The 115,343-nt window shown below is 71.5% G+C and carries 89 protein-coding genes, 3 pseudogenes and 1 riboswitch (2 of these 93 only partly in view); of the genes and pseudogenes, 31 read left to right on the top strand and 61 right to left on the bottom strand.

Annotated features, from left to right (window positions below; all coding sequences use genetic code 11):
• From AC5L36_RS14925 to AC5L36_RS14895, 7 genes are all read right to left on the bottom strand, one after another.
• Positions 1-726 carry the 5' portion of a cysteine peptidase family C39 domain-containing protein gene (locus tag AC5L36_RS14925; protein ID WP_441219084.1) on the bottom strand. It extends 255 nt beyond the left edge of the window, so 726 of the gene's 981 nt are visible here — the first part of the coding sequence; the start codon lies at positions 724-726; its stop codon lies beyond the left edge, outside the window.
• Positions 727-733: 7 nt separating this feature from the next.
• Positions 734-1,576 carry an enoyl-CoA hydratase-related protein gene (locus tag AC5L36_RS14920; protein ID WP_441219082.1) on the bottom strand — a complete coding sequence of 281 codons (843 nt, stop codon included), beginning with the start codon at positions 1,574-1,576 and terminating at the stop codon, positions 734-736.
• A 47-nt stretch (positions 1,577-1,623) separates the two neighbouring features.
• On the bottom strand, positions 1,624-3,411 hold the full coding sequence (locus tag AC5L36_RS14915; protein ID WP_441219080.1) for an AfsR/SARP family transcriptional regulator: 1,788 nt from the start codon (positions 3,409-3,411) through the stop codon (positions 1,624-1,626).
• 155 nt (positions 3,412-3,566) lie between these two features.
• On the bottom strand, positions 3,567-3,905 hold the full coding sequence (locus AC5L36_RS14910; RefSeq protein WP_441219078.1) for an avidin-fold protein: 339 nt from the start codon (positions 3,903-3,905) through the stop codon (positions 3,567-3,569).
• Positions 3,906-3,927: 22 nt separating this feature from the next.
• Positions 3,928-4,686, bottom strand: a complete 759-nt coding sequence (locus AC5L36_RS14905) for an ABC transporter permease (RefSeq protein WP_441219076.1) — start codon at positions 4,684-4,686, stop codon at positions 3,928-3,930.
• Positions 4,687-4,752: 66 nt separating this feature from the next.
• On the bottom strand, positions 4,753-6,297 hold the full coding sequence (amaB, locus tag AC5L36_RS14900) for an L-piperidine-6-carboxylate dehydrogenase (protein ID WP_441219074.1): 1,545 nt from the start codon (positions 6,295-6,297) through the stop codon (positions 4,753-4,755).
• Between the two features lie 206 nt (positions 6,298-6,503).
• Positions 6,504-8,003, bottom strand: a complete 1,500-nt coding sequence (locus tag AC5L36_RS14895) for a non-reducing end alpha-L-arabinofuranosidase family hydrolase (RefSeq protein WP_441219072.1) — start codon at positions 8,001-8,003, stop codon at positions 6,504-6,506.
• 379 nt (positions 8,004-8,382) lie between these two features.
• Between AC5L36_RS14895 and AC5L36_RS14890 the strand changes: the two genes are divergently transcribed.
• A complete protein-coding gene (locus AC5L36_RS14890) occupies positions 8,383-8,991 on the top strand; it encodes a hypothetical protein (RefSeq protein ID WP_441219070.1) in 609 nt (202 codons plus the stop codon).
• A gap of 64 nt (positions 8,992-9,055) precedes the next feature.
• A complete protein-coding gene (locus tag AC5L36_RS14885) occupies positions 9,056-9,694 on the top strand; it encodes a hypothetical protein (RefSeq protein WP_441219068.1) in 639 nt (212 codons plus the stop codon).
• On the opposite strand, the gene AC5L36_RS14880 is transcribed toward AC5L36_RS14885, so the two are convergent.
• Positions 9,687-10,943, bottom strand: a complete 1,257-nt coding sequence (locus AC5L36_RS14880; RefSeq protein WP_441219066.1) for an aminotransferase class V-fold PLP-dependent enzyme — start codon at positions 10,941-10,943, stop codon at positions 9,687-9,689. The two genes, AC5L36_RS14885 and AC5L36_RS14880, sit on opposite strands and share 8 nt — an antisense overlap.
• A gap of 15 nt (positions 10,944-10,958) precedes the next feature.
• Positions 10,959-11,077, bottom strand: a riboswitch (SAM riboswitch).
• 41 nt (positions 11,078-11,118) lie between these two features.
• On the opposite strand from AC5L36_RS14880, the gene AC5L36_RS14875 reads away from it, so the two are divergent.
• The gene (locus tag AC5L36_RS14875; RefSeq protein ID WP_441219065.1) at positions 11,119-12,051 is read left to right on the top strand and encodes a M15 family metallopeptidase; all 933 of its coding nucleotides are present in this window, start codon (positions 11,119-11,121) and stop codon (positions 12,049-12,051) included.
• Between the two features lie 4 nt (positions 12,052-12,055).
• Here the strand turns inward: AC5L36_RS14875 and AC5L36_RS14870 are convergent, their stop codons facing one another.
• Complete coding sequence (locus AC5L36_RS14870) at positions 12,056-12,652, bottom strand: GNAT family N-acetyltransferase (RefSeq protein ID WP_441219063.1); 597 nt, start codon at positions 12,650-12,652, stop codon at positions 12,056-12,058.
• Positions 12,653-12,766: 114 nt separating this feature from the next.
• Between AC5L36_RS14870 and AC5L36_RS14865 the strand changes: the two genes are divergently transcribed.
• On the top strand, positions 12,767-14,221 hold the full coding sequence (locus AC5L36_RS14865) for an alkaline phosphatase PhoX (protein WP_441219061.1): 1,455 nt from the start codon (positions 12,767-12,769) through the stop codon (positions 14,219-14,221).
• 656 nt (positions 14,222-14,877) lie between these two features.
• On the opposite strand, the gene AC5L36_RS14860 is transcribed toward AC5L36_RS14865, so the two are convergent.
• From AC5L36_RS14860 to AC5L36_RS14740, 25 genes and pseudogenes are all read right to left on the bottom strand, one after another.
• A complete protein-coding gene (locus AC5L36_RS14860; protein WP_441219059.1) occupies positions 14,878-15,072 on the bottom strand; it encodes a hypothetical protein in 195 nt (64 codons plus the stop codon).
• Positions 15,073-15,082: 10 nt separating this feature from the next.
• Positions 15,083-15,943 (bottom strand): SDR family NAD(P)-dependent oxidoreductase, encoded by an 861-nt coding sequence (locus AC5L36_RS14855; protein WP_441219057.1) that lies wholly within the window; start codon positions 15,941-15,943, stop codon positions 15,083-15,085.
• A gap of 78 nt (positions 15,944-16,021) precedes the next feature.
• On the bottom strand, positions 16,022-16,693 hold the full coding sequence (locus AC5L36_RS14850; RefSeq protein ID WP_441219055.1) for a hypothetical protein: 672 nt from the start codon (positions 16,691-16,693) through the stop codon (positions 16,022-16,024).
• Between the two features lie 15 nt (positions 16,694-16,708).
• A complete protein-coding gene (locus tag AC5L36_RS14845; RefSeq protein ID WP_441219053.1) occupies positions 16,709-17,299 on the bottom strand; it encodes a matrixin family metalloprotease in 591 nt (196 codons plus the stop codon).
• Between the two features lie 101 nt (positions 17,300-17,400).
• Positions 17,401-18,477 carry a cellulose binding domain-containing protein gene (locus AC5L36_RS14840; protein WP_441219051.1) on the bottom strand — a complete coding sequence of 359 codons (1,077 nt, stop codon included), beginning with the start codon at positions 18,475-18,477 and terminating at the stop codon, positions 17,401-17,403.
• Positions 18,478-18,624: 147 nt separating this feature from the next.
• Entirely contained in the window at positions 18,625-19,437 is an 813-nt protein-coding gene (locus tag AC5L36_RS14835; protein WP_441219049.1) for a hypothetical protein, read from the bottom strand.
• 5 nt (positions 19,438-19,442) lie between these two features.
• A complete protein-coding gene (locus tag AC5L36_RS14830; protein WP_441219047.1) occupies positions 19,443-23,642 on the bottom strand; it encodes a hypothetical protein in 4,200 nt (1,399 codons plus the stop codon).
• A gap of 289 nt (positions 23,643-23,931) precedes the next feature.
• A complete protein-coding gene (locus AC5L36_RS14825; RefSeq protein ID WP_441219045.1) occupies positions 23,932-24,564 on the bottom strand; it encodes a response regulator in 633 nt (210 codons plus the stop codon).
• Positions 24,561-25,757 carry a sensor histidine kinase gene (locus AC5L36_RS14820; RefSeq protein WP_441219043.1) on the bottom strand — a complete coding sequence of 399 codons (1,197 nt, stop codon included), beginning with the start codon at positions 25,755-25,757 and terminating at the stop codon, positions 24,561-24,563. The genes AC5L36_RS14825 and AC5L36_RS14820 overlap by 4 nt, the downstream gene beginning before the upstream one ends.
• Positions 25,758-25,759: 2 nt before the next feature.
• Positions 25,760-26,029, bottom strand: a complete 270-nt coding sequence (locus AC5L36_RS14815) for a TIGR04351 family putative TOMM peptide (RefSeq protein WP_441219041.1) — start codon at positions 26,027-26,029, stop codon at positions 25,760-25,762.
• A 76-nt stretch (positions 26,030-26,105) separates the two neighbouring features.
• Complete coding sequence (locus AC5L36_RS14810) at positions 26,106-26,441, bottom strand: thiocillin family RiPP (RefSeq protein ID WP_441219039.1); 336 nt, start codon at positions 26,439-26,441, stop codon at positions 26,106-26,108.
• Between the two features lie 219 nt (positions 26,442-26,660).
• Positions 26,661-27,272, bottom strand: coding sequence for a response regulator transcription factor (locus tag AC5L36_RS14805; RefSeq protein WP_441219037.1), 612 nt, complete (start codon positions 27,270-27,272; stop codon positions 26,661-26,663).
• A complete protein-coding gene (locus tag AC5L36_RS14800; RefSeq protein WP_441219035.1) occupies positions 27,269-28,429 on the bottom strand; it encodes a sensor histidine kinase in 1,161 nt (386 codons plus the stop codon). The genes AC5L36_RS14805 and AC5L36_RS14800 overlap by 4 nt, the downstream gene beginning before the upstream one ends.
• Before the next feature lie 40 nt (positions 28,430-28,469).
• Positions 28,470-30,005, bottom strand: a complete 1,536-nt coding sequence (locus AC5L36_RS14795; RefSeq protein ID WP_441219033.1) for a SagB family peptide dehydrogenase — start codon at positions 30,003-30,005, stop codon at positions 28,470-28,472.
• Positions 30,006-30,013: 8 nt separating this feature from the next.
• Positions 30,014-32,254, bottom strand: a complete 2,241-nt coding sequence (locus tag AC5L36_RS14790; RefSeq protein WP_441219031.1) for a TOMM precursor leader peptide-binding protein — start codon at positions 32,252-32,254, stop codon at positions 30,014-30,016.
• Between the two features lie 11 nt (positions 32,255-32,265).
• A complete protein-coding gene (locus AC5L36_RS14785; protein ID WP_441219029.1) occupies positions 32,266-35,427 on the bottom strand; it encodes a type 2 lanthipeptide synthetase LanM in 3,162 nt (1,053 codons plus the stop codon).
• A complete protein-coding gene (locus AC5L36_RS14780) occupies positions 35,427-37,496 on the bottom strand; it encodes an ATP-binding cassette domain-containing protein (protein ID WP_441219027.1) in 2,070 nt (689 codons plus the stop codon). Before AC5L36_RS14780 ends, AC5L36_RS14785 begins: the two co-directional genes overlap by 1 nt.
• A pseudogene (locus tag AC5L36_RS14775) lies at positions 37,493-38,143 on the bottom strand (ATP-binding cassette domain-containing protein); the annotation flags it as partial. The pseudogene AC5L36_RS14775 and the gene AC5L36_RS14780, both read right to left, overlap by 4 nt.
• A 234-nt stretch (positions 38,144-38,377) precedes the next feature.
• Positions 38,378-39,208, bottom strand: a pseudogene (locus AC5L36_RS14770) (ABC transporter transmembrane domain-containing protein); the annotation flags it as partial.
• 57 nt (positions 39,209-39,265) lie between these two features.
• Positions 39,266-39,628 (bottom strand): annotated as a pseudogene (locus AC5L36_RS14765) (cysteine peptidase family C39 domain-containing protein); the annotation flags it as partial.
• Positions 39,629-39,732: 104 nt separating this feature from the next.
• Positions 39,733-40,425: a biotin/lipoyl-containing protein gene (locus tag AC5L36_RS14760; RefSeq protein ID WP_441219025.1), complete on the bottom strand. Its 693-nt coding sequence runs from the start codon at positions 40,423-40,425 to the stop codon at positions 39,733-39,735.
• Positions 40,422-41,615 (bottom strand): cytochrome P450, encoded by a 1,194-nt coding sequence (locus tag AC5L36_RS14755; protein ID WP_441219023.1) that lies wholly within the window; start codon positions 41,613-41,615, stop codon positions 40,422-40,424. The genes AC5L36_RS14760 and AC5L36_RS14755 overlap by 4 nt, the downstream gene beginning before the upstream one ends.
• Positions 41,616-41,618: 3 nt before the next feature.
• The gene (locus tag AC5L36_RS14750) at positions 41,619-41,843 is read right to left on the bottom strand and encodes a hypothetical protein (RefSeq protein WP_441219021.1); all 225 of its coding nucleotides are present in this window, start codon (positions 41,841-41,843) and stop codon (positions 41,619-41,621) included.
• Positions 41,844-42,058: 215 nt separating this feature from the next.
• Entirely contained in the window at positions 42,059-42,964 is a 906-nt protein-coding gene (locus tag AC5L36_RS14745; protein WP_441219019.1) for a hypothetical protein, read from the bottom strand.
• Complete coding sequence (locus tag AC5L36_RS14740) at positions 42,954-43,454, bottom strand: SigE family RNA polymerase sigma factor (protein WP_441219017.1); 501 nt, start codon at positions 43,452-43,454, stop codon at positions 42,954-42,956. Before AC5L36_RS14740 ends, AC5L36_RS14745 begins: the two co-directional genes overlap by 11 nt.
• A 153-nt stretch (positions 43,455-43,607) precedes the next feature.
• On the opposite strand from AC5L36_RS14740, the gene AC5L36_RS14735 reads away from it, so the two are divergent.
• From AC5L36_RS14735 to AC5L36_RS14725, 3 genes are all read left to right on the top strand, one after another.
• Positions 43,608-44,057, top strand: coding sequence for a hypothetical protein (locus AC5L36_RS14735; protein ID WP_441219015.1), 450 nt, complete (start codon positions 43,608-43,610; stop codon positions 44,055-44,057).
• A 97-nt stretch (positions 44,058-44,154) separates the two neighbouring features.
• Complete coding sequence (locus tag AC5L36_RS14730) at positions 44,155-45,441, top strand: right-handed parallel beta-helix repeat-containing protein (protein ID WP_441219013.1); 1,287 nt, start codon at positions 44,155-44,157, stop codon at positions 45,439-45,441.
• 844 nt (positions 45,442-46,285) lie between these two features.
• Positions 46,286-46,483 (top strand): hypothetical protein, encoded by a 198-nt coding sequence (locus tag AC5L36_RS14725; RefSeq protein ID WP_441219011.1) that lies wholly within the window; start codon positions 46,286-46,288, stop codon positions 46,481-46,483.
• Between the two features lie 14 nt (positions 46,484-46,497).
• Here the strand turns inward: AC5L36_RS14725 and AC5L36_RS14720 are convergent, their stop codons facing one another.
• Together AC5L36_RS14720 and AC5L36_RS14715 are read right to left on the bottom strand one after the other, a co-directional pair.
• Positions 46,498-47,490: an NADPH:quinone oxidoreductase family protein gene (locus tag AC5L36_RS14720; protein WP_441219009.1), complete on the bottom strand. Its 993-nt coding sequence runs from the start codon at positions 47,488-47,490 to the stop codon at positions 46,498-46,500.
• A gap of 35 nt (positions 47,491-47,525) precedes the next feature.
• Positions 47,526-47,909 (bottom strand): MerR family transcriptional regulator, encoded by a 384-nt coding sequence (locus tag AC5L36_RS14715; RefSeq protein ID WP_441219007.1) that lies wholly within the window; start codon positions 47,907-47,909, stop codon positions 47,526-47,528.
• Between the two features lie 294 nt (positions 47,910-48,203).
• On the opposite strand from AC5L36_RS14715, the gene AC5L36_RS14710 reads away from it, so the two are divergent.
• A complete protein-coding gene (locus tag AC5L36_RS14710) occupies positions 48,204-49,097 on the top strand; it encodes a YihY/virulence factor BrkB family protein (protein ID WP_441219005.1) in 894 nt (297 codons plus the stop codon).
• A gap of 20 nt (positions 49,098-49,117) precedes the next feature.
• On the opposite strand, the gene AC5L36_RS14705 is transcribed toward AC5L36_RS14710, so the two are convergent.
• Positions 49,118-49,642 (bottom strand): response regulator, encoded by a 525-nt coding sequence (locus AC5L36_RS14705; protein WP_441219003.1) that lies wholly within the window; start codon positions 49,640-49,642, stop codon positions 49,118-49,120.
• Positions 49,643-49,828: 186 nt separating this feature from the next.
• Here AC5L36_RS14705 and AC5L36_RS14700 point away from each other — a divergent pair, with 186 nt between their 5' ends.
• Positions 49,829-50,290, top strand: a complete 462-nt coding sequence (locus tag AC5L36_RS14700) for a DUF6098 family protein (protein WP_441219002.1) — start codon at positions 49,829-49,831, stop codon at positions 50,288-50,290.
• A gap of 36 nt (positions 50,291-50,326) precedes the next feature.
• Here the strand turns inward: AC5L36_RS14700 and AC5L36_RS14695 are convergent, their stop codons facing one another.
• Positions 50,327-51,088: a PIG-L deacetylase family protein gene (locus AC5L36_RS14695; protein ID WP_441219000.1), complete on the bottom strand. Its 762-nt coding sequence runs from the start codon at positions 51,086-51,088 to the stop codon at positions 50,327-50,329.
• 66 nt (positions 51,089-51,154) lie between these two features.
• Positions 51,155-52,237, bottom strand: coding sequence for a LacI family DNA-binding transcriptional regulator (locus tag AC5L36_RS14690; RefSeq protein WP_441218998.1), 1,083 nt, complete (start codon positions 52,235-52,237; stop codon positions 51,155-51,157).
• Positions 52,238-52,434: 197 nt separating this feature from the next.
• On the opposite strand from AC5L36_RS14690, the gene AC5L36_RS14685 reads away from it, so the two are divergent.
• From AC5L36_RS14685 to AC5L36_RS14675, 3 genes are all read left to right on the top strand, one after another.
• A complete protein-coding gene (locus AC5L36_RS14685) occupies positions 52,435-53,505 on the top strand; it encodes a substrate-binding domain-containing protein (protein WP_441218996.1) in 1,071 nt (356 codons plus the stop codon).
• Between the two features lie 106 nt (positions 53,506-53,611).
• Positions 53,612-54,643: an ABC transporter permease gene (locus AC5L36_RS14680; protein WP_441218994.1), complete on the top strand. Its 1,032-nt coding sequence runs from the start codon at positions 53,612-53,614 to the stop codon at positions 54,641-54,643.
• Positions 54,640-55,422 carry an ATP-binding cassette domain-containing protein gene (locus AC5L36_RS14675; RefSeq protein WP_441218992.1) on the top strand — a complete coding sequence of 261 codons (783 nt, stop codon included), beginning with the start codon at positions 54,640-54,642 and terminating at the stop codon, positions 55,420-55,422. The genes AC5L36_RS14680 and AC5L36_RS14675 overlap by 4 nt, the downstream gene beginning before the upstream one ends.
• A 25-nt stretch (positions 55,423-55,447) precedes the next feature.
• Here the strand turns inward: AC5L36_RS14675 and AC5L36_RS14670 are convergent, their stop codons facing one another.
• Together AC5L36_RS14670 and AC5L36_RS14665 are read right to left on the bottom strand one after the other, a co-directional pair.
• Positions 55,448-57,745, bottom strand: coding sequence for a hypothetical protein (locus tag AC5L36_RS14670; RefSeq protein WP_441218990.1), 2,298 nt, complete (start codon positions 57,743-57,745; stop codon positions 55,448-55,450).
• A gap of 145 nt (positions 57,746-57,890) precedes the next feature.
• Positions 57,891-59,612 carry an SGNH/GDSL hydrolase family protein gene (locus AC5L36_RS14665; protein ID WP_441218989.1) on the bottom strand — a complete coding sequence of 574 codons (1,722 nt, stop codon included), beginning with the start codon at positions 59,610-59,612 and terminating at the stop codon, positions 57,891-57,893.
• Between the two features lie 133 nt (positions 59,613-59,745).
• On the opposite strand from AC5L36_RS14665, the gene AC5L36_RS14660 reads away from it, so the two are divergent.
• Complete coding sequence (locus AC5L36_RS14660; protein WP_441218987.1) at positions 59,746-61,734, top strand: helix-turn-helix transcriptional regulator; 1,989 nt, start codon at positions 59,746-59,748, stop codon at positions 61,732-61,734.
• A gap of 6 nt (positions 61,735-61,740) precedes the next feature.
• Here AC5L36_RS14660 and AC5L36_RS14655 read toward each other — a convergent pair whose 3' ends face one another.
• Complete coding sequence (locus tag AC5L36_RS14655) at positions 61,741-63,102, bottom strand: aminotransferase-like domain-containing protein (RefSeq protein WP_441218985.1); 1,362 nt, start codon at positions 63,100-63,102, stop codon at positions 61,741-61,743.
• A 73-nt stretch (positions 63,103-63,175) separates the two neighbouring features.
• Between AC5L36_RS14655 and AC5L36_RS14650 the strand changes: the two genes are divergently transcribed.
• Positions 63,176-66,241, top strand: coding sequence for an AfsR/SARP family transcriptional regulator (locus AC5L36_RS14650; protein WP_441218983.1), 3,066 nt, complete (start codon positions 63,176-63,178; stop codon positions 66,239-66,241).
• Here AC5L36_RS14650 and AC5L36_RS14645 read toward each other — a convergent pair.
• From AC5L36_RS14645 to AC5L36_RS14620, 6 genes are all read right to left on the bottom strand, one after another.
• Positions 66,207-66,683, bottom strand: a complete 477-nt coding sequence (locus AC5L36_RS14645; protein ID WP_441218981.1) for a Calx-beta domain-containing protein — start codon at positions 66,681-66,683, stop codon at positions 66,207-66,209. The two genes, AC5L36_RS14650 and AC5L36_RS14645, sit on opposite strands and share 35 nt — an antisense overlap.
• Before the next feature lie 24 nt (positions 66,684-66,707).
• A complete protein-coding gene (locus AC5L36_RS14640; protein ID WP_441218979.1) occupies positions 66,708-67,682 on the bottom strand; it encodes a sporulation-delaying protein SdpB family protein in 975 nt (324 codons plus the stop codon).
• Positions 67,622-68,185, bottom strand: coding sequence for an SdpA family antimicrobial peptide system protein (locus AC5L36_RS14635; protein ID WP_441218977.1), 564 nt, complete (start codon positions 68,183-68,185; stop codon positions 67,622-67,624). Before AC5L36_RS14635 ends, AC5L36_RS14640 begins: the two co-directional genes overlap by 61 nt.
• 19 nt (positions 68,186-68,204) lie before the next feature.
• A complete protein-coding gene (locus AC5L36_RS14630) occupies positions 68,205-68,837 on the bottom strand; it encodes a sporulation delaying protein family toxin (RefSeq protein ID WP_441218975.1) in 633 nt (210 codons plus the stop codon).
• 137 nt (positions 68,838-68,974) lie between these two features.
• Positions 68,975-75,142: an RHS repeat-associated core domain-containing protein gene (locus AC5L36_RS14625; RefSeq protein ID WP_441218974.1), complete on the bottom strand. Its 6,168-nt coding sequence runs from the start codon at positions 75,140-75,142 to the stop codon at positions 68,975-68,977.
• 14 nt (positions 75,143-75,156) lie between these two features.
• On the bottom strand, positions 75,157-79,608 hold the full coding sequence (locus AC5L36_RS14620) for a LamG domain-containing protein (protein ID WP_441218972.1): 4,452 nt from the start codon (positions 79,606-79,608) through the stop codon (positions 75,157-75,159).
• 288 nt (positions 79,609-79,896) lie between these two features.
• On the opposite strand from AC5L36_RS14620, the gene AC5L36_RS14615 reads away from it, so the two are divergent.
• On the top strand, positions 79,897-80,901 hold the full coding sequence (locus tag AC5L36_RS14615) for a helix-turn-helix transcriptional regulator (protein ID WP_441218970.1): 1,005 nt from the start codon (positions 79,897-79,899) through the stop codon (positions 80,899-80,901).
• A 9-nt stretch (positions 80,902-80,910) separates the two neighbouring features.
• A complete protein-coding gene (locus AC5L36_RS14610) occupies positions 80,911-81,459 on the top strand; it encodes a hypothetical protein (protein ID WP_441218968.1) in 549 nt (182 codons plus the stop codon).
• Positions 81,460-81,516: 57 nt separating this feature from the next.
• Here the strand turns inward: AC5L36_RS14610 and AC5L36_RS14605 are convergent, their stop codons facing one another.
• Positions 81,517-84,672 (bottom strand): FG-GAP repeat domain-containing protein, encoded by a 3,156-nt coding sequence (locus AC5L36_RS14605; protein ID WP_494908197.1) that lies wholly within the window; start codon positions 84,670-84,672, stop codon positions 81,517-81,519.
• 193 nt (positions 84,673-84,865) lie between these two features.
• Here AC5L36_RS14605 and AC5L36_RS14600 point away from each other — a divergent pair, with 193 nt between their 5' ends.
• The 3 genes from AC5L36_RS14600 (at position 84,866) to AC5L36_RS14590 (ending at position 88,135) form a co-directional block, all read left to right on the top strand.
• Positions 84,866-85,414, top strand: a complete 549-nt coding sequence (locus tag AC5L36_RS14600) for a SigE family RNA polymerase sigma factor (protein WP_441218964.1) — start codon at positions 84,866-84,868, stop codon at positions 85,412-85,414.
• Positions 85,411-86,853, top strand: coding sequence for a WD40 repeat domain-containing protein (locus tag AC5L36_RS14595; protein WP_441218962.1), 1,443 nt, complete (start codon positions 85,411-85,413; stop codon positions 86,851-86,853). The genes AC5L36_RS14600 and AC5L36_RS14595 overlap by 4 nt, the downstream gene beginning before the upstream one ends.
• Positions 86,854-87,043: 190 nt before the next feature.
• A complete protein-coding gene (locus AC5L36_RS14590) occupies positions 87,044-88,135 on the top strand; it encodes a ScyD/ScyE family protein (protein ID WP_441218960.1) in 1,092 nt (363 codons plus the stop codon).
• A gap of 56 nt (positions 88,136-88,191) precedes the next feature.
• Here the strand turns inward: AC5L36_RS14590 and AC5L36_RS14585 are convergent, their stop codons facing one another.
• Both AC5L36_RS14585 and AC5L36_RS14580 read right to left on the bottom strand, forming a co-directional pair.
• Positions 88,192-88,995, bottom strand: a complete 804-nt coding sequence (locus AC5L36_RS14585) for an alpha/beta hydrolase (RefSeq protein ID WP_441218958.1) — start codon at positions 88,993-88,995, stop codon at positions 88,192-88,194.
• Between the two features lie 91 nt (positions 88,996-89,086).
• A complete protein-coding gene (locus tag AC5L36_RS14580) occupies positions 89,087-89,503 on the bottom strand; it encodes a DUF1801 domain-containing protein (protein ID WP_441218956.1) in 417 nt (138 codons plus the stop codon).
• A gap of 242 nt (positions 89,504-89,745) precedes the next feature.
• Between AC5L36_RS14580 and AC5L36_RS14575 the strand changes: the two genes are divergently transcribed.
• Both AC5L36_RS14575 and AC5L36_RS14570 read left to right on the top strand, forming a co-directional pair.
• Positions 89,746-90,033 (top strand): hypothetical protein, encoded by a 288-nt coding sequence (locus AC5L36_RS14575; RefSeq protein WP_441218954.1) that lies wholly within the window; start codon positions 89,746-89,748, stop codon positions 90,031-90,033.
• A gap of 1 nt (position 90,034) precedes the next feature.
• Complete coding sequence (locus AC5L36_RS14570; protein ID WP_441218952.1) at positions 90,035-90,739, top strand: peptidoglycan-binding domain-containing protein; 705 nt, start codon at positions 90,035-90,037, stop codon at positions 90,737-90,739.
• A gap of 77 nt (positions 90,740-90,816) precedes the next feature.
• Here the strand turns inward: AC5L36_RS14570 and AC5L36_RS14565 are convergent, their stop codons facing one another.
• The gene (locus AC5L36_RS14565; protein ID WP_441218950.1) at positions 90,817-91,839 is read right to left on the bottom strand and encodes an ArsR/SmtB family transcription factor; all 1,023 of its coding nucleotides are present in this window, start codon (positions 91,837-91,839) and stop codon (positions 90,817-90,819) included.
• 258 nt (positions 91,840-92,097) lie between these two features.
• Here AC5L36_RS14565 and AC5L36_RS14560 point away from each other — a divergent pair, with 258 nt between their 5' ends.
• The 3 genes from AC5L36_RS14560 to AC5L36_RS14550 are packed head-to-tail and all read left to right on the top strand — an operon-like array spanning position 92,098 to position 93,958.
• Positions 92,098-92,496: an SH3 domain-containing protein gene (locus tag AC5L36_RS14560; protein ID WP_441218948.1), complete on the top strand. Its 399-nt coding sequence runs from the start codon at positions 92,098-92,100 to the stop codon at positions 92,494-92,496.
• Between the two features lie 9 nt (positions 92,497-92,505).
• Entirely contained in the window at positions 92,506-92,982 is a 477-nt protein-coding gene (locus tag AC5L36_RS14555; protein WP_441218946.1) for a hypothetical protein, read from the top strand.
• 46 nt (positions 92,983-93,028) lie between these two features.
• Positions 93,029-93,958, top strand: coding sequence for a hypothetical protein (locus tag AC5L36_RS14550; protein WP_441218944.1), 930 nt, complete (start codon positions 93,029-93,031; stop codon positions 93,956-93,958).
• 254 nt (positions 93,959-94,212) lie between these two features.
• Here AC5L36_RS14550 and AC5L36_RS14545 read toward each other — a convergent pair whose 3' ends face one another.
• Together AC5L36_RS14545 and AC5L36_RS14540 are read right to left on the bottom strand one after the other, a co-directional pair.
• The gene (locus AC5L36_RS14545; RefSeq protein WP_441219287.1) at positions 94,213-101,667 is read right to left on the bottom strand and encodes a non-ribosomal peptide synthetase; all 7,455 of its coding nucleotides are present in this window, start codon (positions 101,665-101,667) and stop codon (positions 94,213-94,215) included.
• Between the two features lie 2 nt (positions 101,668-101,669).
• Positions 101,670-102,917, bottom strand: coding sequence for an MFS transporter (locus AC5L36_RS14540; RefSeq protein WP_441218942.1), 1,248 nt, complete (start codon positions 102,915-102,917; stop codon positions 101,670-101,672).
• Positions 102,918-103,164: 247 nt separating this feature from the next.
• Here AC5L36_RS14540 and AC5L36_RS14535 point away from each other — a divergent pair, with 247 nt between their 5' ends.
• From AC5L36_RS14535 to AC5L36_RS14525, 3 genes are all read left to right on the top strand, one after another.
• On the top strand, positions 103,165-104,616 hold the full coding sequence (locus tag AC5L36_RS14535; RefSeq protein WP_441218940.1) for an RICIN domain-containing protein: 1,452 nt from the start codon (positions 103,165-103,167) through the stop codon (positions 104,614-104,616).
• 115 nt (positions 104,617-104,731) lie between these two features.
• Positions 104,732-105,043: a hypothetical protein gene (locus tag AC5L36_RS14530; RefSeq protein WP_441218938.1), complete on the top strand. Its 312-nt coding sequence runs from the start codon at positions 104,732-104,734 to the stop codon at positions 105,041-105,043.
• 18 nt (positions 105,044-105,061) lie between these two features.
• A complete protein-coding gene (locus tag AC5L36_RS14525; RefSeq protein ID WP_441218937.1) occupies positions 105,062-105,346 on the top strand; it encodes a hypothetical protein in 285 nt (94 codons plus the stop codon).
• Positions 105,347-105,404: 58 nt separating this feature from the next.
• Here AC5L36_RS14525 and AC5L36_RS14520 read toward each other — a convergent pair whose 3' ends face one another.
• The 4 genes from AC5L36_RS14520 to AC5L36_RS14505 all read right to left on the bottom strand — a co-directional run bounded on the left by AC5L36_RS14520 (position 105,405) and on the right by AC5L36_RS14505 (position 108,114).
• The gene (locus AC5L36_RS14520; protein WP_441218936.1) at positions 105,405-105,740 is read right to left on the bottom strand and encodes a hypothetical protein; all 336 of its coding nucleotides are present in this window, start codon (positions 105,738-105,740) and stop codon (positions 105,405-105,407) included.
• Positions 105,741-105,756: 16 nt separating this feature from the next.
• The gene (locus AC5L36_RS14515; protein WP_441218934.1) at positions 105,757-106,041 is read right to left on the bottom strand and encodes a hypothetical protein; all 285 of its coding nucleotides are present in this window, start codon (positions 106,039-106,041) and stop codon (positions 105,757-105,759) included.
• A gap of 45 nt (positions 106,042-106,086) precedes the next feature.
• Positions 106,087-106,896, bottom strand: a complete 810-nt coding sequence (locus AC5L36_RS14510) for a hypothetical protein (RefSeq protein WP_441218932.1) — start codon at positions 106,894-106,896, stop codon at positions 106,087-106,089.
• A gap of 165 nt (positions 106,897-107,061) precedes the next feature.
• Positions 107,062-108,114, bottom strand: coding sequence for a hypothetical protein (locus AC5L36_RS14505; RefSeq protein WP_441218930.1), 1,053 nt, complete (start codon positions 108,112-108,114; stop codon positions 107,062-107,064).
• Between the two features lie 78 nt (positions 108,115-108,192).
• On the opposite strand from AC5L36_RS14505, the gene AC5L36_RS14500 reads away from it, so the two are divergent.
• Complete coding sequence (locus tag AC5L36_RS14500) at positions 108,193-109,002, top strand: SAM-dependent methyltransferase (RefSeq protein WP_441218928.1); 810 nt, start codon at positions 108,193-108,195, stop codon at positions 109,000-109,002.
• A 46-nt stretch (positions 109,003-109,048) separates the two neighbouring features.
• On the opposite strand, the gene AC5L36_RS14495 is transcribed toward AC5L36_RS14500, so the two are convergent.
• Positions 109,049-110,293 (bottom strand): MFS transporter, encoded by a 1,245-nt coding sequence (locus AC5L36_RS14495; protein ID WP_441218926.1) that lies wholly within the window; start codon positions 110,291-110,293, stop codon positions 109,049-109,051.
• The gene (locus AC5L36_RS14490; RefSeq protein ID WP_441218924.1) at positions 110,290-111,651 is read right to left on the bottom strand and encodes an MBL fold metallo-hydrolase; all 1,362 of its coding nucleotides are present in this window, start codon (positions 111,649-111,651) and stop codon (positions 110,290-110,292) included. Before AC5L36_RS14490 ends, AC5L36_RS14495 begins: the two co-directional genes overlap by 4 nt.
• Before the next feature lie 37 nt (positions 111,652-111,688).
• Between AC5L36_RS14490 and AC5L36_RS14485 the strand changes: the two genes are divergently transcribed.
• The 3 genes from AC5L36_RS14485 to AC5L36_RS14475 are packed head-to-tail and all read left to right on the top strand — an operon-like array spanning position 111,689 to position 113,813.
• Positions 111,689-112,360 (top strand): ArsR/SmtB family transcription factor, encoded by a 672-nt coding sequence (locus tag AC5L36_RS14485; protein ID WP_441218922.1) that lies wholly within the window; start codon positions 111,689-111,691, stop codon positions 112,358-112,360.
• Positions 112,357-113,001: a class I SAM-dependent methyltransferase gene (locus AC5L36_RS14480; protein WP_441218920.1), complete on the top strand. Its 645-nt coding sequence runs from the start codon at positions 112,357-112,359 to the stop codon at positions 112,999-113,001. The genes AC5L36_RS14485 and AC5L36_RS14480 overlap by 4 nt, the downstream gene beginning before the upstream one ends.
• 8 nt (positions 113,002-113,009) lie before the next feature.
• Positions 113,010-113,813, top strand: a complete 804-nt coding sequence (locus AC5L36_RS14475) for a phosphotransferase family protein (protein ID WP_441218918.1) — start codon at positions 113,010-113,012, stop codon at positions 113,811-113,813.
• 186 nt (positions 113,814-113,999) lie between these two features.
• Here AC5L36_RS14475 and AC5L36_RS14470 read toward each other — a convergent pair whose 3' ends face one another.
• Positions 114,000-115,343, bottom strand: partial view of an AAA family ATPase gene (locus tag AC5L36_RS14470; RefSeq protein WP_441218916.1) — the end only. It continues 1,500 nt past the right edge of the window; the window shows 1,344 of its 2,844 coding nt (coding positions 1,501-2,844); its start codon lies off the right edge, out of view; the stop codon is at positions 114,000-114,002.

Below are 115,343 nucleotides of genomic sequence, written 5' to 3'. Positions count from 1 at the left end.
TTGCCCGTACCGGGTGCGGCTGCGCAGGCCGAGCCAGCACGTCAGGGCGATCTGTGCCGCGTGCGGCTCCCGCCGGCTCCGTTCGGCGTAGCGGCGCAGGGCGCCACCGTCGGCGATGCCGGCCGCGTTGGTCCGGATGACGGCCAGGTGGTCCGGCGGCGTGGGCACCGCGTCCGGCTCCACAGTGGCCAGTCGGGGCCGCTCGCCGAGAATGCCGGCGAGGGCGTCCGTGTCGATGGTGGCGGTGGTCGGCCGGGCCGGCCCCCACGCGGTGTCGTTGTGGTACGCGTCCGACACCCAGATCCGGCCGGGATGTCCGCCTTCGACGCCGGTGACGACGAACGAGTGTGCCATGTGGACATTGCCGGCGTACGGCAGCCAGTGCATCAGATAGGCGTCGCCGACGGCGAACACAGGTCTGCCGTGCGCGACAAGGTCGGCGCAGGTGTCGGCGGGGTGCCGGCCGGGCTCGGTCTCGTGCCAGGTCACCACGAGGCCGGTGTCGTCGCGCAGCCGCCGCTCGACCGGCTCGCGGGCGAACTCGGGTGGCTCGCCGTCCGCGGTGAGCCGGAACGCCCAGTCCCGGGCGAACGGCGTGAACGTGTCCGCCGCACCCGCGTGCCGCGCGAGCGCCTGCAGGTTGTCGTCGTAGCAGTCGAGCCGGTCCGCGTCGAGTCCGGCGAGGTCGACCGGGATCGGTGTGGCGGTACCTTGCGTTGTCTTCACGACTACCTCACTGAGGGTTGGCGTCGGGCTCTGGTCCGGCGAGCTGCCGCCGCAGCCGGTCCGGCAGCTCGGTGGTGGGCATGAACGCGGCGGTCCATACCGCGCTGAGGTCGAGACCCCGGCCGACCGGGATGTCGCGGCTGGCGTGTAGCACGTGCTTGATCCCGTGCAGGACGTGCCGCTCGTGCGCGGCGATGCCGGCGGCTACGGTGGCCGCCGCCCGGTACACGCCGTCCGCGTCATCGGCGACCGACCAGACGAGTCCAATGTGGAACGCCTCGGCGGCGCTGATGCTGGCTCCGGTCAGGGCGAGGTAGGCCGTGGCACCCTCGCCGACGATCCGCGGCAGCCGCTGTAGCAGACCGAGATCCGGCACGACGTCGATTTCGACCTCGCGCGCGGCGAACGTCGCGTCCGCGGACGCCAGCCGTACGTCGCAGGCCGAGACGAGCTCCAGGGCCGCCCCGACGCAAGGGCCGGCGACGGCGGCGACCACCGGTACAGGGCACGACTCGACGGCGCTCACCGCGTCCTGTATGGACCGGGTCTGCGCCATCAGGGCGCGCCGCGCGGCCGCGCCGTCGTCGCCGCGGCGCATGGTGCGCCGGTACAGCGGCAGGTACCAGCGCAGGTCGAGACCGACGCTGAACACGTCGGACGGGCCGCGCAGCACGATCGCCTTGACCGACTCCTCCTCGCCCAGCTCGGCCAGGACGGCGGGCAGGCGGGTGAACACCGCACCGCCGATCGCGTTGCCGGCGCGCGTTCCGCACAGCGTCACTGTCGCTACCGGGCCCAGGCGGTCCGTTCGCACCGCGGCGGTCGGGAGTGCTGTGGCCGTCTGCTCCATGCCACCAACATCCCCGGCGCTCGTTTAGCGGCGCGCAGAGACGCGGTTTACTCCGGGTTTAGTTGGAGGCGTTCGCGGGCGTAGGCGCGTGCCAGCTCGTCCATCGCGAACCACACGCGCCCGTCGTCGGACATGCCGGCCGGCTCGACGAGGTGTACGTCCACGAGATGGTCCAGGACCTTCTCCGCGACGTCGGTGTCGAGTTCGGACACCGTGGACGCGGCGTGTAGGTCGAAGCGGTCGCCGGGCACCAGGCTCAGGCGACGAAACAACTTTCTGGCCGCCACGCCCAGCCGCTCGTAGCTGGGTGCCAGCCGCGCGCGCAAGGTGAGGTCACCGTGGCTGAGCTCGTCGATCGGGTTTCGTTTGGCGAGCCGGTCGAGCAGGAAGTCGACCGGCCGGTGCTCGTGCAGCACGAGGATGGCCCCGGCGATGCGCAGTGCCAAGGGGAGCCGACCCAACCGGTCGACAAGGTCCCGTACCGCGGCGGCGTCGGCGCTGGCGCGCTCCTCGCCGATGATGCCGGCCAGCATCCGCACCGCGGCGGCCTGGCTCAACGGCGTGCACAACAGGTGCTTGGCGCCTTCGATGCCGGCCAGCGTGGACCGGCTGGTGACGATCACGGCACTCCGCGGACCCGACGGGATGAGGTCGCGCACCTGGTTCTCGGACGCCGCGTCGTCCAGCAGGACCAGCACCCGCCGGCCGTGGGTGGAGACCCGGTAGAGGTCGCGCACCTCGTCCCTGGTCAGGTCGGCGCCCACCGCCGGTAGGCCGAGCGCCTGGAGCGCCTGGCGCAGCGCCTGCTCGGTGGTGAGCTCGCTGAGCGGCAGGAACAGTTGGCCGTCGGGAAACCGGCCGCCGAGCAGATGCCCCACCCGCACGGCCAGGACGCTCTTGCCGATGCCCGCCTTCCCGGAGATGACCACGACCGGGGCGGCCGCCGTCGTCTCCGGCGCGACCGGCTGGGTGACGGCGGACTGGAGGAAGGCCACCTCCCGCTCCCGGGCCACCAGATCGGGAACGTCCACCGGCAGCGGCGCGAGACGCCGGCGCCGGGACGGCGTGACGGCGTGCACGGCGCGCGGCTCGACGGGTAGGTCGTCGGTGAGCACCTGCCGATGGACGCGCTGGAGCTCGGGACCCGGCTCGATGCCCGCGGTGTCGATGAGCGCCTCGCGCCCCTCCCGGTAGGCCGTGAGCGCGTCCGCGCGCCGCCCGGTGGCGTAGAGCGCCTGCATCTGGTGGGCACGCAGCCGCTCCCGCTCCGGGTAGAGCGTCACCAGCGCCGCCAGCTCGTCGACGACCTCCGTGTGCCGGCCGCGCCGCAGCTCGGCCTCGATCCGCAGCTCGGTCGCCGCCAGGCGGCGTTCTTCCAGCCGGCGCGCCTCGGCGGCGATGGACGGCGACCGCTCCAGGTCCGCCAGCGGGTCGCCGCGCCACTTCGCCAACGCGTCGGACAACGCCTCGGCTCCCCGCTCCGGACGACCGGCCGAAAGCTCCACCTGGCCGACCCGAAAGAGGCGGTCGAACTCGTCCCGGTCGAGATCGCCCTCCTCGAGTAGCAGGCGATAGCCGCCCGGCATGGTGCGGATCATTTCCGTCCCGGATGATCCCGGAAGTCGCCGGCGGATGGCGCCGACGTACTGGCGGATGAGATTGGCGGCCGATACCGGCGGCTCGCCGAGCCACAATTCGTCGGCGAGTCTCTCCACCGTGACGAAATGGTTGGCGTTGACGGTCAGGATGGCGAGCAGACGCCGATGTTTCGCGGTGCCAATCCGGTGCGGATGCTCTGGAAAGATCAGATACGGCCCGAGCACGCCGAACTTCACGCTCCACCCCCGACGGTTCCACGCTGGTCTGGCTTTACAAGGCGCGATGGGCGAGCGTTACCCGGATGACGAGATCACATATCTCGATGTCACCGACCGAATGCGCTACGCAGTGTGCCCATAGGACACAAACGGACAATGTACGCCTCGCAACGTCATTGCAGCTCGACGACGGCGCTGGTGCCACTGCCCGGCCGAGACTCCCACTGCCACGTCTCGTCCAGCCGCAGGCGGCCGTCGGCGATAGCGCTCACCGCGGAAACGCAGTGCCCGGTCGAAGTCTGTCCATCGGTGTTGAGCTGGACATAGCGAAAATCCAGCCGGTCACCGTCACGGGTGCCGACGAGGTGACCGCGACGGATCGCACCACCGGAATAGTCGGCCCAGATCTCGCCGTCGCGTTCGTGGTAGGTGAAGACGGTGCCGGTGCCGACCTCGCCACCGGCGACGTCAGCCACGGCCCGAAACTTACGTCCGTCCAGCGAAGGGATCATGGCTGCACCGTACCGGCTGGTCTCAGCGCGATGGCCAGCTGATGAGGCGGCGGGCGATCAGCTCGACGACGAGGACCACGGCGAGCGTCTCGGCGGCCAGCAGACCGATCAGCACCAGCAGCTGCGCCGCGCCGGCCTCGACCGGGGACGCACCACCGAGCAGGACGCCGACGAACGCGCCGGGCAGGGTCACCAGCCCCACCGTCCTGGTCTGGTCGAGGGCCGGCAGCAGCGCTTCGGCGGCGGCCTGGCGGCACAGCAGCAGGACCGCCTCACGGTCGGTGAAGCCGATCGCCATCGCGGCCTCGACCTCGCCGAAGCGGGTGCGGAGGATGTCGATCGTCCGGCGCCCGGCCAGCGAGGTCGCGGTCATGGCACCACCGATCAGGATGCCGGCGATGGGTACCACCGAGATCGGCTCGAGCGGCACCGCACCGGACAGCAGCAGCAGAGCCAGCACCGGGGTCGCCCCGGCGGTCACCGCGAGGCAGGCCAGCAGGGCGCGCCCACCGATCCGGCGGGCCGAGGTCGCGGAGGCGATGGCGAGCATCACGACGACGAACGCGGCGGTCAGCCCCCACGACCGCAGCACGACGACGATGACCGCCGACACGGCAGCCAGTTGGACCGTGGCCCGGACACTGGCGACGACCAGCTGGCGGCTTACCCGAAGCCTGGCCACGACAGCGACGGCCGAGGCGACCGCGACAAGAGCCAGCAGGACGACCACGTAACGCGGGCCGGGCGTGATCGTGCTCTGCGCACTGTAGGAGGCGGTCACCGCTGCCGCACCGTTTTCCTCCTTCTCGCGAACCCACCAGGACCACGTCGTACGCCGGCCGGCGGGTCAGGTGGTGAAGTCGACGTTTTGGGCGAGGCGTAGCTCGCTGGAGTAGTTGACGGTGTTGGTGGCACGGCGCATGTACGCGCGCCACGCGTCGGAGCCGGACTCGCGGCCGCCGCCGGTTTCCTTCTCGCCGCCGAACGCGCCGCCGATCTCGGCACCCGAGGTGCCGATGTTGACGTTGGCGATGCCGCAGTCGGACCCGTCCGAGGCCAGGAAACGCTCGGCCTCGGCGTGGTCGCGGGTGAAGATCGAGGAGGACAGGCCCTGCGGGACGGCGTTGTGCGTCCGGATGGCCTCGTCCAGCTCGCGATACGTGAGCACGTACAGGATCGGTGCGAACGTCTCACCGCGTACCAGATCGGTCTGTGCCGGCATGCGCACGATGGCGGGCTCGACGTAGTAGGCGTCCGCGGCCGCTTCGGCGAGCCTGCGGCCGCCACCGACGAGCACCTCGCCACCGTCTCGGCGCGCCTGGTCGAGGGCTTCACGCTGCCGTTCGTAGGAGGTGGCGCTGATCAGCGGGCCGACCAGCGTGTCCGCCGCGAACGGGTCGCCGATGGGTAGCGCGCGGTAGGCGGCGCACAGCTTGTCGAGCAGCGCGTCCGCGACGTCCGCGTGCACGATCAGGCGCCGCAGGGTCGTGCATCGCTGACCGGCCGTGCCGGCCGCGGCGAAGACGATCGACTGGGCGGCGAGATCGAGGTCGGCGGAACCGGTGACCACGGCCGCGTTGTTGCCACCGAGCTCCAGGATGCTCCGGCCGAACCGGGCCGCGACGCGCGGACCGACCGACCGGCCCATCCGGGTCGACCCGGTGGCGCTGACCAGCGCGACCGGGGGCGCGTCGACGATGTGCTCGCCCATACCGCGGTCGCCCAGCAGCAGCCGGTGTACGTCACGCGGCGCACCGCTGTCGGCCGCCGCCCGTTCCAGCAACGCGGTGCAGGCCAGAGCGGTGAGCGGGGTGAGCTCGGAGGGCTTCCACACCACGGTGTCGCCGCAGACCAGCGCGACCGCGGTGTTCCAGGCCCAGACCGCGACCGGGAAGTTGAACGCGGTGATCAGGCCGACGACACCGAGTGGATGCCAGGTCTCCATCATGCGGTGGCCGGGTCGCTCGGAGGGCATGGTGCGCCCGTACAGCTGGCGGGACAGACCGACCGCGAAGTCACAGACGTCGACCATCTCCTGCACCTCGCCGAGCGCCTCCGAGCGGATCTTCCCGGCCTCCAGCGTCACGAGGTCGGCCAGATCCTCACGGTGCTCGCGGAGAAGCTCGCCGAGGCGGCGGACCAGCGCGCCGCGCACGGGCGCCGGCACGCCGCGCCAGGTGCGGAACGCTTCGTGAGCGGCGGCGATCGCGGCGTCGGCGTCGGTCGGACTGGCGGTGGCGACATCGCACAGGTCGCCACCGGTGATCGGGGTCCGGGCGGTCGACGCGCCCGCGGGGCCGGCGCCCGGCGTCCACGTCGCGCCTGGCGGGACGCCGCACCGCAGGAGCACCTCGCGGGCACGCTCACGCAGATCGGCGGTGCTGGTGATCATCGTCTCTGTCCTCTGGTCGGTGCCGCGAGCGCGCCCTGGCCCAGCCAGACCCCGCGCCGAGCGTCGCGGCGGGTCAGGGTTGGACGAGAAGATACCCGCCGCCGACCGGGGTAGGAAGTCTTCGTCCCAGCTCCGGAGCTCCGGTGTCGCGATCAACTGACGCGACGGCGGGCCCGGTGGTGTGCCGGGCCCGCCGTCGTAGGTGTTCAGCGTTGCAGGGTCAGGAGGCCCGGTCGGTATGGGAGGAGGCCGTAGTCGCCGCCGGAGTTGGGGGCGCGGCCTTGGTAGAGCAGTTGGAGGTTGCAGGGGTCGACGGTCATGGTCTGGTCGGCGTTGCTGCGGATGAGTTCGCCGTGGCTGATGTCGTTGGTCCAGGTGGCGCCGCTGTTGGCCTTGCCGGCGAAGGGATTGCTCTCGCTGGTGGCCTGCGGCGTCCAGGTGCCACCCAGGCTGGTGGCCGTGAACGAGCGGAAGTAGCGGCCCTGCGCGCCGATGGCTTCGACGATCATGAGGTATTGGGTTCGGCCCTGGAGTTTGTAGACCTGGACCGCTTCGAACAGGTTGTTCGTGGTGTCGGTCATGATGACGGTGGCCTGGTTGCCGAAGCTGCCCGGGAAGTTCCCGATCGGCATGCTGGCCCGGTAGATGCGGCCGTTGTCGCCGGCGAAGAACAGGTACATGTTGCTGCTGTCACCGATCAGCGCCTGGTCGATCGGACCGGTGCTGGAGTTGGAGATGGTGGCGGTGGACAGCACCTGCTGAGACGACCAGCCATTCGGATTGGTCGGATCGCTGGAGGTGCGGTAGGAGAACGCGGTCCCACCCCACTGGTAGGCCAGCACCCAAATGTTTCTGGGAGCGAAGTAGAACAACGACGGCGCCACCGTGCCCGACGACATCGCATTCTGGCTGGCCGAGGCCATCTCGGACCAGTTGGAGAAGAGGCCGAAGTTCATCGAGCCCCAGGTGGTTCCGGTGTCGTGGGTGGTGGCGTAGACCAGATGCCGCCCGTTGTACGGGGCGTAGGTGAAGTCCTTGAGCGACACCCATCCCGACCGCGGGTTCGCCAGCGAGCCGGTCGAGGTCCAGCGGTACGTCGACGGCAGAGCACACCCGCTGGGCGGTGGCGTCGTCGGATTAGTCGGCGTCGTCCCGCCGATGCGGACGAGTTGCCACTGCTGGTTGCTGCCGCCCCAGTCCGTGTACTGCACCACGTTGCCGCCGTCGTTGGTCGCGGCACCCTGGATCTCGACCGCCTTGTTGCTGTTCCGGTTGATCAACCGGACGTGGCCGCCGTCCGAGTCGGCCAGCCGGAACTGCTGGTTCGCCCCGTTGTGGTCGGACCATTGCACGATCGCGCCACCGTCCGCTGTGGACCAGTTGTAGACGTCGAGCACCTTGCCCGAGTGGCGGGACTTGAGCCGGTAGTACCCGCCCCCGGAGTCGACGAACTGCCACTGCTGCTGGGCGCCGTCGTTACGCGTCCACTGCGTGATCCGCGCGCCGTCGTTGGTGGCGAGGTTGTACAGGTCCAAAGCCTTGCCACTGTTCCGGTTCACAAGTACATACCAGGCGGTGGTGTCCACAGTGGCCGCCGACGCCGACGTCGCGGCCACCGTGACGAGCGCGCCACCCACGACCACCGCGGCCGCCGCCGCGGCCACCCCACGACGCCACCTCACAGCACGCGCCGACCCGACCGACATAGCGTCACTCCTTTCCGACAACAGTATCGACACCGTCCGTTGTTAGCGTTAACATCTCCGGGCGGCATCCGGGCAGAAACATGTAGGGCTGTACGGCGATAGGTAGCCAACCCGGGCGGTGCGAGTGAGCGCACCGCCCTCATGGGACTGTGAACGAAGACAGTGACCCACGTCAAGATGTTTCGGAAATGTTTCGAAAGAAGTCTTGGCGCGCGGTGACCGTCACGCTAAACCGATTCGCAAGACTCACGACGCACTCACGTCGGTCGCGGTTGACGTCATGGCCGATGTCCGGAGACTGGGTGGTGTGAGGTTTGCGGGCGTCATCGGTGAGGATGAGCCAGACCCGCGCGTGCGATGGCGGGAGCAGGCGCGAGACATGCCGGTGCCGGTTGTCGGCATCACGTCCCAGCCTCATCTGGAGGATTGGGGCGCGATCGGGGTGAGCACCGGCGGCGCGCTGGATTGGTGCGAGGTGAGCATCAGCTACACGCTGTGGCGCAATCCGGACGAGCCCGACGATCCGGCCAACCTCGCCGAGTTGGATCCGGAGCAACGCCACGCGCTGGAGGCGGAGCCGCGCTGGCCCCGACCCCAATGGCTGGTGGAGCAGGTCCGGCGGATGCGCTACCCCATTCTGTGGGAGTGTGTGCGCACCCGGTGGAGCCGGCGGCCGGGCGCGTTCGACACGATCGAGAGCGTGCTGGCCGCACACGTAAACCACGTCCTCGTCAACCAGTTCCGCCAGACCCGCGTGGTGAGCAGCCATCCACCGTCCGAATTGGACAGCCCGGTGTACGAGCGCTGCGTCGACCACGGCATCCCGGTCTTGGTCGACGGCGCCGTCCTGGACGGCTCGCGCATCGACACCGACCCGGACGTGTACGGCGTCGGCGTTGAGCTAGGCGCCCACACGGTAGTCACGGCGGCGATCCCCCGCGACGCACTGCCGCACGTGGAGGTCGCCTTCGCGGTCCGACCGATCTGACCCGATAGCGAAGCCCTGCCCGTCGATGCCTCCCAGCACGCGTCGAGTGGCGTACCGTTGGCCGATGGCCTACGCGGGCTCCCGCACCGTAAACGTCGGCATGTGGCTGCTGCCGGACGACGAAGACGCGTTCGATCTGGCGTTGCGCATGGCGTTTCCGGCGACCGCGTGGCAATGCGGGCAGCCCGGGGCGCCGGGGCTGCACCCGATCCACCTGCACGAGTCGCTGGCGACCGCGATGAGGTGTGGCAGCCGCGGCGTTCAAGCTTTCCTGCACCTGCCAATCGGCGCGCGCCCGCCGGACGGCGTCACCCTCGCAGACGGGGTCACCGTGCCGGACGGTCCTCCGGTCGCCGCGGCCTTTGAATTGTGGCGTTCTTGTCGTCGACATGAGCTCGACAACACCTACTGCGACCACGATCCTGGCTATCGGCACGCCGCGGGCGGCGCGTACTTCGACGTCGGCTGGCTGGACGTCCGCTGGTTCGAGGACGAGGTCGGCGCCGATACGCACCAGCTCCTTCTCCAGCAGGCCCGAGCGATCCGGTCGGTCCTGGTCGCCGCGACCCGACCGGCACGTATCAAGAATCAATTCGGCAAGCCGCTGACCGGTTACCGGATCGGTCACGCGGCTCTGACGATGGTCAGCACTACGGGCATCCGGCTCGGGCGACCTGGCACGGAACGGTTCACGCTCACGTAAGCCCAGGCACGCCTTCCCTGTCGGCGGCTACCTCGGCGGCGAGGGCGGCGACGACGCGGTCGATGTCGTCGTCGGTGGTACCCAGGCCGAAGCTGATCCGCAGCAACGCCGCGGGATCGGCGGCGCAGTCGGCGCCGCCCGCCGCCGTGGTGCCGGTCAGGCGGCGGGCGAGCGGGTGCGCGCAGAACTGCCCGGCCCGCACGCCGATGCCGTGGTCGGCGCCGAGCCGCTCCGCGACCGCCGCGACGTCGTAGCCGGGCAGCGCGAGGGAGACGATGCCCACCCGCGGATGGGCATCGTCGAACAGGCTCACCGGCACCGCGCCCCGCACTGCCGCCAGGCCGGCCCGCAGCCGCCGCAGCAGCTCCTGCTCGCGCTCGTGGATCGCGTCCCGGTCGGTGCCGGTGAGGGCGTCGCACACGGCCGCGAGCGAGACCGCGCCGAGCAGGTTCGGGGTGCCGCCCTCGTGGCGCGCCGGCCCGGTCGTCCAGGTCACCTCGCCGGGGTGGTCGCCGACGGCCGCGCTCGCGCCGCCACCGCGCAGGTACGGCTCGCCGCCGTCCAGCCAGTCGGATCGGCCGACGAGCACGCCGGCGCCGAACGGTGCGTACAGCTTGTGTCCGGAGAACGCCAGGTAATCGGCGCCCAGTTCGGCCATGTCGACCGCCCGGTGCGGCGCGAGCTGAGCCGCGTCGACGACGGTCCGGGCGTGGTGTGCGCGCGCGACGTCGGCGAGGCGGCGTACCGGCCACACCTCGCCGGTGACGTTGCTGGCGCCGGTCACCGCGAAGATCGCCGGCCCCTCGATCCGGTCCAGCGCCCGGTCGAGCAGGTTGGCGGCCGCGTCCGGGTCGGGCGGTGCGGGCAGGCGCACCGGGTTGGGCCACGGCAGCAGGTTGGCGTGGTGCTCACCGTCGAACACGACCGTGGTGGTGCCGGCGGGCAGGGCGTGGGCCAACAGGTTGAGCGCGTCGGTCGTGTTTCGGGTGAAGACGACCGCGTCACCGGCACGCGCGCCGACGAAGTCGCCGACCGCCTGACGGGCCCGCTCGTACTCCAATGTGGACCTGCTGGACCGTACGCCGGCGCCGCGATGCACGCTGCCGTACCAGGGCAGCAGCCTTTCCACCGCCGCGGCGGCGGGGCGGGCGCACGGCGCCGATGCGGCGTAGTCGAGATGGGCGAAGCGGACGGTCGCCCCCGACCGCAGCCGCACGGGCAGATCGGCACCGACGATGTCCAGCGTCATGGGGCAGGCCTCCGAGGCTCACGCTTACCCGCGGCGCGGCTCGGCCACGGGTCTGGTCGTCACCCGGGGCACCCCACCGTGAACACGAGGGTTGCCGGCCAGCGAGCCGGGGCTTGACGCTGGCGCTCTTGACCTTCCCCGGACTATACAAGACCGCCACCGCGGTGGACGGTCGGTGACCTGGCTGCAAGACTCGCCACTGATGACAGTGCTCCGCGGCGCCGCCCGAGTGGCGGGCCTGCTGGTCGTGGTCGTCTGCCTCGGCTACGCCCTGGGCGGCTGCTCCGGCGACCCGGCCGGCCCGGCGGCGAGCAGGCCGGCAGCAACACCGCCGCCGGCTCCTACGGCCTCGCCGACGGCGCGCGGCACGTCCCCCAGCCCGACGCCCACCCGCGTCGGCGCCGCCACCGCCGCACCACAGTGGCTGGGAAAGCGGGTCCTCCCGGTGGGGCCGAACGGGTCCGCCGCGGCCCAGGACACCCCGCCAGAGCTGCGCAACCGGTCCATCATCACGGTCGACGACCTGCCACCGCCGCCCGACGGCCGCTTCCACGCGACCGTGCAGGCGGTGCCCGCCAGCGTGCTGGCCAGGTCCAGCTGGAGCAAGGGCTGCCCGGTGGCCGCGGCGGACCTGCGCTACGTCACGGTCGGCTTCCGCGGCTTCGACGGGCGCGCCCACACCGGCGAGCTGCTGGTCAACAGGCGGGCGGCCGACGACCTCGTCACCGTGTTCCGCCGGCTGTTCGCCGCCGACTTCCCGATCGAGCGGATGCGGATCTCCAGCGCCGCCGACATGAAGGCACCGCCGACCGGTGACGGCAACACGACCGAGGCGTTCGCCTGCCGGCCGGTGCGAGGTCAGACCGCGTGGTCCCAGCACGCCTACGGGCTGGCCGTAGACCTCAACCCGTTCCAAAACCCTTATCACAAAGGCAAAGTGGTGCTGCCGGAGCTGGCCACAGCGTACCTCGACCGGGCCAAGACACGGCCCGGGATGGTGCGGCCCGGCGGGCCGGCCGTGCAGGCCTTCGCCGCGATCGGCTGGCCGTGGGGCGGCGACTACCGATCGCTGAAGGACTACATGCACTTCTCCGCCAGCGGCGGCTGACCCGTCAGACAGGCGAGTCGTCACCCCGGACGCGGGCGTGCAGGTGCATGTCGTGCCGGCCGTCGGAATGGACGGCGGCACTGCGCTGGGTGCCCTCGAGAACGAAACCGGACTTGACCGCCACCCGGCAGGAGGCATTGTTGCGCGTCGAATGATCCAGGTACAGCCGGTGGAAGCCGGCCTCGCCCAGCGCCCATTCGCTCAGGGCGGTCAGCGCGCGGGTGGCGACACCCGCGCCACGAGCGGCCGGTAGCACCCAGTAGGCGCACGCCGCGACACCGTCATCAAGGTCCATCTGGCTCAGGGCGACACGTCCCCACACCTCACCGCCGCCGCGGGTCACCGCCCAGGACGCGGCCGTCTCCCCCGCCCAAGCCTGGCGATAGCCGTCGAACCATTCGAGCACCTGCTCCACGGACAAGGGCTGGCGGGTGTGCCAATGCTGGATGGCGGGATCCCGGTAGGCGCCGAAGAACGCCGGCGCGTCGGGAGCCTCCCAAGGGCGCAACAGCAGACCGCCGGAAGCGGGAAGCACGGGTTGCGGACCGGGGCCGAGGGCGCCGGCCGGGATGGCGGGCGGCGTCGAACGGGTAATCCTCACGCCTCAACCTTTACTTCGATGTTGCCGTTCCGTCACGCGAAAGGCGCCTCGGAGTTCCGTCCGCAGGGGTTGGCTGCTCGTGGTAGCACCCCACTTGAACAGGAGCTCAACCTCGTGCCTGCCTCTCGTCGTAACTTCCTCGCCGGCGGCGCGGCCGCCGGAGTAGGCATTGCCGTCGCCGGGGGCTTTCCGTCCCTGGCACAGGCCCACCCCAGCCGGCCTCGGCCGCCGGCGGGGCGGGGTCACAAGCCGTTTCCGCCGCTCGTCGACGACCCTGATGGGATTTTGGCCCTTCCTGAGGGCTTCAGCTACGCGATCGTCACCCGGACCGGTGTCACGAAGCTCGACAAGGGTCAGGGGCTGACCCCGTCCGACCACGACGGCATGGCCGTCTACGACGCCGGTCACGGCCGGTACACCCTGATCCAGAACCACGAGGTCGACCCCGGCGCCGAGTTCGGCGTGCCGCACGTCAAGGGCACGGTCTACGACCCCGGTGCGGTCGGCGCCGGCGGATGCACCGTGATCAAGACGGACCGCGCGGGCCGCAACCTGGGCGAGTTCGTCGCCATCTCCGGCACGGTCAGCAACTGCGCGGGCGGGCCCACCCCCTGGGGCACGTGGCTCACCTGCGAGGAGACCGAGGACCGCGCCGGCGACGACTGGGAGGAGGGCGACCAGTCCGGCGTCTTCCAGAAGGACCACGGCTACGTCTTCGAGGTCTGGGCCGACGGCAGCGCCGACCCGCGGCCGATCAAGTGCCTGGGCCGCTACGCCCACGAGGCCCTCGCGGTCGACAAGGACCGCACGAAGATCTACCTCTCCGAGGACGCCGACGAGCCCAACGGCCTCTTCTTCCGGTGGACCGCGCCCCGTGGCGTCAAGCTCGGCCCACGCGTGCTCACCCGGCTCGCCCCGGACGCCGGCACCCTCGCCGCGATGGCCATCATCATGGACGACGGCTCGGTGCTGCCCGACGTCGCCTACCTGACCTCCGCACAGCTGGGCCGCCCGTTCCCCGTGCGGTGGGTGGAGGTGCCCGAGCGCGACGCGCAGACCAAGCCGGTGCGCGAGCAGTTCGCCGACGGCCAGGTCACCCGCGGCCGCAAGTTCGAGGGCGTGTGGGGCACCGACGAGGGCGTGTACGTCGTCAACTCCTACGCCTGGGACGAGGGCGAGCTCCCCGTGGACGCCGCGCCGCACGACGGCATGGTCTGGTTCTACGACTACCGGGCGCAGACCATCCAGCTGGTCACCTACTTCCCGCACCAGACCACGGCGGAGGAGGGTGAGCCGGCCAAGTACACCGACCTCACCTTCGACGGCCCGGACAACGTGACCGTCACCCCGTGGGGCAGCCTGGTGCTCGCCGAGGACGGCGCCGGCGCCTCCCACGTGCTCAGCGCGATCCCGGGCGGCCCGACCTACGCCATCGCCCGAAACCAGCTCAACGACTCGGAGTTCTGCGGCCCCACCTTCACCGACGACGGCAAGGTGCTCTTCGTCAACATGCAGGACCCGGGCCTCACCCTGGCCATCACCGGCCCGTGGGAGAAGTACCTCGGCTGAAAGCAGGCATCTCCGGTGGGGCCAAGCGCATCGCTTGGCCCCCTTGTCTTCACGGCGCGGCCCCTGTCGCACGGCGCGGTCCACGCCGTGAGCAACCGCCGCGACCGTGCGAACGGCGCACGATTCGGCCCACGGTCTCGAGACCTTTCGCGGTCGGGGTCGCCGCTCGTCGTGCGTTACTTCGAGGCAGATTTGCCCGCGTCCGCGTCAGCTGCGGACCGTATGCTCCCGCGGGCACCGCTCCCGGCCGGCGGCTCGCAGCGCTCGCCGAGATCCCCGGCCGTCCACTGCCAGGTCCGCGAGACAAGCCCCGAAGGCGGTCTTCGCGGCCCCTACCTCCGCCATCCTGACGCAGCGTCACCAGCCCAGAGGTCGGGACTTGCATTCCCGGATCGCCGATCCGGGACCAGACATTGTGGACAAACGTCGACCGCCGGCGCGACCAGCGGCGGACGGGTGAGGCCGCGGGAGCAGCGGTCTGGACCACGACGGACGTCGCGGTAGCTCAAATCTCTGTCTGAATAGGTGGTTTCAGGGCTCGAAGCCACCCCGACTCCGGCCGGGGATTTCGGCTCGCCCCACCGAGCCGCCGGCCGGAGCGATGCCCGTGGGGGCATACGGTCCACCGCTGAAGCGGCCCACATACTTCAAGCCTCTCAGCCGGTGGAGGTGTCGAGGGCCGCGACGTCCGGGGCGGTGGAGCCGCCGTAGGTGGCGATCTTGTACTCGGTCGCGGCGATCGAGTCGGGCACGTCGGCGAGGTCGGTGAGGCGGTGGATCGCCTCCACGGACAGCGGATCGTCTTCGCCGAGCGCGTCGAGCGCCCTGGTCATCAGATCCTCGGTAGCCATGCCGACCAGCCTAGATCGGCCGGCTCGAGGCCGGGGCGTTCGGGAAGTCGGCGGCGGCGGCCGTCTCGGACCACCGTTCGACCTCGGCCAGGCCGCGCCGGTACACGCCCGAGATGCGCTCGGTCGCCTCCCGGCCGAGCGGGAGCCGCAGGGGCACCTCGTCGCCGTGCACCAACGACACGATGATCTCGGCGGCTCGGGCCGGGTCGCCTTCCTGCCTCCCGTCGGCGCCGGCCATGTCGGCGCGGACGGCGGCGAGCAGGTCGCGGTAGGTCTCCGAGGCTTCGGTGAACTCCAGCACGTCGCCGGCGTTGAAGTCGGTACGGAACCGGCTCGGCTCGACGATCATCACCCGGATCCCGAACGGGGCGACCTCTCCCGCGAGCGCCTCCGACCAGCCTTCCAGGGCGAACTTCGACGCCGAGTAGGTCGACACGCCGGGGAAGGACATCCGCCCGCCCTGGCTGCTCATCTGCACGATCGTCCCGGCGCCCCGCGCGCGCATCGCCGGCAGCGCCGCCCGTACGAGCGCGGCCGGGCCGAACAGGTGCAGGTCCATCAGCTCCCGTAGCTGCGCGTCGCTGACCTCCTCGACGGCGCCGACCACCGCGCGCCCGGCGTTGTTGACGAGCACGTCGAGCTGACCGAACCGGTCGAGGGTGGCTCGCACCAGGCCCGCGGCGGCGGTGACGTCTCGGGCGTCGAACCTCGCGACAAGGCACGTCTCGGGGTATTTCGCCGCCAGGTCGGCCACGCTGTCCGGGCGGCGTACCGCCGTCACGACGCGGTCGCCCGCCGCGAGGGCCGACTCGGCCAGGGCGCGGCCGAAGCCGCGGGAAGCGCCGGTGATGATCCAGGTCTGTGCCGTCATGGCGGCGACGCTATGGGTTTGAGCGCGCTCCAACGCAAGTACGCGGCTCCCCGGGGACCCGGGGAGCCGCGCCTCGGATCAGCTGGCCGCTTCTTCGATCTTGCCGGAGTACCCTTCGACGTCGCTCACGCCGCCCCACGCGGGGGCCAGCTCGTCGTGCTCGGCGTCGATGGCGTACATCTGGTTGTCCTGCGTGCCCTGAAGCCACATCCCGTCGGTGTAGGCGTAGTACAGCGGCACCCCCGCCGGGATGTTGGCCGGCCGGACGACGGTCGCCTCGGGGACCGGCCGCCATGTGCTGATGTCGTCCAGTACGGCGACGATGGTGGCCTGCGGGTTGAGAGCGGTGAGCCGTTCCGTGGTGGCCCCGCCGCCCACCGGCACGGCGATGTAGACCTTGCCGTCGACGACCCGGCCGGCGTCGCCGTCGAGCACCTTCTCGACCGCGACCACGAACGTGGCGTAGTCGTCGGCCTCCCGCTCGGTCAGCGCCGCGTTGGCCGGGTACGTGACCTGGATCCCGTCGCCCACCTCGACGAGGGTGCCCTCGACGATCAGGTCGCCCTGCCCGACGGCGTCCCGCGGCGAGGTGAGTGGGGTGTAGTTGTTGTGCGCGCCGTGGCCGGCCACCGCCACCAGCTCGTGCACCGAGCCGGTGGGCTTGCTCGCGGAGGCGTTCGCGCGGGCGCAGCCGGTGGCCAGACCCGCCAGCGCGACGGCCGCCGCGGCCACCAGGATGGTCTTGTTCATCTCGGTCGTCTCCGCTCAGTACGCCGCGTTGATGTGGCTGACGTCGTGGCTGTGGTACGAGCGCCACTTGATGTCGGTGCTCGGCACGTCGGTGACGTAGTTGAACATCGCGCAGTCGTGGGCGTAGTCGCCGCCGACCGAGTGGTGGCCCAGGCCGATCGTGTGCCCGATCTCGTGTACGACCACCGCCTGCTGGTCGTACACGTCGTTGGCGCCGACGTTGATTTCGGCGAAGTCGAGCCAGACCACATTGGAGTCGCACCTGTTGCCGCTGAGCCACTGCTGGCACGAGGCCCGCCCGCGGGTGCCGGCGGGCAGGTCGACCCGGGAGAACCAGATGTCGGTGCCGCCCGCGCAGCCCTCGAAGATGGCGGTCATCTGCGTCTGTGCGTCCAGGCGGTCCATCCCCCAGTGCACCCTGGACCGGTGCTCGGGATAGTTGTCGAAATTGGACAGCAGGCAGTACGCGTGGCCGGCGCTGTCCGCCAGATAGGTTTCGGGAAACGGCGTCGCGTGCGCCGCCGACGGTGCGACCAGCACGCCGCCGAGCGTGATGACCGCGACCGCGAAGACGTGTCGCAGAAACCGGAAGGGCCGTTTGGCCATGGTCGTTTGCTCCGTACTCGCCTCGTTGGGTAGGAGTGGCTCCGGAGGCCGTGACGAGAGTAGGAGGACCCGCTCCGAAAACGCTCCGATTCCGCTACGCCCTACCGGACGCTGAGGCTGAGTGGGTTGGAGATGCCGACGCCGCCGTTGGAGTCGTAGACGCGCACGGTGAAGGTGTAGGAGGTGGCGGCGGCCAGGCTTACCGGAAACAGGTAGTGCAGGCCGCTGTTGGTCGCCGTCGTGGCGATCCGGGTCGTGCCGAGGTAGAGCTCGGCGCGGTTGATGACGTCGCCGGCGTCGGCGTCGGTGGCGTCGGCCGCCAGGGTGACCGTCGCCGGTTCGAGGAAGAACGTCTGTCCGGTCGGGTTGCGCAGCGCGACCGCGGGCGGGTGGTTGGCGCTCCCGGGTGCCGGCGTGGCTACCGTGATCAGGACGGGCGGCGCGCCACCGGGCAGCGACTGGCTGGTGCCGGCCGAGACCGACACCACGAAGGTGCGGCTGGTCCCCGGCGCGACGGCCGGGGGTGTCCACTGTGCCTCGTAGCGGTCGCCGGTCGTCCGGACGCCCTGGGCCACCGTGACGCCGTCCACGCGGAAGGTCACCGAGGTGATGGAGTGGCCGCCGCCGACGGTCGCCGTGGCCGCGAGCGGGATGCTGTCGGGCGTGGTGTACACGGCTCCGGCGGCCGGGCTCAGCAACGTGACGATCGGCGGCCAGTCGGCGACCGGCGTCGACGTCGTGCGGCTCGGCGTGACGCTCGGCAGGATGCCGCCGGTGCACGGCACACCGTTGAGCGTGAACGACGTGGGCGCCGGGTTGCTGCCCGACCAACGGCCGATGAAACCGACGCGCACGGACCGGTCGGTGTCCAGGGTGGTGTTCCAGTCGAGGCTGGCCGCGCTGACCTGCTGGCCCGACTGGGTCCAGCGGGCGTTCCAGGTCTGCGCGAGCTGCTGGTCGAGGGCGGGGAACGCGAACCGCAGCGTCCACCCGTCGACGGTGTCGCCAAGGTTGGTGATCGTGATGTCGGCGCTGAAGCCGCCGGCCCACTGGCTGTTGACGACGTAGCTCACCCGACAGCCGGCGGCCGCGCTCGCGGTGCCGGCATGCGCGATCCCGACGACCGCCGCACCCGCGGCGACAACAGCGGCCACCACGGCCTTGAGCGACTTTCTCATCACGCACCCACTCAAAACGACATTGACCATTGCCGATGACTAGGACAACGGTCCCCGTGGTGCGGGCTTCCTGTCAAGGCACCGGGTCACCGCGCGATGCCGCGAAGCACCTCGATGCGGAAGGGCCCGTGGACGCGCGGGCGTGGATCAGCGGTGTGCCGAAAGCTCCGCCGCCACCGGCGGGCAGGCGAGGTAGTTCGTGACCAGGTGGAAGTCGAACGCGTGGATCGCCGACGTGTGATCGGCCGAGACGCCGGTGAACCTTCGCGGGATGCCGCCGGGCGGGATCGCGACAAGGTCGCCCACGTCGGCGATATTCACCCAGCGTCTCACGTTGGGTGGGCAGGATCCGAGGCCGTCGACCGGGGCGGGGTCCAGTCGTGGAAACACCGCGTGGAGGAGGGCCAGCGGCGAGCCGAGCGTGACGAAGAGGTCGAGTTTCAGGTCTTCGTTGTGCCACAGGGCCTCGTACGCCACGACGCTGCCCAGGGAGTGGGCCAGCACCACCGACGGCTGGTGGGTGCGGATCATCGCGGCCACCGTGTCGCGGCTGGCGGTCCGGACTTCGCCGGCGCACATGTAGCGGGCGACTTCGCGGAAGAAGGTCGCTACGAACAGCTCCACGAGGCGTGGCGCCAGCCGGCGGCGCTCGGCGATCCACGCGAGGGCCTGGCGGACCGGTTGGGTGACCCGGCCCTGGGCCAGGGCGGGCGGCAGGTCGAGCTGCCTCAGCCACGCCACGAGCATCTCGTGCGCTTCCGGCGGCAGGCTGTCCGCCGTGCCCTGGCGGCCGCGCGGGCCGAGCTGGTCGGCGTAGTAGGCGACGGTCAGGTCGACCGGTGCCGGAAAGCCGCGGGCCAGCGCGCGCCGCCAGATCGCCGACAGCTGCTCGACCGCCTCCGCCGAGGTCGCGGAGGGGCGGTGGTTGCCGACACCGTGCACGCCGACGACTCGCAGCATCCGCGTCACTCCGCCCGGTCCAGTACGACGATCTCGCGTTCGTAGCACACCACGATCCCGCCGTCGGGCGCAATCACCACCGCTTCGACCTTGTCGGGCAGCGCGTGTGTTTCCAGGCACTCACCCGTGGCCAGGTCCCACAGCCGCACGACGTCGTCGGAGCAGGCGGCCGCGGCCACCGCCCGGCCCCGGCTCACTCCGCACGACAGGTCGCGTGCGACCCAGTTCGCCGCCGAGGCGGCGAGACGCAGGCATTCGCCGGTCCGCGCGTCGAAGACACCGACACCCACACCGGCCGCGACGACGACCGGGCGACCGGCCAGCGTCGCGCAGGCCACCCGCCGCACGTCGAACTCGGGCTCGATCCGGCACCGCTCCACGCCCGCCGCGAGGTCCCACACCGAGAACCCGTTGTCGTTCTCCCAGCATGTCGCGGCGTACGGGGTGCCGCCGTCGTCACCGATCGCCACGCTGTCGATGGCGTCGCTCGGGTCGTCCTCCGCCAGGGTGACGCAGCGTCGGTCGCTCAGGTCCCACACCCGCGGTACGCCTTCGGTCCCGCCGGAGATCACCAGCGGTCGCCCGCCGACGGTGGCCGCCGCGACGTCGTGCACGTGATCCTTGTGCCCCTCCAGCGGGGCGCCGAACGGCTCTCCGGTCGCGATGTCTCGCACGTCCAGCGAGTTGGTCTCCCCGGTCGCCAGCACCGCCACCGCCGTGTCGCCGACCGTCACCGTCGCCACCGCCGACACCCAGCCGGTCCCGCCGCCGAGCCGCCCGCCCACCGGTTTGCCGTCCGCGAGATCCCACACGCCGGCGCCGACCTGCCAGCCGCCCCACTCTCCGCCCCCCGCGACGACCACCGTGCGGCCGCCCACGACCGCGCAGGCCGCCGCGTTGATCGGCTCGGCATGGCCCGGCCGCCCAGCCAACCCGCCGGCGACGACCGCGTCCAGGTTCCACACGCGCACGTTTCCGTCCATCGAGGTGCTCACCGCGACGGCCCGCCCGTCGATGTCGGTGCACTCGATGTCGGTGACGTTGTCGGGATGGGGCAGCGGGTCGCCGACTCGCTCGCGGGTGCGCAGGTCCCACACGAGGATGTCGTCGCCGTGCCCGACCAGCGCGATCGGCCGGTCGTCGACGACGGCGCACGCGACCGCTCGGAGAATCCCCTCGGTGCGGGCGAGGACCTTGCCGCGTGGTCGTTCTGACTTCTTCAGCTTCCACAGCCGTACCGTCTGGTCGTCGGCGGTGCTCACGACGTACAGCTCACGGCCGTGCGCCACACCGCCGACACCGTGCACGGTGCCCTCGTGCCCGACGAGGCTTGCGGCGACCGAGTGGCCGGACAGGGATCGCACCTCGATATCGCCGTCCCGGTCGCCGGTGACGACGACCGTGCCTCCGTTCGCCGTGAACGAGTTCACGAAGCGGATCCGCTCGCCGTGGTAGCAGATCGTGCTCGGCTCGGTGTCCTCGTCGGACGGCACCGGCCACGCGTGCACCGCGCCCTCGAAGCCGCCTGCGACGACGACCGCGCGGCCGTGGTCGTCACCGCCCGTGACCGAGAAGTACGACAGGTCTTCTGGTGCGAAGATCTCCTCGCCGATCGGCTCGCCGGTGATCAGGTCGATCAGCGAGATCCCGTCTTCGACGTCCAGCGCGGCCGCCACCGGCCGGCCGGCCGCGACGAACGCGGCGACCTCCGCACGCCGCTGGTCGAGGACGATCCGCGCCGGCTGCCAGGGGCGGCCGCGGCGCAGGTCCCACAGGCGGACCGTGCGGCCGTCCGAGGTGACCGCGACGGGTTCGTCTCCGATGCGCAGGCAGTCGACCGACCGCGCGCCCGCGACGTGCCCGGTCAGGACGTCCCGCAGCGCGGGGTGGACGAGGGCACCGGTCGCCCAGCGCGGCACCAGGCCGGCGCCGGCGAACACCCGCGAGAGCGCACTGCTGCCGCCGCGCCACGCGTCGATCGCCAGGATCTGGCGGCGTTCGTCGGGCGTGGCCGAGCGGTGCCGACTCGCCGAGGTCCGGTAGATCATCGCCGCCTCGCGCGCCGCGGCCGACCGGGCCAGCCCCAGGTGCTCGACCAGCGTGCTCGGGTCGGCCGCGACCAGGAAGTCCGGATCGACGAGCAGGTCGTCGACCCGATCCGTGTCGGCGGCGTGCTCGATCGCGTGCCGCGACAGGTAGGGCGGTGCGGCACGCCAGCTGCGCACGCCCGCGACGAGCCGTTTGTAGAGGCGGCCGGCGTCGTGCTGCGAGCGGAGGTATTCGCCGAGGCTCTCGTGAAACAGCCGGTGCAGCGTCGTCCCGTCGGCGTCGACGCTCGTGCGCAGGTACGGCTCCCCCTGCCGCAGCGCGGCGGTCACGTCGGTGCCGACCAGCTTCGCGACCACCTCCGCGGGCATGCCGTCGCCCTTGCCGAACGCGATCGCGGCCAGTGCCCAGCGCAGCGTCCGGTCGCGGCCGAGCGCGTCCAGATGCAGCTCGAAGACCTCGGGCAACCCGGTGGGCACCGACGCGCCGAGCCGCTCGGCGGCCGCGGTGTCGGGCGGTACCGGGACCGCGGCGAGGTACCGCAGGAAGATCTCGGCGAGCAGGAAGGCGCCCCAGCTCCGGGACGCGCTGGCCAGCCGGTCCGCGACCGCCCGCGCTAGCGCTTCGCGCACCAGCCGTGCCGCCCCCTCGCGGTAGCCCGGCGCGTCGGCGAGCCGGCCGGTGAGGTGGTGCTCCAGGTCGGTACGCAGCTCGTCGGCCTCGACGCCGTCGAGGTCGACCACGTCCGCCTCGGCCAACATCCCGTCGAACCTCGCCTCCGGGCGCATGGCCACCAGCAGCCGGCAGGCCTCGGTACGGGCCAGCGGCAGAAGCAGTTCGTTGAGCAAGCCGATGGGGTCCAGTGCCTCGTCGAGCGCGTCGACGACGATCACCGGCGCCTCGGGCAGCTCGGCGACGACGTCGACGAGTGTGGCGGCGCTCCAGCCCGCCCTGCCCGGCTGCTGCGCGGCGGCGAGGATGTCCTCGACCGTCCACGCCCCGTCGCGTGTTTCATCGAGCAGGTCGGACAGCTCGGGCATGCCACCGCGCCAGGGCGCGGGCAGGTCGAGCTGGTCGGCGATGGAGTGGACGAGTTGGAGCGTGTCGCGTCCCCGGGCGTGTACCGCCGCGAGCTTGTCGTTGCGCGAGGGACGCGACCGGGTGTCCAGACGCGCCCGGACACCGGGTGCCTCCTCGACGAGGCGGGGGTGTGCCGCGCACACGAGCACCCCCAGCAGCGCGGACTTGCCGGCACCGGGGCTTCCCGTGACGACGGTGGGCCTTTCGCCGGCCGCGCCGTCCAGCCACAGCGACAGCCGGCGCAGCTCGCGGTGCCGACCGGTGAAGTGCGTGCCCGCGCGGTCGAGGAAGTGGGCGTGATCGAGGAACTCGCGCAGCGGCGGGTCGAGCGAACGGCCGGCGACCTGGTCGGGCGCGTAGCGCGGATTGGGGAAGAACGGCGGCTCGTCGGCCGGCTGCGCCGGGTCGACCGGCGTGGCGAACACCCGCTGCGGCAGGCCGGGGTAGCTGGCGACCCGCTCCGCGATCCGCCGGGCGACCACCTCCAACGGCACAAAAGGCACGCTGGGGTCGGTGCCCAGACCGTCGACGGCGAGCCGGTCCAGCACGTCGGCGACCGCCCGGCTGAACCGTCCGTCGAAGGCGTCCTCGTCGGGGCCCGCCGCCGCGATCACCCACGTCCGGATGTCCGGCCCGGTGCGCTCGAGCAGCCATGGCAGCCGAGTGATCCGGCCCGACCGGCACAGGTCGAGTAACAGCAGCACGGGCCGCTCGCGCCGCTGCGCGGCGGACACCCACTCGCCCACGTTGGTGCCCAGTCCGGTACGCCCGCACGCGGGTACGACATCGAGCCGGGTGCCGTCGCCGCCGACCTCGCCATGCGACAGCACATGCAAGATCAGGCCTTCCCGGTCATCGTCCAGCGCCGCCCGCACGGAGTTGACCATCTGGCCGCGATCGGGGTCGAGGCGCACGTCGATGTGCAGGCCCAGCCTTTTCAGCGCGGCGTGCACCCGCGCCACTACCTCGTCGACGAACGGGAGAGGTTCTCGGTTTTGGTGCTCCAGCGGCGATTCCGACTCGGCGGACACCCGATCCGCGAACCGGCGCACACCCAGCAGCAACGCCCTCCCACCCACGCCGCGCGACTCTACCAATGGTCCCGGGTCCGCGTCACTTGTAGACCGTCGCTCCCGCCGGAGACTGCGCAGGCCGGCGGCTCGCGGAGCGAGCCGAGATCCCCGGCCTCCGCTGCCATGTCCGCGGTCCAAGACCCGACCGCGTGACCAGCAGCGGACGGGCAGGCCGCGGGAAATGCACCCCAAGAAAACGCTCCGCTGCGCTCCACGTTTCCCCGGGGGCCCCGCGCGGCGGTCTGTACCACGACGGGCGTCGCGGTAGCTCCAATCTCCATTGTGGATCTCTGGGTCAGAGCCAGCCGTTGTCGTAGGCGACGCGGGCGGCGTCGGCGGACGAGCGGCTGCCTGTCTTGCTCTGTGCGGCCGCCAGGTGCGCCTGAAGGGTGGCGCTCGACAGGCCGAACACCGACCGCAGCGACGGCAGCGAGGCGCCTTCCCGAAGCGCGGCGAGGATGCCGCGCTCGCGTGACGACAGCGGCCCGGCGGAGACTCCGGCGACGGCGGCGACCGGGGCCGGACCGCCCGCGGCGTCGGCCAGTTCGACGTCGATGACGCGGCGGCCGGCGTGCACGTCGCGGATCGCGCGGGAGAGGCGGTCGCTGGGTGCGTCCTTGACGAGGAAGCCGGCGACGCCGGCCTGCATGGCGCGGTCGAAGTTTCCGGGCGTGCCGACGCTCGTGAGCACGAGGATCCGCACCGGGGAGCCGGCGTCCTTCAGCCGCTGCGCGGCCACGATGCCGTCCATGCCGGGCAGGTCGATGTCGACCACGGCGACGTTCGGGCGGCTGCGCTCGATCTCGGCCAGGATGGTGTCGCCGCGGGCGGTCTCCGCGACGACCGTGATGTCTGGCTCGAGCGACAGCAGGGCCACCAGGGCGCCACGGATGAGATTCTGGTCCTCGGCGACGAGTACGCGGATCACGGATTCCTCCCCTGGATGATGGGAATGTCCACAGTGAACATGAATTCGCCGTTGGGTTGGGCTGCGGCGGCGAGCCGGCCGCCCAACGGGTTCAGGCGCTCGGCGAGCCCGGCCAGGCCGCTGCCGCCGTGCGTGTCCGGCTCGGCCTGGCCGGCGCCGTCGTTGACGACGGTCAGCCGCGCCGCGGTGTCGGTGGCCTCGACCGTGATGTCGCAGCGGCTGGCGCGGCTGTGCCGCAGCAGGTTGGTGGCCGCCTCGCGGACCGCCCACGCCAGTGCCTCCTCGACCGGGGCGGGCAGGCTGGCGACCAGCGGCGAGATCTCGCACCGCACGCCGGCCGACACCAGCACCGACTGGACGCCGGTCAGCTCGCGTTCCAGCGAGTCTCGCCGGTAGCCCTTGACGACGGTGCGTACGTCGCGCAGCGACTCGCGGGCGATGTCGTGCACGTCGAGCAGTTCGGTGCGGGTGCGTACCGGGTCGGCGTCGAGCAGTCGCAGCGCGAGCTCGGACTTGAGCGCGATCGCCGACAGGTTGTGGCCGAGCGTGTCGTGCAGGTCGCGGGCGAACCGGCTGCGTTCTGCGGTAACGGCCAGCCGGGCGATCTCGGCGCGCGCCGCGAACAGCTCCTCGACGAACGCGACGAGCACGATGATGCCGGCGAGCGTCATCCCGGTGAGCAGATCCTGCAAGGTGAGGAAGGCGGCGCCGCTGACGCCGAGCAGTCCACGTTCGACGGTGAGTACCGCCAGCACCGCGAGCGCCGCCAGCAGGCCGTAGCGTGGCCGCAGCGACACCGTCACCGCGGCCACCGGCAGAAACCCGATGACCTGCCAGTCGGGGTCGACAAGGACCGGCAGCGCGATCACGATGCCGACCACGACGGCTGTCTGGCGGAAGGTGCGGTTGCGCCACGGGTGCTTCATCGCGACCGTCACGACGCGGACGAAGGCGAGGGCGGCGATCGCGAACATCACCGAACCCACGACGAGCGTCCACAGCGGACGGTCCCGCACCACGGCGTTGACGATCGGGAGCAGGCCGAAACCGAGCATCCCGACGGCGAAGACGTATGCGATCGTGCGTGTCACGACGACGGCCCGGGCCCGGCGCACCTGCCCCTCGGCGGGGGCGCCGGCGGCGACCGGCGCGGCGACCACCGTGGGCAGCGCGGCCGCTCCGTCGCCGGCCATGGTCAGCTCAGCCCGATGCAGGAGCCGGGGCAGCTGACCGTGCCGATCGTGGCCATCGCCGCGCCGGCCGACACGCCGAGGTCCTCCACGGCGACGTCGCCGGGAGCCGGCGGCAGCTCGGGTGCGTCGCTGTCGCCGTCGAGAACGATGCCGTACTCGGCCAGCACAGCCGCCGGCTCCCGTTCGTAGCGGGCCGCGACCTCGGGGTCGGACCACGCGTCTGCGATGAGCCGGGCGAACCGGGGCCGGTGCTCGGCCGGGATGGAAGCCATCTGACCCTCCTCGGAGTGCTGGGGTGGGTGTCCGGAACGGGGCGCTGGCGCGGCCGGCGCCCCGATCCGGAGTGCGTCAGGCCTGGGCGGCCGAGCCGTAGCTGCCGAAGCAGGCGGCGGTGCCGGCGGGGCAGCTGACCGAGCTCGCGCTGCCCAGGGTGCCCGCGGTGCCCTCGGCCTCGGAGCCGGCGGCGATCGCCTCGAGGCTCTCCAGGCTCAGGTCGCCGGACGGCTTCTCGGGCACCAGCGGCGGGGGGAAGCCCTCCGGGTACTCGATGTCGTGCTCGGCCAGTACGGCGAACGGCTCGTTCTGCCAACGCTCGGCGAACGTCTCGTCCGACCAGATCTTCGACACGATGCCCGCGAACTTGCGGCGCTCGTCCTCTGACAGAACGTAGTAACCCTCGGCCATGGCCAACCTCCTCCTACAGTGCCGGCAGGGAGCCGACTCGTGACGGTGCGGGGAGCGGGCATCTGGACTGTCCGCTACACCGGTGTTCGACGTCTCGCCGAACACGTTCATCGTGCCGAGTCCCCTACCGCCGCCGACAGTCACGCGCGCAACGACCCGCACATGACGAGTGTCATGCTCAGGTACGAGAACTGTCCGCTGTGGACCGTCGGGAGAGGGTCAGGCGCCGAGCCAGCCGCGGTCGCGGGCGATCCGCACGGCGTCGACGCGGTTGCGGGCGCCCATCTTGGACATGATCGAGGAGAGGTAGTTGCGCACCGTGCCCTTGGCCAGGTAGAGGCGCGCGGCCACGTCGCTGACGTCGGACCCTTCGGCCACGCAGGAGAGCACGTCGCGCTCGCGGTCGGTCAACGGGTTGGCGCCCTGCTGGAACGCCGCGACGACGGCCTCGCTGTCGAGCACCCGCTCGCCCCGATGTACGCGCCGGACGGCGTCGGCGAGCCGGGCCGGCGGCGCGTCCTTGGGCAGGAACGCCGACACCTGGGCCAGCATCGCGCGGGCGAGGTTTCCCGCCTCGGCGTGGCTGGTCAGGATGATGGTGCGGCACGACGGCATCCGTTGGCGCAGCTGGAGGGCGGCGCTCACCCCGTCGGCACCGGGCATGTTGATGTCGAGGACCGCCACGTCGGGCTTTTCCCGCAGGGCGGCCGGCAGCACGGCGGTGCCGGTGGCGACGTCGGCGACGACCTCGAACTCGTCTTCGAGCGACAGCAGGGCCACCAGTGCCCCGCGCACCATGTGCATGTCCTCGGCCACGAGGATGCGGATCATTGAGCCTCCACCAGGTGCGAGCCACTTCGCAACGGCATGTGGATGGCGAGCTCGAACCGGCCGCTGGGCAACGGTCCGGCCCGCAACCGGCCCTGGCCGCCGGCCACCCGCTCGCGCAACCCGTGGAGCCCGCTGCCCGGCGGCCCCTCCGCCTCGGACGGCACGCCGTCGTTGACGACCGTCAGGTCGACCCCGCCGTCGGCGGCGCGCAGCGTGATGTCACACCGGCTGGCACGGCTGTGTCGCAGCACGTTTGTCGCGCTCTCCCGCAGCGCGTACGCCAGCGGCGCGGACACCTCGACCGGCAACGCGTCGAGCGGTGCGGCGTCGACCACGCAGTCGATGCCGGCGGCGGTGAGCACGGTGGTGACCCCGGTGAGCTCCGCGCTCAGGGTGGCGGTGCGGTAGCCGCTGACCACCTCCCGCACCTCGCGATGAGCTGCCCGGGCCAGGCCCACGATCTCGGCCAGCTCCCGCTCGGCGTCGTCGGTGCGGGTGGGCATCATGGCGCCCGCCAACTCTCCCTTGAGGACGATCGCCGCGAGCGTGTGACCGAGAACGTCGTGCAGGTCGCGGGCGAAGCGCAGCCGCTCGGTGTCGACGGCACGCTGAGCCAGCGACGCGCGCAGCCGGTGCACCTCGAGCACGAGCGCGGCCATGCGGATGAACCCGTACACGACGAGCCCGGTGACGGTCGTGGTGAGGAACGCGTACGCGATGTCGCCGACGCCCCGGTAGAACAGCGCGGCGAACGGCACCTCGGCGACCACCACGGCGGCGAACACGAGGTAACCACGAGGCGGCCGCAGCACCACGAGCGCGGAGGCGGCCAGAAACGAGGGGACGCCGAGCCACGCGTCACCGGCCAGGTACGCCGGCAGGTACGACAGCAGCGCCTGCCACAGCAGCGTGTGCGACCACGCGACCTTCGGCTCGGCCCGCAACCCGTGCCATGTGTGCCGGAACTGCAACGCGGCCAGCAACGCCAGCGCCGCCAACGCACCGGCCGCACGCAGCGGTGGCTCGTGGCTGAGCACCCGCGCGGCCGGAAAGCTGAAGTACGCCACCGTGAGCAGCAGGACCGCCCACTGCGCGATGCGGACCGCCAGGTCCGGGGTGACCGGCGCCCGGTCGGGCGACTCGTCGACAGTGACCATATGCGACGACCCCCTTACCGCGGCCCATCCTTACATGCGCCTATTCACCTGAATAACCGTCCGAACGGCCAACCTGTCCAGCCTCCCGTTCGAGCGCGGCGGAAGCCCTGGCCGCCCAGTCCGGGTTGTTGTGCGCGCGCCAGTGCGGCCGCCCGACACCGGCCGCCTCCGCACCACCGGGCGACGGCGGCGGCATGCTGCCGAGCTGGAACTCGCCCACCGACGACTCGCGCGCCCAGTCGAGCCCGAGCACCCGGGCCGACAGCTGAGCGTCGCCACTGCCCAGGCCGCACGGCGCCAGCCGCATCGCGGTCGCCACGAGATAACACGTCTGGTACAGCACACCGGCGTGCTTGAGCGTCGCGGCATAGGCCATACCGTCGTACTTCCACGTCATCCGGCCGAACCGCGACGTGAAGGTCAGCAGCACGTCCGGAGTGGGCGTCCCACCCGTCGAGACGGCGGCGCCGCGCAGCAACGCGTCCAGCAGCACGGTGTCGGCGCACACCCGCACCAGCCGGTGCGCCACGGCGTCGTAGTGGTAGGCCGCCCGGTCGAGTCCGGCCACGCGGTGCGCCGTCACGTATATCTCGATGTCACCCGACGCGCCGCCGGTCGGGTAGGGCCGGTCGAGCGCTTCGTACGGCATCCCCACGGCCGGGCCGTACACCGCCCGCACCCGGCCCACCCGGTACAGGAACTCCCCCAGCTGGTCGAGCGTGAGCGGGTCGGGTCCATAGTGGCGCACCGAGCGGCGCGCCTCCTGCACCATCACCAGCGGCGGATCGCGCCTCGCCACCTCGTCGAGGGCCACCCGGGGCAGAGCCACCGCCGGGCCCTCGCGCGCGGGGTACTCGGCCGGCAGCGGGTCGCGCTCGCCGAGAAACGGGAACGTGGCCCCGAACGGTTCGTCGTGCCGGCCGAGCCGGCTCCGCGCGTGAAACAGCAGCTCGTGGAAGTTCCACTGATCGGTGCCGGCGTCGCCGGCGTCGGTCATGTCCGCGGCGGTGAAGGCCGCGACCAGGTGAGCGACGAGGTGCACGTCGAGTTTGAGCGCCACCGCGAGCGAGGAGACGTCGGTGACACGCGTCAACGCCGCGGCGACGGCCACCGCCTCGGGAGCGCACAGCTCCACCCGGTAGGCCGCCCGTCCGGACTCCAGCACCGCGTCGGCGCCGCGCCGGCGCAGGAACGCCAGCCGCGACAGCGCGACCGGGCCGGGCGGTGGCGGCGCGGGCCGGTACCCGCCGTCGCCGGTCAGCGGTACCACCCGGGCCACCTCGCGTCCGTCGACGGCCACCGAGTGGACGAGGGCGCCGCGCAGCTTGGCCAGCAACCAGTCCAGCCGTGCCAGCACCGGCACGGCGTCGCCGCCGGACGCCAGCGCCGCCTCCTCCAGATCGGCGCGCGTCACCGACCCCGCCTCGAGGGCGACCAGCACGGCACCGAGCGCCATGTCGCGCGCCCCGAACGCGACCCGCCCGTGGCGGAACACGACCACGCACTTGTCGTCGGTCCGTGCGACGGACACGTCGTCGGCGAGGCCGACCTGGTCGGCTACGACGGAAGTGAGCACGCCAACTCCTACAGGAACATCGGGATCGGGTTGAGGTCGGCCTCGTCGATCGGGGTGTCCCGCCAGCCGAGCGCGACCGGCGCGTCGTAGAGGCGGCCGGGGCCGAAACGGGCCCAGAAGTGGCGCATGCCGGGCACGATCACCTTGACCACGGGCAGCCCGATGTCCGGCCGGGTCTGGTCGAGCACCAGAAACTCCATGCCACGCGACTCCACGAGCCGGCGCGCGGTCAGCACGTCGTCGCGAAGGTCCGACGAGGACAGGTTCGGGTGGTCGCCGGCGCGGGTCGCCGGCAGCCGCGCCGGTGACAGGTACGGGTGGTCGGCGATCCGGGCGCGGCGCCACCACTCCTGCTGCACCGCGTCCGGGAAGGCGTAGCCGGTGCCGTCGGCCTTGACGTCGATGACGGCCGGCAGAAACTGGTTCTGCTCGGCCAGCGCCCGCTGCACGGCGAGCTTGGCGTCGAAGTGCGCGCCGAGACCGATCAGGATGTCCTCGGCCGGCTTGTCGACCCGCCAGCTGATCGCGGCGGCGGCCGGGATGCCCAGGTCGGCGGTGATGTCCAGGACCCGCACCTCGCGGTGCAGTCCTCTGTAGACCTCCACGAACTCGTCGAACCACGGCTCGCCGAAGCTGGCCAGGTCGTAGGCGGGCCGCTGGACCCGGTTGTACCACCACAGCGCCACCGAGTCGCGCTCGACGAGCTCCAGGAACCCTTGCAGGATCGCGTCTTCGAGGCTGGCGCCGGCGGCGTTGCCGTTGGAGCAGGCCCACGCCCAGAGCTGTCCGGGCGGCAGCGTCGGGTAGCAGAAGAAGAGCTGCGCCGTGGCCACGTACCGGGTGCGCTCGCCGGTGAGCGACCACACCGGACTCCACTCGATCGGCTCGTCGGCCGGCAGCGGGTCGCAGACGGTCTGGAACGACCCGCGCTGGGCGCTGTTCCAGGCGGCGCGGTTCGCGTACTGGCGCTCGCTGTAGAGCTGGATGGCGTTCGGCGCCACGGCCTGCTCGCCCAGCTCGGCGAGCGTGGCCGTGCGCCGTGGCTCGTCGCCGCCGAACAGCCCGGAGTACCGCTCGATCGCCTCGCAGATCGCGCTGGCGCGGGCCTGCGTGTCGGTGGTGCCCTTGCCGGCCGCCATGCTGCGCAGGCCCTTGCGCAGCTGGCTCAGGCGCTCGACGCGGCGGGCGAAGTTGTGGCCAGCGGAGTAGCCCTTGACGAACGGGATGCCGGTCTCATATGGACGCAGCTCCCGCACGACGCCGGTAACCGGGCTCACCTGCGGCCCGTACGTCTCGAGCACCTGGTCAGGATTCTTGGCCCGGTGGCCGCCGTCTCCGGTGTACACCTTCGGGCGCGAGGCGAGCACCACCGGTGCCGACATCCGCCGCGCGGTCAGCGCCTCGTCCCCACACTGTGGACACTGTGGACGGCGGTGCAGGGGGTGCCGCTGGGAGCTGAGGTGGACGGTGTCGAGCGTCAGCACGCCGTTCTCCTCGGCCGTGCCGAGCCCGGCCAGATACTTGGCGGTTTCGAGGGCGACCAGCCGGGCGCCCATGTCGCGGGTGACGGCGAGGTCGGCCAGCGGCACCCGCAGCGGCCCCTGGTGGTCGGCGCGGTCGCGCAGGTACTCGTCGACCTGGCGGTGCCCGCTCAGCCGGTACGCCAGGCACGCCCAGCATCCGCCGCCGGGCTTGAACACCGGGCCGACCCACAGCGTCGAGCCGATCGGCTTGGCCAGCAGCCACGGCTGTCCACTGTGCAGGGCCGCTTCGTTGTGCCGGGCCAGGTCGGGGTTGAGGTAGTTGTCGGTGACGACCACGCGGAAGCCGCCTTCGCCTGTTCGAACCCCGGCGCTCGCGAGCGCGTCGAGCACCGGCGCGGCGTCGACCTCGCCGGCCACCGCGAGCGCCACGGTCGTCGCCGCCAGCCGTGACCGCGCGTCCTCGGCGGTGACACCGGCGACGTCCCAGAAGCCGGCCTCCCGCTCCGGCAGGTCGGGGTCGGCCCACACGACGGCCTTCATCGCGACGAGCCGCTCGATGAGGTAGAGCACCTGCTCGGGCGGCACGTCGTCGAGCTGGTCGAGCAGGTCGTCCACGTCGTGCTTGCCGTCGAGCAGCGGCAGGACGCGCTCGACCAGCGCACCCTCGACGACATGGTGCTCGCGCTCCGAGACGAGGTACACGGCCTCGCCGGGCACCGTCTCGACGCGGTGTCCCCGCCGGATCCGTGGGCGGCGCGTGTCCATGGTGGTCCTCCTCAGGCCATCGTTCGCAGCGGGGTCACGTCGTCTTCGGCGAGCGCGAGGCAGGCCAGGCCGACCGCGGCCACACCGTCCACGGCGGACAGTTGCATCTGGTCGGTGCGGCGCCGGTCGGGCAGCCACCGGCCGTGGCTCGCGCGCCGGTTGAGCAGCAGCCGCATCGCGGTGTGCGCGGCGACCCGGTGGGCCTCGCCCGCCTCGCGGTCGCCGGTGGCCCGCGCGGCGGCCAGCGCCAGCTCCACCCGGTCGAGCAGGTCCGCGGTGCTGCCCGCGCCGGCGAACGGTGCCCCGCCCGGCGGCGGCGCGTCGAGCACCTCGGCCAGCGCGATCGCGGCGAGCCGCTGGCCCGGTGTCTCCGGGGCCGGTACCGAGCCGGCGATCCGGCTCAGTTCCGCCGGGCGGTGCGCCGCCGCGTACCGGGCCAGCGCCAGCGCCACCCCGGCCGCGCCGGACGGCAGCGCCTCGACGATCCGCACGCCCTTCGGGTACGCCGGGGCGATCCCGGCGTCGAGCTCGGCGGTCAGCTGGTCGTAGAGCCGGGCCGCCAGCTGCTCCGCCGCCGGCGACGGCCGCGCGTCGATCAGCTTCAGCAGCGCGAGCAACAGGCCGGCCCGCCCGACGATCGGGTCGGCCGGGCTGCGGCCCCCGGCCACCAGCGCCGCCGCGACCGGCACCAGGTCGTCGGCTTGCTCCAGCAGGTAGGGGTCGCCGATCACCTGGCCACACCGGGCCAGCGCGTAGATGGCGGCGCCGATCCCGACGAAGCCGCCCACCGCCGGCCGCCCGCCGCTGAGCCGCGCGTACGCGCTGGACCGGCCGGACACCGAGACGAACTCGGTCGTGGCGGCGAGCGCGTCCTGCGCGAACGCCCAGTAGGCCGGCTTGCCCGTGGTCTGGTACAGCTCGGCCAGGAACACGGCGATCCCCGCGGTGCCGGTGAGCAGGTCTCCCTGGAGCGGCTCGACCTGGTCGAGCCCGAAGACCGGGTAGTGGACGACGCCGAGCCACCCGTACCGGCCCGACCCGACCGACACCGCCGCCGAGATGATGTCGTCCGCGGCCGCGCACGCGGTGGCGAGCAGCTGCGCGTGGTCCACCTCCGGCCGCAGCGCCTTCGGGTCGTAGACGTAGACGCCGAGCTTGCGTGGGTCGGGTGGCTCGCCGGTGTCGCCCGGCGGCTCGGTCCACAGGGGATGGTCGCGGGCGGCGAAGTCGAGGCAGGTTCGCAGGATGTCCTCGGCCGGCGGCGCGCCGGTCTCGCCCCGCTCGGCCAGGTCGGCGAGCCGCTGGGTGAGCCGCCCCCACGCCGTTCCGCTGAAGTGGTTTTCCACCGTGGCGCCCTCGGGTGTCCGGACGTCGCTGGTGTTCGTCACCGACTGGAACAGCGGGATGTCGAGGCGGCGCAGCATCTCGATCTCGCGCTCGATCATCTCCAGGCAGTCGGCCCGCTCGGGGTCGGTGCGCAGCACCTCTCGGGTGCCGCGGAACAGCCGCGCCAGCACGAGCTCCCGGGCCACCCCGTCGGTGAGTGCGAGCGGGCTCGTCGATACCCGCTGCACCGCGATGTAGTCCCACGTGCTGCGGAAGATGTAGCGCACGCGGGCGCCGGCGAGCAGGTGCAGCGGGCCGCGCTCGTCGCCGAGGCCGGCCACGTTGGCGACCAGGCAGGCGTCCATCTCGCGGTAGCCGGTGACCACGTCGTCGGTGTGCGCGGCCGGATCCACCGGCCGGCCGTCCACGACGGGGCGGTACGGCGGCGCCTCCCAGCCGAACGGGAAACCCTCCGGGTCGACGGCGAGCTGTTCCTGGATCGGCGCGACACAACCGATGTCGTGCGCGCGCCGGCCCGGGGTACCGACCCGCGGGAACGAGATCATCGCGGTCTTCGCGACGCTCTCCTCGATCTCGTGCCACAGTGCCTCGGCCCGCTCGCCGAGCAGCGCCGGCTTGCGCATCCGGCCCTGAAGCACGTTCTCCAGGTCGATGAACATCGGCGCGTCGCCGATCGCGATCAGGTTGTCGAGCCACAGGTCCCGGCACTCCAGCAGCTCGGCGAGGCGGGCCAGCATGCCCAGCCGGCGGTAGAACCGGGACGGCTCCTCGCCCGGCTGGCACGGCCGGGCGACCACGAACTCCTCCCAGCCGTAGCCGTCGCGCAGCAGCACGCGGCGGGTCGCCAGCGGCAGCGGGAGGCCGTGCGAGTTCAGGTACGTGAGGACGTCCATGAAGCCGGCGACGCTGCGAAGGTCCTTCGGCTTGTACACGACCCGCTGGCCGCCCGCGAACGTGAGCAGGCTGACCGTGCGGCCGCTGTCGTGCAGGTCGCCGGAGTCGCCGGAGTACGAGGCCAGCGGGCCGGGGTCGGCCCACGCCCACAGCTCCCGGCGCAGCGTCGGCAGGTCGGCGTGCAGCCGGTCGAACACCTCGGCGACGTTGCGCTTGTAGTTGAGGCAGGTGACGCCGATGACGTAGGCGAGGCCGGGCAGACTCTCCAGCCGGGAAAGCCACCCCAGCCGGCTCACGTCGATGCCGGCCCGCCCGTACCACTCCGCCGGCGCCGAGGCCCCGTCGGCGATCTGGATCTCGAACGCGATCGCGGAGTCGGTGACCTGGAGCAGGCGCTGCACCAGCTGCCCGGCCACGTCCTCGGCGGCGTCCTGGGTCATCCGCACGCCGCGCAGCTCGGCGCCGTCGTTCACCCGCCGCACGCCGGTGAGCCGCACCGCCGCCCGCTGGAACGCGACCAGCACGCCGCCGACGAGCTCGGTGGCCCGGTCGTCGGCCGGTGTGGGCGGCTGGGCGAGCAGGAAGTCGACCAGCGCGTACGCCCAGTCCGGCAGCCGGCCCGGGTTGCGCACCTTGACGTCGACAAGTCCGGCGCCGAGGTCCCGGCCGGTCTGCTGGCGGTGCAGCAGCAGGGCCCGCCGCGACACGTCGTCGTCGGCGACGGCCGCCCGCAGCCACCGTTGCGCGCGATCGGCGAGCTTGCGCCGGCCGCCGGCGCGCACCGGCACGAAGTGCACGCCGGACTCGCGTTCGTCGAACGGCGCGGCGGCGGCGATCACGGCCAGCAGTCGGTCGTCGGCCCCGGCGAGGCCGAGCAGCGTGTCCGGCGCGGCAGCCGGCTGGCTGAGGCCGAGTGGCGTGGTCGTGGTCATCAGTTGACCTCCTGCCGGGCGACGAGACGGGCGAACAGCGGGCTCGTGGCGGCCAGTTCCGCGTAGCTGCCGCGGGCGGCGATCGTGCCTCCGTCGAGGACGTAGATCCGGTCCGCGGCGCGGATCGTGCTGAGCCGGTGGGCCACGACGATCCGGGTGACGCTCAGCGCGGCGATCCGGTCCGACACCGCGCGCTGGGTGATGTTGTCCAGGGCGCTGGTCGCCTCGTCGAGCACCAGCACGGGCGGCCGCTTGACGAGCGCCCGCGCCAGCATGAGGCGCTGGATCTGGCCGCCGGAGAACGACGCGTTGTCCTCGCTGACCATCGTGTGCAGGCCCATCGGCATCGCGCGCACCTCGTCACCGAGACCGGCCAGCTCCAGCGCCTCCCAGACGCGGTCGTCCGGCACGTCCTCGGCGCCGGCGACCACGTTGTCCACTATGGATCCTCGAACCGCGCGCGCCAGCTGGAGGACGACGCCGAGCTGTGCGCGCACCGCGCGGAGGTCGAGCTCGGTGAGGTCGCGGCCGTCGTAGCGGACCGCGCCACTGCTCGGCGGGACGAGCCCGAGCAGCAGCCGGATCAGCGTCGACTTGCCCGCGCCGGACGGACCGACCACGGCGACGAACTCACCCGGCTCCGCCGAGATGCTCACCTGGTCGAGCACGGGCCGGCCGCTGCCCGGGTAGGTGAACGTCACCTCGTGCAGTTCGACGCGGCCGTGCAGCGGGCCGGGGTCGGCGGCGCCCGGTGCGACGTCCGGCGCCGCGTCGAGCAGTGGGCGCAGCTGCCGGTGCGCCGACACGATCGAGAACGACGACATCACCGCGCCGTGCAGCAGCCCGGCCGACGCGGCGAACTGTCCAACCGCGACACTCGCGGCGACGAACGTGCCCAGCTCCACGCCGGGCCGGAGCAGCGCGACCGACACGCCCAGCGCCGCGAGCGCGGCCGGCTGCATCGCCAGCGCGAGCCCGGCGACGACCGCCCGCCAGCGCAGCGCGGCGGCGTCGGTGCGCCGCTGGTGGGCGTAGCGGTCGGCCCAGCCGGCGAACACCCGCTCCTCGCGCGCGGCGACCTGGAGCTTTTCGATCGCCAGCAGCGCCGCGTGGAGGAAGGACGCGACGCGGCTGAACGCCTCGCGGTTGGCCATCTCGTGCCGCTGAAGGTGGCGGGCGGCCCAGCTGGCGGCGCCGAGCAGCACCAGGGTCGTGGTGAGCACCGTGCCGCCCACCAGCGGGTCGACGACGAGCAGCACACCGAGGCTGACCAGACCGAACGCGCTGCCGAGCACCGCCGACGCGGCGCTGTCGCTCAACGACCGGCGCAGCTCCGAGACGGCGTTCGCGCGCTGGGTCAGGCCGGCCGTGCCGAGCTCCTCCAGGAACCGGACGTCGCGCCCGAGCAGGTGCCCCCACACAGCCGGCTCCAGCCGCAGTTGGAGCCGGCCCTGTAGCCGCACCAGCGCGGCGTTGCGGACCGACAGCAGCAACACGTTGCCGATCACCAACCCGGCCAGCAAGGCCGCGGTCCACCAGACCAGCCCGTTGCCGGCGGCGCCACCCACGGTCCGGGTCAGCAGCCATCCGGACAGCAGCGGCATCGCGCCGGCGAGCGTCGCGGCGAGCAGCCCGGCCAGCAGCAGGAACCGGATGTCCGGGCCGGCGCCGCGGGCGGCGAACCGCAGCAGGCCGCGCGCCGTGCGGTCGCGTTCGGCCAGCGGCGGGTACACCTGCCAGGCGACCTCGTCGAAGCCGGCCGCCTCGCCGTCGGTGACCCGGGCGCCACCGGCGTGCCGGTAGCCGCGCGGACCGGGCAGCAGCGTCTCCGGAACACCGTCGCGGAAGGCGACCAGCGGCGCGACGCCGGTGCGGTGCCAGCCGTCGGCGAGCCGCACCTCGACCCAGTGCACGCCGGCCGCGCGCAGCGCACGGCTCAGCGTCGGCTCGGTCGGCGCCGGGATCCCGAAGTGTTCCGCCAGGGCCGCCACCGCGGTCGGTACCGGTGCGTCACGGCGCTCGGCCGCGGCGCGCGCCAGCGTCCGCCAGGCACTGTCGACGGCGGTCATGCCGCACCCCCGGTCGCCAGCCGCCGGTATAGGCCCGGCGTCGCGATGAGCTCCTCGTGGCTGCCGCGCTGGGCGACCGTTCCCTTGTCCAGCACCAGGATCAGGTCCGCGTCGCGCACGGTGGAGATCCGGTGTGCGATGAACAGGCAGGTGACGCCACGGCGGCGCAACGCCTCCAGTACCGCGTGCTCGGTGGAGCTGTCGAGCGCGCTGGTGGCCTCGTCGAGCACCAGCAGCGGTGGGTCGCCGGCCAGTGCGCGGGCCAGCTCCATCCGTTGCTGCTCACCGCCGGACAGGTTGCGGGCGTGCTCGGTGACCTGGCCGCCGTCGAGGCCGCCGCGCTGGTCGACGAGCCGGTCGAGGCTCGCGTCGAGCAGGGCGGCCCGCAGCCGCTGCTCGGGCACGGTGTCGTCCCAGAGCGTCAGGTTGTCGCGCAGGCTGCCCTCGAACAGGCGCAGTGTCTGCTCGACGTACCCGATCGACGTGGCGAGCCGCTCGCGGGTGTAGGTGTCGCGCGGTTGGCCGTCCAGCAGGATCCGCCCGGTCCAGGGGTCGACCGCGCCGACGGCGAGCCGGGCGATCGTCGACTTGCCGCTGCCGGTCGCGCCGACGAGCGCGACCCACTCCCCCGGCTTCGCCGCGAACGACAGGTTTCGCAGCAGCGGCTTCCCGTACCGGTCGTAGCCGAAGGTTACGTCGTCGAACTCGATGGCGCCGGAGAGCCGCGTCGGGTCGGCCGGCGGGACCGGTGCGCGGTCGAGGACGTGGGCGCGCGCCGGGTGCGGCTTGGCCTGGAGGGCGTCGTCGATGATCGACATCTGGACGCGGGTGACCTGGACCTCGGAGCCGAGCCCCACGAGCACGCCCAGCGGGCTGAGCAGCCCGCCGGCGACGAGCTGCGCGGTGAGCAGCGTGCCGAGGGCCAGCTCGCCGGACGCGACCTGGTGCGCGCCGACGATGACGAACGCCGCGAGCGCCGCCGGTGCCACCGCCGAGCTGACCGCCAGCAGGCTCAGCGTGGCCGAGCCGAGCGCGTTGCCGGTCCGCAGGGCGCGGGTCGCCGACCGCACCCACGAGCCGAACAGCCACTGCTCGGCTCCGTCGGCCTTGATCGCCTCGATCATCGTCAGTCCACTGTGTGCGGTGGCGTCGCGGCGCACCTGTTCGAACAGCAGCCGTTGCTGGTGTGGGCCGGCGACCCGCACCACCGCGCGGAGCAGCAGCAGCTGCGCGGTCGCCGCGACCGCCATCACGGCCAGCAGCGCCGGCGCCAGCACGCCGAGCAGGCACGCGTACCCGAGGATCGTCACGCTCGCGGTCACCGGCACCGCGAGCCGATCCGACAGCATGATCGCCAGCCCGTCGTTCATCTGCGCCCGTTTGACCAGGCCCGACAGCTGCCGCCGGTGGAAGAACTCGCCGGGCAGGCGCAGCAACGCCGTCAGGTACGAGCTGCTGAAGCGGGTGGCCATCACCGACAGCGCGCGGGACAGGACCCGTTGCTGCGCCCAGCCGGTCACGCCGGCCAGCACCGCCCCGACGACGAGGATCGCCAGCAGCGCCGGGCGCCACGCCTGGTCGCCCATCATGAGCACGCGGTTGAGCAACGCCCGCATGCTGAGCGCCGCGAGCACGGTGGGCACCGCGGCGAGCGCGCCGAGCAGCGCGGCCACCGCGACGATCGGCAGGTACGGCCGCACCCTGGCGACCACGGCCCGCACGAACGGCAGCCGCGGCCCGCCCGGCCGAAAGTCCGGTGTCCGCGTGGCCACCAGCACGAGCCCGCTGGACCGCGCGGCGAACTCCTCGGCGGTCAACCGGATCCGGCCCACGGCCGGGTCGTTGATCCAGACCCGGTTGCCGCGCACGCCCTCCAGCACCGCGTAGTGCCGCCCGTCGAGGAGCACCACGGACGGGACCGGCACCCGCGCCACACTGTCCAGATCGGACGGTACGACGTTGCGTCCCTTCACCTGCAACCCGAACGCGGCGGCGGCCCGGCCGAACCCGACCGCGGTGGTGCCGTTGCGTCCGGCGCCGCACAGCTCGCGCAGCTCGGGCAGCGGCGCGCGGCGCCCGTGCCGGGTCAGGATGATGCTCAGGCACGCCGCGCCGCAGTCGGCGTCCTCCATCTGCGGCGCCTCGACGGTGCGGCGGGCCTTCTGGCGCGGCGGTTTCGGCTCGCTTTTCGCCGCCGGGGGCTCGACCGCCGGCTTTGCCCGTTCCGCGATGACCATCACGCACCCCCGTGCCACAGCAGGTCGGCCGGGCGCCGCTCGCCCAGCACCAGGTCGAGGCGTACCGGCGTCAACGTCGCGCCGGCGCGGGCCGGCACACCGAGGTCGACGTGTACGGCACGGACCAGCCGCTGCCCGTCGCCGGTCAGGGACCGCTGGCCGAACCGGGCGGCGAGGTCGTCGGCGCGCACCGGGTACGGTTCGACGCCGGTGACCCGGCCGGTCAGTCCGCTGCCCCGCACCTTCGTGCCGGCGGGTACGGCCGGCTGCCCGGCGTCCAGGAGAAGCAGCGCGCCGAGGCGCGCGCCGGCGGGTTCGACGGTCGCGAGGACGTCACCGCCGGATACCGCGTTGCCCGGCCGCACCGCGACGGACGACACCGCACCGGCGACCGGGCTGGTGATCGCGCGGCGCTCGCCGTCGACGTCGAGGACGATCAGGTCGGCGCCGGCCCGGACCGCCGAACCGGCCTGGGGCGACGACACCACCGTCGCCGCGGCCGGGGCGGTCACGAGCGTCGGGCCGGCACCGGCGACGAGCACGCCGTCGAGCGCCACAGTGGACTCCACGCGGGCCAGCAGTCCCCACGTGGCCAGCGCGCCGAACAGGACCAGCACCGCCACGAGCATCGTCCACACTCGACGGGTCGTCAGGTGGACGACCTCGTCGAGCTCCGCCACGTTTCGCGTCATCGGGTCACTCCCGCCATCAGTGGCTCCGCGACGACGCGCAGTGCCGAGAATCCCGCAATGGCCGCACCGGGCAGCCGGGGTGTGCCGGCCTCGTCGGTGCGGCTGGTGAGCCGGGCCCGGGTCACGAACGCCCGCAGGACCGCCGCGCCCTGTTGCCCCGCCAGCGCCGCGCCGAGGCAGTGGTGCGGACCGGCGCCGAACGCGAGGCTCCGCCCCGGGCGTCCGGGGCGGAACGTGTCCGGATCGGTGAAGACCCGCGGGTCCCGGTTCGCCAGCGACCAGGCGAAGAACACCGGTGCCCCTGCCGGGATCGCGTCGATGGCCTCCACCGTCCGGCGCGCGCCCAGCCGGACCGGGCTGTGCAGCCGCATCAGCTCGGCGAAGACATCGCCGGCCGTTCCCGGTTCGCGCCGGATCCCGTCGGCGAGAGCGGGTTGCCAGGCCAGGGCGCCGATCGCGCGGGCGATGCCGGCGGTGACCGTCTCCAGGCCGTTCATGAACAGCAGCACGACGAACGCCACGAACTCGTCGTGGTCGAGCGCCGCCCGCAGGTCCGCGACGAGGTCCCCGTCGCGGCGCCTGCGGGCCAGGTCGTCGATGTAGGCGACCAGCTCGTCGAGCTGGCGCTCCACCGCTTCGACCGCGCCCGGCGGCTGCCCGAACGTGAACAGCTGGGCGCTCATCACCGTCGCCCAGCCGGCAACCCGCGGCCGGTCCGAGGACGGGATGTCTAGCAGGGCGCACGTGGTGTGCACGGGCAACGGGACGCCGACGTCGGCGACCGCGTCGAACTCGCCGCGCGCCACGGCGGCGTCGGCAAGCTCGGCCGCCACCGTCGCGACCGTGTGCGCTACGGCGTTGGCCCGGCGGGCGCTGAACGCGACGGTCACCAGGCGCCGCAGCCGGGCGTGGTCGGCCCCGTCGCGGAAGTTGAGCATCCGTCCGAAGACACCCTCCAACCGCTCGGACTGGGTCAACGGCACCGGCGGGTCGCCAGCGCGGGGATCGATGACGAGCCGGCGGTCACCGGCGAGGCGGCAGATCTCCGGGTGGCCGGAGATCACCCAGCCGTCCACCGTGTGCAGGACCGGCGCCTCGGCCGGCAGCCGATCGGCGTCCCGTGGATGTTTTCCGCGCAGGAAGGATCGTGCCGCGGGCTCCAGGGCCGGTGCGGCAGGTGGGGCGGCCACGGACTACTCCCGGTGGGTGCGGGGCGGGAGGGGCGGCCAGCAGAACGTGCCGGCGCAGAAGCACAGCTCGCTGCCGGCGTCACCCCGCAGCGGCTCGATCCGCAGGTGGTCCTCGGGCGGGGTGGCGGTGCCGGCGAGCCAGGCGGCGACAAGTCGCTGCGCGCGCGCCCTGTCCTCGGACCGGGTGTCGGTGTGCGGCGGGGAGGTTACGGTCGGCGCGTCGGACATGGCGACTCTCCCTTGTTCGACCGGAGGCATGCGTGACCTCTGATACTCGGGGTACCATCGGATGAGCGCTGCGGGCATCTGGACTGCCCGCAGCGATCTTTGTCTGGTGATCCGTTCAATCGGTGGTCATCAGTCTGCGACCTCGGCTCCCGCTGCGGAAGTGCGCGGGCACACGTGTGCACCCATGACGTTCGTCATCCTCAGCGAATCTTCGGCTAGCCCGCCCGCTGCACGGCCTTGCGGGTCATGGTCTTCGCGAAGGCGCGGCTCCCGCCCAGGTCGGACCCGGGTTCGACGACGACCACGAGGTCGCCGACCCGGGCGACACCCACCCACCAACCGGGGTAGCTCGGCTCGGCGGCGGTGCCGACTCCGACGTAGACGAGCAGGCTCTCGTCGCCGGTGAAGTCGCGCTCGGCGATCTGCGCCCGCCACGTCACATCCCCGCTCTGATCGGGTGAGAACGTGGCACACCGGGCGACCCGGTCCCGCACCTCGTCCAGGAACGCCCCGGCGCCGCCGGCCCGGTAGCGGGTGACGGACTCGTAGCCGAACACCTCCGGGCCGCCCGCGAACCGCCGGAAGCGGCCGGCGACCCGGTCCGAGTCCGCGCGGTACGGCTCTTCGTCGAGGCACAGGTCCGGCTGCGGCCTGGGCAGCTTGCCCCGCTCCCAGGCCGGGTAGCCGGCGTGGTCGCCGACCATCGCGTAGCACCTGCCCCAGTCGCTCGCGCGCAGCATCACCGAGGCGGGCAACGCCTGGCCGGCGGGCGCCGGTCCGTCGTACGGGAACACCAGGATCTCGTCACAGCCGGCCGGCATCGACAGCGGCGAGCCGACGGGATAGGGCTCCTCGGAAACCGGCGCGGCCGGGGGTGACGGCGCCGGCGTCGGCGTGGCGGTTTCACCGGGCTGTGGCGCCGGCGCGACCGGGCCGGCGAGCAGCTCCCGTGCGCCGATCGACACGCCGCCGACAAGCACCGCGATCGCGACCAGGCCCGCGATGGCGCGCCGCCGGGTGCGCCTGTCGACACGCTCGCGCAGCCCATCCGGCGCGGACAGGCCCGCGCGGTCCACGTCCGCCCGCAGCGCGGAGAACATCCGGTCCAGGTCAGGCGACATCGTTCGCCTCCCGCATCAGGTCGTCGAGTACGGCGGCCAGCCCCGCCCGCCCGCGGGACAGCCAGGACTTGACCGTTCCGGGAGAAGATCCGGTCTCGACGGCGATCTCGGCCACCGACATGTCACACAGGTAGTGCAGCGCGACGGCCCGGCGCTGGGCGGTGGGCAACCGGCGCATCGCGGCGACGAGCAACACGGTGTCTTCGCTCGGTGGAGGGATGTCGCCCGGTGGACCGGCGCGGCGCGCGGCCAACCGCCTGTTGCGCAGGCGCCGCCAACTGTCGGTGGCGAGCCGGGTCAGCACCAGCCGCACCCACCCCTCGACGTGGTCGTACCCGGCCAGCCGGCGCCACCGTTGCCAGGCGCGCACGTACGCCTCCTGCACCAGATCCTGCGCTTCGGGCAGGTCGCCGGTCAGGGCAAACCCGTAGCGCAGCATCCGGGCCGATGTCGCCCGGTAGAACTCGTCGAAGCCGTCCGCGTCGCGCATCTGCCCTCCCGCATGTACATCAGACACGACCGGTGCGGCGGCACGGTTGCACCAGGTTCGCGCGACGGCCATCCACGGATCGGCCACTGGTGAGAAGCTGACGTGTCGGGGCCCCCAAACCACAGAGGGGCCTGACGCAGATGGAGGCCTGCGATGCCGCGAGTCGAGTTCGACATCAAAAGTGGGGTTTCGCCCGAGCGGTTCATCGGTGCGCTGACCGACTTCTCCGCTGCCCGCGCCGACGTCTGGCCGAACATCGACGCCCAGCACCTCAAGGTCCACGAGGTCGCCGCGGACTCGGCCGACGTCACCGAGGGCTCGTCGCTGGCCGGCGGCGTGTGGGAGCGCAACCGCTACGACTGGTCCACCCCGGGCACGGTACGGGTGGAGACCACCGAGTCGAATACGTGGCGTCCCGGCAGCTCCTGGCTGTACCGGGTGACGCCGGACGGCACCGGCAGCCACATCCACGTCACCGTCGACCGCCGGCCGGCGAGCCTGAAGGGAAGGCTGATAGCGGTCCTGCTCGTACTCGGCGGGCGCCGCGTGCTCCGCCAGGCCACCGAGCAGGTCCTGCGAAAGCTGGAACAGCCGACCGGCTGACCGTCCCGCGGTTCGTGCGTGTGCCGCTACATCCGGCAGGGTATAGGCAGCGGTGAATGCCGCAGGACGGTGCGGGCCTCACGTCCAGGGGAGAACCATGCTGAGCCACGACCACCGGCTGGCCACACTGATCACCGCTACTCTCGTGCTCGCGCCGGCCGGGGCCGTCGCCGGCGCCCGACCGGCGGCCGCGGCCGCCACCATGTACTACGTGGACAGTGTCAACGGCGACGACGCCCGCGACGGCGCGTCTCCGGACCGGGCGTGGCGCACGCTGTCCCGAGCGAGCGCCGCCGGCCTCACCCCTGGCGACCAGCTCCTGCTCGCCCGCGGAAGCCGCTTTCCGGACCAGCTCGTGGTCAGCGCCAGCGGCACCCCGGATGCTCCGATCGTCGTCAGCGCGTACGGCGCCACCGGAAACACCCCGGTCATCGAGTCCGTGGGCACCGGCGGCCACTGCGTCACCCTCGACGGGTCCTACGTGACGATGACCTACCTCGACATCCACAACTGCGCCGGGTCGGGCGGCGTGCTGATCCGGGGCGACGCGGTGGTGGTGAGCCACAACATCGTCAGCAACAACACCACGGGCATCGAGGTCGACCAGGGCTCCGCCGACGCCCGCATCCTGGACAACGACATCGTCGACAACAACCGCATGGTCGTGAACACGCCCGGCGGGGACGACGACTACGGCGCCTTCGGCATCCTGCTCCACGGGCTGCGGACCGAGGTCGCCGGAAACCGGATCTCCGGCAGCGACGCGTTCTCCCACGACTACGGCCGCGACGGTGGCGCGGTCGAGGTGTACGGCGGCCGGGAAAACGTCATCCACCACAACATCGCCGTCGACAACGTCGCTTTCGCCGAGCTCGGCAGCGCCGGCTCGCACGGCAACGTCTACGCCTACAACGTCGTACGCTCCACTCTGGACATCGCGGCGGGCCTTGTCACGCGCGGCTCGAGGGATCCGTTCGGCCCGGTCACCGGCACGGTGTTCCGCCACAACACGGTCTACCTGACCGGCACGCAGAGCTACGGCCTGGCCTGCTACGGCGGTTGCGACGCCACGATCCTCGAGGCCCGCGACAACGTACTGGTGGCGGGATACCGCTCCGGATACACCGACGGCGCCTACGCCGGCGGCAACAACATCTACCACGGCGCCACATTCGACGGTGTCCCCGCCGCGGACGACACATGGGCCGACCCACTGTTTCGCGACGCGGCCGCCGGAGACCTGCGTCCCACCGCCGGCAGCCCGATGGTCGACACCGCCACCGACGCCAGCTACCCGACCGACCTCGACGGCGTCGCCATCCCCCAGGACGGCAACGGAGACGGCGTAGCCGCCCCCGACCGCGGCGCCTACGAGTTCCACTAGAGACGTTTCCGGGGTCGGGGCGCCTGTCCTTCGTGACCTTCTCAAGACAGATTTGCCCACGCCCGCGTCAGCTGTAGACCGTATGCTCCCGCGGGCACCGCTCCCGGCCGGCGGCTCGCAGCGCTCGCCGAAACCCCCGGCCGTCCACTGCCAGCCCCGCAGTCCAAGCCCACGGGCAAGACCATGCCCGCCCCCAGATCTTGGTATCCATTGGCCCCTCGACTTTCGGATTTGAATCGCTTCTCCGCTCCTTCCGGGTTTGTTTGTGGTTGCGGTTGGTGCGCCTCCGGCGGGGCCTCGGGCTCCGGCCGGGGCCCACCTTCTCACTGGTTGGGGATGCGGCGCAGCATGTGGGCGGCGCCTCACCCGTCCGCCGCTGGCCACGCTCACCCAGGGACGCACGGTTCCTTTGTCCACGATGTCCATTGCCGAGGGCGACGGGCACCAGACCCGACAGAGGCGCCATCACCGCGAGTAACCGCCACAGGGCCGTGAACCGCGTCCGATGCCAGATCTTGGAGAGTTAGGGCGCCATAGCAGCCCTAAGTCTCCTAGATCTCAAAGCCCGACCCCCGGCGCTGGTAACGCCGCGTCAGGATGTCGCAGGTAGGCGCACGCGGCTGTCCGCGAACATACCCGGAGGGCTTGTCGCGCGGACCTGGCAGTGGACGGCCGGGGAATTCGGCTCGCCCTGGCGAGCCGCCGGCCGGGAGCGGTGCCCGCGGGAGCATACGGTCCGCCACTGACGCGGACGTGGGAAAATCTGCCTCGAAGTGACGCCACGACGGGCGGCGACCTCGACTCGCAAAGCGCGTTAGGCGGATCGTCGCGGGGTTGCGGCGCGGTGGACGCGCGGACGACCAGCTCGACCGGTGGGTCGGTCGCCGGCGGTGGGTCGGCGTTGGGGTTTCTCGATGGCCTGGACGAGGAGCATCAGGCCCTCCCGCGCGACGGCGTCGAACGGTTGGCGGACGGTGGTCAGCGGCGGCGACACGTACGCGACGCCGCCGAACAGCAGTGGCAGCTCGTCCAGGTGTCGTGACGGCCTCCCCGCGCTCAGGGGCGCAGGGCGAGCTTGCCCACCGTGGTGCCCGCGGCCAGCGCGGTGAGGGCCCGCGGCCCGTCGGGCAGGGCGTAGACGGTGGGCTGGCCGGGCGGGTAGACGCCGGCGACGCGCAGCGCGGCCAGCTCGGCCACCAGCCGCGCGAAGAGTGCCGGCGCGTGCGTGGCGAGGCTGCCGATGTGAAGACCGGTCAGCTGGACGGGGTAGACGAAGTTGAGCTCGCGGTTGGTGACGGTCGCCTCGCCGCCGGCCATGCCGTACACGACGATCCGGCCGGTCACCCGCCGGGCGGCGGTCAGGCTCGACCGAAACACGGCGCCACCGACCGACTCCAGCACCAGGTCGGCTCCTCGGCCGCCGGTCAGGTCGAGCACCTCGGCGGCGAGGTCGGCCGTGCGGTGGTCGACAGTGTGGTCGGCGCCGAGCGCGCGTACCGCGTCGTGCTTGCCCGCCGAGGCGGTGCCGATGACCGTGGCGCCGTAGTGCTTGCCCAGGCGTACGGCCGCCTGCCCGACCCCGCCCGCCGCGGCGTGTACCAGCACGGTCTCGCCGGCGGTCAGGCGGCCGAGCGGGCGGAGCGCGGCCAGCGCGGTCGCCCAGTTGAGCACCATGCCGAGCGCCTGTTCGTCGGCCCAGCCGGGTGGCACCGGCGCCAGACCGGCGGCGGGCAGCACCATGTAGTCGGCGAACGCTCCGTATCCGGTGCCGATGACGTGGTCACCGACCGCGTGGCCGGTGACCGCCTGGCCCACGGCGACGATCTCGCCGGCGGCCTCGAAGCCGGCGATGTACGGCGGCCGTGGTCCGTCGTGGTAGGCGCCGCGGGCGCGCATGACGTCGGCGAAGTTGACGCCGGCGGCGCCGACCCGGATCAGCACGTCGTGCCGGCCCGGAGACGGGACGGGCGCGCCGGTCACCAGGCGCATGTCCGCGGGGCCGTTCCAGGTGGGCTGCTCCAGCGCCCGCATGCTGGTGGGGATCTCCATGCCCGGACGCTAGAACCCTCACGCCTACGGGAGGGTCAAGCCGCGGTGTCCGCCGTCTCAGCCGCCGACCGGGCCGCGCGCAGGTAGGCCTCGAGCGCGTCGCGGTTTCCCGTCAGCGCCTGGATGCGGCGGTCGAGCAGGTCTCGCTGCCGGGCCACTTCGCCGAGCATGTACGCGCACGGCACCTCGGGCATCAGCGCCGCGGGGCCGTCGAGGTAGGGCAGGATCTCGCGGATGATCCGGGTCGGCAAGCCGCTCTCGATCAGCCCACGGATCTGGTCGACGGCCTGGACCGCGCCCTCGTCGAAGGCACGGTAGCCGTTGGCGCTCCGGGCCGGTCGGATCAGCCCCTCGGCCTCGTAGTGCCGCAGCGCGCGGACGCTGACGCCGGTCCGGCGCGACAGCTCACCGATCTTCATGCCACCATCTCCGCCACACTCGCCCGTCCTCGACGCGGGCTCAACGGTAGCGCCGCGGCCAGGGCGGAGGTGGACGGCCTGTTTGAGGCGAACCGCCCCGGGCATCACTGGCGTCACCCGTTGCGAGCGGTGACCGGTGGTGTCCGATCTCCACGTCGATCGCATCGTGCGCTCGGCACCGTCGAACGGGCGAGGAAAGGCACCGCGATGAGCGACGAGTCAGGTGAACCAGCGGTACGCACGCGACGGGTACCGGACCGGCCGAGCAAGCTGACCGGCCGATCCTGGTGGGGCGTGCTGAGGCGGACCGTGCGGGAGTTCGGTGAGGACAAGCTGACCGACTGGGCGGCGGCGCTGACCTACTACGCCGTGCTGTCGATCTTTCCCGGGCTGCTCCTGCTCGTCTCGATCCTCGGCCTGGTCGGCACCCCTGCCCTCCAGCCACTGATCGACAACATGGGCACCATCGCTCCGGGACCGGTGGGCGACATCCTCGCCGACGGAGCGCAGAGCCTCACCGAGGCTCAGGGCGCCGCGGGACTGCTGGCCATCGTGGGTGCCGCCGGCGCCCTCTGGTCGGCATCCGGGTACATCGCGGCGTTCATGCGCGCCGCCAACGCGATCTACGACGTACCCGAGGGCCGACCGTTCTGGAAGACCGTGCCGATCCGGCTCGGCGTCACGGTCGTGGTCGGCGCTCTGCTGGCGGTCAGCGCCATCATGGTCGTCCTGACCGGCGACCTGGCGCAGCGTGTCGGCGACGCGTTCAACGTGGGGTCCGTGCTGGTCACCGCCTGGGGCATCGTCAAGTGGCCGATCCTGGTGGTGATCGTCAGCCAGATGTTCGCCCTGCTCTACTGGGCCTCACCCAACGCTCGGCAGGGCGGCTTCCGGTGGATCAGTCCGGGCGGTCTGCTGGCGGTGCTGCTGTGGCTGGTCGCCTCCGCCGGCTTCGCGCTCTACGTCGCCAACTTCGCCTCGTACAACAAGACCTACGGTGTGCTCGGCGGCGTCATCATCTTCTTCGTCTGGCTCTGGATATCCAACATCGCCGTCCTGCTGGGCGCGGAGTTCGACGCCGAGCTGCACCGTGCCCGCGCGATCGCCGCCGGCCACCCCGCCGACCGCGAGCCGTACGTGGAACTGCGCGACACCAGGCGCCTCAAGGACGAGGACGACCTGGCCTGACCCGGTCGAGCGGGGCGGGTTCAGCTAGCGGGGTCGGCGGGCGCGGGTGCCGCCGGGCCGCCGGTGCCACCGTCGTGCCGGGTCGAGTCGGAGATCCGCTGGGGCAGCGTGACGGTGTTGCCGTAGAAGTTGCGGATCTCGGCCACCACCCGTTCGAAGTCGATCAGATCGATGGGCTTGGTGACGTAGGCGTTGGCGTGCCCGATGTAGCTGTCGGCGACGTCGTCGGGGGTCGCCGAGGTGGTGAACACGACCACCGGGATCGCCTTCAGATCCGGGTCGGCCTTGATCCGCGTGAGAACCTGTCGGCCGTCGACACCGGGCATGTTGAGGTCGAGCAGGATCAGATCCGGACGCGGCGCCTCGGCGTAGCCGCCTTCCCGGCGCAGGAACTCCAACGCCTCGGCGCCGTTTACCGCGTGATGCAGGACGGTCTGGACCAGATGGTCGGCGAACGCGGTCTCCACCAGCGCGAAGTCACCCGCGTCGTCCTCGACGACGAGGACCTGCAACGGCGCCGGCTCGGCCTCGGACCGTCCCTTCACGACCGGCAGCCCCGCGCGGCGGGGAGTCGAGCTGGATGGTGGACGGCGGCAGCCTGATCAACCCGCATGGGCACACTCTACGACCCGCCGGGCCGCCTACCGGCACCCCGACCCGCCGGCCTGTCGTCCACCCGCGCGGCGACGGTAAACACGATTTGATGGCCCGAAGGCGGGCATTTACCCCGTATGGAGCTGCCGACCATTCACGACCTTGACGAGCTGGCCGATCTGGTCGAGCAGGTACGCGGTCGGGAGCACCTTTACGTCCGGTGGTCAGAGGGGCCGGACGCCGACCTGAGCGGCGATGGCGGCGGTGACCAGTCCAGCCGCGACTCGCTCACCGGCGTGACATTGCCGGGCCTCTCCGCCAACCCCCTCGATGTCGAGCAATGGTGGGAGGACCGCCCGATTCGGCTGTGGGTGGCCCGCCGCCTCTACGACTACCGCCACCTGCGTGACCTCCGCGGTCCCGGCGTACGCCCGTGGGTCCTGGCCGGAGATGAGCGTGGTCGGGGGCCGGACAACGAGCCGCTGGTGCGCTGCCGCCGCCCGATCGCGTGGGTGTCGGAGCGGGCGCTTCGCCAGTGCGAGGAGGCCGTGCAAGCGCAGCACTCTCCCGAGTGGGGCCCGCTGCACCGGGTCGACTGAGCGGGTCTGAACGTCGCATACCGGACGCGATGGGCCTCAGAAAAGGCTGAGCTTGAACACCTCGAAGGCAGCCGCGTACTTGACGCCGAGGCGGTTGCCGGTCTGCCGGGAGAAGCCTTCCAGGAACTCCTCGGGGTCGAAGCCGCCGGAGCCCAGGCCGCGCAGGTAGGCGTCATGCGCCTTGAGCGACTGGACGCCCAGGTCGAACGTGTCGGTGGTGTCGACCGCGTGCTTCGACAGCGGTGAGGCGGCGGCCCAGACCTGCCGGACGCCGCCCCACTTCTCCAGGCCCTCGTCGATCTGCTCGCGGAAGACCCACCGGTTGCCGGCGTCGCGGGCGGCGTCGAGCACGGCCCGGCCGGTGACGATGTGGTCGGACATGTTCAGCGCGTCGCCGGCCTCGTCCCAGCTGTCCCGGAAGTTGTTGGTGATCACGATGTCCGGTTTGTACGTGCGGATCACCCGGCACAGGTCGCGGCGCAACGCGACGCCGTACTCCAGGACGCCGTCGGGCAGCCCGAGGAAGTCCACCTGGGTCACGCCGACGATCTCGGCGGACGCGCGCTGCTCCGCCTCGCGTGCCGGGCCGGCCTCCGCCGGGTCCATGCCGTCGATGCCGGCCTCGCCGCTGGTGAGCAGCGCGTAGGCGATCTGCTTGCCCTGCCTCGTCCAGCGGGCGATGGCCGCCGCCGCGCCGAACTCCAGGTCGTCGGGGTGGGCCACGATGGCAAGCCCGCGCTGCCAATCCTCGTCCAGGGGCTCCAGCGGCTTGGGCACGATGGGCGCGTCACCAGTCATGCCGCCAATCCTGCCTTGACTCCGTCGCGAACCGACAACCACCCCACGCGCGAAGGCGACGCCGTCCTACGGCTTGGCCGCATGGGGGCCGAGGATCTCACCCGAGCCGCGCGGGACGAGCCGGGTCGGTACGAAGTGGACGGTCGGCTCCCAGCGCTCGCCGTCGAGGCGGCGGAAGATGAGTGACGCGGCGAGCCGTCCCATCGCCGCGGGATCTTGCGCGACCACGGTGACCGGCGGCTGGAGCAGGTCTGCGAGGGGGAAGTCGTCGTAGCCGACGAGCGCCACCCGGTGGTGCAGGTCGAGCTGGCGCAGCGCGCGCACCGCGCCGATGGTGACGAGGTTTTGCGCGGTGAAGAGCGCGGTCGGCGGGGACTCGCCGGTGAGCAGGTCGTGCGTGGCCCGCTGGGCGGCCTCCTCGGTGTGCAGGTCGAGCACGATGTGCTCCGGTGCGGGCCGGATGCCGTGGTCGCTGAGGGATTCTTTGTAGCCCAGCAGGCGTTGCCGCGCGGTGGCGATCGACGTCAGGTCGCCGAGGAATCCGATGTCGCGGTGGCCGTGGGCGACCAGGTGGCGGACCGCCTCGGCGGCGCCCGCGTGGTTGTCGACCAGGACCGCGTCGACGTCGATGCCGACCGGCGGGCGGTCGACGAAGACGATCGGGGTGCCGGCGTTGACCTCGCTGGCGAGGTAGCGCTGGCTGTCGCTGGCGGGCACGACGACCAGGGCGTCGGCCTGCCGCGTGGTGAACGCGTGGATCAGCGACCGCTCCCGCTGGGGATCCTCGTCGACGCTGCCCGCGAAGATCATGACGTCGCGGCCGTGTGCCACGTCTTCGAGCGCGCGGTGCAGAGCCGACGAGAACGGGTTGGAGACGTCCTCCAGCACGGCGGCGATCGCGGCGGTGCGGCCGTTGGCGCGGCGCAGGCTGCTCGCCGTGAAGTTGGGCCGATAGTCGAGCTTGGCCACCGCCTGCTGGACGGCCGCGACCTTCGCGGCGGTCACGCCGCCCTCGCCGTTGACGACCCGGGACGCGGTCTTGGTGCTGACACCGGCCAGCAGCGCCACGTCACGCAGCGTCGGGCGGCCCTTGGGCACGGACATCTCGGAGGGGGCGGGCGAGGGCTCCGCGGGTGTCTCCTGCGTCATTTCCGTCCCCCTTCACCGGACAGTTTCGCATCCCATGCGGGCGAGGCGTCGCCCCGCCGAAGCGTGAACCCATTCGACAACGATGTCAAGTAACCTATTGACACACAGCACAGCGCGAGGGTTAACCTCCTCGACATCGTTGTCGAGCTGGTTTGGCTGGGTTCGGCGACGGCTCACCCCCGAATGAAGGAGCGGACATGAGAAAGCGCACCGGCCGTCGGGCCGCGCGTCTGTTCGCCGCCGTAGCCGCCCTGAGCCTGCTGGCCACCGCATGCGGCGGCGACGACGCGGGCGACGACGGTGTGGCGGTCTCGCTGATCACCAAAAACTCCACGAACCCGTTCTTCGTCACCATGCAGGACGGCGCCAAGAAGGCCGCCGAGGCCGATGGCGTCAAGCTCACCGTCGCCGCCGGCAAGGAGGACGGTGACGAGGCCGGCCAGGTGCAGGCGATCGAGGACGCGATCGCCCGCGGCGACGAGGGCATCCTGATCACGCCGAACGGCCCCGGCGTCAATCCCGCGATCAAGAAGGCGCGGGAGGCCGGGCTGTACGTCATCGCTCTGGACACGCCGCCCGACCCGGCGGACACAGTGGACATCACGTTCGCTACCGACAACTTCAAGGCCGGTGAGCTGATCGGCAAGTGGACGGCGGCCCAGCTCGCCGGCAAGCCCGCGACGATCGCACTGCTCGACCTGTTCAACGACAAGATCGTCTCGGTCGACTACAACCGCGACCAGGGCTTCCTCACCGGCATGGGCATCGACACCGGCGACAAGGCCAAGAACGGCGACGAGGCGCCGACCGGCAGCTACTCCGGCGGGACCTACACGATCGTCTGCAACGAGCCGACCGAGGGCGCCGAGGACGGCGGGCGCACCGCCATGGAGCGCTGCCTGGCCAAGAACCCGAACATCAACGTCGTCTACACCATCAACGAGCCGGCCGCGGTCGGCGCGCAGAAGGCCATGCAGGCCGCCGGTACCAAGGACGTGCTCGTCGTCTCCGTGGACGGCGGTTGCCAGGGCGTGCAGCAGGTCAAGAGCGGCCTGATCAACGCCACGTCACAGCAGTACCCGGTGAAGATGGCCGAGCTCGGCGTCAAGGCGATCAAGCAGATCGCGACCGGCGGAGCCAAGCCCGCCGTCACCAGCGGGCTCGACTTCTACGACACGGGTGTCGCGCTGGTGACCGACAAGCCGGCCACCGGCGTCGAGAGCATCGACAGCACCGAGGGCGCGAAGATCTGCTGGGGCACGGCCTGACGTTGCTCATCCGGCCGCGGCGCCGTCCGGGCGTCGCGGCCGGCCGCCCCGGGCGGCCACCGAGCGACGCGAGCGAGACCCAGCAGAGCCCCCGAAGGGAGTTGGCGTGTCCACCACAACCACACCGGCCAGCACCGCCAGCGAGCAGTTCGCACTGCGCCGGCGAGCACCGGCGCAACGGATCCAGCACCTGCTGCACTCGCATCCGGCGATCAGCCCGTTCCTGGTGCTGGTCATCTCGTTCATCGTCTTCTCGGCGATCAACCCTCGGTTCTCCTCGGCCAACTCGCTGTCGCTCGTCCTACAGCAGGTGGCGGTGATCGGGGCGCTGGCCGTCGGGCAGACGCTGATCATCCTGACCGCCGGGATCGACCTGTCCGTCGGCGCGATCACGATCCTGTCCATGATGGTCACGGCGAAGCTCGCCGAGGGCGCCGGCCTGCCCGGCGTGCTGGCCATCGGCGTCGGCGTCCTGCTCGGCGTCGCGGCCGGCCTGGTGAACGGCGCCCTGGTCACCCGGATCAAACTGCCGCCGTTCATCGTCACCCTCGGCACGCTGAGCGTCTTCACCGCCATCGGCCTGCTCTACTCGCGCGGCCAGAGCGTGCAGGCGGTCGACATGCCGGACCTGCTGAGCTGGACCGGTGAGTCCTTCCGGATCGGCGACTTCCGGATCACCACCGGCGTCGTACTGGTCGCCGTGCTCTACGTGGTGGTCGGGTTCGCGCTGGCCAACACGGCGTGGGGCAGGCACGTGTACGCGGTCGGCGACGACAAGGAAGCGGCGCGGCTGGCCGGCATCCGGGTCGATCGCGTGCTGCTCAGCGTGTACACGGTCGCCGGAGCCATCTACGGACTGACCGCGTGGATCCTGATCGGCCGGGCCGGCGCCGCCAGCCCGAACGCCATCACCGACGCCAACCTGGAGAGCATCACGGCCGTCGTCATCGGCGGCACCAGCCTCTTCGGCGGCCGGGGCGCCGTGCTGGGCACGCTGCTCGGCGCGCTGATCGTCGGCTTCTTCCGCAGCGGACTGTCGCTGGCCGGCGTGGACGACCAGTACCGCGTGCTCGCGGTCGGACTGCTGGTCATCCTCGCGGTGGCCGTCGACCAGTGGATCAGGAAGGTGAAAGCATGACCGCCTCCCCCGTACTGTCGGCACGCGGCATGGTCAAGACCTTCGGCCACGTCGTCGGGCTCGACGGCGTCGACCTCGACCTGTACCCCGGCGAGGTCCTCGGCATCATCGGCGACAACGGCGCCGGCAAGTCGACGCTCGTCAAGTGCCTCACCGGCGCCCTCGTCCCGGACACCGGCCAGATATTCATCGACGGGCAGCCGGTGCACTTCAAACGGCCGCAGGACGCCCGGGACGCCGGCATCGAGACCGTGTACCAGACCCTCGCCGTCGCGCCGGCACTCGACATCGCCAGCAACCTGTACCTCGGCCGGGAACGCCGCCGGCCCGGGTTCCTCGGCAGCGTGCTGCGGATGACCGACAAGAAGGGCATGCGCCGCGATGCCGCCAAGGCCATGGCCGACCTTGGCATCGGCACGCTGCAAAACATGGCCCAGCCCGTGGAGACCCTCTCCGGCGGGCAGCGCCAGGCGGTGTCGGTGGCGCGCGCGGCGGCGTTCGGCAGCAAGATGATCGTGCTCGACGAGCCCACCGCGGCGCTCGGCGTCAAAGAGTCCAACCAGGTCCTCAAGATGATCCGTGAGGTCCGGTCCCGAGGGCTGCCGGTCATCCTGATCAGCCACAACATGCCGCACGTCTTCGAGGTCGCCGACCGCATCCACATCCAGCGCCTGGGCCGCTGCGCCGCCGTCGTCACGCCGGCCTCCCACACGATGTCGGAGGCCGTCGCCATCATGACAGGCGCGACGACCCTCGCCGAGACGCCCGGCCGCTCCTGACCGCGTCGTCAGGCGCGGCGGTGACTCACGGCATGGGGTCGTCGTCCCGGATGTATATGCCGCCGTCGTAGTCACCGATCACCGTGCCGCGAAGCGCCTTCGCCGCCACGATGATCTGCTGGTCTCCGTCGAAGGTGGTGTTGCCGGTGACCTGGATCGGCACGTCGATCCGGGTGACGCCGGGCCGTACCGTGACCAGCCGCTCGGTCACCTCGCCCTTGCCGGACGAGTCGACGATCAGCAGGCGGACCTCGCCGTGGCCGCTGCCGGAGACGGTGAGCGGCACCTGATAGGTGACCGTGCCCGAGTCGCCTTCGTCCACAGCGAACTGTCCAATGTCGATCCGGGGCAGGCGCACCGGCCGCGGATCGGGTGTGCCCGCTCGCCAGCCCCACGCGTCCACCAGCCACGCCTGTGCGGACGGGGCCGCCGGCGCCAGCTCCAGGGCGGCGATCTGGCCGAGGTCGACCGTGGTGCCTCGCGGGATCGGCACCCGCACCTCCCGCGCCCAGTGGGCCGTCGTGCGCTGCGTGGCCGGTAGCCCGTCGACCCGCACCTGGCCGAGCACGGCGCGGCGGCCGGCGGTGTCGGTGACGGCCACGTCGAACCGGGCGCCGGCGGTGTTGGGCGGCAGGATCAGCCGCAGGGCGACCGCGCTCGCGCCGACCAGCGAGGCCGGGGCGGCGGGTCGGATCGTAGCCGGCCCCGTCCCGGTCAGCGCGACCGAGTACCGGCCGGGCTCGGACGAGAACCAGCCGAACGGCACGAAGTGCGGCGACTGGCCCTGCGACCGCCCCGGGTCGAGGCACGCGGCCGCGCGGTCGGTGTCGACCTGCGTGCAGAGCCGGGCCGCGCCGCTCGTCCGAGTGGACGCGTCCGGCGTGACCAGCGGGCTACGGACGCCGCCGACCGCGTGGGTGTACACGCGAGCCGATCCGGCCGAGGCGGCGCGGACGGGCGTGCCGTCCAGCAGCGGCCGCACCCGGTCGTCGCGGTGGACGAACAGGCGCGCCGCGGCGGCGACGTACGTCGCGCCGACGGTCTGCTGCTGCCGCGCGGTGAGCCGGATCCCCTTGCCCGGCGAGCAGACCTGGTCGTCGTCCGCTTCCCAGAAGTCGTCCCATGCGGGCGCCACGGCCTGCCCCGGCGTCCACTCCGTGTTGTAGAAGTTGTGGTTGGCGCCGACCATGTATACCGCGCTGTGCAGGCCGGTGCCGCCGCTCACCCCGCGCGTGCCGTCCACATAGATCTGTCCTTGCAGGTCGGAGACGTCACCGTCACACCCGGGCAGAAACGTCACCGACGGCACGTCCGGCGCCGGGTTGTGCCCGAAGACAGTCGGTCCGATGAGGACGGTGCCGCGGATGGTCCAGCGCACCGCCCCCGGGTAGCCCGCGGTCGAGCGCGGGCTGAGGCTGTCGATGACGGCGCGGTTGACTCCCTCACCGCCGCGGGAGTGGCCGACCAGGAGCACCCGCGACATGTCGACCGGCGGCGACTGCCGCACGACGGCCGGGGCGCCGGACCGGGCGGCACCCGCCCAGCTCGCCCAGCGGCCCAGGTGGTGGCGTACCAGCGAGGACCGGGCGTGCGCGCCGCCGTCGTCGATCGCCCAGTCCTGGCCGTTGATCCCGTTCGCGCTGATGGAGACCGTCACGTATCCCTGCGAGGCGAGCAGCTGCTGTGCCTGGAGGTAGCCGCGGTAGCTGGGGATGGGGCGCCAGCCCCGGGGGCACGGCCAGTCACCGGAGGATTCCTTGCCGAGATAGCAGGTGCTGTGCCGGCCGTGCAGAAACAGCACGAGCGGCCGGGCACCCGGCGCACCGCGCGGCGCGACCACGACGCCGGTCATCTCCGCCGCCGCCGGGAAGCCCGGCAGCTTGACGCCCGCCAGGTTGTACTCGCCGGTGACCGTCTGGTACGCCCCGGGCTTACCCGGATCCGGATAGACGGGGAGCGGCGCCGGCAGCGTCACCGCGGCCGCCGCGCCCGCTTGGCTCTTGGGGGCGGCGGCGTCGAGCCGGCGCCCGCCGGCGTGTGCCTCCAGCCGGGTCAGGTCGGCGGGGCTGGCATCCAGGTCGAGCCGGAACGTGCGCCCGTCGCGCTCCGCCATCGGCCGTCCGAGCGGCCGGTCGCCGACCCGGAACTCGACCGCCGCGTCGCCCATCGGCACTGGCCGCGGCGACCGCCACACCAGCCGTACACCGTCTCCGATGTGGACGATCGTCCATCCCGGTGGGACCGCGCCGCCGGAGTCCGGCGGTGGCGCCTGCCCGAGCGCCACACCCGCCGCTCCGAGGAGCAGACACACCACCGTTGTCACCGATACCAGGATTCTTCGGGCACGCACCATCGTTCCTCCCCCGTGAACGGTGTCCCTTCCTCCCTAGACGCTCGGCGGCGCGGCCGGGTTGCGTCTATCCGCGATCAGTTGAGCGAGTCGGACCCGGGCCGTGGCTTTCGGGCGGTCAGCCGCCCTGTGTGAAGGGACATGGGGTCGCGGTGGGCAGGGGTCCGAGGGGACCGCCGCCGCTGCCGCCGGGGGTGCAGGAGTTGGGCGGTGGGGTCCAGCCGGGAGGCATCGGCGTCCATTCGACCTCGCCCTGCGCGTTCGTTTCCATCTTGAGCCACTTGCCGGACGGGTCCTGCATGTAGTAGCTGAAGGCGGGGCCGTTGTCCGGCGGCGGGTTGCCGGCGTTGGCCTGGGCCAGTCCGAAGTAGGCGCCGAACATGTAGTCGGTGATGTACCCGCCCGGCGTCCCGGTCGCGCCGCCGGTGGGCGGTACGGTGCCCGGGTAGGTGAGCGTGCCGTTCGCGTCGGCGACCGCGGTGTTGCAGGTCTGCGCGCCCTGCGCGATGGTGCACAGCTCGTCGGTGTGGCTGTCGAGCCAACTGTCCAGGTCGGTCTTGACCAGCGTGTCGTTGGGGCCGTACCGGTGCGGATCGGTGATCACGCCGGTGAAGTTGGGCCCTTCCGGAAACATCGCGGGAAATTGCTGGGCGGTCCAGGTGGCCAGCGCCTTGCCGACCGCGACCGTGCCGAACTGGTTGTAGTGGAAGCTCTCCTGGGTGGCGTGCAGCTTGTGCCGCTTCCACAGTTCGTCGAGGTTGATGTGCAGTCCGTTGAAGTAGGAGCTTGGCTGGCCGAGCTCGTGGCCGGCGATGAGGCCGCCGGCGTTGGGGTCGAAGATGCGCGGCTGCGGCGCGGACGGGTACCTCTGCTGGAACGAGGCGACCGCCTGCCGGATGGCGTTGTTGAGCGCGGCGCCGAAGGGGTACATCTTGTCCAGCGCGCTGCCGAAGATGAACGGGATGTCCGGGTTGCCGCTTGGTTTGAGCCCCAGCGGATAGAGCATCACCACGATCTGGGCGTTCGGTGCCCGCTGCCAGGTGCGGGTGAGCGCGTTCTCGATGTTGAGCTTGACCTGCGGCATCAGGGCGAGCAGCTGCTGCGCCTTGCGGGCCACGGCCGCGGTCTGCACAAGGCGGTCGATGTTGGGGACGGGGATCGGGTGCAGCCGCTGTTCCAGCTTCGCCGCGATGAGCCAGCCGATGGCCGCCTCGAAGAGCTCGGCGTAACGGGCGTCGTTGCCGCCGAAGCCGAAGAAGACGAGGTTGCTGAGCGGGTCGATGCCGTCCAGCTGCGGCCCGGAGCGCGGCAGGTTGGTGTCCGGGTCGATCTGGCTGGTGGTGAGGTGGGCGGTGGTGGCGCCGGAGGACGCCACGAAGCTCAGGCGGTCGCCGCCCCAGGCGCTCTCGACCCGGTTCGAGGCGACCGTGTACGGCGCGCGGGGCCAGCGCTTCGCGGACAGGTAGAGCCAGGCCAGGTGCGCCTGCGAGTACCCGGACTGATGCCGCCAGTCCTGCTCCCCGTTGGGCTTCGTGGGGTAGACGTTGCCGCCCGTTCCCTCGCCGGATATGTAGCTGTCGCCGGCGATCGCCGAGGTGAGCGGCGGCGGGTTGAAGTGCAGGGTGGTGGAGATGACCGGCGGCCGGCTGAGTGAGGGAGACGGGACGGGCGGCCGGACCAGGTCGGCCCCGGCCTGGCCGGCGAACGCGAGCACGCCGGCGGCCGTGACGACCATGGCGGCCAGCGCCGCGACGAACGCGCGTCGTGGCCGGCGCTCCGGGCCTTTTGGCGGGTACGGGACGGCGTCCGGTCGATGCGGTCGGATGCTGGGCTGCTCCACGTCTGCCTCCCCAAAGTTGCCGTGAGTATGGCGTGAAGATCAGCCGGTGAGCATCGGGTAACTCCCCAATGGACACCCCAAGCCGGCCGAACGGCGGTCGTTGCCGCGCGCGGTGGTCAATACCGTGCGGTCTATGGACGTGGACGCCGATCCGGTGCCGCCGCGGGAGTTCGAGGCCCTGCCGGAGACGGTTCGCCGCTTGGCCGACGCGGCGTCGGTCGCCGGCGACCACGCCCCACTCGGGCTCGTCGCGTACATCGCCCAGGTCACCACCGCGGCCGCGGCCGCGGGGCTGGACGTGCTGTGCCGCGCCGGTATCGGCTCGATCGTGGGCACCGACTTCGTCTTCCCGAGCCCGTCGTCGCGCGCCGCCGTCTACGCGGCCACCGGGCCGGGCTGGCGGATCACGGCGCACGCCAGGGCGGCGGACTACCTGCGGCAGCGCGGCGGACCGGTCGCGTCGCTGGCCCACCACACCGAGCGGTCCGCGCAGTACGGTGACGAGCGTGCCGCCCGGACGCTCGGCGGCGCCGGCACGGACATGCTGGAGACCTCGCCGGAAGCGGCGGCCCGGCTGCTGCGGGCGGCCCTCCGGGTGTTGCCGGAGCGGACGGACCTCGCGGCCTACCGGTCCACGCTGCGGGTCGCGCTGGCCCGCGCGACCGGCGTCATGGGCGAGCTGACCGAGAGCCGGCGGCTGCTGCACGAGACGATGCGGGCGCCCGACCAGACACGGGCGTCGGCGGTGGCGTTCTCCTCGGTGGTGTCCCGGCTGCTCGGCCACCTCGACGAGGCGGACGCGCAGCTCACCACCGAGATGCGTGACGGGGCCGGCCAGGGTCGCGTGCGCGCCCAGCTGCTGACCGAGGTCGCCGCCGTCGCGGTACTCCAGGGCCGCCCGGACCAGGCACGCCAGCCGGCGCTGCGGGCGATCGCGCTGGTGGCGGGCACAGCGGATCCCGCGCTGGAGTCCGCCGGCCACGCGGTGCTGGCATTGGCGCATCTGCTGCGCGACGAGGTCCAGGAGGCCCGTACCCACATGGAGCGGGCAGGTTGGCTGATGGACAGCGCGCCGGACACGGTCCTGCTCGAACACGTCGAGCTGGTCGGGCCGCTGTCCTGGGTGGAGACCGACCTCGGGCACCGGCGCCGCACGTCCCGCCATCTGGCCCGCGGCATCGAGGTGGCCAGCCGGGCCGGGCGCACCCACGCCCTGCCGTACCTGTTCATCGCGCGGGCGCACCTGGCGACCCGGTCGGGCCGGCTCGCCGACGCGGTCGACAGCGCCGCGCGGGCGGCCGAGGTGTCACGGCGGATCGGCAGCGCCGAGACGCTGGCCATGGCCCGGGCGGTGCTGCTGCTGCCGACCCTCTGGCGGCACGGTGTCGCCGCGGCGCGCGGCCTGGCGGCCGAGGTGTCCGCCCACCGCCCGGACTCGCCGTGGTGGGCCGGCCTGACCCGGCTGTACCTGGCCCGGCTGCACCTGTCCACCGGCGACCTCGACGCCTGCCGGGACGAGCTGTCCACAACGGACACCGACGGATACGGGCTGGCGCTGGCCGCCACCGCGAGCGGCGACCGGGACGCCGCGGAGCGGGCGCTGGCCAAGGCTCGGGCGACAGGGCTGGCCCACCTGCTCGGCACCGCGCACGAGGCATACGCCCGGGTCCTGCTTCGCCACGACGACCCCGCGGGCGCGGAAACCTCGGCGCGGTCCGCGATCGACCACTTCGCCGCCGCTGGCACGCCGCTCGACCGCGGCCTCGCCCGCCAGCTCCTCGCCGAGATCCACGCCGCCACGGGCGAGGTCGACGCCATGCGCGCCGAGCTCGGGCAGGCCAAGGCGGCCTTCCACGCGGCGGGTGCCGACTGGCTCGCCGGCCGGCTGGCCCGGCTCGAAGTACGGCTGGCGGCCCGACTCCCCCGGACCCGCACCGGCCCGCTCACCGCCCGGGAGCGGCAGGTCGCCGAGCTGGTCGGCCAAGGCCTGACCAACCGCGAGGTCGCCCAACGCCTGCACGTCAGCCGTAAGACCGTCGAGGCGCACCTCACGCGGGTCTTCAGCAAGCTCGACGTACACACCCGCGCCGCGCTCGCCCGCCGCCTCGCCGCCTCGCCGTAGCGATGTTCAGATCGTTTCGAGCACCTCGGTGAGCGCCGCCAAGGCGTGGCGCAGGGCGGCGCCGGTCGGGTGGCCGTACGCGATCACCAGCGCGTGCGGGGCCGGCGACCCGCCCCAGTAGTACCGGGCCAGCGTCCGCACCCGTACCGCCTTGGCGGCGAGCATCTCGGCGACCTCGTCCGCGTCCGCGCCGGGAGGCAGGTACAGCGGTGTGGCGCCCGTCGTCTCCGGCGGACCGAGCCGGATCCGGTCGCCGAAGGGTGCGAGCGTCGACTCCAGAAACTGGCGCTTGTACGCGTACAGACGGGCGACCCCGCGGCTGTGTGCCTGGATCGTGCCGTCCCGCAGCAGCTTGGCCGCGGCCAGCTGGAGTACGTACGGCGGCGTCTCGCCGCTGTCGCGCAGCAGCCGGGTGACCGGTGCCGCCAGCGCGGCGGGGACGACCGCGTAGCCGAGCTGGAGGGCTGGCGTAAGGTGTTCGCCGATCGTCCCGGCCAGTACCGTGCGGTCGACGCCGGCGGCGGCCAGGAGGCCGGGCAACGAGGTCGGGCCCGAGGACGGCGTCCCGGCCGGCGTGAGCACGACGGTATGGCCGCCGGTGCGTTCCGCCCACGCCACCAGGGCTCGCCTGCGCTCCAGCGGCATCGGCTGGCCCAGCGGCAGCTGGCCGTCCGGCGCGACGACGAGTACCCGGCAGTCCGGCGGTACGCCGTCCAGCGTGGCGCCCTGCCCGTCGACCGGCAGTGGGATGGGCGTGCCGGCCACGGCGTGGATGGCGGGTGGGGCCGGGAGCTCCAGGCCGACCGGGCCGCGGCCGAGCGCGGCGAGGGCGAGCCGCAGGGCGTGGGCGGCGCTGTTGGTGATCACGACGAGGTGGCGGTCCAGCGACACGCCCGTGGGCCACAGCACCTGCCGGACCAGGGCGTTGCGCAGCTCCGGCAGCCCGAGCACGGGTACCCGGGCCGGTGGCGGGGCGGACGCCGCACGGCGCCACGCGGTGGTCCAGGCGGCGGTGGGAAACAGCTCGCCGGCGAGGCGGCCGGGTGTGAGATCCACGGTGGGCGGCGGGCCGAGGGCCGTGCGGCGCGGCGTCCCGCGGGTGCGCGCGGCCACGTAGGTGCCGGATCCGCGGCGCGCTTCCAGGTAGCCGCGGGTCAGCAGCTCGGTGTACGCGGCCGAGGCGACACCGCGGGAGATGCCCAGCTCGGTGGCGAGCGTACGGGTGGACGGCATGCGCATCCCGCCGGGCAGCCGGCCCTGGTCGACGGCGACGATCATCTGATCGGTGATCTGCGCGTGCAACGAGCGCCGCGGTTCGCCCTCCGGGTCCAGCTGGATCGGTATGGTTAGCGGTTCCCTGGATCGCATGGTCTTAGATATAGAGCGACGTGGCTGTGGGGCGGTTGCGTGTCGGTTGTCGATGATCCCCTGGGGAGGGTTCGTGGAGACGACTGTTGCGGTACGCGTGCTTGGACCGGTCCAAGTCACCGGGCCGGCGGGAGTGGCCGTCCTGCCCAGCGCCCGCCAGCGCGCGGTGGTGGCGGTGCTGGCCCTGCGCCCCGGTGCGGCGGTCACCCAGTCGCGCCTGGTCGACGCGCTGTGGGGCCGGGACGCGCCACGTACCGCGGTGAAAACCCTGCACAGCCACATCACCCGGGTGCGCCAGGCGCTAGCCGCGTGCGGGCTCCCCGGGGCGCTGGTGACGCGTGACCACTCGTACGCGCTGGTCGTGGCCGAGGACATGGTGGACGCGGCCCGGTTCGAGGCGTGCGCCGAGCGCGGCCGGGCGCAGCTCGCGGGTGGCGAGCCGGTCGCGGCGGCGGCGAGCCTGCGCGACGGCCTGGCCCTGTGGCACGGCGACGTGGCCGAGGGCGTCGAGTTGGCCGGCTGGGGCGGTGCGGAGGCCGACCGGCTGCACGAGGCGCGCCTGGCGGCCGCCGCCGACCTGTGGGACGCCGAGCTCCGGTGTGGACACCACGACCTCGCCGCCGCCGAGCTGGAGCGGCTGCTGGTCGCCCACCCGACCCAGGAACGCCTGGTCGGCCTGCTGATGCTGGCGCGCTACCGCGCCGGGCGGCACACCGCCGCGCTCGACGCCTACCAGCGGCTCCGCACCGCGCTCGCCGACGAGCTCGGCCTGGACACCGGGCCGGAGCTGCGCGAGCTGTACGCGGCGATCCTGCGCCGCGACCCCGCGCTACAGATCGACGAGACCACTGTGGACGTGCCGCCGGAAGCCCCGGCGCCGCGCCCTGCCCAGCTGCCGGCACCGGCCGGGCACTTCACCGGCCGTACCGATGAAATGAACGCCCTCGACGGCGACGGCCACATCGCGGTCGTCTCCGGCGCGGCCGGGATGGGCAAGACGGCGCTGGCCGTCGAGTGGGCGCACCGCGCCCGGGACCGCTTCCCCGACGGGCAGCTCTTCCTCGACCTGCGCGGGCACGACCGCGAGGTGGCCCTGCCGCCGGCGGCGGCGCTGGCACATCTGCTGCGCGGCCTCGGCGTCGCGGCCGACCGGATGCCCGCCGGCGAGGCGGAACGGTCCGCCCTGTACCGCTCCCTTTTGGACGGCCGGCGGATCCTCGTGGTGCTCGACAACGCCGGCGAGGTCGCCGACGTGCTCCCGCTGGTGCCCGCGGGCGCCGGGAGCCGGCTGCTGGTCACCAGCCGGTCCCGGCTGGCCGGGCTCGGCGCCCACCACGCGGTACGCGCCGTCACGCTCGACGTGCTGCGTGCGGACGAGGCTGAAGAGCTGCTGGGGCGGGCGCTCGGTGCCGACCGGGTGGCGCGGGAGCCGGCGGCGGCCAGCCGCCTCGTGGCACTGTGCGGCGGGATGCCGCTCGCGCTGCGCATCGCCGCGGCGCGGCTCGCCGCCCGCCCGCGCCAGCGGATCGAAGACCTGGCCGGCGAGCTGGCCGCCACCGACCGGCTGAGCGCGCTCGCGCTTCCCGGTGACGAGCGGAGCGTGCGTGCCGCGTTCACCAGCGCGTACCAGGCATTGAGCGCGCCGGCGGCACGCTTGTTCCGCGCGTTGAGCCTGCTGCCGGGCGGCACCGTGAGCGGGCACCTCGCCGCCGCGGTGACCGGCCAGCGCCCGGCCGAAGTGGGGGCCGCGCTCGACGAGCTGGTCACCGCGCACCTGCTCACGGAGACCGGCCGCGACAGGTACCGCTACCACGATCTGATCCAGCTCTTCGCCCGCGAGCAAGCGGCCGGCGAAGATACGCCGCAGGCGCGCGAGGAGGTGGCCGCGCGAGCGGTCGACTGGTACCTCGCCGTCGCCGCCGCGGCCAACAAGCTCGTCGACCCGGGACGGGACCGGGTCACCGCCACCGTCACGTGGCCCCCGGCCGAGCTGCCGTTTCCGCCCGAGCGGTCCGGCGCGCTGGCCTTCCTCGACCAGGAGCGGGACAACCTCGTGCCGGTCGTCCGGCACGCCGCCGAGCACGGCCCCGCGGCCGCGGCCTGGCAGCTGACGTACCTGCTGACCGGCTTCTACGACTCGCGCGGTCACTGGCAGGACCGGGTCGGCATGTGCCAGTGGGCGGTGACCGCGGCCAGTGCCGCCGGAGCGGACCCGGCCGTCGAGGGTTTGATGCGCAGCGCCCTCGGCGTGGCCTGCATCATGACAAGGCAGTTCGACGAGGCGCGCACCCACCTCGACCACGCTCTCGCGCTGATGCGGCGCGGTGGTGACCGGCGCGGCGAGGGGCACGCGTACAACAACATCGCGGTCGCGCTGAGCCAGCAGCGGCGGTTCGACGAGGCCGTCGAGGCGTACCAGCGGGCGCTGGAGACACACGCTGCCGGCGGCCAGCAGCTGGGCAAGGCGGTGGTGCTGGTCAACATGGGCGAAGCGTGCGTACACATGGGACAGACCGCGCGGGCCGTCGAGTACCTCACCGAGGCGCTCACGGCGAGCGTGGCGCTGGGCGTACAGCGGCTGGAGGCGGCCGCCCGCAACGGGCTCGGTCTGGCCCGGCTCGCCGAGGGCAAGCCCGGCGCCGCGCTCGACCACCTGCGGCAGGCGCTCGCCCTGCGCGAGCAGGCCGGCGACAACAGGTACGCGGCGCACACCTGGAACGACCTCGCCGCGGCACACCTGGACGCCGGCGATCCGGCGGCGGCCGCGGAGAGCGCGCGGGCCGCGCTGGCGCTCAGCCGGCAGATCGACGACCAGCACGTGGCCGCGGTGGCCCTGTACCGCCTCGCCCTCGCCCGCGCGGCGGCGGGTCGGCGCGATGCCGCCAGGCGCGGTCTCGAGGCGGCTCTCCGGCTGCGGCAGCGGGTGCCGGACGTGTACGAGGAGGCGCGGGTGTTCGCGGCGCTCGGCGACCTCGCGTACGCCGGCGGCGACCGGTCCGCCGCGAAAGGCGCCTGGGACACGGCGCTGGACCTGTACCAGAAAGCCAACGCGCCGGCCGAAGCCGACGCGCTGGCCGCCCGGTCCGCCCCTGCCCGCCCCAGTCCTATTCTTTGGACTGATCGGAGTCCTGGATCGTGACCGTGCCGGACTTGCGCCCGATGTTCGCCCCGCTGACCTGGAGCAGCATCACCGTGAAGAACTCCTCCAGCTCCGGGATCCGGTCCGCCACGATCTCGAAGGTGATGTAGGCCTCGACCGCGCCCGGCACGATGGCGCCCTTGCCCTCGCGTACGTCCACGTAGTCCGCCTGTGGCTTCGCGCTGCCGGCCTCGGTCCGGTAGGTGAAGACGACCTCCCGCATGGTCGGCTTGGAGAGCCCGACCCGCACCTCGCACTTCTCTGTCTCCACTGCGTTGGTGCCGAAGGTGGGCCGCACCTTGGGCATGGTCTCCCAGCAGATGTACTGCGTGGAGAACCCGACCTCAGGCAGATTTACGTCCGCGCCCGCGGCCGTGGCCGGGACGCCGACCAGGGCCGCGACGAGCGCGAGCACGACAGGAAACCGCAAGCGCGATCGCACATCTACCTCCGTCGATAGGGATCTCTATCGTGCGGGTTGCGGCTCGGCCCTGTCTATCAGCTTGGCGACATCGAGGTGCGTGCCGACCGGCAGCAGGTACAGCAGCAGCGCGCCGGTCATCGCCACGGCGAAGCTGACCAGCCCCATGGTGAGCGCGATGGCGCCGTGGAAGGCGATCCCGGTGACCAGCAGCGCCCGCTTGCTCCGCGGCCCCGTCAGGATGGCCAGCGCCAACGCCAGCTCGATCGCCAGCGGAGACCAGGTGAGCAGGGCCACGCCCACCGGTGACCCGCTCAGCGCGTCGGTGAGCGGGCGCAGCCACGGCGGCGAGCCGAAGAGCGGGTGCCGGAGGAAGTAGAACATCGCCGTTCCGTCCGCCCACTCGCGGACACCGAGCTTCGCGACGGACGACTGGAAGTAGACGACCGCCACCTGGACCTGGATCAGCATCAGCGCCGTACCCGCGACGACCCGCCCGGTGCCGATGTCCGGCCCCGGGTCGGGCGGCCGCTGCCAGTGCCACCGGCGCCCGTCGGTCAGCCCGATCGGCACCAGCAGGAGCGTCAGGATCGCGGTGAGCTGGTCACCGCCGTCCGGCACGACGGCGTTCGAGAGCAGGCTCCACGATACGTACCAGTGCGGGATCGCGGTGACGCGCGGGCGCCAGCCGCTGGCCACCACCAGCAGGACCAGCACGCCGCACCAGCGGGCCAGCTGGCCGCCGCCGGCCGGGACGGCGCAGAACAGGCCGGCGGCGCGGACGTCACCGCACGTCCCGCCGGCGTTGGTCGGGTCGAACAGCACCGCCGGACCGGTAGCGGCCAGCGTCGCGGCGCTGCCCAGCGCCAGCGCCGTGCGGGCCAGGCCCAGCCCCGACGACCACGGCGGTACGGCCAGGCGCGGCCGGGCCCACCGCCCGGCGGCCGCCACGAACCGGCTCAGCAGGTCACCGTCACCCGCGCCACCTGGGACGGCATGACCGTCGGCAGATCCCGCCACGCCCATGGCAGTACCTCCTGGAGAATCAGTCCGACGTCGCCGCACAGCTCGCGGCGCGTCGAGTAGTTGACGACGGTGGCCCCGGCGGGCAGCCGGGAAAGGCAGTCGGCCGGCGCGCCGTCACACGCCGACCAGGCCGAGTCCGGCACCTGTACGCGCAGGTTCCGGACGTGCATCTCCTCGGCCTGGCGGACCCGGTCCAGGCCCATCAGGTCGGCCGGCACCGCGAGGTGCCCCGGCGAGAGCCGGCGCCACGAGCCGTCCGCGCCGCGGCCGACGGCCACCAACTCGGGAGTACGCGGGCTGCGGGTGAAGAACGCCCAGCTCTGCGGGGCGAACGCCTTGGCGTAGTGACGCTCGCCGGTGAACGGCAACGAGAACGGCGTCACCGGCAACGCGCCGTGCGCGACGTACACCACGAACACCACGGCCACAGCGGCCACCGCGAGCACCCGGCGGCCGAGGCGGCGATCGGCGACCCACGCCGCGTTGCCGGTGTCCACCTGGTTCACCTCCTCCGGCTCAGGCCCGCAGGTCCATGGTCACGTCGCGGATCATCGTGTCCTGGACCAGCTGCGCCGCCTCCAGCGCGAGGCCGGAGGGCTGCCACACCTCCTGGAGGAACGCGGTCAGCACGCTCGACGAGATGATGTCCACGTAGTTCTCCAGGCAGCACGGCTTCTGGAAGTTGAAGCGCAGCTTGTTCTGCCGGAGGGTGTCGACGAACCGCTCGTCGTAGATGCCGAAGAGGCGCTTGACGGCCTCGTCCACCACGCCCGCGCCCCACCGCTGGTTGAGCGCGTCGCGGGCCGTCGCCGACAGGTCGCGCAGCGCGCCGCGCACCTTCACCGGGTCGCCGCTCTGGAGGTTGGCGGCGAACTCGTTGTCCTTGGCGATGCTCTCGTGGATCGCCTTCTGACCTTCGCGCAGCGTCTGCGTCCACGGGATCCGCCCGCGGCCCAGCGACTCCAGGTATGGGGCGGCGGGGCCCTCGTTGAACAGCACCGCGTCGGACAGCTGGACCGGACTGAACTTCGGCGCCTGCGCGGCCGCGTCCGCCCGCCCCTGCCACAGGTAGACCCCTCCCGCGGCCAGGGCGAGGGCGAGGAGCACCGCCACTCCCCGGGTACTTCGGATGATGCCTGTCACGCTCACGTCGTTCCTCCACAGTGGATCGGCACACGGAGGAGGGCTCTCCCCCGCGTACCGACCAATCTGTGGCACCTACCGAGCGGGCGACAGGTCCACTACTCGTCCGCACCGGACAGGATGTGGCCCTGTGCCGGGCGGGGTCACTTGCCGCCCCATGGACTGCCCGGCCGGAGCGTGCCGTTGATGGGACTTCTCGTGTAGTCGCCGGTGAGGGCTCGGCTGGTCATGTAGGAGTTCATCGCCGTCGTCACCAGCCCGATGAGCGCTCCCAGGCAGGCCCTCTCGTTCGCGTCCGCGTTGTCGACGCAGCCATAGTGGACCTGAAGCGCGGTCGACAGGTTGCCGCCGGCCGCACAGCCCGTGGCCGCCAACCTGCCGTGCACCGCGCAGGCGTCACCCGCGGCGGCGGCGTAGTCGGAGTACGCCATGGAGAGCAGGACGGTGAACCCGTCACCGGTGCCGATGTAGTGCTCCTCCTCGTACGTCACCATCGCTTCGAGAATGTCCTCGGCGTTCACGTATTGGCAGGTGTTGTTGGCGCAGAGCTCGATCTCGACGCAGGCCCCCTCGGTGGCACACATGGCGATGTCATAGAGGTCCGACAGCGCCCTGCTGTACCCGTTGCACCCCGCGTACTTCTCCGAACTCTCGCACAGCAGGTACAGCGCTTTGATCGTGTCCGCCGTGCTGTTGGAGAGGCCGTGCTCATCCATCGTCTCGAGCACGTCGAGCGCGAGCTCGAGGGGATCGCTCCAGGCCCCGGTGATAGGCACTCCGTTGAGGTAGCTGCCGTTGTTCGTCAGGACGAGCTCGTTGTCTCCCGGCAGATGGACGGTCCGCGTCCAGCCCGGATCTGATTTGCTGCACTTTCCCGTCGTTCCACACGGCTTGGGCTCGGCCCTGCCGTTGCTGTCGCATCCCTCCGCACCCGGGCTGCATTCCAGCTCGCGCAGTCCACTGGGGTCGGACGTCGTCACGGGGTTGTTCGAGGCGTACGAGTAGCCGTTGACCTGCTGCACATCCTCGAACACCACGATCGGGTCGCGGGAGATGAACCGCCCGGTCACCGGGTCGTAGAACCGCGCGCCCATCGAGACGAGGCCGCCGAGGTCCTCGGTGCCGGCGTGGTAGCCCTGCTGGTTGGCCGTCCACGGCCGGTTCGAGCCGCGGTCGTTGCCGAACGGGTCCTGGCGCCGGTGGGTGACCGTCGCGGTCGTCGCCGACACCGCCCACGTGGAGGTGTTCTGGTGGTCGTTGCCGATCCAGACCACTCCCCCGGAGGCGGACCGCGTGGCGACCACCGTCCCGTTGTGGCGGTAGCCGCGGACCGCGCTCGTCACACCTGTCGGGCTCGCGGTGATCTCGTGTCCGGCCACGAACACGGTCGCCGAGCCGTCCGGGTCGACGCGGGCCACGCGCTTGTTTCCCGCGTCGTACACCATCCGGGTGGTGCCCTCGCCACCGGTGATGGTCGTGAGCTTGCCCTGCGCGTTCCAGCCGAGCGTCTCGGTGCGGCCGCCGACCACCCGCTTGGTGAGGTTGCCGGCGCCGTCCCAGGTGAAAGTGTCGGCGCCGGCCTTCTCGACGAGGTGCGCCCGGCCCTCGACGTAGGCGTAGCCGTCCTCGCGGCTGGTGCCGTCCGCACGGCGGCCGGTCACCGAGGTGCGGTTGCCGGTCACGTCGTACGTGTACGAGGTCCAGTAGGGCGCCGGGCCGCCGAGGTCGTCGCCGCCCAGGTCGCCCTGTGCCACGCAGTCGCCGGTGCCGGCCTGCGCCCACGCGTCGGTCAGGCGGCGCAGGTAGTCGTAGACGAAGCACTGCCGCTCCGGCGCGCCGGGCGCGTCGGTGACCGCGTCGGCGATGGAGAGGATGTTGCCCGAGGGGTCGTACCGGTACGACAGGTGCGCGACGTTCGTCGTGCCGACCGCGTCCCGGGAGAGCCGGTACTCGGCCGCCCGCCGGGTGCCGTCCTCGTAGGTCCAGGTCTGGTAGACCCGCTTGCCGCCGGCGCCGCCGAGCACGCGCTGACCCAGCTCGCCCCAGGCGGTGTAGGCGGCACCGTCCACATAGTCGACGACCGTGCCGCTGCCGTCGAAGTACTCGCCCCACACGCGGGTGGCCTGGCCGAGGTCGTTGTACTCGAACACCACGCTCTCGCGGGCCAGGCCGCCGACCGCGGGCACGTTCGTGTGCGACACCGAGCCGTCCGGGTTGTAGTACTGGGACGTACGGTACGAGCCGGCGAGCGACTCCAGCCCGGCGATGGCGGGGATCGACTCGACGGTGGTCGCCGGCCGGCCGGCGGCGTCGTACCCGGACACCTGGGTGGTCAGCGGCTTGCCGTCCACATAGGACGTCGAGGTGTAGGGCAGGCCGATCCCGCCGGCCACCTTGTCGTAGGCCCACGCGGCCAGCCGCACACCGGTTCGCGGGGCGCCGGACCAGCGGGCGGTCATCCGGCCGAGCGCGTCGTATTCGGTGCTGACCGTCTGGCCGCGGGCGTCGGTGGTGGCCACGATCCGGTTCGCGTCGTCGTAGACGGCCCTCGTGGTGCCGGTGTCCGGGTCGTGCGCGGCCACCCGCCGGCCGCGCAGGTCGTACTCGTACGACCACTGGTTGCGCGCCGGGTCGGTCACCGTCTCGAGCCGGCCGCGCCGGTCGTAGTCGTAGACCGTCGTGTCGTACGCGCCGTCGGCGGTCGCACCGTGGTAGTCGCGCTTTTCGACCACCTCGCCCTGGAGGTTGACGACGGTCGCCGACGGGGTACCGCCCCGGGGCGGGTCGACGCGCTCCATCCAGCCCTTGGTGGAGCCGCCGTACCGGGTCCGGGTGGTCCACCGGATCTGCTGGTGGGACATGAAGGACTCGGTGGCGACCCGCCCGGCCGCGTCGTACGTGTAGAGCGTGCGGGCGTGGTCCTGGCCCTGCGAGACCGCGACGAGCTCGACGCCCGGCCCGGCGCCGTCGACCCAGTTGGGGCCGGAGCTCCACTCGGTCAGGCCGCGGGTGTCGTAGCGGGTGCTGGTGACCAGCCGCCCGCCCTGCGCCGTGGGTGCCTGCTCCTGCACCGGCCGCAGCAGCGCGTCGAAGAGGGCGATGCCGTCCAGGCGTTGCTCGCCGTCCGCGTTCAGCCCGAAGGACATGACCGCCGACGGGCCGTCGTTCTTCATCCGGTACCGGTACTCCGCCGTCGGGGTGTCGGGGTGGTCGGCGCGTTTCCAGCCCGGTCCCCACGCGGCGACGGTGCGGCCGAGCGGGTCGTAGGCCAGCTCGGTGACCCGCCCGTTGGGGTCGACGGTCCGGGCCGGCACACCCCAGGCCGGTTCATTGTGGACGGTCGTGGCGTGTCCGAGCGGGTTGGTGGTGACGGCCGACTCCGTCACGCCGGAGCCCGCCGGGGTGTACGCCGTGGTGGTGGTCTCGCCGAGCGCGTCCGTCTCGGCGGTCTGCCGGCCGAACTTGTCGTATGTGTACGCCGCCGTCCTGAGCCAGGTGGCGGCGGAGCCGTCGTGCGCCGACACCTCCTCGACGGCCGCCACCGCACTTGTCGCGCCGTCGTAGGAGATCCGCTGGTCGGTCACAAGGTCGCCGGGCAGCGACGGGGTCGTCGCGCAGGGCACCGCGAAGACCTGGACCCGGTGCGGCCGCTCGTACAGGTGCTTGGCGGTGTCGTCGAGGTAGGTGGTGCGGGTGCAGCGCTCGTCGCCCGACGCCGCGAGGTCGCCGGAGTCGGAGCCGGCCACCGGGCGGCCCCGGCCGTCGAACTCGGCGGTGTGGAGGGTGCGCTGCCAGGTGGCCGTGGCGGCGTCGAGCAGCCGGCGGGTGTCGGTACGCGACGTGCCGGTCAGCCACGCCTCGGTGGTCCCGCCGTCGTGCTCGCGCGTGGCGGTCCTCTTGGTCCAGTAGCGGTTGACCGTGGCGTCGATGACGGCCGCGCCCTCGTACTCGACGCTCTCGAACACCGATCCGGCGAGCGCCTCGTGGTCGGTCACCTGGTTGCCCTCGCTGTCGGTGACCTTGACAGCGCGCGACCCGGTGCCCGTCGCGGTGTCGGGCTGCCCGTCGAGTCCGCGGTAGTACCGGGCCACGGAGGTGAGCGGGGTGTCCTGCGCCGGGTCGCCGACCTTCGTGGTCACCTGGGCGTAGCCGCGCCACTGCGAGTAGCTGCGCAGGTCGTCGTCGACCAGCTCGCTGTCGTTCCACGCCCACAGCCGGGACGTGCCGCCGGTGGTGGTGGCGTACTCGTAGTAGGTGCGCAACGGCAGCTGCCCGGCCGTGGTGTCGAACTCCGCGACCTGGGTGACCACGTACTTGTGGAACCACTCCTCGGCCGGCTCCTCGTCGGGGCCCTTGTCGGCGAACATCGGATAGCAGCGGCGGCCGTTGTCCCGCGGGCTGGGCCGGTCGTCCCAGGCGCAGTCTTCGGCGGAGTACCAGACGAGCACCTCCGAGCCGGTCTCCGTGACGATCCGTGACAGCCGGGTGCGCCACAGCGACGGTTCGCCTTCGGAGTGCTCCAGCCGGTTGGCCATCGGGGTGCCGGCGAACCTGACCGGCGGGGTGGACTCGGTGCCGCCGACGTGGCCGGTGTGCTGGACGGAAGCCAGCCACAGCACCGTGTCCTCCTCGTCGCCGTAGTGCAGGAAGTCGTGCTCGAGCGCCCACGAGTCCACTTTGGAGTAGGTGGCGCCCTTGCGCACGTAGGTGGCGATCGAGGTCATCCGCTGGGAGGCGAAGAACGCCATGCTGAGCTTGCCGGTGCACGGTGCGGCGGCACAGTCGAGGTCCCACGGCGTCTCGGGCCAGTTGTCCGGGCGGGGGTCGCCGCCGGACTCGCGGCAGTCGGACTCGCAGCGGTCGGCGTAGGAGAACACGACCCGGCCGGTCGCGGCGACCGATGCGTCGTCGGCGCGGAGCCCGTACTCGATCCGGGTCAGCCGGGCGGCCCGGTGGAAGCCCTTGCGGTTGTCCTCGTCGGCGGCGGCGCCGTAGTGGCCGGTCTCCGTGCTCCACTCGTACCTGGTGACGTTGCCGTGCACGTCGACGACCTGGTCCAGCAGCCACCGGTACGCCTGCGCGCACGCCGAGCCCTTGAAGTCACCCGAGCGGTGGCAGGGCTCGCCGGAGTGGTTGCCGAACACGGGCGCCGTCAGCCGCGAGCCGGCGCGGGACGCGAACATGTACCGGGTGCCGTCGGTGGCGGTGATCCGCCACTGCTCCGAGGTCGCGGTCGAGGCGGTGGCGGCCGCACCGAGCCGTTCCACCTTCCAGCCGGAGTCGGTGGCCACGTGCCACTGCCCGGTGGTGTCGTCCTTGACCAGCGCCGCGTTGACGCCGCCCAGCGACACGGTGACGGCGTCGGAGGCACCGTCCCAGCACCAGTCCCCGGTGGCGGTCGGTGTGTTGCCGCCCTTGTCGCGGAAGCAGCCGGTGTAGGTGCGTTCGATGAGCCCCGGGTTGTAGCCCCAGCCGTCGCCGATGAGGCCGGCCTGGTTGTTGGAGGAGGACGTGTGGCCGTCGACCGCCTGCGAGGAGTACGACAGCGACAGCTCCGGCACCCGCCCGGCGCCGGGCGGCACCCGCAGCGCGTAAGAGTAGCCGAAGCCGCCCGACGAACCCCCCTGCGACCAGGAGCCGGCGTGCGACAGGTCGGTCGCGGACCAGTCGCCCGTCGCGCCGCTGTCCTCGGCGGCCAGCGCGAAGACCACCGCGTCACCGGCGAGGTCCACGGTGGCGGTCACGCTCCGCGCCCGGATGTCGTTGACGCTCTCCACCTTCTTGCCGGTCAGGCAGCCCGGCTTGGCGGGTTCGCTCAGCGCGCAGCCGGGCAACGCCAGCAGCCGCAGCCGCGACGCCCAGCCGCCGCCGAACGCGCCGGCGAAGCGGCTGTAGTCGATCTTGACGTCGGCCTGGCCGCTCCGGTCGGACGAGACCTGGTACACCACGCCGTCGATGCCCAGCTTCGCCGACACGTCCTGGCCGAAGACGCGCAGCGCCGCGGTGGCGGCGAGGGTGCCGGTGCGCGCCGCGTCGACGCCCCGCGCCCGCAGCGGCACCTCCGTCACGCCGGCCGCCGGCCAGTCCGCCGCTTTCGCGCCCGACCAGCGCTGGTCCGGCACGTGCACGCCTTCGGCCTTCGGGTCGACCGAGGCGCCGGTGACGGCCTGGGCCTCCACCGGCGTGCCGAGGTCGGGGTCGAGGGCGCCGGACCTGAGGCGCTCCGGCAGTTGGTAGGCGACGATCGCCGCACCGACGAGCAACGCGACGACCGCGGTCAGGCGGACGAGCAGATGCAGCCGAGATGTCATCGTGAGGTGACCTTTCACTGGGTTTGCTCGTCGCCGTCGCAGAAGCCGCCGTCGGGATCGGGTGGGCGCCGGGCCAGGTCGCGGATGACCAGCGGGTCCACCGCGCCCGACCACACCCGCACCTGGTCGATGACGCCGTCCATGTGGTTGACCATCGCGCCGTTCTCGTAGGCGGCACCGACGACGAACGGGCCGGTGGCCTGCCACGGCGACGCGATCATCCGTTGCTCGCCCTGCAAGGCTCCGTTGACGTAGAGGCGCATCGTGCCGGTGCCGAAGTCGAAGACCCCAGCCACGTGATACCACCGGCCCAGCTCGGGGGCCTGCGCGCCGACCACCCGGTGCCAGGCGCCGCTGCTCGTCCCGTCGGACGACGGCATCGACAGCTGGAAGCGGCCGCCCTCTCCGATCGTGGGGTGGAAGGCCACGTTGAAAGCCATCCGGTTGGCCCCGGTCTGCGAGGCGACGGTGCGGTAGCCGTCGGTGCTGTTCAGCTGGGTCCAGGCCGCGACCGTGAACGACTGGTCGGTGGTCACCACCGGGCCGGCCGTGCTGGCGTAGCCGGCACCGTCGAAGCCGAGGCCGTAGGCCGCCTGGCACCAGTTGTACCGGTCCTCCACCCACCGGTGGCTGCCGCTGAAGGCGAGGTTGTGGTCCGCGCCCCAGCCGTCGGTGCCGAGCTCCTCCTGGCCCAGCTCCCAGTACGCGACCTGCTCGGTGCGCAGCCCCTGGATGGCGTCCGGCGTGGCCACGCCCCGCCACACCCGCACGTCGGACATCGCGCCCTTCCACTTCGACGACCGCGTACCGTCGGCGGTGCCGCCGCAGCCGACCACCATCTCGCCGGCCCGCCACAGCGCGAAGCCGATCGTCTTGCCGGCCGCCAGCGCGCCGTTCACGTACAGCGCGATGTGTCGCGTGTCGGCGTTCACGGTCACCGCCAGGTGGGTCCACTTCCCCGGCGTCGCGGCGCCACCCACGGAAGCGCCCGTGGCGGCCGTGTCGTCCGCGTTGGTGACGGAGAAGTCCCAGCGCGCGGTGGTCGGGTTGTACTTCAGCATCGCCGCGAAGTGCCGGCCGCCGTGCAGGCTGAACACCCGGGAGTGGCCGGTGGTGTGCGCCGGGTCCAGGTACACCCAGGCCGAGGCCGTGAACGAGCCGTCGGTGCGTACCGGCACCCGCTCGGCGGTCGGGCAGGTGCTGCCGTCGAAGGCCAGCGCGCTGGCTGCCCGGCCGTGCTGGTCGGCCACCCAGCTCGCGGAGTCGAGAGTGGACAGCTGTGGGCCGTGCCCGGACTGTTCCGTGGCGTACTTCTGGCGCAGCGGCCACCACGCCCGGGTACCGGCGGGCAGCCCTTCGTTCGTCGCGGCGAGCGCCGCGATCTGGCCGCTGGTCAGCACCTGCTGGACCGCCACCGCGTCGTCGACCGCGCCGTGGATCGCCTCGAACGGGCCGCTGCCGAACCCGCAGCCGACGCCCATCCGGCCGGTGCCCGTCGGCGGGTCGAAGGTGACCGGTCCGGAGCCGGCCAGCGCGCCGTTGACATAGAGGCGGAGCCGCTCGGCCGGCGCGTCGTACACACCGGCCAGGTGCACCCAGCCGCCGGCGCTGACCCCGGACACCGGTGCCGTCGCCTGGTTCCAGTACGCCTGCGCACCCGTCCCCTGGGAATGCCGGGAGAAGTACCACACGGTGCCGTCGCCGTTCAGCAGCAGCTTGACGTTGCTGCCGCCGGAGCCGGGCATGCCGAAGACCGTCTGACCGGCGCCGGCCCCGTACTTGTCGATGCGCACCCAGGCGGCGAGCGTGAACGAGTCGGCGGTGTCCACCGGCGGGCCGCCGGTCACCGCGCACCGCGTGTTGTCGCCGGCGACCTCCAGCGCGCCACCGGCCCGGCCGAAGCGGTCGGTGCCGTAGCGCGGCCCGGCCGTCACGGCCAGCGCGGCCCCGCTGAGGTCGTCGGCGGTGTCGCCGTCGAACCGCCAGGCCCCGACCGGCTGCACCGGCTCGGTGGGCGCGTTGGCGAACCAGGTGTCGGTGCGGGACGACTCGTTGCCGGCCGCGTCGATCGCCCACACCTGAAGGACGTGGTCGATGGTCGTGCTCGACGGCAGGACGTTGATCGTGGCTTTGCCGTTGGTCGCGTTCGTCGTCATGTGGCACGAGTAGTTGTTGCACGACTTGGGCGACACAGTGCCGCCAGCGGCCTCGGGCGCGAGGATGTACTTGAACTTCGCGACGTCACCGCCGCCGACGAGGTTGAAGCGCACCGCGTCGCCGGGAGCCGGATCCACCGTCACCTGTGCCACGTCGGCCGGCTCCGGCGGTGTGGTGTCTATCTGGAACCAGCAGTACGCGGACCAGGGTCCGGCGCCGAACTCGTCGAGCGTCTGCGCCCGCCAGCGGTACACACCCTCGGTGAGCGCGAGCGACTTGTCTACCCGGCTCGACAGCGCGGTGCCGGCCTGGCCGTCCGGCGTCTTCTGGCTCAGCACGGCGCCGGTCGGCTGGGACAGCTCGAACCGCAGCCGCACCTTGCCGCCGTCGGGGTCACGCGGGGTCGCGATCAGCCTCGGGGTCGTCGTGGTGACCATGGTCGGGCTGGACTGGGCGCCGCAGCCCAGCTTCTCGGTGGACATCGCGTTGGGCGCCTGCGGCTGGGCGTTGACCCGGAAGTAGCAGTACGCGGAGTACGGCCCGTGGCGGGCGCTGTCGCCGTCGCTGTCCCAGACCCGGACCCGCCACCGGTACCCGGTGCCCTCGGCCAGGACGCCGGTCGGCACGGCGACCGTCTTCGTCCCGTTCGACGTCACGGCCACGTTGATCTGCTTGAGCACCGTACTGGAGCCGGCCTTGGTCAGCTCGAACCGCAGCTCGGCCGTCGAGGCGAGGTTGCTCGGCGCGGTGGCCTTCAGCGACGGCACCAACGTGTTGAGCCGGTACCCCGGCGCGGACGTCGAGCATTGCTGACCGTTGGTGGACAGCTCGACCGGCTTGTTCGCGGTGTGCCAGATGACGAGCCGCCCGCTGCTGGGCGAGAGCTTTCGCCACTGGTCCCGGTTGCCCTCGTTGTCGGAGAAGACGGTGAACGAGGCGGTGCTCCAGCCACGGTCCACGATGTACTTCAACCGGTTCGTCAGGTGCGAGTCCTGCCATTTGAACCGCTGGTCGCCTTCGTCGCCGCACTGGTCCTCATTGGACGTCGGCACCGTCGTCGTGGCCACCAGGCCGATGTACTTGTCCGGATACGTGTTGGCGAACGTCGCGGTGGAGCGTTTGAAGTAGTCCATCGCGCCGAGCCGCACCTTGTAGCTCGTGCCGCAGCCGCCGGTGTGGTCCTGGGTCATCCAGATCTGCGCGTCCGCGACCACGCGGTTTTTCAGGTCGTCCAGCCCGTTGAACTGGATGGCCGACCGCCACAGGCCCACGGCGTTGTCGTTCTGCCAACCCTGGAAGCCGACCCGCAGGTACGAGTCGCCGGACCAGGTGGTCTTGTTGACGTACTGGCCGTTCGTTCCATAGTGGAGGTTGGCCCACTGGCTGATCTTCCCGGTGAACTTCGGGTCGATGTAGAGCGGATACCGCAGGTCCGGGTTGTTCAGCAGCGCGGCGTCCGGCAGCACGGCCAGCGTGTCACCGTCCACCTCCAGGTCCATCGCGGCGGCAAGGCCAGTCTCGGTGGTGGCGGCGTTCCCGTCCGCCGTGGCGGTCGCGGTGGCGGCCGCCGGCGTCGAGGAGTCCCACATCCACGGCGTCTCCACCGCGTACACCATCTCGCCGCCGGCGTCGGTCAGCTCGGCCGTGTCGGAGTCGGTGTCCGCGGCCACGGTGAGGCCGGCCGCTCGCAGGCCCAGCTCGATGCGCTTGAGGGCCGGGTTGGCGGCCGCCGCGGCGGTGTACACCACAAGCGCGTACGAGAACCCGTCGACGTCGGCGTAGACCTCGAGGTCCACGTCGGGCATCACGTCGTCGAAGACGGCGGTGCTGCCGCTGACCCGCGGCTGCGGCAGCGTGCCCGGCCAGTCCAGGCCCACCTGTTGACCGGTCGGCGCGGTCGCGGTGACGAACGCGCCGTCGCCACCGGCGATCCGCAGCGTCGAGACGGTCGCGGCGGTGCGGAACCCGCCGTCGCCGGCCGGTACGAGCGTCGGGTCGGCGTCCACCCACTGCCCCGACGCGTCCCGCGCCCACTGCGCCGCCGCGTACGCCTCGGTCCGCACCCGCCCGTCGGGCTCGGCGAACCACCGCACCGCGTAGTCCTGGTACGCGGCGATCCGCACCTCGGCACCGCATTCGGCGGCCAGCGCGAGGGCCACGTCCTCGGTCTCGGCGACGAGACCGCCGCCGGGAACGGTGCAGGCGGTCGCGGCCGGCTCGCGCGCCGAGGCCGGTGCGGCGAAAAGGAACCCGCCGGCCAGGATCGCGCACAGCGCCGATCCCAGTCGGCGTTTCGAAAAGAGGGTCACGGCGCACCTTCTCCATCGCGGAGCCAGGGGTCTGGCTGGGCTGGGAACGTATAGCCGTCAATTCATCGAGGCCACAAGACGCACAACGCCCGGGGCGGCAAATGTCCCGAATTCTTTGCAGGCCCCTGCAACGAGGCCATTTGCATGATCCTGCAAGCCTCGAGACCCGGTCTTCACAGCGGTACCCAGAGGTGATCTCCTGTCCCCGCGGGAGCTGTACTGGGTTCGAGACGGGGGGTTCCGTTGGCGTTGTCAACCGAGGTCGTTCCCAGGCTGACCAGGTGGGGGGTGACGCCCGATGCCGATCTCGGCTATCGGGCGTTGCTGATGCTCGGCCCCCGCACGGTCGCGCGGCTCGCCCGGGAGCTGGGCATGTCCCAGAGCCGGGTGAGTCGGGCGCTCGACGAGCTGGTGGCCGCGGCGGCGGTACGCCCCGTTCCTTCGGCCACCGATGCCGGGTACCGGTCTCCGGACGCCCTCGTGTGGGAGGCGGTGGAGGTGGAGCGGGTGCTCGACACGCTGCGGCACCACCGTGTGCCCGCCTCGGCGCTCGACCGGTGGCGCCGGCACGTCACGACCACCACCGAGGTGGGCCTGGCCGCACTCGCGCGCGCCTCGGTGCGCCGCTGGCCCACCCGCGCCGCCGCCCGGCAGCGGGCGGCCGGCCTCATCGCCGCCGAACGTCACGAGCACCTGGCCATCAACACCGAAGAGGTCTTCGACGCCGAGGCGACCACGGCCGCCCTGCCGCTGGACCGCAGCATCCTGGCGCGTGGCATCCGGCTTCGGGTGCTCGGCCTGCCGCCCGGCGACGGCGACCGGTACAGCGCCTACGCCACCGCCCTCGGCCACGCCGGCGGGATGTACCGCGAGCTGTCGGCCCTGCCGCTCAAGGTGATGATCTTCGACCGGCGCGCCGCGATGGTGCCGAGCGACCCGGTGGACCTTGAAAAGGGCTACATCGAGGTCGCCGACCCCGCGGTCGTCCAGGCCCTGGCGAGCATGTTCGACCGGCTGTGGGACGACGGCACCGACCCACGGGAGCAGGGGGTACCGCCCATCGAGCTGAGCAAACGCGAGCAGGCACTGGTGCGCCTGCTCGCCATGGGATACACCGACCAGGCCGCGGCACTGGAGCTGCGGCTCAGCGTCCGCACCGTCGCCTACACCATGCGGCACCTGATGGACCGCCTGGGCGTGGAAAACCGCTTCCAGCTCGCGCTGCTGCTCGGCGCCGCCGGCGCCGCACCCCGGCCACCGCGCTACGGCAGCCCAGGCTCCACCACCACCTGAGGAGACCCCTTGTCACACCCGCTCGCGCGGCCGGTCGCCCGCGCCGCCGCTGTACTGGCGAGCGCGCTGGCGCTCACGCTCGGCACCGCCGCGCAGGCCCAGGCGGCCGGCACGTGGAGCCCGGCATCCTGCGCCTCCGGTCAGTTCACCGCGGTCGGCGCCGCCCGCGCCGGATACACGGCTCTGCACGGCCAGGTCACCGGTTGCGAGCCGTACCGGGCCAACTCAGCCTTCGCCGTGGCTGTCTTCAAGACGGGCGACCCGTTCGCGGTCGCGTTCGTGTATCCGGAATCGCTGGTGCGCTACCAACCCAGCGGGCCGACCCCATTCGCCGGCACGATACCGACGGCACAGCAGGTCGGAGTCTGCGCCATGCGGACCCTCACCGACCGGATCGCCTGCGCGCGGGTGACGTGGCCGCCGGACGGCCCGGCCACGCTCGAGCCGATCGCGACCACCGACCCCCTGGTCGCGGCGACCGTCTGGTACGAGGACGATCCGGACTGCCCGCCAGGGCCCGGCGGGTTCTGCGGCAGCTGCTTGGAAAAGCCACAGTAGTCAGCCGACCGCGCGCGCCGCACAGGTACGGCGCGCGCGGTCGACCCTCGGGGGTGGTTAGTCTGCGAGTCCCCACTCCAGGACGCCGGACACGACACTGCTGGCGAACCCGCCGCCGGTGGAGGCGGAGCAGGACACCCGGGTGTCGTTGACACTGCCGCCGACCCGCCGGCAGTAGTCGGTCCGACCGTCGCCGTTGACGTCCGCCCAGCCGCGACCGGTGTGGAAGCCCCAGTCGAGGGTCGTCGCCGAGTTGACCTCGGCGCCGAAGCCGGTGCCGGTCGACAGCAGGCAGGACACCAACGAGTCGGTGTGGTTGGCCGTGCCGCGGACCCGGCAGAAGTCCGCCTTGCCGTCACCGTTCACGTCGTTCCAGGTGCGGCTGCCGGGCTGGCCCCAGTCGGCCAGGCCGGAGACGAAGGTCGGGCCGAAACCGGTGCCGGTCGAGGGCGTGCACGCCATCCGCGGCTCGGCCATCGAGCCGACACGGCGGCAGTAGTCGGACTTCTTGTCACCGTTGACGTCCGCCCACACCCGGTCGGAGCTGAATCCCCAGTCGGTCGCCGGAGACACGTACGTGGCCCCGAAGTCACCTCCGTTGGAGACGGTGCAGGCCACGTGCGCCGCCGTGTGGTTGGCTGTGCCGACGACCCGGCAGTAGTCGGCCTTGCCGTCGCCGTTGAAGTCGGTGAACGCCCGCCCGGCGGGGAAGCCCCAGTCCAAACTGGACGAGTTGATGTCGGCCCCGAAACCGGTCCCGGTCGAGGGGGTACAGGACACGAACGCGTTGGTGTGGTTGGTGGTCCCGCGCACCCGGCAGTAGTCCGCCCGGCCGTCTCCGTTGACGTCCGCCCAGGCCCGGCCGACGGAGTGCCCGGCGTCGAGCTTCGCGGAGACGAAGGTGGGGCCGAAGCCGGTGCCGGTCGACGGCGTGCAGACCGCGTTGGCGTTGGCGCGGTTGTCGGCACCGCCGATCCGGCAGTAGTCGGCCTTCTTGTCCCCGTTGACGTCTGTCCACTGCCGACCGATGAGCCATCCCCAGTCGGTGACGCCCGACGTGACCGTCGCGCCGTAGCCGGTGCCGGTCGACAGCGTGCAGGAGACCTTGCTGTCCTGGTGGTTGACCGTGCCGAGGCGGCGGCAGTAGTCGGCCTTGCCGTCGCCGTCGACGTCGGCCCAGGCCAAGCCCGCCGGCCCGTACTCGCGTATCCCCGCCAACTGCTTGTCCAGCACCATCGGCAGGCTGGACGAACACGCTGGCGACTCCGGACAGCTCGCCGCCCGTTCGACGTTGCCTTGAAGCGCGTGGTAGAGGACGCTGCCCTCGTTGACCATGAGGGTGCCGTCCGCCGGCGTGAGTGGCATGGCGGTGTAGGCGCGGGTCGGGATCCGCTGGACGCGCTCGGACCACTCCGGGCCGAACACCGCGGTGGCGTCGGCGCCGCTGCTGAACGGGATGCGTGCGCCGCCGACGACCTGCGCGACCGCCGTCAACGTGTCGCCCGACTTCCCCTGCACCAGGGTCTTCGTCGGCGGCGTGGTCGGCAGTGCGTGGTATGCGCGTGGTGGTACCGCGCGTACGTGCAGGGCCCATTCGGCGCCGTAGCCGAGGTCGACGACTTCCTGTGGGTTGGCGAAGGGGACTACGGCGCCGCCGACGATTTTGGCGACCGGGGTGCTGCCGTTGATGCCCTGGATCAGGGTGCCGTCGGCCGGCACGTCGGCGCGGAGTTCGTTGAACGCCCGGATCGGGATGATCTGGACCTTGCTCGGCCAGTCCGTGCCGTACCCGGCGTCGATGACCTCCTGCGGGCTGCCGAAGTTGATCCGCGCCCCACCGACCATGGTCGCCACCGGCGTGGACACACCCCCACCAGCACCCTGGATCAGCGTGTTGTCGGTAGGCACCCGGGCCCTTGAGTGGAAGAACCGGGCCGGGACAGCCCGGACCTTGCTGGCCCAGTTGGTGCCGTGCCCGGAATCGATGACCTCCTGCGGGCTGGCGAACGGGATGACCGCCTTACCGGCGATCGCGGCCACCGCGGTGGAAACCCCACCGGCCACCCCCTGGACCAGGGTGCCGTTGGCCGGGTCCAACCCCAACGCGTGATAGCTGTTCCCACTGATCGCGGTCACCTTCCGAGCCCAGTCCGTGCCGTGACCGGTCTCGATGACCTCCTGCTGGTTCGCGAACGGCACCAGCGCCCCACCCAACGTCGCGGCCACCGGCAGATCAGTGCCGTTCGACACCGCCTGCACCAGGTTGCCGTCCGCGGGCAGCCGGTTCATGTGATCGCGGGCATCGATCGACCAGTCGGACACCTTCACCGGCGTACCGCAGTTGACCGGGGCGGCGCACGAGTCCTGCCACAACGGGGAACCACCCACGAAGATGTATACCCGGCCGCGCTGGTCGATCGCCGACGAACCATTACGCGGCGTGGCCGGACCAGCGTTGATCACCGCCTGCGTCGTCGGCCGGGACTGCGGCTCACAAATCCCGTTGTCGCAGGTCGCCTGCCACACCGGCGCCCCACCCACCATCTTGTAAATCCGCTTGGTATCCGTCGTTGCCAGCACCGTGCCGTCGGCCACGTGCCGCACGTCCGTCACCGGCTGCGGCACCGGCGGCGTCGGCGGTGCCGTCCCACCGGTACCCGGCCCCTGACCCGAACGGATGACACCAGCCCCGCATTGCTCCTCTAACGTCACGTTGTCGCGCACCAGGCATCGGCCCCAGGACGTGGGCACCCGCGCCACCGACGCCGAAAGCCCGCAATGGCCGCTGCCATCGGCCTTGATCCACGCCGTGATCACCTTAATGAACCGGTACAGAATGTACGGTTTCATCGTCACGAACTCACCCGGCACGGTCCGCACGACCTCGGTGTCCGTCACCGACTGCTGCACGCTAATCTGCGACTGATAGGTCCCACTCAGCTCCAGGATCTTCGCCAGGTCCAGCGAACCCTCAACCGTGATCGAGGCCGATCTCGTCGTCGACCAGGCCACGGCGTATGTCTGCTCAGTAGCCCTGTCGCGGTTACCGTACCGCCGCCAGACCGCATCAGGCGCCGCCTCCAGCTCGGTCTCGGCCCACGACAGCACAGTGTTTTCCTGCCGGGCGTTGAAACACGGATCCCGATACCAGTCGTCGGCCGCCGCCGGCGCGGGCCGGACCACCACTCCCACCGCCGACAACAGCACGGCCATGAGCACCAACACGAACAATGGTCGCCCGCGTGTGTGCACATAGCGGAAAAGCCCCGTCATTGTTACATCCCTAATCGTCGCTCGATTTGCCAGCAGCGTAAGGACGCACGCTTACACCCCACTTGCGCGACGCTGACGTGGGAAGCTCGCGCGCCACGGGCTCAACCGTCCGTGTGGTATCTCGCGTTTGAATATGGGTGACGATCACGACGGAGGTGCGGTGGACCGCTACGCGGGTTTCCGGGAGTTCGTGGTGAGCCGGTCGGGGGCGCTGTCGCGCGCGGCGTTCCTGCTGACCGGCGACTACCACCTGGCGGAGGATCTGGTGCAGTCGGCGCTGGCCAAGACCGCCGCACACTGGCCGCGCGTCCGCGACGGCGACCCGGACGCGTACGTACGCCGGGTGCTCTACAACGAGCAGGTGTCGCGCTGGCGGCGCAAGCGGGTCGACGAGGCCCTCGCCGAGGAGCCGCCGCACTGGTCGGGAGTGGACACCACGGCGGATACGGCGCTGCGGATAACCGTGTTGCGCGCACTGGCGCAGCTGCCGCCGCGGCAACGCGCCGTCATCGTGCTCCGGTTCTACGAGGACCTGACCGAAACGCAGGTGGCCGATGTACTCCAGGTGACCGTCGGCACCGTCAAGCGGGCCAAGCACGACGCCCTCCAACGGCTGCGCGCCATCGCCCCTCAGCTGGTGGACGATGACGCGCCGACGCTGAGCAAGGATGTGACGCGGTGAGTGAACGCCTCCGGCAGGCCCTGAGCGACGCCGGCAGCACGGTGCCCCCCTTCGACGTGTACGAGGCGGCGCTGGCCCGAGGCCGGCGCCTGCGCAGAAACCGGCGCTTGCGCATCACCTCGGCCTTGGCGGCCGTCGCGGCATTGGTGATAGCGACGCCGGTCCTGCTTACCGAAACGGGCGACCCGCCCGCGCCGGGCGCCGTCGCCAAGCCGGCGTCGCTGCCCGACCGGGTGAGCATGGCCCACGCCTGGACGGCCACCGCGAAGCAGGCGCCCGCGGGCCCGGCGGCGCTGCTGCTGTCGGGGAAGACAAGCCCGCCGCCGAGCCTGGCGTTTCCAGAAACGACGATGGTGGCGGTCGGCGCCACCGACAACACGTACCGGACATGGGACTACGACGGCGATGCTCCGGCCGGTTTGGACGCCATGCTGTCGCCGGACGGCACCCGGTTCGTCGTATGGTCGGCGCTGTACGACCTGGTGACCGGCCGCTCGGACGACCTGCCCGGTACCGACTCGACCACTCAGTACCGGCCGCTCGGCTGGGCACCGGACGGCGACACCCTCGCGGTGATCCGGCAAACCGGGCACCAGGAGGGGGGCGCCTTCATCGCCGACGCGGCGACCGCCGGCCTGCTCGACCTGGAGACGGGACGGTTCGCCCGCCTTGTCGACGTCAGCGCGAAGGCGGTAGGCACCATGCCGGGGCACATGGTGGCGTTCACCCCGGACGGCTCCCGCCTGGCGGTACAGGTGGGTGACCAGGTGACGGTGTTCGACCGGCAGGCAACCAGACTCGGCGGATTCACGCTGCGGCACGACAGCCAGCTGGCCGGCAAGGGCGCCTACACCCCCGACGGCAACGGCCTTGTCGTGGTCAGCCGGGCGGCCTGCTGCGCGGACGATCCGGGCCGGCGCGGGTTCACCAGCCGGTGGAGCCTGCGGGTCCTGGACCCCATGTCCGGTGCGGAACAGCGCGGCCTTACCTTCCCGCAGATCACCAACGTGGGCGCGGTACGCCTGCTGGGCTGGTGGCCATCCGGCGACGCGATCGTCGTCGTGAACTACCCGGGCTCCCGCATGTCATCCGACTGGGACCCGGCCAAGGCTGACCCGAACAACGACGCGTGGGGCTACCCGAACCAATACTTCGCCGTCGTCAGGAACGCCGTGCTGGCGCTGAGTCCCGACGGCCGCACCCGCACGCTCTTGACACCGAAGGGCGACGTCGGATCCCTCGACATCGCGGACGAAAGCATCGCCAGCGGAGCCGTCCGACCCGGCGCGAACCCGCCAATACGCCCCATCCGGACCGGCTGGCAAGCGGCCTGGCTAGGGCTCCAAGCCACACTCGCCGCGGTCCTGGTCACCATCGTGCTCGTGGTACGCCGCCACCGGCGATCTACACCGCCCACCACCGAACAAAACCTTCGCTGACTTCACCTACCCCTTCAGGCGCGCGCGGTGGTCGGCTATCCGACAAACGTGTTCAGCGGTATCGGCTCGTGGGATCCGCGGCACGACGCACACTACGCACTGGAGCGCGACGGACACGCTGCCGCGCTGAATGGCGGCGACTCACCTATCCATCGCCCGCCGAGCCCCTACCCCCAGGGAAAGGGAGAGGATGAAAAGTTCCTATGCGCTGAGAGCGTTCGCCGCGATCGGCGCGAGCGCGCTGAGCGTGCTGGCGGCGTCCCCGGCGGCCGCGTCGACCGGGCGTCCTGGACCGCCGGTCAAGACCATCACGAGTGGACTGGACGGACCGTACGGCTTGGACATCGTGTCGTCCACGCGTGCGGTCGTCGCCGAGTCGGACACCGGCGAGATCACGGCGGTCAACCTCAAGACAGGCGCGCAGCGCACCGTCATTTCGGGACTGCCGAGCCCGTCAGGCGTGGCGACGTACGCCAACAAGATCTTCGTCGTGTTGGGCGGCGGGGGTCCGGAAGGTCCTCCGCCACCGACCGGGTACCCGCCGGCGTCGCTGCTGGTGGCCAACAAGGATGGAACGGGTGTCCGCGTCCTGGCCGACCTGATGGCCTACGAGCTGAAGCACAACCCGGATGGACAGGTCCAGTTCGATCCGTCAGGTCAGCCCTACGACGCCCTGTCCAACCCGTTCAGCATGACGTACACCCGATGGGGTCTGCTGATCGCCGACGGTGGAGCCAACGACGTCCTGCGGGTGGATCCGCGCACCGGCAAGATCTCCACCTACTTCGTCCCGCCGAACGCCAAGACACCGGAATGCCTCGCGCCCGGCGCGCAGGCCAACCCCGGCACGATCGGCTGCGACTCGGTACCGACCGGCGTCGCGGTGCATGGCAAATACGTGTACGTATCGACGCTGGGCGCGGAACAACCCGGTGCCGCGGCCATCTGGAAGCTCGACGGCCGGACCGGCAAGGTGCTCAAGGTCTGGCACGGATTCACGTCGCTGACCGGCATCGCGGTGGCGCCGACCGGCACCGTCTACGCCTCCGAGGTGCTCCATGGAGCCCCGCCGGGTGAGCCGCCGCCCGGATTCGATCCGTCCACAGTGGGCCGGATCACCAGGATCGAGCGTGGCAGGATCACTCACGCCCAGGTCACGATGCCGACCGGCCTGGAGTACATCGGTGGACGCCTCTACGCCACGTCGTGGAGCATCGCCGCGTTCCTCGGCATACCGCACGCCGGGCAGCTCGTACAGGTGAATCCCCGCGCGTTCCGCTAGCGAACCGCCTGGGGGTGACGGGTTCACCCCCAGGCGCGGCTGGCCTGCCCGACCGGTCAGGCGGCTCGCACGTGGCGAGTCGCCCAATCGAGCGCGTAGTCGGCCACCTGCTCCCAGCCAGGCTCGACACCGGTGAAGTGTGAGCGGTCCGGAAACTCGTGGGTGTCGGTTGTCGCCGTGGAGTTGCGGTACTTCTTCGCGTTCGACCGGATCACCGACGGCGGCATCAGGTGGTCCTTGCCCCCGATGATGAACAGCAGCGGGGCACGGTCGTCCAGGTCGTAGTCGACCCAGGTCTCCTGGTGGCCCGGCTTCCAGTTGGCTATCAGACCGTAGGCCCACACCCAGCTGCCGGGCGCCGGGATGTGGAGGAGGTCGTACGCCGCGTCGGACTCCTCCCGGCTGACCGTGTTCGCGAAGGCGTAGTGGAACTGCTCCTTGGTGAAACCCACCGCGCGGTGGCGGTTGGCCGGGTTCTTGAGGACCGGAAACAGGGATTTGATCTGCGACGGCGGGTTGACCCGCACACCCTCGGGCGGCGCCGAGTCGATGACCACCGCGGCGGCGCCAAGCCCCCGGTTCACCAGGATCTGGGTGAAGGTGCCGCCGAAGGAGTGGCCCATGATGATCGGCGGACGGTCCAGGCTCTCGATCACCTCGCTGAGGTGGTCGACCGTCGCGGCGACGGACGCCTCGGCGATGACGTCGGGCTTTTCCCGCAGCGCCTCGACCTCGATCTCGAATCCCGGGTACGTCGGCGCGATGACCTCGTGCCCCTTCGCCCGGTAGTACTCCACCCAGCGATCCCAGCTGCGGGCGGTCATCCAGAGCCCGTGGATCAGCACGATCGGCTCACTCATGGTGCTCCTTCCGATGGGCTGCAACGATCGTCGCAACCCTCGGACAGGAGCGCCTCACCCCGCGGGGATGAAGTCGCGGCCCGCCGCCCGGTCAGGAACTCGCGCGGTCGACACCTTTGTGCACCCGCACCGAGCGGTCGACCAGCTCGCGCAACACGCCCAGGTCGACGCCGTCGAGGCTCTTCAGGTAGAGGCAGCCCTTGCCGGTCTTGTGTGGCCCGAGCCGCGCGAGCGTCGAGGCGTGCCGATCCTCGAACCCGCCGACGAGGTAGACCACGAGGTGCTGCTTGCGTGGCGAGAACCCGGCCAACGCGCTGTCACCCTCACGGCCGCTGTCGTACCGGTAGTGATACCGGCCGAAGCCGACGATGCTCGGCCCCCACATCACCGGCTCCTCGCCGGTGATCTCGCGCATGAGCGCGATGAGCTGACCGGCGTCGGCCCGCCGGCTCTCACTCGGCACGGCGGCGAGAAACTCCTCCACCGGCTGCCCGGTCGGCGCGGTCATACCCCACATCCTAGGCCGCCCGCAAGGTGGCGCCTTCAGCCAACCCGCCCCGCCGACCAGTTCAGACCTGCCGTTGTAGTGCTTTGCCTCGGGCGACCCGGTGTCGTCATGTGGACAGTCGCGTGGGTGGGTGGCCGACATTCGTCCGGCTCGGACGGGCCGATACTGGGTCGCAGCAGTGGTCCTGGGCTGTGTCGGCGTGATCCGCCGGAGCCGGGGTCGCGTCCACGCCGCAGGCATCGATGAGCGAGGAGATGCAAGCGATGGGTGAACCAGAAGATCCGGCCGCCGCCGTTCCGGGTGACGCGCAGACGGGCGGGCAGCCGCCAGCGGCGGATGCCGACGTGACGCCGTTCGAGGACGTCGACGTGGAAGAGGGCGTGACGCCGGAGGCGCGGGCGTCGGAGGGCGAGAGGTTGTCCGGCGAGGAGGTCGCGGACATCGCCGCCCAGGTCCAGGAGATCGAGACTGCCAACCGCGGCCGGGGAGCCGGCGAGCAGGTGTCGACCGCGCCCGAGGATGTGAGCTGAGATGACCAAGCTGCTTCAGGTCGGCATGAGCACGGCCGACGAGCTCGACCACAGGTTCGGGCACATCGCCTGCACGCTCGGCGGCGTCAACTACGAGTCGCGGGGTGGCAAGGGGTGCCTGCGCGGGTCGGCCGCGCGGGGTGCGACGCACCGGCTGTTCCGGCACACGTTCCACCTCGTGCTGTCCGATGCCGCCGCGGCGGAGGCCAAGCGGTACGCGGACGCCTGCGTGGGCCAGCGTTACGTGCTGGGCGGAGTCCCGTCGAGAAACAGGGGCGGGGACTGCTCGGGCTACGTCTCGGGCATCATCTGCGCGGCGCGGGGCAAGCCGATCAAGCGGCTGTTCAGCACCGCGACGTGGTTGAGACGGTTCGACGACGGGGACATCGGCTTCCGCAAGGGCCTGGGTGGCGGGGTCGCCGTGGCACCGATCAGCGCGATCGGGCGGCCCGACCGGCCGTTCCCCGGCCGGGATCTGGTGAAGGACGAGAGCCGCCGCAGCGACAACGTCCGCTGGGTACAGGCACGGCTGAACTGCGCTGTCCGCAACAAGCACCCGGAGCTGGGCGGCCGCCGCCTCGACGAGGACGGCCTGTTCGGCAACGACACGCTGAAGGCGGTCAAGGGCTTCCAGCGGCGGCACTCGCTCGACGACGACGGCAGAGTCGGCAGGCTCACCTGGCGCAAGCTCCTCGCCGTCCACTAAGAGAGCGTCTTAGTTGGACCTTCCCGATTCGGCGGTAGCAGACGAGGGTGGCGGAGGCAGAAGTCATCAGGCCGCCCTCAACGCCTCTGCGGGTCTGCGGCCACAGACTTGCTTGTGCCGTTCAGGATGGCGGCTCCAGCCGACGTGATCGTATGTAGGACTCGGTTTTGGTCTCGGCGGCTGGCGACGAGGCCGGCGTCGCGGAGGACCGTGGCATGCTCGCTGGCGCTGGAAGGCGAGATTCCCGCCCGACGGGCGATTTCCGTGGTGGTGACCGAGCCCGACGCGATCACCTCCAGTACCGTCGCTCTGGCGCGGCCCAGCAGCGCTCGCAGAGCCCTTTGGCCGCCTTGGCCAGTCGGCGCCCAGATTCTCGCGACTCTCCGGAGGTCCCGATCGATGGGATAAATCAGTGTCGGGGAGTCGCCGGCGTCGGCGCACGAAGTGAATACCATCGGCCCGGGCTGGCAGAAGAACGACGGCGCGAGAATCACACCGCGACCGGATAGGTGGATGGCCGAATCGACATGCGGCCGATACTCGGTAAGCTCCAGAACGCCGTCCCGCCATCGGATCGATGGATGGAGACCGGCCATCAACATGTCGACGCCACCCTCCAGGAGCAGCCGCGCACATCGGGTCCGCTCGATCTCCAGCGCGGATTCCAGCTCTCGCCAGAACGGTTTGATCGCCACCTGGTGACCCGCGCGGAGCACCGCAGCGAGGTGGTCACGGTCGCCTCGATCCAGAGTCGGCGTCAGCCACGCCGGCCGCGGGTGGCTGCGGTGGCACGGCACCGCCAGTTCTTCGCGCAGCTCGGGCGCGCCAAGCAGCCGGTCCAGCCCGTGGTCGACGTCGGCCACCGGTCCGACCGGGGTGAAAAGGTCGATGGGACCGCAAGTCGTAGGGGCAAGGAAGCGCGCGAGCGCGCGAACCTGCCCCGGCACTCGCGGGGCAACTCTTTCCCGCCAACCCGTGAACTCCACCCTGGCCATCGGATTGTGCAGCGTGCGCATGCTCAGCTGGGTCTCGGCCAAGGGTCCCAACACCACCATGCGAACCCGCGCCACATCCTGTGGCGTGAAGTGGATACGCAGCATGCCCCAGGCCTCGAAGGACGGACGTCACCGATCGATCCGAAGTGTATCCGCACTTGGCCATGTGGGCGTCTGGATGGACGTGCTCAGGATGGCGCACTGGCTGGCGCCTCACTCTCCGTGTCGACGCGGCGGCGCCGGTTCTGATCTTGTCGGCCGACATTCGGCGACAGACGAATGTCCTGTTCCGGCGACCCGGCGAACCCGACAATCGGATGCGCACTGATCCAACAACCAAAGAGGCACGCAAGGAGAGAACAAATGCGAAGCGCATCTCAGCGGATTCGCCTGACGGGGGCTCAGCTAGGTCTCGCGGCCGCCGTGGTCGGCGCGGTCACGGTTATCCCGTCCACCGCCGCACAGGCGGCGTACTCGTGCAGCAACCACGTCGTGGAGAACCTGGACTCGGGCACCGACACCGTCGGCACCTGGACCAACAACGTGAACATGCGGAAAGGCCCAGGCACGGGCTGTGGATGGCTCACCTCGATACCGGCTGCCGCGACAGTGGATCTCTGGTGCTACGACTCGGGTCAGAACATCAATGGCGTTTCCACATGGAGCTACGTCGCCTACGACAATTACCGAGGTTGGGTGTCCGACTACTACTTGACCAACCGCGGCAGTCGCGTCCACTGCCCGCCCTTCCCCGGTAGCTGAGGACACTTCATGCGAAGAATCGCTAGCATCCTGGCATGCGCCGTGATCGCGATCGCCGGGGGACTCGGCCTTGCCGCACCGAGCCAAGCCGCCGTCACATGCGGTTGGCACAGTGGCCACATCGGCGACTCCTCCAATTGCGACAACCTCCCGGTCGCCGAGTGCGCCAACTGGCGGATCGCGCGTACGACGCCCATCGGTCCAGGCATCGCGGTCGACCTGTACTACAGCCCTACCTGCCGAACCGTCGCGGGGAGCGTCCGCGCCACGGTCGGTGATCTCTACACGGAAAACTGCTACGTGAAGGTCCACCGCAACTCCGACAACGAGGTTCTCTACGCCGGCGTGGAGCAGCGGTCGCGCAACCCCAACTTCTACGTCGGCACCACGAACATGCTCTACGACGCCGACGTGACGTCGTACGCGTGGAGCCACTGCGAACTGAGCAACGGTGCCGTCTACCGAGGCGGCACACCGTCCTACTGACCGCGTCGATCGCGGATCATTCGTCAACGTGGTCGGGAGGACCAACATGCGCACAATTCTGCGACGTGCCCTTGCCGCCGGTGTGGCGACCATCGCCACTGCGACCGCGCTGCTACTACCTGGCGCGCCTTCGGCAAACGCCGGCCCGACTGACCCACCCGAAGGCGGGAACACGGCGTGTCCCTTCGACTGGGGCACCTTCTCCAGGGTGCTCGGCGTCGCGCACTGCTATTCCGGTGCCCATGAGCTGTGGCTCGTCGATAGATCGCTCGGTGCGAAGCTCCGCGTCGTGTCCCAGAGGCAATGCTGCCAAACCGGCTCTGAGAGCAGGTTTCACAAGAGGTATGCCGGGGAATGGGCCGACTACATCCGTGCCGGAGGAGGACCGGCAGTGCCGCCTTCATCCAAGCTCTTCGGCCTGGTGAACGCGGGATTCCTGGTCGACGACGGCGGCTCGACATCGCGACTGTCACTCCCCGAAAAGAATTTCGACGTAGTGCAAACTCCAGGGTACGCGTATGACCACCACGGTGACGCCGCATGGGGTTTCCGCAAGCGCATGATTCGACTCGGAGATCCCAACGCCGCTTTCCAACAGGTCGCCTTCGGAGACTTCGGCAACCAATGCGAATGCCCAGATCGGGGCGCATACACCCTGTCCGACATCTTCAACGAGTTCAACGGGTTCTACGAGGCGACGATGGGGTTCATCCCATGGGACGCTCCCAGTGACGCCAACGAGAACAAAGGACGCACCCTGGTGGGTTACAACTTCACCACAGGAAGAATCTATATCCAGATGTCAGAGCCGGTAACCCTCGCGGCGGCCGTCAACCGGCTCTACTCAGTAGGTGCGGAGTGGGTGATTCAGTTCGACGGCGGCAGAAGCTCACAACGCTGGAGCCTCACACACGGGCATTGGAGCCAAAATTTCGGCAGGAGTGTGCCAGAGGTCCTCGCCATCTACGGGGGCTAAAGTCACGCTCCGTCCTCGGACGGTCGCGTCCTTGGTCAGCTCAACGCCGCTACGAGCGCAAAGCAGCGAGTAACGCCGGCGGTGCCGGGGGCGCTGTTTCGGTAGCGGTCGGGACGGGACACCGCCCCCGCGGTGATGGCCCTGCCGGCAAGCTCCCCGAACGCCGGCGGAGGCCGACCCGTCCCGGCCGCCTGACGTCCGCCCGCGTCGCGGGAGCACCCCCAGCGCTGCTGTGGCTGACGCGGGCCTCGTTGCTAGGGCTGGCGGTCCCTGCGTGGTCGCATTGACCGGGCGGTGGTGCCGCTGTGGTCGAGGCTTTCGGCGAGCAGGGCGACGGTGGGCGCTTCGAACAGCGTCCTGATGCTCAGCGGGACGCCGAGCCGCGACCGCACGCGGGCCGCGATCCGGGTGGCGAGCAGCGAGTGGCCGCCGGACTCGAAGAAGTCGCTGTCGATGGAGATCGTGGGCAGGCCGAGTATCTCGGCGAAGACCTCGCACAGCAGCTCTTCTGTTGCCGTCCGGGGTTCGCGGCCGGCCCGCACCGCCTGATGTTCCGGCTCGGGCAGCGCGCGGCGGTCCACTTTGCCGTTGGGTGTCAGTGGGAGCTCGGCCAGCAGCATCATCGACGACGGGACCATGAAGTCCGGAAGGCGTCCGGCCACGTGCCGGCGTACGGACAGCAACAGGTCGCCGTCGCCGCTCGACCGGGCCGGGGAGTTGGCGTACCGGGCGAGGTCCAGGCTCGGCGGGTCCGTGCGGTAGAGGGCCGCCTGGGCGGTCGAAGCTTTGCTGAAAAGGATGTCGAGCGCACCGTCGTCGGCGTTCGCCGACCAGGTCGCCGCCATGTCGTGTCCGGTGCGGTCGGCCAGTCGCTGAAACTCTTCCAGCGCCGGGGCGTCCGGCCGGCCGCGCGACACCCGCAAGGCCTCGGCGATGTCGCCTCCACTGTCGACCACGCACATCGCGCGGTGGTCGGCGATTACCCTCCGGTTGGGCACGGACAGCAGCTGGAGGCCCCGCGTTTCGGTGCGCAGGCGTGCTTCGACGCTGTCCACAGTGTCCTGTGGACTCCACCGGATCTGGGGCACTGCCGGATCGCCGGCGGCCGACGTACGTATCACCACGTCGTACCGGTAGCGGCTCAGCTCGTTGTCGTAGCCGCCCGCCTTGACCCGGACCTCGCACGCCGCGACACCGTCGAGATGCTCTGGCAGGGCCGCGAAGAAGTCCGGATCGAGGAGCAGCTCGGTCTCCAGGCGCAGCGCGGCGTCGACCCCCGCCGTCACCTCGCGCGCGGTGCCGTGCCGTCGCAGCTCCACAGCCGTACGCATGCAGCGGAGCAGGCGGAGGTTGCGCACGTCGCCGACGAAGACCGCACCGCCCGGGCTAAGGCACGCCAGCGCTCCGCGTAGCACCTGAAGGAGGTAGTCGAGGCTCGGGAAGTACTGCACGACGGAGTTCAGGATGACGACGTCGAAGGAGCGCGGTGGAATGTCGTCGAGGACGTCCGCCGGCCGCACCCGGAGATCGACCCGGTCGACGAGGTCTTCGCCGAGCCCGGTGCGCAGCGTCTCGATCGCGGCCGGGGAGATGTCGGTGCCGGTGTACGACTCGCACAACGGCGCCACCGACGACAGGATCAGTCCCGTGCCGACGCCGATCTCCAGCACCCGCTTCGGGCGCAGCGCCAGGATCCGCTCCGCGGTCGAGTGATGCCATTCCCGCATCTCGGCCTCGGGTATGGGTTCTCCGGTGGCGGAGCTGGTCCAGATCGCGTATCCCGCGCCGGCGCCGGGCGATCGGTAGGCGGAGTCCCATTTGGACCGCCACTCCTCCAGCAGGGCCCGCTCCCCCTCGCTTCTGCGATGCTCGTCGTCGGCGACGAGGTAGGCCACCAGGCTGTCGTCTCGGGCGGTCACGACCGCCTGTCTCACCGCGGGGTGGGCGGTCAACGCCGCCTCGACCTCGGCCGGCTCGACCCGGTGGCCGCGGACCTTGACCTGGTGGTCGGTGCGGCCGACGAACTCGAGGGTGCCGTCGGGGAGCCAGCGGACCAGATCGCCGGTGCGGTAGACGCGTGCGCCCGGCACCGTGGAGAAAGGGTTCGGGACGAACCGCTCGGCGGTCAGCTCCGGACGGCCGAGGTAGCCCCGAGCCACACCGGCCCCGCCGATCCACAGCTCCCCCGGGGTGCCGATGGGCGCCAACTGTCCACGGACGTCCACAATGTACAGCTGAGTGTCGGCGATCGGGCGCCCGATGGGCATGACGGCACCCGTTCCCGCCGAGCCGACGACGTGGCAGGTGGAGATGACGGTGGTCTCGGTGGGCCCGTACCAGTGGATCAGCTGGCCGGGTGCGTGCGGCGTGGCCAGGATCCCGTCGACCACGGCACGCGGGACGGCCTCGCCGCCGTAGCACACCGTCTTCAAACCGGCGAGCAGGCGTGGCCGCGCCGACAGGTGGCTGTTGAGCAGCACGGCACCGATCCGCATGACGGTCACGCCGTACGCGTCGAAGGCCGCCCTCAGCCGGTCGGGGTCGACGAGTACCTCGGTGGGGATGACGACCATCGTGGCCCCGGCCGTCAACGCGCCCCAGCATTCGAAGACGGAAATGTCGAAGCTGAACGTGGCGGCCTGACCGACCACATCGGACGGAGTGACGTCCGCCAACCCGTGGATGTACCGCAGGAAGTTGACCACCGCGCGGTGTGGTGTGAGCACACCCTTCGGGACGCCGGTCGAACCCGAGGTGTAGATGACGTACGCCAGGTGGTCCGGGCCCGCACCGGGTGGCGGATCGGTCGCCGGGCACGTGTCGAGCGCCGCGGCGTCGGTGTCGAGCAGGACCATCTGGCCGGCATGGTCGGGCAGCCGGCCGGCGAGGTCGTCGCGGGTCACCACCAGCTCGGCCGCGCTGTCCCGGAGCATGAACGCCAGCCGCTCCGCCGGATAGCTCGGGTCCAGCGGCAGGTAGGCACCGCCGGCCTTCAACACACCCAGAAGCGCCACGACCATGTCGAGTCCTCTGTGGAGGTGTACGCCGACGGGTATGTCGGGCCCGACCCCGCGCGCGCGGAGGTGATGAGCCAGTCGGTTCGCCGCGGCGTTCAGCTGTGCGTACGTCAGCCGCTCCGTGCCGGACACGACGGCGACCGCGCCGGGCCGTACCCGTGCCTGCTCCTCGACGAGCTGGTGTAGACACTTGTCGTCCGCGTGCCCCGCCGCGGTCCCGCTCCACCGCTCCAGCTGAGACCGCTCGGCCGCCGGGACGACCTCGACCGCGGTGACCTGACGTCGCGGATCGGCGACCACGGCCGCGAGCAGCGTCCCGAACCGGGCGACGAGCCGGTCGATGGTGCCTTCGTCGAACAGGTCCGTAGAGTAGGTCAGATGTCCGGCGAGGTCGCCGCCGTCCCGCTCGGTGAGCACGACTGACAGGTCGAACTTCGCGGTGTGGCTGGGCACGTGGAACTGTTCGACGGCGAGACCCGGCAGTGTCCAGCCTTCGCCGGTAGCGGTGTGCATGCTGAAGAGGACCTGAAACAGCGGCTGCCGCGACAGGTCGCGTTCCGGCGCGAGGTGCTCCACCACCCGTTCGAAGGGAAGGTGTTGGTTGTCGAAGGCGTCGAGAGTCGCCGCCTTGACCCTTCGCAGGATCTCCGGAAACGCCGGGTCTCCGGCCAGATCGCAGCGGATGACGACGGTGTCGACGAACAGTCCGATCAGGTGTTGCACCTCGGGCCTGCTCCGGCCGGCGGATACGACACCGACCGCCACGTCGTCCTGCCGGCACCAGTGGGACAGCAGCAGTTGGAAGGCGGCCAGGACCACCATGAACAGCGACGCGTCCTGGCCGCGGGCGATGTCCCGCAACCCGGAGACGATGCCGTCCGGGACGGTGAACAGGTACGCGGCGCCACGCCCGGAGCGGGCGGCCGGGCGGGGACGGTCGGTGGGCAGGTCGAGCGGTCGCAGTCCGTCGAGCGCGGAGCGCCAGAAGCTCAGCTGCTTCGCCGAGACGACCGGCAGCCACTCGCGTTGCCACATCGTGAAGTCGCCGTACTGCACCGGCAACGCGGGCAGGTCGGCACTTCTGTCCTCCACCGCCGCGGCGTAGAGCTCCCGGAGCTCACGTGCGAGTACGCCGAGCGACCACGCGTCGGTGACGATGTGGTGCATGCATACCAGAACAAGGTGCTCGTCCTGAGCCAGGTGCACGACGCTCACCCGCAGCAGGTGTCCCGCCGCGAGGTCGAACGGCCGGTGTGCCTCCGCGCCGATCGCCTCGTCGGCCGCCCGTTCCCGGTTCGCGCCGCCGGCGACGGCGGTGAGGTCCACAATGGTCGCCGCGACCGGCCAGGGCTCCTCGACGACCTGCCGGGGCTCCAGCGCCGGACCGGCCACAAACCGCGTGCGGAGTACCTCGTGACGGCTGACGAGGGCGGAGAACGCGGACTCGAGCGCCGTGACTCGCAGGTCGCCGGTCACCCGGAGGCCGACGCAGACCACGTAGTCGGCGCTGTGCGGGGTCAGCTGGTCCAGAAACCACAGTCGTCGCTGGCCGAAGGAGAGCGGCAGGTCCTTGGCCGATCGCGCGGTCATCGCGGGCGCGGCTTCGCCGGTCCACGCTTCGACCTTGGCGGCGAGTCCGGCCACTGTGGGGGTGGCGAACACGTCCCGGACGGTCACCGCCGCGCCCAACTGCTTGGTGATACCTGCGACGGCCCGGATCGCGAGCAGGGAATGCCCGCCCAGGGCGAAGAAGTTGTCGTGGATCCCCACCTGTGCCAGCCCCAGGACCTGTGCCCAGATGCGCGCGACCGCCTCCTCCACGTCGGTGCGCGCGGCGGCGAACTCGGTACTCAGCTCGGGTCTGGAGCTGTCCGGTGCGGGCAGCGCGGCCCAGTCCACCTTCCCATTCGGGTTGAGCGGAAGAGCGTCCAGGAAGACGAACGCGTTGGGCACCATGTGCTCGGGGAGTGTCCGGGCGCACCAAGCACGGAGGTCGTGGACGGTCGCCGGCGCGGCGAGCACGCAGTACGCGGCGAGACGGTCGCCGTGTGCCACGACCGCGCAGGAGACGACGCTGTCGTGGCCGAGGAGGACCGTCTCGACCTCGCCGGGTTCGATGCGGACCCCACGGACCTTGACCTGCCGGTCAGCGCGACCGAGGTATTCGAGGTGACCGTCGGGCAGCCAGCGGACGAGGTCGCCCGTGCGGTACAAGCGTTCGCCCGGGTACTCGGGGAACGGGCTGGGGACGAACCGTTCCGCGGTCAGCTCCGGCCGGTCGAGGTAGCCACGGGCGACGCCGTCGCCGCCGATCCACAGCTCGCCGCTCACCCCGACCGGCACCGGGTTTCCCGCGCGGTCCACGACGAACGTCCGGGTGTTGGCGATGGGCCGCCCGATGGCGGTCGGGTGCGTCGGGCCGACCACGTGGTACGCGGAAAGCACCGTCGTCTCGGTCGGGCCGTAGCCGTTGACGACATAGCCGGCCACGTCGACGAGCCTTCGGGCCAGGTCGGCCGTCAACGCCTCCCCCGCGGTCACCGCCTTGAGGTTGTCGATCCGAAACGGCAGGGCCGCCACGAGCTGCCGCCACTGCGACGGCGTGGCGCAGACAAGGCTCACCTTGTGGTCGACGATCAGGTTGGCGAGATCGGTGGGCGAACGCACCGTGTCGTGGTCGGCGACGACGATCCGCGCGCCGACCGTCAGCGGCACGAAGATCTCGATTGTCGCGACGTCGAAGCTGAACGCGGTGGCGAAGAGGACCCGATCGGTCGGTGCGGCGCGGAGGATCTGTCGTGCCGCGGCGAGGAAGTTCGTGACGGCGCCGACCTCGACCACCACGCCCTTGGGTCTGCCGGTCGATCCGGAGGTGTAGATGACGAAGGCGGTGTCGCGCGGCGTGGTGACCCGGTGCGGGTCCGTGTCGGGACCGGCGGCGAACCCGTGCGGGTCGGCGTCGAGAAACACCGTCTGCCCGCCCGTGTTTCGTAGGCCGGTGCGCCGGTACGTGAGCAGGATGGGCGCCGCGCAGTCACGGAGCATGAAGGCGAGCCGGTCGGCCGGATGGTCGGGGTCGAGTGGGACGTAGCCACCGCCGGCCTTCAGCACCGCCAGCGCTGCCATGATCATGTCCGCGCCGCGGGGCAGGCCGACCGCGACGAGGACCTCCGGCCCGACTCCGTGTGCGCGTAGGTGGTGGGCCAGTTGGTTGGCTCGGGCGTCGAGCTGCCGGTAGGTCAGGGTCTGATCGCCGTCGACGAGCGCGACCGCGTCAGGTGTCGCCGCGACGTGTGCCGCGAAAAGGTCGGGGATGCCGCCGAGCGGCACATCGAGACCCGTGTCGTTCCATTCGACGAGGAGCCGGCCGCGTTCGTCCGCGGGAAGAAGCTCCAGCGCGCTCACCCGCCGCTCCGGGTCGGCGGCGATCCCGGACAGCAGGGTCGTGAGGTGGCCGGCCATCCGCGCGATGGTGGCCTGGTCGAACAGGTCGATGCTGTATTCGAGCTGGCAGTCCAGCCCGGTCGCGCTCGGCACCGCCAGCAGCGTCAGGTCGAACTTGGCCGTGCGGTCGGGAACGTGGAACCGCTCGATCGCGAGTCCCGGTATCTTCCAGCCCTCGTCGTCCATCGTGTCGCGGAGGACGAAGAAGACCTGGAACAGCGCATGGTGTGACAGCGCGCGGTCGGGCGCCAGGTCTTCGATCAGCCGCTCGAATGGAAGGTCCTGGTTGTCGTAGGCGTCCAGGGCCGTTTCCCTGACCCGCCGCAGCAGCTCCAGAAACGTCGGGTCGCCGGACAGGTCGGTGCGCATGACGAGCGTGTTGACGAAGAAGCCGACGAGGTCTTCCACCTCGGGCCGGTCACGCCCGGCGGTCGGCACTCCCACAGCGATGTCGTCCCGGCCGCTGTACCTGCTCAGGAACAGCTGAAACGCGGCCATCACCAGCATGAACATCGTGACGCGCGCACGCTGGGCGATGCCTCGCAGCTGTGCGGCGACACCGGCCGGCACCGCGAACCGCCAGGTCGCACCCTGTCCAGATCGGACGGCCGGGCGGGGACGGTCGGTGGGCAGGTCGATCGGTTCGAGGCCGCTCAGCTGTTCGCGCCAGTAGCCGCGCTGCCGCCGCTGGACCTCGTCGTCCGGCGAAGCGCGCTGCCACACCGCGAAGTCGGCGTACTGGACCGGCAGGCGCGGCAGGTCCGCGACCCGGTCCTGTGCGGCGGCGGTGTAGAGCTCGCTCAGGTCGCGCACGAGCGTCCGCAGCGACCACTCGTCGACGGCGATGTGGTGGACGCACAGCAGCAGGATGTGTTCACCGGGCGCGAGCCGGATCACCGTCACCCGCAGCAAGCGGCCGCTGGCAAGGTCGAAGGGTGTGTGCGCCTCGACGTCAACGAGCGCGCCGGCGGCCCGCTCGTCGAGGTCCGTCACGGTCACGGTCACCGGCCAGGGCGCGCCGACAACCTGTCTGGGCAGGCCGTCCTCGCCGGCGACGAACCGGGTGCGGAGCAGTTCGTGGCGCTCGACCAGGCCGGTGAACGCCGATTCCAGCGCCCCGATGTCCAGGCCGCCGCTCACCCGGAACCCGAACGGCACCACGTACTCGGCGCTGCCGGGTGTCAGCTGGTCCAGAAACCACAGGCGCTGCTGGGCGAAGGAGAGCGGAGCATGGTGGTGTCCGGGCACGGTCAAACCGCCTCTACTAGGGACTTGTGATCCTGCGGCCGGGTCCGCAGCCGCCGGACGCCGCGGGTCGACAACATGCCGCCGACGCCGGCGACGATGACGAGGCCACACATCGCCAGCGTCTCCCCGCGACCGATCCGGTCCGCGACCGGCCCGATCGCGAGTTGGCCGGCGGGGATGGCGACGTACGAGCCCAACAGGTCGTAGGAGTAAACCCGGCCGAGGACCTCGGCCGGGACCTCCTGTTGCAGCGACGTGGCCCAGGCGACGCTGAACTGCGCCACCCCGAGTCCACTGAGGAGCATGGCCGCCAGCATGAGCTGCACCGCCGGCCGCGCGGCGAGGGCCAGCGGCGGCAGCGCCATCGGCAGGACGCACACCACCCCGATCAGGAGCGGTCGTCGCGGCCGCAGCCACAGCGCGACAAGCCCACCGAGCACGAGGCCGACGGTGTACGCGGCGAGGACGAGACCCCACGCCGCGCGGCCGAACGTCTGGTCCGCCTGTGCGGGCCCCAGCACCCTTGTCGCACCGGAGTACGCCGCGTTGACGAAACAGAAGCAGACGACGGTCATCCAGATCCAGGACCGCCGGGCGAACTCCGACCACCCTTCGCGCAGGTCCACCAGGAGCGGTGTCGCCGCCCGGGTCGCGGTGCCCTCCCACCGGACGGACCGGAAGCACAAGGCCGCCAGGCCGAAGGTCGCGGCATCCACGGCCAATCCCCACCCCGGTCCGACAGCGGCCACGAGCAGGCCGCCCACGGAGGCACCGACGACCATCGCCGTGTTCGTGTTGATGCCGCTTATCGAGTTCGCCCGGCGCCGCAGCGCGGCCGGCACGGTCTGCGGTGCCAGGGCCAGAAAGGCGGGCCGGGCGAACGCGGCGAAGGCCCCGCCGCACGCGGACAGGAACGCGAGCACGGGTACCGAGGCGTCCCCGCCCAGCACCAGGATCGCCGCCACCGCCTGGCTCGCCATGCCGAGCAGTGCCGAGCCGGTGAGGACGAGGTCGCGCCGCAACCTGTCCGCCAGGAGCCCGCCGAGGAGCAGAAATGCCACGTTGGCCACCGAGGCCGCGCCCACGACCAGCCCGAGCGCGACCAGCGAGCCCGTGATATCCAGTACGGCGAACGCCAACGCGATGGGCGCGATCCCGTTGCCCAACAGGTTTACCGCCTGCCCGAGGGTGAGCCAACGGAAGCCGGGGTAGTGCAGCGGGCCGGATCCGGAGGCGGAACGCGGGCGCACCGCACGACCATGACCGACGGGTGGTACACGGTCAAGGCCAACCGCATTCACTTCGACTTCACTCTGGCCGCCGGGGCGAAGCCGGCGCAGGCCGGACCCATGTTCGACCTTGAATGTTCCTGAACGTGTCGGTTCGAATTGTGGCGTCCAGTTGTTGTTTGCGTTACCGATGTAATACATGAGACAAATAGCGTCGTCCGATGGTCAGGTATCAGGACCATCGCGGAGCACTCGGTGGTTGCAGCGGTTGTCGATCGCCTTGGTGACCGCGCTGGCGGCGCTGGGCAGCGTCGTCGTCATCTCGTCGCCGGCCACTGCCGCCACCCGCCAGTTCCGCGGCATGAACTGGGCGGTACTGGGAGACAACTTCAGCACCGGACCGCTCGTGCTGCATGGGCTGAGCTCGTCCGACAGCAATGCGACGGTGCAGGCCAAGGCCAATGCCCTATATGACGACATGACTATCATGGGCGTCAATACCGTCCGATTGCCGATCAACACCCACACGGTGGGGACGGCATGGTGGAACGCCTACCGCGGCGCCATCGACGCGGCCACCGCGCGCGGATTCAAGGTCATCTTAGCCTATTGGGAGGACGGCGCCGCCTCCGGCGGCAGGATCACGAACCTCGCCGCGTGGAACGCGATGTGGTCCAACGTGACCAACACGTACGGCTCGAACACCAACGTCTACTTCGAGCCGATGAACGAGCCGCACGGCTACAGCTCGACGGAGTGGCGCAACGTCGCGGCCAACTGGCTCAGCTACCACTACTCGGCCGTGCCCGGCCGGGTGCTCATCGGCGGCACCGGCTACAGCCAGGACCTGCGGGACGTCTGCAACGACAGTCGCTTCAACTCGACGCTGCTGTCCTTCCACCACTACGCCTTCTTCTACGGGGCGATGACGTACGACGCCTTCCGCAGCCACATCCAGACCCGCCTCGGAAACTGCGCCTCCCGCGCGGTCGCGACCGAGTTCGGCGCGCCGATGAACAACGGCCTCAACTACGCCGACCCGAACAGCACCGACAACTTCGTGCGCCACATCCGCGCCATGGCCCAGGTCATGCGGGACAACCAAATGGGCGGCACCTACTGGCCCGCCCTCGGCGGCAAGCCCGGCACCATCGGGTACGACTGGTACTCGATGTTCGCCCTCAGCGGCAGCGGCACCAACCTCAACCTGACCATCCGCAACACCTCCGGCGCCGACCGGATCCGGTATGCCTGGGGCGACACCATCGGCAGCGACCCCACGACACCTCCGCCACCGGCGGGAACCTTCTACCGGGTCGACGTGCGCCACAGCGGCAAGGCCATGGACGTCCAACAGCCGAACACCGACAACGGTGCGCGCGTCGGCCAGTACACGTACGGCGGCAGCGCGTGGCAGCAGTGGCAGTTCCAGGACGCCGGCAGCGGCTACTGGCGCATCATCAGCCGGCACAGCGGAAAGTGCCTCGATGTGGTGAGCGCTTCGACCGCCGACGGCGCCGAACTCGTCCAGTACACCTGCGGCACCGGCAACAACCAGCAGTTCCAGATGGTCGCCAACGGCAGCTACTTCCAGCTCCGGGCACGACACAGCGGCAAATGCGTGGACGTACCGGCCGCGTCGACCGCGGACGGCGCGATCCTCAAGCAGTATCCCTGCAACACCGGCACCAACCAGCAGTGGTCACGCACGGCCGTCTAACGGTCATGCGGCATGCCGAGGCGATGCCGTTTCGATGAATGTGGCCCGCGATGCTGTCCTGGACAGTATCGCGGGCCCGAGTCGTCTCCGGGCCATGAGTCAAGGTGGAGGCAGGATGAAGGTTTTCGCTCGGCTGCTGCTGGGCACCGCCCTCGTCGCGGCCGGTTTGACGGGCGGCGCCACCGCCGCACAGGCCGCGCCGGGCAATTGCACCATGCAGACATTCGGCGAACCGCCGAGGGGAGCCCGGGTCTCGTGCGCGTCCGGCACCGGGTTCGTGCGCATCGTCATCGACTGCGTATCCGGTCCAGCCATCGATCCGGTCCGCACGACGATCTTCGGTCCGTGGGTCGGCGTCGGTGGCGTTTCCAGCGCGGTCTGCCCGCCCGGCGCCCTCCTTGAGCGGAGCAGGTTCCAGCTGTTCTAACCTTCGAAAGGAGCGATCATGCGTAGCCGCTTGGCTCGTCTTTTGGCCGCCACGCTTCTGGCGGTACCACTAATGGGGTTGGCTTCGCCGGGCACGGCCAGCGCCGGCGCACCCGGCGCCGCGGCGTCGAAGAGCGCCCTCGCCGAGGGTTGGATCTACTGGTCCTGGTATCCCGACGCCACAAGCTGCATCCTTACCGGCGCGACGTTGGCCTACCCCGGATCACCGATCTACGCCGCCTACTACTGCGAAGAGGACTACAACCCGCTCAGGTACGAACTGTTCCTCTACAAGAGGTTCTGAGCGTAGCGGGTCCAAAAGGCCTGGGTTCGATCTGAACCCAGGCCTTTCTGGCTGGCCCTCAGGCGATGGCCTCTCCGTGGTAGTCGGTCAGAAACCGTCCGGGCGTACACGAGGCCGACGAGACTCCAGGGATGGTGACCCACGGCCCGTACGTCGTGTAGTCCGCACCGGACAGCAGCTCATGGCACTGGATGACCACCCGCACCTTCCAGCTCCTGGAGATGGGGCACCGCAGCTCCGCGCCTTCGGTGAAGGGACCTGTCTGGATCCGGTGGATCGAGCAGCCCGGCAGAGTCGCGGCCGGAGCGGCCGGTCGAGCGGCGGCCGGAGCGGCGGCGGCCAGGATGGCGCCCGCGGCGAGCACGCCGGCGACCGCCAGTCGTGAAGCCTTCATCTCACGCGACCTTTCTTCAGACCAGGACCCACAGATCCACGGAGTCGAAGACGTCGTTGACCTGGCAGCTGGCCATGCTCCACAGTCCCAGCCGCAGGCCCTGGTCGCCGACGTCGACGCACTGGTCCATGTCGTAGTAACGGGCCCAGAAGATCCAGCTCTGCGCCGCCTCGGCGGTGGCCGCGGCCGGCGCGGCGGCGTCGGCCGCCGCACTGGCCGGGGTGGCGACCGCGACACCGGCCGCTGTGATCGCGGCGGCCGCGGTGGCGGCGAGCAGGACGCGGGATAGGCGAGTACGCATCAAGACTTCCTCTCGTTCGATTTCCGTCCGATGTGGATGGCTGTGCTAAGAAGCCGCTTCCTGGATGCAGAAGTCGAGGACGACGCCGAGGCTGCCGCCGAGGGCGGCGATGCAGGCCAGGCAAGCCGTGCCGATCGTTCCCACGCAGACAGCTGTGCAGAGGGCCGCAATGGCGGCGATGATGAAGTTCGGCACTCCCTGCCGCGCCAGGCAGTCGTTGAGCCGCTGGATGAAAGTGGACTGGAGCGTGTGGGCGTCGGTGGTGGTCGGGGCCTTGGCCGCGGCGGCGACCGCGCCTGAGGCGTCCACCAGGACGTTCCTCTTCAGCACACCGTTGACCCACATCGCTGCCGTGGCCGACTCCGCGCCAAGCGTCTGGTAGACCTGCTCGGAGACGGCCGTCCGGTTGCCCTTGGCGTCGTACACCACGGTCAGCCCGCTGGGCCGCACGGCGGTGCCGCTGTACGGCAGGTAGACGGCGCGTGCGCCGGCCGTGTCCCGCCACACGACCATGTCGCCGCCGGCGATGCCGGCACCGGACGGGAGATGCACGGATATGCGTCCGTCTATCACGTCCTGCTTGACCCGCGCGACGAGCCGCGAGGCCGTGGGCGAGGTGTCCCGCTCGATCCGCGACTCCAGGCTCTTGCGCTTCGCCACGAGCGTCGTTACGTCGGCGGCGACCTGATCCGCCGATACGGCAAGCCGCTCGGTGAACGCCACTGTGGACGGTGCCGCCGACGAGCCAACGGCGTTCGCCGGCGCCTGCGTCGCGGTGAGCGCGAGCGCGGTCGTCAGCGCCACCGGCAGGATGAACAGCCTTCTCCTGTTCACCATGTCATCAGTCCTCCCCATCGTGGGTTGATACGGTCGAACTGATGCTGCTCCATGGCATTCACAAGAGTTGCATCAGTTCGTTCACCAGCACCGCACCGCGTTTCCCAAACGATGGCGTGATGCCGGCAGACGGCATGGCGGACGCCGGCGATCAGCCGGCGTCCGCCAGTGTTGCCCAATTGCCTATGCGCAGATGACGGACGCGTCGAGTGCCCATTCGACGCCGTTGACGTTCTGCACGGCGGTAACGGTGGCGTCCCGGGGGGCTTGCATCGTGGTCTGGTAGATGAAGACGTAGTTCAGGTCTTCGTCCACCACGAACTCCATGCTGAACCCGGCCGCGTGCGGCAACGTGGTGCCTGGGCACGTGGCGGTTTTGGTAACGAATGACGGCTGCTCCTGGATGATCGACGGTCCCGTTTTGACGATCTGCCGGCCGGGCACCGATGTGACGCACACCGGTGTCGCGGTCAGCTGGTAGCTGCCGTTGAAACTGCCGACGGTTTCACTGTTGGCGATCACGAACCCCGGGTTGTCCGCGTCGGTGGCGGTTAGGAAGATCTCCGGGGCCAGGGAGGTCTGGAAGCCCGAGAGGTGGCCGCCCATGCCGATGACCTGCTTGCCGGCGCGGCAGCTCGCGGTCGCGATGCATTTGTCTGGCTCGCCCCTGACCGACTCGCATGTCGTCGGGTTGGGCCTGTACTCCAGGCCGGGCAGCGAGGAGGCCGGCGCGCAGGTCGCCCGCGCGGCGAAGGACCAGGCCTCGGCCGTCCCGCCGGGCACCTCGCTGGCGTAGAAGACGACGCCGTCCGACTGCGGCTCGATCCCTTGGAGCTTGGCCGGCTTGCTGTCCAGGATGGTCAGCGCTCCCCCCAGCCCGCGCGTATCGCCCGGACAGAGCACCTTCAGGCTTCGGTTGGTCTCCGAGTTGGCCTCGCTGATCACGTCGATGTACTGGAGGCCGGCCACGGCCATGGCCTTGGTAGCCGGCAGCACCAGCATGCCGGCGGCGGCGACTACCACGGTGAGGCCGAGGCTGATGGCCGTCCGGAGCCAGTTACGGCGCGGTCGCCTACGGAGCTTTCGGTCGTCTTCTGTTGCGGTGGTACCGGATGGCATGGCTGGTCCTTCGCAGTCCGAGGATATGGGGGCGATACTGTTCGTCACATCATCGGCGGCGGGCTTCACGAAAAACGCATGCTTCACCGATGCAGGTCTGGTGAACGCCCGGTACACGGACGCACGCAATCCTCGGGGCTAGACTGATGCCCCGGCACGTAGCGGCTCCCCAAAGGCATACTGGAAAGGCTGATGATGGCTGACGACTCCGCCGTCAACGAGAAGATCCGGCCCCACGTGCCGCACACGGCACGGATCTGGAATTACTGGCTCGGCGGTAAGGACAACTACGCGGCCGACCGGGAGGTCGGTGACCGGGTTCGGGAGATCTTTCCCGTGGTGATCGAGCTGGCGCGGGCCGACCGGCTTTTCCTGGGGCGGGCCGTTCGCTACCTGGCCGGCGAGATGGGGATCCACCAGTTTCTCGACATCGGCACCGGACTGCCCACACAGGACAATACCCACGAGGTCGCGCAGCGGATCGCCCCCGAAGCGCGGATCGTCTACGTCGACAACGATCCGCTGGTGCTGGTGCACGCGCGCGCCCTGCTGACCAGCTCGCCACAGGGCGCCACCGACTACATCGACGCCGACCTGCACGACCCGGACACCATCTTGCGCCGGGCGGCCGTCACGCTGGACTTCTCTCAGCCGGTAGCCATCATGTTACTGGGCGTCATGCACTTCATCAGCGACGACGACGAGTTGCAGCAGATCATCGACCGGTTGCTGGCCGCCGTGCCGTCCGGCAGCCACATAGCCGTGGCAAACACCACCACCGCCGTCAACGGCGACGCCACCGCCGAGGCCGTCCGGGTGTGGAACATCGACGCCCAGCCAAAGCTGAAGCTGCGAACGCCCGAACGCATCGCCGAGTTCTTCACTGGCTTGGAGCTCGTCGAGCCGGGCTGGGTCTCCTGCTCACGGTGGCGCCCCGAGCCGCGCGACGACGGCAGCCTGCCCCTCGAAGTCGACCAATGGTGCGGCATCGTCCGCAAGCCCTGAGTACCCGCTGGTGGTGGCGTGCCGGTCGCGGGCATCAACCAACCGGTCAGCGGTCTTGGTGTTCCGTGATCCAGCGGGCGGCGAGGAGTCCCGAGGCGGCGGTGACGGCGGCCGCCGCGACCACGGTGGCCTCCAGGCCGAAGGCGTCGGCCAGGATGCCGGCGACGAGGGCACCGGCGGCGTAGCCGACGTCGCGCCAGAAGCGGTAGGTGCCGAGGGCGTTGGCACGCCACGCGGGGTGGGCGTGGTCGGAGACGGCGGCGATGAGGGCGGGGTAGACCATGGCGGTGCCGAGGCCGAGCGCGGCGGCGGACAGGACGCCGGCCAGCAGTGGCCGGTCGAGCAGCGCGAGGGCCAGGGCGAAGCCGGCGGCCTGCACGAGCATGCCGGTGACGATGAGGGGTTTACGGCCGAGCCGGTCGGCGAGGTGGCCGGTGGGGATCTGGCCGATTCCCCAGAGGATGGGGTAGAGCCCTTTGACCAGGCCGACCGCGGCCAGCCCGAGGCCGTGGTCGGTGAACAGCAGCGGAAACACGCCCCAGGTGAGGCCGTCGTTGAGATTGTTGACGAGCCCGGCCTGGCTGGCGCCGCGCAGCGACCGGTCGTGCCAGGAGGTGCGGGCGAACGTCGCGGCCAGCCCGTCGCTCTGTCCACCGGCGGGGTGGTGTGCGAGTTCGAGGGCGACGTGTGCGGCGGTGTCCCGGACGACAAGGGACAGGGCCAGGCCGGCGGCGGCGAAGACGACGCCGATGAGCTCCGGCGCGGGACGCAGGCCGTAGGTGGCCGCGAGGTAGCCGGTCAGCAGGGCGGTGGCGCCGACGGCGGTGTATCCGGCGGCCTCGTTGAGGCCGGTGGCCAGGCCGCGGCGAGCGGGTCCGACGAGGTCGATTTTCATGTTGACGGTCATCGACCAGGTCAGGCCCTGGTTGAGTCCGAGTAGGACGTTCGCGGCGACGATCCATCCCCAGGACGGCGCCCAGGCCAGGGCGAACGGGACGGGGAGGCCGACGAGCCAGCCGGCGACGAGCAGGTGCTTGCGGCGGAAGCGTGCGGTGAGTGCGCCAGCGGCGAGGTTGGCGATCGCTTTGGTGAGGCCGAACGCGATGATGAACGAGAACACGGCCAGGTCGCTGGTCAGGCCGAAGACGTCGGTGCCGATGAGGGGGACGGTGGTGCGTTCCAGGCCGACCAGCGCGCCGACGCAGACGTTGACGATGACGAGCAGCGTGAACTGCGGCCAGTTCGCGCGCAGGCCGAGACGGACCGGCCGCCGGACGGCGGCGTTGTTCACGAGTCCGTGATGGATAGGTCGTGGACGGCGGCGTAGTCGGCGGGTCCGCCGGCCAGGACGGTGAGGTCGGTGCGCCCGGCCCGTTCGAGCAGGCTGGCGGCGGTCATGGCGCGCTCGCCGTGTCCACAAGCGACGATCGCACCGGCGGGGGCGTCGGCGGCACGCTCGGCCACGTCGCCGAGTTCGATGTGGACGGCTGACTGGACGTGGCCGGCCGTGTACTCGGTCTGCTGCCGCACGTCCAGGTACGGACCGTTTCCAGCCTTGTCGGCGGGGAGGAAGCGGGTGGTGCGCTGCGGGCCGCCGCCGGCGAGCCAGGCGGGCATGCCGCCGGCCAGGTGCCCGGCGAGGCGCTCGTAACCGATCTTGTACGCCTGCCAGACGACGTCGTCCAGGTCCTGGTCCGGGTGGGCGACGAAGGCGATCGGCGCGGTGTCGGGCAGCAGCCAGCCCAACCAGGTGGCGAACGTGTCGCGCAGGGGGATCGAGATCGCGTCGGGGATGTGCCCGCCGGCGAAGTGGGCGGCGGGACGGACGTCGACGACGTACCCACCCGCGCGCGGGAGCGCCCTGATGTCGGCGGGAGTGAGGGCGGGCAGCGGCGGCGTACCCGCGACCACCGCCGGGCCGCGGCGGTTGACCTCGGCGAGACGGTCGAAGTAGTCCGGATAGGAGCCGAGCCCGGCCAGCAGGTGTCGCACGAAGGCGTCTTCGTCCGGCGCGGCCAGCAGCGGATTGCTCCCCCGCTCGGCGCCGATGGTGCTCGTGCGGTCGGCCCCGCTCGGCGCGGAGCAGAACGAGCCGGCCCCGTGGGTCGGCCACACCGCCACCTCGTCGGGCAGGGTGGCCAGCCGTTTGAGCGAGTGGTACTGCGCGCGGGCGAGCTCGTCGGTGCGCTCCGGGCCGAGCAGGTCGGTGCGGGCCGCCGAGCCGACGATCAGCGACCCGCCGGTGAACACGCCCAGCACCCGGCCGCCATCCAGGAGCAGGAAGGACAGATGCTCGTCGGTGTGACCGGGGGTCAGAAGGGCGCGGAGCGTCAGCCCGCCCAGGTCGACCTCGTCGCCGTCCGCGAGGCCCGTGTGCGGGAACCCGCGCCGGCCGGAGGCGGACGCCAGCACGGTCGCGCCGGTGTCGTGCCCGAGCTGGACGGCGCCGGACAGGAAGTCGGCGTGCAGGTGGGTGTCGGCGGCGAACGCGACGCGCACGCCCCTGCGCCGGGCGGCGGCGTGCAGGGTGCGCAGGTCGCGGCTGGCGTCGATCGCCAAGGCGCGGTTGTCGCCGAGGTCAACGAGGTAGGCGCTGTTGCCCAGCCCTTCGTCGACGAGCGGTACCAGGTGGTCGTCAGCGAAGCCCATAAGCCACTACAATACTCCATGGATCTATGGAGGATTTGTGGCGGAGAGTTCGCGGAAGACCGCGCTGTACGAGGCGTTCGCCGCCAGCGGCAAGGCGCTGGCCAGCGGAAAGCGTCTTGAGCTGCTCGATCTGCTGGCCCAGGGCGAGCGTCCGGTCGAGGCGCTGGCGGCCGCGGCCGGCCTCAACCTCACGACCGCCTCGGCGCATCTGCAAGTGCTCAAACAGGCCGGGTTCGTCACCACCCGCCGAGACGGGGTGCGGATCTTCTACCGGCTGGCCGGTGACGACGTGGCGCGGCTGTTCGCCCTGCTGCGCAAGGTCGCCGAGACCCACCAGGCGGCCGTGCCCGCCGCCCGGGACGCCTACCTCGGCGGCCGCGACCAGGCCGAGGTCACCCGCGAGCAGCTGCGGGCCCGGATCGCCGCGGGAGACGTGGTGGTGCTCGACGTGCGGCCGGTGCCGGAGTTCCTGGCCGGCCACATTCCCGGAGCGATCTCGATCCCGGTCGGTGAGCTGGCCGAGCGGATCACCGAGCTGCCCGAGGACGCGCAGGTCGTGGTCTACTGCCGCGGCGAGTACTGCGTGCTCGCCCACGAGGCGGTGCGGCTGCTGACCGGCCGCGGTCACCGGGCCGTCCGGTTGCGCGACGGCATGCTCGAGTGGCGCCTCGCCGACCTGCCGGTCGAGGCGGGGCAACCCACCACATGACCCGGCTGGAGGACATCGTGACCACCGCGAACGAACAAACCGTCAAGGTCCTGCGCACGTGGGAGAAGAACGCGCCCAGCTACGACAGGCAGATCGCGTTCTTCGAGAGGGTGTGGTTCGGCGGCGGCCGGCAGTGGCTCGCCACCCGGGCGCAAGGCCGCGTCCTCGAGGTCGCGATCGGCACCGGGCTCAACCTGCCGCACTATCCACCGGACACGCCGCTGACCGGCATCGAGCTCAGCCCCGCGATGCTCGCCATCGCCCAGCGCCGCGCTGCCGACCTCGGCCGCGCCGCCGACCTGCGCACCGGCGACGCCGAGGCGCTGCCGTTCGCCGACGGCAGCTTCGACACGGTGGTCTGCGCCCTGTCGCTGTGCACCATCCCCCGCCCCGCCGCGGCGATCGCCGAGATGAGGCGGGTACTGGTGCCCGGCGGACGGCTGCTGCTGCTCGACCACGTCGGCAGCAGCTGGCCGCCGATCCGGGCCGCCCAATGGCTGCTGGAAAGGATCACCATCCGCGCCGCGGGCGAACACTTCACCCGCCGCCAACTGCCGCTGGTGACGGCCGCCGGCTTCGAGATCGTCGAGACCGAGCGGCTCAAGGCCGGCACCGTCGAACGCGTCCACGCCCGCAAGTGAGGTGTCCCGTGCTCGGAAGCAGACTGGGCGAGGGTCGCGAAGCCGAGGTGTACGCGCACGGCAACGACGCGGTCGTCAAGCTCTACCGCCCCGGATACCACGGCCACCGGGCGGAGGCGTCGGCACTGTCGCGTTTGGACGGTCACGGCCTCGCCCCCGCGCTGATGGACGTCGTGGACCACGACGGCCGTACCGGCCTGGTGCTGGAACGCGTCCCGGGGCCGGACATGCTGACCCTGCTGCGACGGCAGCCGTGGCGCGTCGCACGGCTGGCCCGGGCGCTGGCCACGGCACACCTGGCCATCCACGGCCGCCCGGCGCCGACGGACCTGCCTGACCTGCGCCAGACGCTCGCCGCCCGGATCGACGACGCGCCCATGCCCGCCGACCTGCGCGGCTTCGCGCGGCGGGTCCTCGATGGACTGCCGGCCGGCGAGCGGCTCTGCCACGGCGACTTCCACCCCGGCAACGTACTCGTCGCCGCCGAACGGGTCGCGGTCATCGACTGGCCGAACGCGACCCGCGGCGCACCCGCCGCCGACCACGCCCGCACCCTCCTGCTGCTGCGGCGGGCCAACCCGCTGCCCGGCACACCACTGGCCTCGCGCGCGCTCATCGCGGCCGGACGCGCGATCTGCGCACGGGCGTACCGCCGCGCCTACGACGCCTGCGCTCCGACCCCACCCCAGCACGTCGACTCGTGGCTGACCGTGCACGCGGCGGCGCGACTCGGCGAGGGCATCGACGCCGAGACCGCCACGCTGATCCGGATCCTCGAACGCGGCCGACGCCGCTCATCTCGCCACTCATAGGCACACAGCGTGTTCGACTCGTCGACAACCCACAACGCTTCGGCATCCCGCGGCGGCGAGCCTGGACACGGCACCGGAACTCCGGCCACCTGCGATGACGGCGGTTTCGAGGATCGGTACGGCATCGCGAGCATCCTCGCAGCGGCCTACGCGCTGCGGCGACCCCAGTCCCCGTTCGGAAGGACGCTAGGTCTCTCGGCGGGACATGCTGATCGCCAACTCCACGCGCGAGCTGAGGTTGAGTTTGGCGAGGATGCTCGACACGTGCGTCTGCACGGTCCGGCGGGACAGAAACATCTGGGCCGCGATGTCCGGGTTGGACCGACCCTCCGCCACCATGAGGGCGACCCTGTTTTCGGTGTCGGTCAACGCCTCCCAGCCGTGCTTCGGGCGCTTGCGCGGGCCGTACCGTCCGCGCCGGATGCCGGCGCGGCGCAGGCGGGCCTCGGCGCGGGCGGTATCCCAGCTCGCTTCGAGCGCGGCGTAGAGCTCTACGGCCTTTCCGAGCGCCTCCCTCGCCTCGGTTTCCCGGCCGTCGCGGGCGAGGGCGGCGGCGGCGTTCTCGTACCCCTGCCCCTCGTAGAGCGGCCACCGAGCCTCGTGGAAGGTTTCGGCGGCGCGCAACAACCCGTCGGCGTCCTCGTCGGCCAGCGCACGGCACAGCAGCGCGGTGGCGTCGAGGCTGCGCGTCGGTTGCTTGGCCGCGAGCGCCTCACATGTGTCGGCGACGTCCCTGGCACGCTTGCGGTCGCCGGCGGCCGCGGCGAGCCGGGCCAGGTCGGGGCAGAGGCGGTAGACGATCCGCCGCTGGTCCAGCCCCCACGCCCGCTCCCAGACCGGATAGAGCAGCTCCAGCGCCCGGTTGCGCTGGCCCCGGGACTCTGCGAAAAGCGCCTGCGCCCAGCGGGTGAGGTAGCCGTACTTGCGCCCACCCACGCCCGCTTCCGGCTCGGGAAGCGCGTGCGGCGCGTGGTCGTACGCGCCGCGCCGGATGGCGATGAGTGCGGCCAGCGCGCGCAGCCCCCGGGCCTGGTCGAGCGGGTCGGGGACGTCCAGGCCCGCCTCGATCTCGGCAAGCGCGTCGTCCCAGCGGCCGTCCAGGAAACGCAGCCGGGCCCGCGAGGCGTAGGCGAGCGTCAGGTACACGCCGCCGGTCGCCTGGTTGTGGCGCACGGCGGTGGCCAGCGCCTCGTCCGCCTCGGCGAAGCGATCCAGCTCCAGTAGGCACAGGCCGCGCATCGCGTACGGGTCGGCCTGGAGGTCAGGTTGGATCCCGCTGCCGAGCGCCGCCAAGGCCTGCTCGCTCCGCGCGAGAGCGCCCTCCATGTCGCCTTCGCCGAACCGCAGCGCGGCCAGCCCCAGGTGACCGAGGCAGGTCGCTTGCGCGTCGCGGTCGGCCGCGCCCTCCTCCACCGCTAGCCGGGCGGGCAGCTCGGCGGCGTCGAACCGCTCCAGATAGAACAGGCAGAACGCCGCGATGCCGTGGAAGCGCCCCGCCTGTCCGGGCGAGAGCTCCGGCAGCCGCAGCGC

This window comes from Phytohabitans sp. LZ39 (genome assembly GCF_059359075.1).
Note: the sequence above shows the minus strand (reverse complement) of the source record. Positions and strands in the feature narration are given on the sequence as shown.

Coding starts and splice junctions, on each gene's coding strand:
- AC5L36_RS14600 (WP_441218964.1), top strand. CDS start 84,866: ATGGGTGACGATCACGACGGAGGTGCGGTGGACCGCTACGCGGGTTTC.
- AC5L36_RS14625 (WP_441218974.1), bottom strand. CDS start 75,142: ATGACATCTCGGCTGCATCTGCTCGTCCGCCTGACCGCGGTCGTCGCG.
- AC5L36_RS14785 (WP_441219029.1), bottom strand. CDS start 35,427: ATGACCACGACCACGCCACTCGGCCTCAGCCAGCCGGCTGCCGCGCCG.
- AC5L36_RS14575 (WP_441218954.1), top strand. CDS start 89,746: ATGAGCGAGGAGATGCAAGCGATGGGTGAACCAGAAGATCCGGCCGCC.
- AC5L36_RS14590 (WP_441218960.1), top strand. CDS start 87,044: ATGAAAAGTTCCTATGCGCTGAGAGCGTTCGCCGCGATCGGCGCGAGC.
- AC5L36_RS14750 (WP_441219021.1), bottom strand. CDS start 41,843: ATGTCCGACGCGCCGACCGTAACCTCCCCGCCGCACACCGACACCCGG.
- AC5L36_RS14820 (WP_441219043.1), bottom strand. CDS start 25,757: ATGGCCGGCGACGGAGCGGCCGCGCTGCCCACGGTGGTCGCCGCGCCG.
- AC5L36_RS14655 (WP_441218985.1), bottom strand. CDS start 63,102: ATGCGATCCAGGGAACCGCTAACCATACCGATCCAGCTGGACCCGGAG.
- AC5L36_RS14560 (WP_441218948.1), top strand. CDS start 92,098: ATGCGAAGCGCATCTCAGCGGATTCGCCTGACGGGGGCTCAGCTAGGT.
- AC5L36_RS14525 (WP_441218937.1), top strand. CDS start 105,062: ATGCGTAGCCGCTTGGCTCGTCTTTTGGCCGCCACGCTTCTGGCGGTA.
- AC5L36_RS14585 (WP_441218958.1), bottom strand. CDS start 88,995: ATGAGTGAGCCGATCGTGCTGATCCACGGGCTCTGGATGACCGCCCGC.
- AC5L36_RS14565 (WP_441218950.1), bottom strand. CDS start 91,839: ATGCTGCGTATCCACTTCACGCCACAGGATGTGGCGCGGGTTCGCATG.
- AC5L36_RS14715 (WP_441219007.1), bottom strand. CDS start 47,909: ATGAAGATCGGTGAGCTGTCGCGCCGGACCGGCGTCAGCGTCCGCGCG.
- AC5L36_RS14700 (WP_441219002.1), top strand. CDS start 49,829: ATGGAGCTGCCGACCATTCACGACCTTGACGAGCTGGCCGATCTGGTC.
- AC5L36_RS14895 (WP_441219072.1), bottom strand. CDS start 8,003: ATGTCGGTCGGGTCGGCGCGTGCTGTGAGGTGGCGTCGTGGGGTGGCC.
- AC5L36_RS14530 (WP_441218938.1), top strand. CDS start 104,732: ATGAAGGTTTTCGCTCGGCTGCTGCTGGGCACCGCCCTCGTCGCGGCC.
- AC5L36_RS14740 (WP_441219017.1), bottom strand. CDS start 43,454: ATGCGCGACGCGGACGGCTTCGACGAGTTCTACCGGGCGACATCGGCC.
- AC5L36_RS14860 (WP_441219059.1), bottom strand. CDS start 15,072: ATGGCTACCGAGGATCTGATGACCAGGGCGCTCGACGCGCTCGGCGAA.
- AC5L36_RS14490 (WP_441218924.1), bottom strand. CDS start 111,651: ATGGGCTTCGCTGACGACCACCTGGTACCGCTCGTCGACGAAGGGCTG.
- AC5L36_RS14800 (WP_441219035.1), bottom strand. CDS start 28,429: ATGGTCACTGTCGACGAGTCGCCCGACCGGGCGCCGGTCACCCCGGAC.
- AC5L36_RS14480 (WP_441218920.1), top strand. CDS start 112,357: ATGACCCGGCTGGAGGACATCGTGACCACCGCGAACGAACAAACCGTC.
- AC5L36_RS14815 (WP_441219041.1), bottom strand. CDS start 26,029: ATGGCTTCCATCCCGGCCGAGCACCGGCCCCGGTTCGCCCGGCTCATC.
- amaB (WP_441219074.1), bottom strand. CDS start 6,297: ATGATCACCAGCACCGCCGATCTGCGTGAGCGTGCCCGCGAGGTGCTC.
- AC5L36_RS14675 (WP_441218992.1), top strand. CDS start 54,640: ATGACCGCCTCCCCCGTACTGTCGGCACGCGGCATGGTCAAGACCTTC.
- AC5L36_RS14790 (WP_441219031.1), bottom strand. CDS start 32,254: ATGGACACGCGCCGCCCACGGATCCGGCGGGGACACCGCGTCGAGACG.
- AC5L36_RS14810 (WP_441219039.1), bottom strand. CDS start 26,441: ATGGCCGAGGGTTACTACGTTCTGTCAGAGGACGAGCGCCGCAAGTTC.
- AC5L36_RS14720 (WP_441219009.1), bottom strand. CDS start 47,490: ATGGAGATCCCCACCAGCATGCGGGCGCTGGAGCAGCCCACCTGGAAC.
- AC5L36_RS14805 (WP_441219037.1), bottom strand. CDS start 27,272: ATGATCCGCATCCTCGTGGCCGAGGACATGCACATGGTGCGCGGGGCA.
- AC5L36_RS14845 (WP_441219053.1), bottom strand. CDS start 17,299: ATGGCCAAACGGCCCTTCCGGTTTCTGCGACACGTCTTCGCGGTCGCG.
- AC5L36_RS14920 (WP_441219082.1), bottom strand. CDS start 1,576: ATGGAGCAGACGGCCACAGCACTCCCGACCGCCGCGGTGCGAACGGAC.
- AC5L36_RS14605 (WP_494908197.1), bottom strand. CDS start 84,672: ATGGCCGTGCTGTTGTCGGCGGTGGGAGTGGTGGTCCGGCCCGCGCCG.
- AC5L36_RS14520 (WP_441218936.1), bottom strand. CDS start 105,740: ATGAAGGCTTCACGACTGGCGGTCGCCGGCGTGCTCGCCGCGGGCGCC.
- AC5L36_RS14780 (WP_441219027.1), bottom strand. CDS start 37,496: ATGACCGCCGTCGACAGTGCCTGGCGGACGCTGGCGCGCGCCGCGGCC.
- AC5L36_RS14835 (WP_441219049.1), bottom strand. CDS start 19,437: ATGCTGCGAGTCGTCGGCGTGCACGGTGTCGGCAACCACCGCCCCTCC.
- AC5L36_RS14735 (WP_441219015.1), top strand. CDS start 43,608: ATGCCGCGAGTCGAGTTCGACATCAAAAGTGGGGTTTCGCCCGAGCGG.
- AC5L36_RS14760 (WP_441219025.1), bottom strand. CDS start 40,425: ATGACGCGAAACGTGGCGGAGCTCGACGAGGTCGTCCACCTGACGACC.
- AC5L36_RS14580 (WP_441218956.1), bottom strand. CDS start 89,503: ATGACCGCGCCGACCGGGCAGCCGGTGGAGGAGTTTCTCGCCGCCGTG.
- AC5L36_RS14685 (WP_441218996.1), top strand. CDS start 52,435: ATGAGAAAGCGCACCGGCCGTCGGGCCGCGCGTCTGTTCGCCGCCGTA.
- AC5L36_RS14510 (WP_441218932.1), bottom strand. CDS start 106,896: ATGGGGAGGACTGATGACATGGTGAACAGGAGAAGGCTGTTCATCCTG.
- AC5L36_RS14500 (WP_441218928.1), top strand. CDS start 108,193: ATGGCTGACGACTCCGCCGTCAACGAGAAGATCCGGCCCCACGTGCCG.
- AC5L36_RS14515 (WP_441218934.1), bottom strand. CDS start 106,041: ATGCGTACTCGCCTATCCCGCGTCCTGCTCGCCGCCACCGCGGCCGCC.
- AC5L36_RS14570 (WP_441218952.1), top strand. CDS start 90,035: ATGACCAAGCTGCTTCAGGTCGGCATGAGCACGGCCGACGAGCTCGAC.
- AC5L36_RS14910 (WP_441219078.1), bottom strand. CDS start 3,905: ATGATCCCTTCGCTGGACGGACGTAAGTTTCGGGCCGTGGCTGACGTC.
- AC5L36_RS14555 (WP_441218946.1), top strand. CDS start 92,506: ATGCGAAGAATCGCTAGCATCCTGGCATGCGCCGTGATCGCGATCGCC.
- AC5L36_RS14885 (WP_441219068.1), top strand. CDS start 9,056: ATGGCCTACGCGGGCTCCCGCACCGTAAACGTCGGCATGTGGCTGCTG.
- AC5L36_RS14660 (WP_441218987.1), top strand. CDS start 59,746: ATGGACGTGGACGCCGATCCGGTGCCGCCGCGGGAGTTCGAGGCCCTG.
- AC5L36_RS14745 (WP_441219019.1), bottom strand. CDS start 42,964: ATGTCGCCTGACCTGGACCGGATGTTCTCCGCGCTGCGGGCGGACGTG.
- AC5L36_RS14695 (WP_441219000.1), bottom strand. CDS start 51,088: ATGACTGGTGACGCGCCCATCGTGCCCAAGCCGCTGGAGCCCCTGGAC.
- AC5L36_RS14850 (WP_441219055.1), bottom strand. CDS start 16,693: ATGAACAAGACCATCCTGGTGGCCGCGGCGGCCGTCGCGCTGGCGGGT.
- AC5L36_RS14890 (WP_441219070.1), top strand. CDS start 8,383: ATGCCGGTGCCGGTTGTCGGCATCACGTCCCAGCCTCATCTGGAGGAT.
- AC5L36_RS14690 (WP_441218998.1), bottom strand. CDS start 52,237: ATGACGCAGGAGACACCCGCGGAGCCCTCGCCCGCCCCCTCCGAGATG.
- AC5L36_RS14880 (WP_441219066.1), bottom strand. CDS start 10,943: ATGACGCTGGACATCGTCGGTGCCGATCTGCCCGTGCGGCTGCGGTCG.
- AC5L36_RS14840 (WP_441219051.1), bottom strand. CDS start 18,477: ATGAGAAAGTCGCTCAAGGCCGTGGTGGCCGCTGTTGTCGCCGCGGGT.
- AC5L36_RS14550 (WP_441218944.1), top strand. CDS start 93,029: ATGCGCACAATTCTGCGACGTGCCCTTGCCGCCGGTGTGGCGACCATC.
- AC5L36_RS14855 (WP_441219057.1), bottom strand. CDS start 15,943: ATGACGGCACAGACCTGGATCATCACCGGCGCTTCCCGCGGCTTCGGC.
- AC5L36_RS14730 (WP_441219013.1), top strand. CDS start 44,155: ATGCTGAGCCACGACCACCGGCTGGCCACACTGATCACCGCTACTCTC.